Source organism: Actinoplanes campanulatus, assembly GCF_014647795.1.
GTDB lineage: Bacteria > Actinomycetota > Actinomycetes > Mycobacteriales > Micromonosporaceae > Actinoplanes > Actinoplanes campanulatus.
This window is the reverse complement of the sequence record NZ_BMPW01000005.1, coordinates 167162-280705: the sequence shown is the minus strand read 5'-3', so window position 1 is coordinate 280705 and position 113544 is coordinate 167162. Positions and strand designations below refer to the sequence as shown.

Below are 113544 nucleotides of genomic sequence, written 5' to 3'. Positions count from 1 at the left end.
TTCGTGCCGTACCCGGTCGGTCTCGGTCTCCCGGGCTGCTCCGGGCGGGCAGGACCGCCTTCGTGCCGTACTGGTCGGTCTGGGTCTGCCGGCTGCTTCCGGTGGGTGACCCACCGGATAGAGTGCCGCGTGTGCGGGTTGTGGTGACGGGGGCGTCCGGTTTCATCGGCGGGCATCTCGTGTACGCGCTCACCGGGCAGGGCCACGACGTGGTGCCGGTTGACGTGAACGGCCCGGACCGGTGCGATCTCGCCACCGGCGACCTCACCGCGCTGGCCGATGCCGACGTGGTCCTGCACCTGGCGGGCCGGCCCGGCGTGCGGGCGTCGTGGGGTGACGGCGCGGCCGCCACCTGGCGGGACAACGTCACCGCCACCGAACGCCTGCTCGCCGCCTGTGCGGCCACCCGGCCGCGATTCGTGCTGGCGTCGAGTTCGTCGGTGTACGGCAGCGCGGACCGCCCGTGCGCCGAGGACGACCCGATCGACCCGCGTAGCCCGTACGCCGCCTCGAAAGCCGAAGCGGAACGGCTCGCGCAGAAGGCCGCGGCGGACGGCCTGCCGGTCGTCATCCTGCGCTACTTCTCGGTGTACGGGCCCCGCCAGCGCCCGGACATGGCGTTCCACCGGTTCATCGAGGCGGCCCTCGACGGCTCACCCGTCCCGCTGTACGGCGACGGCGCCCAGAGCCGCTCGTTCACCTACGTCGGCGATGTGGTCGACGCGACCGTCCGCGCCACCGGGACGCCGCTGCCGCCGGGGACCGTCCTGAACATCGGCCACCCCACGACGACCAGCCTGCGCGAGGCCCTCGACCGCATCGCCGACCTGATCGGCACCCCGGCGCCGACCGTTCCGAAGGACGTCGCTCCCGGCGACGTGGCCAGAACATGGGCGGGCACAACCCGAGCCGCCGAACTGCTCGGCTGGACCGCGCGGACCGGCCTGGACGAGGGCCTGGCCGCACAGATCGACTGGCATCGGGGGAGACGCCGTGCATAGGGCCGCGTATCTGGCGTTCGACCGGTTCCCGTCGGCCAAGGGCTCGGCCGTGCACATCCGGCACATGGCGGCCGAACTGTTCGACCGGTACGGCGGCGGCCTGCTCTGCGTTCTCGGCGGTGGCGAGCTGCCCGCCTACCAACGTGAAGGCGCCGTGGAGATCGTCCGGTTCACCGACGTGGTGCCGAACCTGCTGGACCGGGCCGGGGCGTTCTCCCGGTGGGCCGCCGACCGGCTCGCCCCGCACCGCGACACCCTGGAGATCTGCCACGTCCGCGACCCGTGGGGCGCGCTGCCCGCCCTGTCCACCGGCGCCCGGCTGGTCTACGAGGCGAACGGCCTGCCGTCCATCGAGCTGCCGTACCACTGGCCGCTGGCCGCACCCAGCACCCTTGCCAAGATCCGTGAGCTGGAGGAGCACTGTCTCCAGGAAGCGGACGCGGTGGTCGTGCCATCGCGGGTGATCTTGAAGGCGGTGGCCGACCGCGGCGCCGAACCGGACCGCGTGCATCTCGTGCCGAACGGCGCCGACCCGGTGCCGGCCGACGTGCCGCGGCCACCCACCGCGCCGGGCCGTTACGTGATCTACGTGGGCGCGCTGCAACCGTGGCAGGGCGTCGACGTGCTGCTGAGGGCCTTCGCCCGCCTCGCCGACCTCACCGATCTGACCCTGGTCGTCTGCTCGTCGGTGTCCCCGGCGCGGGCCCGCCCGCTGCGCCGCCTCGCCGAGCGCCTCGGTGTCCGGATCCGGTGGGAGCATCAGCTTCCGCACGCCGACGTGGCCGCCTGGCTGGCGCACGCCGAACTGTCGGTGGCCCCGCTGACCGCCGGCCCCCGCAACCTCGACCAGGGATGCAGCCCGATCAAGGTGTGGGAGTCGATGGCGGCCGGAACCGCGGTGGTCGCCTCGGATCTGCCAGTGATCCGCGAGGTGCTCGGCGACCACGGCCGCCTCGTGCCACCGGACCGGCCGGCCGAACTGGCCCGCGCCATCCGCGTGCTGCTGGAGTACCCGGACGCCTGCCGGGATCTGGGCGAGCGCGCCCGCCGCCACGTCGAGGACGGGTTCACCTGGAAACACGCCCGCGCCAGGCTGGCCGGTGTGTACGACCGGGTCGAAGCCCACTGATACGGTCCGGGTCATGTTCTGGCGCAAGCAGAAGGCGGCCATCGCGGGATTCCACCCGCTGCACCAGGCGCTCATCCTCGAACGAGGGTTCGCCGCGACCCACCCGGCCGCCGAATGGGCCGCTCTGGCCGCCAGCCTGCACCGGCACACCGGACTGATCCGCCGTTCCAAATGGGCGCTGCCGCCCCGGACGATGGACGTGATCCTGCCACTGCTCACCGAGATCTGCGAGGACCTCGGACCGAAGGGCGTCCTCGCCGTCACAGCCGACCTGCGCGGCATCCACGTCCCCGCCAAGTCACATCCGGCCCGGAGCATCCCGGTGCGGCCGCCGGCCCGCTCGGCCACCGAGACGTGGTCGATCGATCCGTGGCTGCGCCTGCACGCCGGCCTGCGCGACGGCAGCGGCCTGGACGTCCTGATCGTCGACCGGCAGCGCCTGCGCCGCGTCACCAAGCGCGGCAGCAGCGGCAAGACCAAAGTCAAGCGGAAGACGCAGATCACCCAGCTGATCAAGGTCCGCCGCCGGCTCCCGCGCGGCGTGGCCGGGGTCCGCCCGCAGACCGCGCCACCGGCCTGGATCGGCGTTACCCTGCGCGACGGGGAGCGCCGCAGCGTGCTCGCCGCCGCCAAACTGCTGCGGCTGCCGCAGTCCGGCGACGAGCAGCTTGACCGGATCCTGACGGTCGCCACCGAAACCTTCCGCTGGACAAGGTGAACCAGATGACGCCCTGCGCGGTTACGACCGGCTTTTTCACCCTCGGCAAGTGCGGGCAGATGGCGGTCGCCGGCTGTCCCGCCTGCGGCCGGGCCGTCTGCGCCGACCACCTCGCCGACGGCGGGCTGTGCCCGGAGTGCGCGGCCGCCCGCAACCGGTTCGGCCACCCGTCCGCGGCCGCCGCCGCCCGCCGTCGCGTCTACCGGCAGCGGCAGGCCCAGTACTACGGGGACACCGTCTACTACAGCAGCTTCGACGACTACGACCGGGCCGCCTTCGAGCCGGGCGCCGCCGCCGACCAGGACTACCTCGACGACGGCGACGACGCCCTGGTGGACAGCTGAATGCGGCTGCTCTGGATCACCGAGAACTTTCCGCCCAGCCCCGGCGGCATGGCCAACTCCTGCGACCGGATCGTCCGCGGCCTGCGCGGCGCCGGTGTCGACGTCGACGTCGTCCACCTGAGCCGCCGCAGCACCGCCCAGCGGGTCACCGGCGTACGGACCGTGCCGCTCACCGACGACCCGGAACACGCGCTGCGCCTGCTCTGGACCAGCCTCGCCCCGGTGATCGGCGACTACACCCACATCGTGGCGTTCGGCGGCACGTACCCGCTGCTGTCCGCGCCCGTCTACGCGGCCTGGTCCGGGCTGCCGCTGATCACCCTGCTGCGCGGCAACGACTTCGACACCGGCATGTTCTCGCTGCGCCGCCAGCCGGTCGTCCTGGAGGCGCTGCGCTCGTCGGCCCACGTCTGCGTCGTCGCCGCGAACACCGCGCCGCTGGTGTCCGCGCTGGCCCCGCACACCCCGGTCACCTGGGTGGCCAACGGCATCGACACCACCGAGTGGCGGATCCTGCCGTCCGAACGGCGTGACGCACAGGCGTGGCGGGACGCGCACGTGGCGCCGGGAAAACGTACCGTCGGCGTCATCGGCCAGCTGAAGAACAAGAAGGGCGTACGGCTGCTGCTCGACGCCATCGCCGCCGGCCGGCACGATCTGCACGTCATCCTGGCCGGGGAACTCGAACCCGGCATCGGCGAGTTCCTGGCGGACCACCCGGAGATCGCCCACACCGCGCTGCCGTTCCAGGACCGCTACCAGCTGCTGTCCGTCTACGCCGCCTGTGACCTGGTGGCGCTGCCGTCGTTCTACGACGGGCTGCCCAACGTCGCCCTCGAGGCGGCCGCCCTCGGCATCCCGCTGCTCGCCTCCGACGCCGGTGGGCTCGCCGATCTGGTCGACGAGACGATCGGGTTCCCGTTCCCGGCCGGTGACCCGCACGCCTGCCGGGCCGCCGTGCACCGGGCCGCGCACGCCACCGCCGACCAGCTCGCCGCCCTGGGCGCGGCCGCCGAGCGGCGGGTCCACGACCGGTTCGGGGTGGCCGCCGAGACCGAGGGCTACCTGAAGGTCCTGGCCGCCGTGTCGTGATCGTCTGCTACGCGCAGGGTGGCGGGCTCGGCCATCTCACCCGGATCCGCGCCTACCTGCACACCTGCCACGGCGACGAGCCGGCGACGATCCTGAGCACGTCGCCGTTCACCGCCGACCCGCGGGTGCTCGGCCCGCACCGGCTGCTGCCCACGTCGGCGCTGCCCAGGCTGCGCCCGTCGCTGCTGGTGGTGGACGCGTTCCCGGCCGGTATCGACGGCTCGCTGTCGGCCGCGTCGGTTCCGCCGGGGACGGAGACCGTGCACCTGGCGCGGCTGCTGCGCTGGGACGTCTACCGCCCGTTGATGCCCCCGGACCCGATCCGCTACGACCGGATCTGGGCGGTCGAGGACCTCGGCGACTCACCGCTGTCGGTGACCGGCCCGCTGTCCCTGGCCGACCCGCCTGCCTCCGGGGACCCCGATCCGTCCGGCGTCGCGGACGGCGCCTGGCTCATCGTTCACTCCGGGCCTCCGGCCGAGATTCAAGAACTCATCGGGTACGCCCGTGACTGCGCCGACCTCGAAGGCGCCCGCCCCCGGTTCGTGCTGGTGGCGCCGCACCGCCCGGCCGGGTTGCCGTCCGGCGTCGGCCACCTCGACCCGTACCCGGCGTGGCCGCTCTTCGCCCGCGCCGAGCGGGTCGTCACCGCGGCCGGATTCAACGCGGTCCGCCAGATGCGGCCATGGCGCGACCGGCACCTGATGCTGCCGTTCCCGCGCCGCTTCGACGACCAGTTCACCCGGGCCGCCCGCGCCCGGCCGGCCGCCAGGGCGGCATCACCGCGCTTGAGACAGCGCTGAGGGCCGGCCGAGTGGCTTCGGCTGGTGGTGAGGGCTGTTTCCCCGCGCTTGAGACAGTTCTGTCCCTGCTGGTCAATTGGTCCTCTGTCCGCCCCTCCGGCTCGTTGCGCCGGCCAGCGCACACGTAACGGTTTGCGTGGTCGCCCGCCGACGTCATGGCGGCAGGACGGGCACACGAACGGCGCGACGTGAGCGGCCGCCGGGCCGGACAGGGCGGGCGGGGGCGGATGGCCGGGTGGTCAGCGGTTGCCGCCGCGGAAGATCCGCAGGAAGAAGAGGAACACGTTCAGGATGTCCAGGAAGATCGACGCCGCCAGCAGCGGGGCCGAGTCGATGTCCCGCGAGCGCCGCAGCCGCTGGAAGTCGAACATGATGAAACCCGCGAAGATCACCAGGCCGAGGATCGAGTAGATCAGCGCGCCACCCGGGATGTTCACGAAGATCAGCACGATGCCGAAGATCAGCAGGCCGACCAGCGCCCAGAAACACAGCCGGGCCAGCGCCGACAGGTCACGGCGGGTGGCGTACCCGGCGGCTCCGAAACCGGCGACGAACAGCGCCGTCGCCGCGCCCGCCTGCCACAGCGCCTGCGGGTCGGTGTTCGCGTAGTAGACCAGCGTCGGCGCGAGCGCGACCCCCATCAGCAGCCCGAACCCCCCGAGCAGCGCGACCGTCGTCTCCTTCGACTTGCGTACCGTGAACTGCATGGCGATCAGGGCCGCGAACGACGCCAGATAGGCCATGAACGCGGCGAAGCTCGGCAGGTTGCGACCGAGGTAGGCGCCGAGCGCGAACAGCGCGGTGGTGCCGGCCACGTACCCCATGGTCTGCGCGAACAGGGTGTGGGCGCGATCCCGGGTGGCCATCGCGGCCGGACGGTACGGGTAGGCCTCGTCCATCGGAAGTCCTCCGCGGTCGTAGTCGTCTGGCCCCCACTCTGACCCCGCGCGATCATCCTGACTTCCTTCGCCAGGGATGAGATCGGTACCTTGCGTCCGTGACCGGAACCCTGCTGTTCATCGTCGGACCGCCAGCCGTCGGCAAGATGACCGTGGGGGAGCGGATCGCGGCCCGGACCGGATTGCGGCTGTTCCACAACCATCTGGCGATCGAGCCGGTGCTGCGCTTCTTCCCGTTCGGCAGCCCGCCCTTCCACCGGCTGGTGGAGGGCTTCCGTCGGGAGATCGTCGAGGAGGTGGCGGCCAGCGACCTGCCCGGCCTGATCTTCACCTACGTGTGGGCGTTCGACGAGCCGTCCGACGAGCAGGCGATCACCCGGTACGCCGAGCCGTTCCGCAGCCGCGGCGGCCGGGTGCTGCACCTCGAACTGGAGGCCACCCAGCAGGAGCGGCTACGGCGTAACGAGGGCGCGTCCCGGCTGGCCGAGAAGCCGTCCAAACGTGACCGGGAAGCGTCCCGGCGCAATCTTCTCGCCCTGGACGAACGGTACGACCTCAACTCCGGCGGCCGCTTCGACGACCGCCCCGACTACCTGCGCCTGGACAACACCCACCTCGAGCCCGCCGAGGTGGCCGAAACGGCCATCACCCACTTCCGGCTCGCCACGATCTGATCAGGGTGCGGCCGGCAGCCCATTCCGGCAGAGTTCCAGTACGTCGTCGGCGCCACGCAGCGCGGCGACCACGGCGGGTGACGGCGACACATGCACCTCGGGCAGATCCCCCTCACCGGCAGGGAAGGCGAGTCGCTCCTCGCCGAGCCGGAACTGTGCGTCGACGCCGGGCCGGTTGCCGCGCGGATCCTGCCGATGCCAGCGGCCGTCGAGGTGGACGGCGACGAGCCCGTGCAGCACCGGCCCGTTCTCTCCGGCCAGTCGCTGGTAGCAGAGTCCGGTGGGGATGCCGCCCGCCCGGGTGACCGCCGCCAGCAGGTGCGACTTGGCGTAACACAGCCCGACCCGGGCGTCGAGCACCTCACCCGCGGTGAGCGTGACCTGGGGATCCTGCGCGTCGATCGAGTGCTGGACCCGGTCCCGCACCCACTCGAAGGCGGCCCGCGCGAACGCCGCGTCCGAGGGGTGGGCCGCGCGTAGCTCGGCGGCCAATGCGCGTACCCCCGAATGGTCTGTCTCGACGATGTCGTCGGCGCCGAGATATCGCGCGGGGTCGCCAGCTCGAAGATCCATCTCGAGAGTCTTTCAGTGCGGGTAGGTGCGGGGGATCCGGGTCGTCACCTCGTTGCGGAACGTCTCGATCCGGGTGATCACCTGCCGTCTGCCTACGGTGTTCTCCAGGCGGTCCAGATAGAGGCAGCGGGCGGCGAGTCTGTCCAGGTCGACGGTGAAGTAGATGGCCATCAGCGGGTTGACGAACAGGGTGCTGCCGCTGGTGCGCCGGGTGAACTGCACGTCGCCGAACGCCCCGCCGACGGCCGCCGCGATCTGGCCGTTGACGATGCTCGGCCGCTCCGGGGTGGCGGCCTGCGCGTCGGCGACCGCCTCCCGGTAGAGCACCGCCTCCCGGCTCGCGCCCGGAATCGACAGGGCGCCCAGGTAGCCGCCCTCCCGGTCGAGGGCGGCCAGGTTCTCCAGCACCTGCACATGGTTGACGCCGTGGTAGGCGTCGATGCCGAAGCCGAGGCAGGTGACCAGCTTGACCGGCACGTCGATGGCGGTCACCGCGCCGAGGCTGGTGATGTCCTCGACCGGGGTGCCGACGCCGTTCTCGTCGCCACGGCACAGGATGTCGGTGCCGCCGTCGACCAGGACGATGGCGTCGATATCCAGGCGGTCGACGAGAAACCGGTACGCCTCCCGCAGCGTCTGCACCCCGAGCGGCGGGAAGGCGTGAACGGTCGACGGCAGCTCGTTCTTCGCCAGCCAGCGGGCCAGCGTCCCTTCCGGGAAGTACCAGTCCGGGGTGGTCGTCGACGGGGTCACCGCCACCACCTGGTCGGAGATCCAGGCGTCCCGGTCGATCAGCTCCAACTCGGAGAACGACAGGTTCGCCAGGTGCACCTCCGTGCCGTTGTTCCACAGGGCGAGAGCGAGCGGCAGCCCGGCGTAGATGTCGAAGCCACCGCCCGCTCCGGCGATCAGCACACGGCGGGCCGAGGAGAGGGCGGCGAACAGCGGAGGGGTGGCCAGCGATGCGGCGAAGTCCGTCACCCGTCCATGGTCAACGATGGGCCCGCGGTACGACTGCCCGCACGAACAGCAATCTGGCGACCCGTCCTCGTTCGGTCAGTCCAGCGTCGACCGCCATCAGGGACAGCAGCCGCATGGCCGGCCGGTCTCCCCGGCCGCACCAGTCGGGGCCACGCCTGTAGTAGTAGTTCTGTATGCCGCAATCCCGGGGGGTTTGAGCTGAACCTTGGCCACATGCCGCGGCCCACAGGGGCAAGTGTGGAGGGATGATCGGCGGCCATATCGGCCGGATCGGCCTACTCCCTTACGGACCGCCTGATCGTTGTCCCATGGCGTACCGTCGATATCGGTGGCCGGTGTCTTGCGGCCCGGCCGCCACCCCCTGACCGCAAGCAGGGATGTGACGCCGTGACCGAGTTTGCTGGGGAGCTTCGCCGACTCCGCGACCAGCGCGGGCTGTCCTACCGGCAGCTCGCCGCGCTCTCGACCGTGAGTTCCAGCCAGATCAGCGACCTGGAGAAGGGCCAGCGGCGTCCCACTCGGGAGATCGCCGCCGCCCTTGACCGGGCACTCGACGCCCGCGGCCGGCTCGTCGCGAGGCTACGCACTCCGGCGCCCGATGACGTCGAGGGCGAGTTCGAGGCGCTGGAGCTGGCGCAGCGGGCCGCCGCCTCCGACGTCTCCGATACCATCCTGGACCGGCTCGACGGGAGCGCCGACCGGATGGCGATGTCGTACGCCACCACCCCACCCGCCGAGCTGCTCCCGAAGGTGCGCCGCCACCTGCGCTACATCGACCAACTGGTCGCCGGCCGGATGACCCTGCAACAACACCGGCGCCTCCTGGTCGCCGGCGGTTGGCTGTCGCTGCTACGCGCCACACTGCACATCGACCTACAGCAACGGGCCGCGGCCGCCGCGCACCTGAGTACGGCGGCTGCTCTCGCAGCCCAGGCGGAGTATCCCGAGATCGCTGCCTGGTGCCTGGAGACACAGTCCTGGGACCATTTGACCCGCGGCGACTACCGACGTGCGGTGAAGCTGTCCCGGCACGCACAGGCGATCGCCCCGGCCGGCGGGTCGGCAATCGTGCAGGCGACCGCCCAGGAGGGCCGGGCGTGGGCGCGGCTCGGCGACCACGGCGCGATGCGCGACGCGCTGGGCCGGGTCGAGTGGATGGCCGAGCACCGGCCCACGCCGGAGCATCCGGAGCACCACTACCAGTACGACCCGGGAAAGATGCACGCCTACACGGCCACGACCCTCTCGTGGGCTGGCGACCCGGCCGCCGAGCGGGTGGCTCGGGAGGTACTCGCTGAGCTGGAAGCGGAGGGTGCGCGGCCGCGGCGGATCGCGTCGGCCCGACTCGATCTCGGCCTGGCTCTGCTGTCCGGCCCGCAAGGCCGCCCGGACGAGGCTGCCGCGGAGGCGCGGGCGGCGATCGAGTCGGGGCGAATCGTGCCGTCGAACTGGTGGCGTGTCGATGAGTTGGTGGCCGGCGTGGTGGAGTCGGGGGCGCCTGACGGTCGTGAGCTGAGCGAGCGGGCCGAGGCAGCCCGGCCGGGCGCCGTCGACTGACCTGTCCGCAGGGCTGCGGACGTCGCCTCCTGACCTGCTGACACACGAAACCCTCTTACCGGACCAGCATTCCGCCACTCTCGGCACAAGGCCGTGACCTGCCGGTGGGTTGTCCCCTGCGGTGGCGCCACGGTCGGACGGCGGCGAGCGCGCGGGCCCGTTGGATGAACTTTCGCGCACGCCGCCCCCGACACTGCAAGAGGGGATCGACGAGATGGCCGTCAAGATCGTGCGACACCTGCTGTGGAGACGCCGGGTCGCTGCCGCGCACGCGTGGCGGGATGCCGAGCGTGCCGAGTACGAGCGGGCGGTCGGCCGGATCATCGAGCAGCTGCCGACCGGATCCGGCACTTCGGCGACCGCGGTCATGAGGTGGTGGGAGGTGCCCGGCACTGACCAGTCGACTGTTCCAGATGTAACAGTCGAGCCGGAGCGCGAGCCGTCGATCATGCGTGAGCTGCTGACGGGCATGCTGCCGGCCGAAGAGGTTGACCGCCTGGAGATCACACCGGGTCAGTGGTACCTGCCCGGTATTCCTCCGTGAGCCTGCCCTTGCCGGGGGCGGGGAGGGCGGCGCGTCGTGGTGAGCGAGACCCGGGCCACGACCGCCGCCTTCGCCCGAACTACGTGTCAGGGCTGCGCACGTCGATCACGATCTCAGCCTTGCAGCAGCTGCCCGCAACGCTGCACCATGTGACCGTCTCCATGATCATAATTGGTACGCCGTGCGAGCCGCCCGCGACGAAAACCGGATCAGTCGGATCCGCAGATGACGTCGTCGAGAAGGCGCATGGTGCGCCGGTGAACGCCGAGGGCGGCCTCCTCGCCGGCCAGTTGCGAGTTCAGGGCGAGCACCGCGACCCGGTCACCGTCGGCGGTGACGCCGTTGACGGTGCTGACGCCGGGGACATCGCCGCCGTGACCCCAGAACCCGCCGCACCGGTTCGGGATGTACATGATGCCCAGCCCGTACCGTCCTCCGGGAATGAAGTCCTGGTAGGTGGTGGCGAGTACGGTCTCGTGCATCTGGGCCATCTGTCGTGGCTTGAGCAGCCGACCGTCCTGGAGCGCCTGCCAGAATTTCGCCACGTCCGACGGCGTGCTCACGATGGCGCCGGCGGCGCTCGCCGCGCTCGGGTTCCACTGCGTGACCTCGGACAGCGCCCCGCCCGGCTGCCACTGTTGGTAGGCCTTGGCGTGCGGCCTCGGCAGCGTCGACCGGTCGCCCGGCGCCGACGTCTCGGACAGGCCGAGCGGGCGCAGGATCCGCGACCGGACCTCGGACTCCCACGGCCGCCCGGTGACCTTCTCGATCACCATCCCGGCGAGGATGTAGTTGGTGTTGGAGTAGTCCCAGCTCGTGCCCGGCGCGAAACCCGGCTCGTGCTTCATGGCGAGAGCGACCAGATCGGCGTCCTCCCAATGGTCGAACCGGTGCTCCCGGAAGCCCTCCTCGGTGAAGAGGCCCGACATGTCGCGGGTGTAGTTGTAGAGGCCGCTGGTGTGCTGCAACAGCTGCCGGACGGTGATCCGGCGGCCGTCGTTGCCGTTGCCGGCGACCACACCCGGCAGCCACCGGTCGACCGTGTCGTCCAGCGACAGCCGGCCCTCGCCGACCAGCTGCAACACGACCACGGAGACGTACGTCTTGGTGTTGCTGCCGATCCGGAACCAGCCGTCCATCGGCACCGGTGTGCCGCGCTCGAGGTCGCCGAACCCGGCGCGCGCCCGGCTGACCACCCCGTCGACCCGGGTGAATCCCTGCACCCCGGTGATGCCCAGCTCGTGCAGATCGTCGACGGCGGCCGGCAACGGGCCGGGCCGGGTGGCGGCCGAGACCGGTGCCGCGGCGACCCCGACGGCGATCGCGGTCAGAGCGGCGGCCGCGCCGAATCGACGCAGGTGTACGCGCATGTTCAAGCCCTCCATACGGATGCGGGAAATGCTGCCCACCGACCGTATGAAGGTTCATGAATCATTCCCATCCGGCTAGCTCCCGGACAAAGGTGGTGCTGACCCCACCCGGTTACCCTTACCTGGATGAGCAACTGGGCCGATCACGCCATCTGGTGGCACGTCTATCCGCTCGGCTTCACCGGCGGACTGCACCGGGGTCCCGGCCACCGGTTCGGTCACCTCATCGACTGGCTGGACTACGCCGTCGAGATGGGCGTCAACGGTCTGCAACTCGGGCCGGTCTTCGCCTCCGGGACGCACGGCTACGACACCGTCGACCATTTCCGCATCGACCCGCGCCTCGGTGACGACGCCGACTTCGACGAGCTGATCGCCGCCGCCGGGTCGCGCGGTGTGCGGGTGATGCTCGACGGTGTCTTCAACCATGTCGGCCGCGGCTTTTCGGCACCCCGTCACTGGTTCCGGCACACCGGCCCGGGACCGGACGACGTCGAGGTGTTCGAGGGCCACGACGCGCTGGTCGCCCTCGACCACGACGAACCCGAGGTCCTCGACCACGTGGTCCGGGTCATGAACCATTGGCTCGACCGTGGTGTCTCCGGCTGGCGGCTGGACGCCGCCTACGCGGTGCCGCCACGATTCTGGCGGGCCGCCGTCGACCGGGTGCGTTCCCGTCATCCGGAGGCCTGGTTCACCGGCGAGCTGATCCACGGCGACTACCCGGCCTATCTGCGCGAGAGCGGCCTCGACTCGATCACCCAGTACGAGCTGTGGAAGGCGATCTGGAGCAGCCTCAACGACCGCAACCTGTTCGAGCTGGTCTGGGCCCTGGAACGGCACGGCGAGATACTGGAGGCGGGGCTGCCGCTCACGTTCGTCGGCAACCACGACGTCACCCGCATCGCCAGCCGGCTCGACGACGTACGCCATCTCGGTCATGCCCTGGCCGTGCTGTTCACCACGGGCGGCGCGCCGAGCATCTACTACGGCGACGAGCAGGCCTACCGCGGTGTGAAGCAGGATCGTGCCGGTGGCGACGACGACGTCCGCCCACTCTTTCCGGCCAAACCCGAGGACCTTTCGGCGTACGGGTGGCCGACCTACCGTCTGCACCAGCGGCTCATCGGGCTGCGCCGTCGCCATCCGTGGCTCACGCATGCCCGTACCAAGTCCCTGTCTTTGACCAACACGGCCGCCGCCCTGGTCTCCACCGCACCCGGAAACCGCCTGATCACCCTGCTCAACGTGGGTGACACCGAGACGACGTTCGACATCGACGTGGCCGGACTGCGGGTGCTGGAGGGTGACGGCGCCACGCCGGGGACCGTCCCCGCGCACGCCTGGCAGATTCTGGGCTGAGATTTCTCGGGGGAGGACGTCAAGACGACGTTGGCGGCTCCGACTACCGGGCGAAACCGAACCCGAAGAGGAGAACGACGATGCGTTTCCTGATCAGCCTGCACATCAACCCGGCCGTGCTGGACGCCCTGACCGACGAGGAGAAGGCGGCCATCGGCGATGGCCACGGAAAGTTCATCGAGGAGATCAAGGCGTCCGGCGAGCTGATCACCACGCTCGCCCTCGCCGACCCCTCCCGGTCCGCGGTCGTTTCGGTACGGGGTGAGGCGCCCGTCGTCACCGACGGCCCGTACGTGGAGGCGAAGGAGTTCCTCGGCGGCTTCTACCTGGTCGACTGCGAGGACCGGGAGCGCGCCCTCGCCCTGGCCGCGAAGATCCCGGACGCCGCCATCGAGGGCCTCGGTGTCGAGGTGCGCCAGGTGATGTTCGCCGACGGCAACCTCGACGCGTGACCGAACCGGCCATCGAGGACCTGTTGCGCGAGTTCGCGCCACAGGTCCTCGGCGCGCTGGTCCGCCGGCACGGCCGTTTCGAGGACTGCGAGGACGCCGTGCAGGAGGCCGTCCTCGCCGCGACCGTGCAGTGGCCGGCAGAGGGCGTGCCGGCGAGCCCGCGGGCCTGGCTGACCACTGTCGCGTCCCGGCGGCTCGTCGACCAGGTGCGCAGCGAACAGGCCCGCCGTGTCCGGGAGGTGGCCGTCTCCGCCGAGACGCCACCGGAAGTGCCGGACACCGACGACACGCTGTTGCTGCTGTTCCTGTGCTGCCATCCGGCGCTGACCCCGGCGTCGCAGACCGCACTGACTCTGCGGGCGGTGGGTGGCCTGACGACGGCCGAGATCGCCCGCGCGTTCCTGGTGCCGGAGGTGACCATGGCGGCCCGGATCAGCCGGGCCAAGCAGCGGATCCGGCAGGCCGGAAGCTCGTTCCCGCCGCCGGACGGCCCCGATCGCCTCGGGGTCGTCCTGCACGTCCTCTACCTGATCTTCAACGAGGGCTACACGGCGTCGTCCGGTGACCGCCTGCATCGCGCCGACCTGGCCCGGGAGGCGATCCGCCTGACCCGGCTGGTGCACGCCCGGCTGCCCGACGACAGCGAGGTGACCGGCCTGCTGGCGTTGATGCTGCTCACCGACGCGCGCCGGGACACCCGTACCACCTCGTCGGGCGACCTGGTCCCCCTCGACGAACAGGACCGCACCTGCTGGCACCGGCCCCAGATCGGCGAGGGCATGACCCTGGCGAAGGCGTCGCTGGCCGGGCCGGCGCTCGGCCCGTACCAGTTGCAGGCGGCGATCGCGGCCACCCACGCCGACGCGCCCACCGCGGCGGAAACCGACTGGCGCCAGATCCACGCCCTCTACCTGATCCTGGAGCGGATCGCCCCGAACCCGATGGTCACCCTGAATCGCGCCATTGCCCTGGCCGAGATCGACGGCCCCGCCGCCGGCCTGACCCTGCTGGCCACCCTGGACGCCGACGACCGCATGGCCGGCCACCATCGCCTCCTGTCGGTCCGGGCCCACCTGCTGGAACGCTCCGGCGACCGGACCGCCGCCCACGACTGCTATCGCCGGGCCGCGAAGGCCACCGCCAGCCTCGCCGAACAGCGTCACCTGGAGTCCCGGGCCCGCCGCCTCCGTCAGGCGGGGCCGGCGTAGAGGGCCGGGACCCGGTCGTCGATGCCGGTGAAGCGGGTCATGAGGCTCCTCGAAACAGTGGGCAGATTGTTCAGTGATCCGGGCTCCGAACTACGGGGTCTGGGCAGGTTGCCCGTCTTCGGATGGACTTGTTGCGCAGCTCACGGCCCTTGAGCAGGCTGCCTCTCAACAGCAGCCCGCGGAGAAGGGAGCAGGATGTCTGTCAACGACACGCTGACCGATGAGGAGAAGCTCGCCGAGCTGGACCTCGCCACTCTCAAGCAGCTGGTGGGGCTCGTCGAGTACGACTCCGCCGGCGACCCCTTCCCGGTCACCGGGTGGGACGCGATCGTGTGGGCGGTCGGCAACGCCACCCAGACGGCGCACTTCTTCCAGTCCGCGTTCGGCATGGAGCTGATCGCGTACTCGGGGCCGGAGACCGGCAACCGTGACCACATGGCGTACGTGCTCAAGAGCGGCGCCATCAAGTTCGTCATCAAGGGCGGTGTGGACCCGGACAGCGAGGTCATCGCCCACCACGCCCGTCACGGTGACGGCATCGCCGACATCGCGCTGACCGTGCCGGACGTGGACAAGTGCGTCGAGCACGCCCGCGCCCAGGGCGCCACCGTCCTGGAGGAGCCGCACGACGTCTCCGACGAGTTCGGCACCGTGCGGATCGCGGCCATCGCGGCGTACGGCGAGACCCGGCACACCCTGGTGAACCGGACGCACTACACCGGCCCGTACCTCCCGGGTTTCGTGGCCCGGACCTCGGCGCACCGCAAGCGTCCCGGCGCGCCGAAGCGGATTTTCCAGGCGCTGGACCACATCGTCGGTAACGTCGAGCTCGGTGCGATGGACGAGTGGGTGGACTTCTACAACCGGGTCATGGGCTTCACCAACATGGCCGAGTTCATCGGCGACGACATCGCCACCGACTACTCGGCGCTGATGAGCAAGGTGGTGGCGTCCGGCAACCACCGGGTCAAGTTCCCGCTCAACGAGCCGGCGGTCGGCAAGAAGAAGTCGCAGATCGACGAGTACCTGGAGTTCTACCGCGGCCCGGGCGCGCAGCACCTGGCGCTGGCCACCAACGACATCCTCCAGGCGGTCGACGCACTGGTCGAGGAGGGTGTCGAGTTCCTGGCGACGCCGGACTCCTACTACGAGGACCCGGAGCTGCGCGAGCGTATCGGCAATGTCCGGGTCCCGATCGAGGAGCTGCAGAAGCGCGGCATTCTGGTAGACCGGGACGAGGACGGCTATCTGCTGCAGATCTTCACGAAGCCGATCGGCGACCGGCCCACCGTCTTCTTCGAGCTGATCGAACGGCACGGGTCGCTCGGGTTCGGCAAGGGCAACTTCAAGGCGCTGTTCGAGGCGATCGAGCGCGAGCAGGCCAAGCGCGGCAACTTCTGACCTGATCGGGAGGGTCCCATGGCGCACTACCAGAGGGCGGGCGACGTCCCGGCCAAACGGCACACCCAGCACCGCGACGGCGACGGCAGGCTCTACTACGAGGAGCTGATGGGGGAGGAGGGCTTCTCCTCCGACTCGTCGCTGCTGTATCACCGGCACGTTCCGTCGGCGGTGATCGGCGCCCGCCTCTGGCAGTTGCCCGACCAGTCGACCGAGCCGAACCAGCCGCTGCTGCCGCGGCACCTCAAACTGCACGAGCTGTTCGACGGCGAGGAGTGGAAGTCCTGTGACGCGGTCCGGGACCGGCGTCTGGTTCTCGCCAACGCCGACGTCCGGATCGGGTACGTGGTGGCCGGCGCCGCCTCCCCGCTGTACCGCAACGCGACCGGCGACGAGTGCGTCTACGTCGAGGCGGGCGCGGGCGTCGTGGAGACGATCTTCGGGGACCTGACCGTCGGGGCCGGCGACTACGTGATCATCCCGCGGGCGACCACCCACCGGTGGGTGCCGTCCGGCGACGTTCCGCTGCGGCTGTACGCGATCGAGGCGAACAGCCACATCGCGCCGCCGAAGCGCTACCTGTCCCGGTACGGGCAGTTCCTCGAACATTCGCCGTATTGTGAACGCGATCTGCGTACCCCCGACGCTCCTCATGTCGTCGAGGGGGAGAACGTCGAGGTCTACATCAAGCATCGCGGCGACGGGCCGGGTGGGCTGGCCGGAACCGTGCACGTGCTGCCGCACCACCCGTTCGACGTGGTCGGCTGGGACGGCTGCCTTTATCCGTACGCGTTCAACGTCAACGACTTCGAGCCGATCACCGGCCGTGTCCACCAGCCGCCGCCGGTGCATCAGGTCTTCGAGGGCAACAACTTCGTGATCTGCAACTTCGTGCCGCGGAAGGTCGACTACCACCCGCTCGCGGTGCCGGTTCCCTACTACCACTCGAACGTCGACTCGGACGAGGTCATGTTCTACGTGGGCGGCGACTACGAGGCCCGCAAGGGTTCCGGCATCAACATCGGCTCGGTGTCGCTGCACCCGGGCGGCCACTCGCACGGCCCGCAGCCGGCCGCCATCGAGGCCAGCCTCGGCGCCGAGCGGTTCGACGAACTGGCGGTCATGGTCGACACGTTCCGGCCACTGGGCCTGGGCGAGGCGGGGCGTCTCTGCGACGACGGTGTCTACGCCTGGACCTGGGCGAAGAACCGATGAACCCGCTGTTCACCGGCCTGTTCGACGACGCCGCGATCTTCCCGCCGGGCAATCTGCCGATGGCCGACGCCGTTCGGGCCCATCGGGAGCGGGCGGAATCCCGGTGGGCGCCGCTTCTCGGCCCGTTCATCTGCTCGCTGGCCCGCTGGGACGAACTGGTCGCCGCCACGGCCGGCGGGCCGCCCCTGCGGGTGTCGCTCGTCGTCCCCGACATCGCGGCTGACCTGCCCGAACACCCCTCGGTGGAGATCGTCGCGGTGGAGGGCCCGGCCGCGTCCGCGTCCGGCGGCACGCTGACCGCGTACCACGAGATCGGCTGCGACGAGATCACCGCGACGCGCGTCGCGGCCCTGCGTGACGCCGGCCTGCGATTGAAGATCAGGACCGGAGGGGTACGCGCGGACGCGTTCCCCAGCGAGGCACGGTTGGCCGGTGCCCTGTGGGCGGCGGTGCGCGGCGGTCTCGCGTTCAAACTGACCGCCGGCCTGCACGATCCGATCAGGCACCGGGATCCGGCCACCGGGTTCGAGCATCACGGCTACCTCAACGTCATCCTGGCGACCGCCCGTGCCCTGCAGGGTTACGACATCGAGCGGGCGCTGGCCGACCAGGACGGCGAACGGGTCGCGTCCGCCGTCGCCGGGATCGACGAGGTCCTGGTCAAGGCGGTCCGGCACCACTTCGTCAGTTTCGGTACGTGCAGCATCAGCGAGCCGGTCGACGGCCTGCTGCGTTTCGGTCTACTGGAGGCTGTGGTTTGACTCAGAACCATGCGTTGACCTGGCTCGACATTCCGGCCGGCCACTCGTTCGGCGTCGACACCCTGCCGTACGGGGTGTTCCACACCGCGGCCGACCCGCATCCGCGCGTGGGCGTCGCGGTCGGTGACCAGATCATCGACCTGCCGGCGGCCTGCCGCCGTCTCGCCCCGGAACTGGCCGGCGCGGTGGCCGGGCCGTCGCTGGACACACTGCTCGCGGCGGCCCCGCGGGTGTGGGCGACGCTGCGCGGCGCGCTGACCACCTGGCTGTCCGACGAGGTGTACCGGGACCTGCTCGGCGGCCACCTGATTCCGGCCACCGACGCGATCATGCACCTGCCGTTCACCGTCGCCGACTACGTCGACTTCTACGCCTCCGAGCAGCACGCCACCAACCTGGGCAGGATGTTCCGGCCCGGGCAGGACCCGCTCACCCCGAACTGGAAGCACCTGCCGATCGGCTACCACGGCCGGGCCGGGACCGTGGTGCTGTCCGGGACCGAGGTGGTCCGCCCCAGCGGCCAGCGCCGCAGCCCGGACGGCGAGATCACTTTCGGTCCGTCGCAACGGTTGGACATCGAGGCCGAGCTGGGGTACGTGGTCGGCCGCCCCTCCACGCTGGGCCGTCCCGTCGCTCTGGAGGCGTTCGAGGAGCACGTGTTCGGCGTGTGCCTGGTCAACGACTGGTCCGCCCGCGACATCCAGGCCTGGGAGTACGTTCCGCTCGGCCCGTTCCTCGGCAAGTCGTTCGCCACCTCGATCTCGCCGTGGATCGTGCCGCTGGCCGCCCTGGAACACGCCCGGGTCGCGCCGCCGGCCCGGACCGTGCCGCTGCTGCCCTACCTCGACGACGAGAAGACCCCGCAGTGGGGCCTGGACATCCGCCTGGAGGTGCGGCTCAACGGCCACGTCGTGGCCCGGCCGTCGTTCGCGGGCATGTACTGGACCGGCGCGCAGATGCTGGCCCACCTCACCGCCAACGGCGCCTCGCTGCGCACCGGAGACCTGTACGCCTCCGGCACGATCAGCGGCGGCGAGCCCGGCTCCCTGATCGAACTGTCCTGGAACGGTCAGGAGCCGCTCACGCTGCCGGACGGCTCGGTCCGCACGTTCCTGGCGGACGGCGACGAGGTCGAGATCACCGCGACGGCTCCCGGCCCGGCCGGCACTCCGATCGGCCTCGGCGCGGTCCGCGGCCTGATCACGGCGGCCGCCCCGATCTAGCCGGGGCGGCCTGCGGATCGCGGGCGACAAGACGGCGGACGGCCGGATCGTCCTCGCCGGTCGTCGTCTCCTTCCGTCGCGAACTTGTCGGATCACGGCCACTCCGGATTCCTCGATAGGCCGTGCATATTTCTGTATTGAGCTACATGATTGTTAAATAAGCATTCTCCGTGCTGTTTGACATCGCTAAACCTCGATGTCTAGGGTTGCCCTGCGCATGCGCGGCTCACATCACGGGGAGATCGGCAGCGACGCCGGAACCCCTTCCTGTGCCATCGAAACCAGCACAAGGGGGAATCCTTGCAGCGGTTAAGAGGGATCATCGTGGCCGTCCTGCTCGGCTCCGGGGCGGCGCTTGCCGCTCCGACGGGGCCGGCCGCGGCGGCGCCCACATCGGAACCGAAACTCGAACGGCTCAGCGCCAGGGCCGAGCCCGCCCAGGTGGCCACTCGCAGCGCGCGGTGGACCAAGGCACGGATCGACGAGGCGATCGAGACCGCCAAGCCGATCCAGTACTCGCCGGCCCTACCGACGACGCAGAAACGCACCAAGGACTTCACTGCCCCGGCCCGCACGATCGCGCCGCCCGCCGCCGCGCCCCGCTCGGCGACGACGGCCGCCCTGCCGGCCCCGGCCACGCACGGCCGGATGTACGCCATCACCGCGGACGACTCCGTCCTGGGCTGGTGCTCGGCATCGGTCATCAACAGCGGTCAACGCAACCTGATCATGACCGCGGCGCACTGTCTGCACTCCGGCGAGGGCGGCGACTGGGCGTTCGTGGACGCCTTCTTCGTCCCGCAGCTCTACGGCGACTCCCAGCCGTACGGCGTCTTCTGGGCCAGTAGCTGGACCATCTGGTCACCGTGGTCGGACGACTCCGACGACGACTACGACTACGGGTTCGTCAACCTCTACGCCAACGACCGGGGCAACGTGGCCGACGTGGTCGGCGCCAACGGGCTGCGGGTCAACAACGGCTACGACAACACGGTCGTCGTCTGGGGCTACCCGGCCGACGACGGCTACCCGGGTGACGTCCCCTACTACTGCGACAGGGTCACCACCTACGACGGCAGCTGGTGGGACTCGTACGTCTACGTCGGCTGCATTCTGACCGGCGGCGCGAGCGGCGGGCCATGGCTGGAGGATTACAATTACTCCAATTCTTTGGGCTATGTCATCGGTTTGACATCACGCGCCGGTGTTGATTTCGATTACTCGCTGAGCCCCTATTTCGACGACGACGTGGCTGATCTTTACCACGAAGTGGACTGAGGAGCGGAAATGACGGATGACGGCCACCACGGCAGGCACACGCTGCGGGCGGTGGCCGTCATCGCCGTCGTCGCGGTGGTCGTGATCCTTGTCGTCGTGGTCGCCACCTCACGCCGGAGACCGCCGCACCCGCTGCCGTCACCCCGCCCACCGGCGCCCTCCGCGTCACCGATCGTCCGGACCACCACGGACCCGGGCAGCTCCGTCCGCCTGAGCGTGCGGATCGTCGCCGAGCAGGGCTGGATCCGGTTGCACTCCACAGTGATCGCCATCCCACCCGGCCGCGAGTACCGCATCGTCGTCCGGACCACCGGCGGCACCGAGGTGACCGCCGGGGCCTGGATCGGATCGAACACGCACACGCTGGAGGGCGTCACGGTCGACGGCACCGCGGCGGTCCCGGCGGCCGAGGTGGCGTCGGTCGCGGTGACCGACGCCGACGGCCGCCGCTACGCCACGGTCTCCTTCACCTGAGCCTTTCTCAGACCGATTTCTGGTACGCGCGGAACGTGCGCGTCGACAGCAGCAGCATCGCGACCGCCGCCGCCAGCAACCATCCGCCCCGGATCAGCACGGTTCCCCATTCCGGATCGGCGCTCATCGCGGCCCGCGCCGCGTCGAGCGCCCAGTTCACCGGATTGGCCGCCGCCACCGTCCGCATCCACTCCGGCATCAGCGTCTCGGCCATGAACGCCGACGACAGGAAGGTGAGCGGCAACAGCAGCATCGAGTTGATCCCGATGATCGTCTCGCGTTGCCGGGCCAGCATGCCGATCGTGTTGGAAAGCGCGCTGAAAATCGTTCCGAGAAGGATCGCCGCCACGGTCAGAACCGTCAGCCCGGCCGGCCCGCCCGGGTATTCGGCGCCCGCGACCAGCCCGAGCAGAATGATCGCCACCACCTGCACGGTGGTGCTCAGCGCCTGCTCGACGACCGCCGCGTTCATGATCGCGCTGCGCGCCACCGGGGTGGTGAGCAGCCGGTTCATGGTGCCGCGCTCGATCTCCTCGAGCATGCCCATGCCGGCCCACATGTTCGACGACACAGCGGTCATCACGACCACGCCGGGGATCAGGTAATCCAGATAGGAGGCCGCCCCGAAACCGGGCAGCTCGACCACCCGCCGGAACAGATTGCCGAACAGGAACAACCAGATCGCCGGCTGCACCAGCAGAATCAGCACGAATGCCGGCTGCTTCACCAGCACTTTCAGGCGCCGATTGGTCATCCAGAAGGTGTGCGAAACAAAGGTCGTCATGCCGCGAACCGCCTTCCCGCGTGACGCAGATAGACGTCGTCCAGGGAGGGCCGGGCGACGGTGACGGTCGCGACGCCCACTCCGGCGGATTCGAGAGCGGCCAATGCGGCCGGAACGGCAGCCGCGCCGTCATCGGCCCGCGCGCTCAGCAGCCGGCCGTCGAAGGAGACCTCCCGCAAGCGGGTGACGGTCCCGATCGCCTGCCGCGCCTGCGGCTCATCGGCGGCTTTCTCCAATTCCAGGTGTACGGCGTCCCCGCGCAATTCGCCTTTCAGTTCCGTCGGTGTCCCCTCGGCCACGATCCGCCCGCCGTCGACGATGGCGAGCCGGGCGGCCAGCCGGTCGGCCTCGTCGAGATAGTGGGTGGTCAGCAGGATCGCCATCGACTCCTCGGTGGCGAGCCGGCCGATCTCCGCCCACATCGCGCCCCGCACCTCGGGGTCGAGCCCGGTCGTCGGCTCGTCCAGGAACAGCACCTCGGGCCGGTGCACCAGGGCCATCGCGACGTCGAGGCGCCGCTGCATGCCACCCGACCAGCCGCGCACGGCCCGTCCGGCCGCGCCGGTGAGGTCGAAGCGTTCCAGCAGCTCGCCGACGCGCGTGTGGAGCGCGCGTCCCCGTACCCCGAAAAGTCTGCCCTGAAGGGTGAGATTGTCGCGGCCGGAAGCCATCGGGTCGAGGCCGGACCGCTGCGCGACCACGCCGATGGCGCGCCGCACCCGGTCGGGGTGGCGCAGCACGTCGTGGCCGGCGACGGTGGCAGTGCCGGAATCCGGCCGGGCCAGCGTCGTCAAGATCTTGACGGTGGTGGACTTGCCGGCGCCGTTCGGGCCGAGTAGCCCGAAGACCTCGCCGGCGCGGACGGTCAGCGAGAGCCCGTCGAGGGCCCGGACGCCGCCGGGATAGGACTTGCCGAGATCACATGCCGTGACGGCATCTGTCATGGGTGACTCCATGTGCGGACGGCCGCGGTCCCGGTCCCGGCTATCCTCGATGCTGCGACACGCCTCGGATGCGCCGGCCCGTTCCCGCGGATCGGTGTGTGGGGGTGGCGGTTTCCGGACCGGGTGTTCCCGCACCCGGTCCGGAAACCGCCGTTCATCCCGGTTCTCGCCTACGGCGGCTCCGGAAAACCCGGCGCCTACGGCGGCTCCGGGAAACTCGTGAAGTCCGGCGTCTCACCGGTCTCGTGGAAGTGCCGCCACAGGTCGAGGCCGCCGAGCGTGCCGTCGCGCAGCTCCTTGAGGAGCCGCTCGATCCAGGCCGCCTCGGCCTCGCGCATCGCGAGCTGGAACTCGCCCTCGACCAGGAACACGCGGGGCACCTCGTGGGCGGCGCCGCGCAGGTCGGAGCGCTGCGAGTCGTTCGCCACGGTGAGCACGCTCAGCCGCTGCTCCAGCAGCTCGATCACCTCGTCGGGCGGCAGGACGCCGATCACCGACAGTGCCGTCTGGAGGCGGGGGAACTCGCGGGCCGGGTGGCCGACCAGCTCCCGAAGCCAGTCCTTCATCTCCTCGCGGCCGGCGTCGGTGAGCCGGTAGACGGTGCGCTCCGGGCGGCGGCCGGCCCGGACGGTCTCGGCCGCCTCGATGAAGCCGTGTTTCTCCAGGTTCTGCACCACGGTGTAGAGCGAACCCCACTGGATCTTGAGGTCCTGGTCCTTGTTGCGGGCGCGCAGGTGGGCGGCGATCTCGTACGGATGCAGGGGCGTCATCGAGAGCGTGGCCATGATGTGCAGCCCGAGCAGGTTGCCCACCTTCCGCCGCTGCGCCATCCCCGCTCCCTCGCCGTCGTAATACTCGGATACGAGTATTACTCATCCGAGTGCGGATGCAAAACCCGGGAGATCGCTGTGACAGCCGTGTGACCGCCCAGGTCGTAGGCTGGCGGCGAACGGCGGAGGTGGCGTGGTGAGAGTCCTGGTGGTCGAGGATCAGATCCGCCTCGCCGACTCGGTGGCCCGGGTGCTGCGGCGCGAGGGCATGGCCGTCGACGTCGCCTACGACGGGACGGTCGCTCTGAAACACGCCGCCGAGACCGACTACGACGTCGTCGTCCTCGACCGGGACCTGCCCGGCGTGCACGGTGACGAGGTGTGCGGCGAGCTGATGCGCGAACCGCAGCGCACCCGGGTGCTCATGCTGACGGCGGCCGGGACGCTCGCCGACCGGGTGCTCGGCCTCACCATGGGCGCCGACGACTATCTGCCCAAACCTTTCGCGTACGCCGAACTCGTCGCCCGGATCCGCGCCCTGGGCCGCCGCACTCAGCCCGCCGTGCCGCCCACGCTGGCGCACGGTGACCTGACGCTGGATCCGGCGCGGCGGGTCGCGACCCGGGCCGGGCAGCGGCTGCCGCTCAACCCCAAGGAACTGGCCGTCCTGGAATACCTGCTCACCGCGCGGGGCCGGGTGGTGTCCGCCGAGGAGCTGCTGGAACGGGTGTGGGACGAGGCCGCCGACCCGTTCACCACGACGGTCAAGGCCACCATGAACCGGCTGCGCGCCAAACTGGGCGAGCCACCCGTCATCGAGACCGTGCCCCGTGCCGGTTACCGGATCTGAGAAAAGGGGACCCTGGTGGGCTTGACGGTCCGGTTGCGGCTCACCCTGCTGTACGGCCTGCTCTTCCTGTTCTCCGGCGCGCTGCTGCTGACGATCACGTACGTCCTGGTCGCCTACAATCGGGGCGCCTCCTCGCTGTCGGTCGAGAGGTCGGCGGACGGTCGCGAAATCGTCACCGCCGTCGTGCTGGGCGACACCGCGCCGCCGGACTCCGACCTGCCCGCGGACATGCGCCAGGTGGTCGCGGCCGCCCGCGAGCAGGTCAGCATGGAGAAGGCCGAGGTCATGCACACGCTCGTCGTGCAGGGCTGTGTGGCGCTCGGCGTCATGTCGGTCATCTCGATCGGCCTGGGCTGGATGGTTGCCGGCCGGCTGCTGCGCCCGTTGCAGACCATGACCGGCACCATCCAGCGCATCTCGGCGCACAACGTGCATGAGCGCCTGGACGCTCCGGGCCCGCGTGACGAGCTGAAGAACCTCGCCGACACGGTCGACGGCCTGCTCGGGCGGCTGGAGTCGGCCCTCGACTCGCACCGGCGGTTCGTCGCCAACGCGGCACACGAGCTGCGAACCCCGCTGACGCTGGAACACGCCCTGCTGGAGGAGGCCGTCATCGACCCGGACGCGACGGCCGACACGTTCCGGGAGCGGTTCAAGGAGGTGATGGCGGTCAGTGAACAGCGGGCCCGCCTGCTCGAATCGCTGCTGGTGCTGGCGACGAGCGAACGCGGCCTGGACCGCCACGACGGCATCGACCTGTCCGGGCCGGCCGGCGACGTGGCGCGAGCCTTCGCCCGGCGTCACGACCTCACCGTGGCGGCCGACCTGGCACCGGCCCGCCTCACCGGCGATCCGGTGCTGATCGAACGGCTTCTGGCCAATCTGGTCGACAACGCGATCAGCTACAACGTCCCGGACGGGCGGGTCGACGTGACGACCGGCACCGAGGACGGCCGCGGCTTCCTGACGGTGACCAACACCGGGCCGCCGGTCCCGCCGGAGCTGGTGGACCGGCTGCTCACCCCGTTCCAGCGGCTCGACCGGACCGCCGACGACGGCCACCACGGCCTGGGTCTGTCCATCGTGGCGGCCATCGCGGCCGCCCACTCCGCCGACCTTTCGGTGCGTGCCCGGCCCGATGGCGGGCTCGCCGTCACCATTCATTTCCCGCCGGAGGATGTGCCCGTCGTGTGACCGGCCGGTGCGTAGAAATCCCGGCATGACGAACACCAGAAAGGCCTGGACGGTCGCCGCGCTCCTGTGCGGATCACTGCTCTCCGGCTGCGGCGGAGCACTCGGCGGATCGGACGAGGACAAATTCCAGCAGGCGATGGACTACACCGAATGCCTGCGGGAGAACGGCATCCCGAACGCCCCCGACCCGGTGCGGGAGAACAACGGCATCGGCATGGATCTGCCGAAGGTCGACGACGCGGTGCTGAAGAAGGCGCAGGAGGCCTGCCGCGACAAGCAACCGCAGGGCGACGCCGAGGACGGCGACCCGGTCGATCCGGCGAAGGTCACCGCCTGGGCCACCTGCATGCGCGGCAAACTGCCGAAGTTCCCCGACCCCGAGGTCGAGGGCAACACCATCAAAATCATCCTCACCGGTACGGGCATCGAGCCCGACTCCTCGCCGTTCAAGGACGCCAGAGAAGCCTGCGACTCCCAGGACCCGGGCGGCAACACGCATTTCGAGGACCTGGACTGATGGCCCCGAAACGAACCCTGCTCGTGCTGCCGGCCCTGGGCGTCACCGTGATCGCGGTCGCCGCCGGCACCGGGATGCTCGGCGGCGCCGACGACCCGGGCGACGTGGCGCTCGCCGGGCCACCGGCCACCGCCACCGTCGAGAAACGCACCCTGACCCGCACCGAGAAGGTCGGCGGTGACCTCGGTTTCGGCGACACCACCGGCGTGCAGGCGCCCCTGACCGGCGGCGGCATGGTCACCTGGTTGCCCGGCGAGGGCGACGTCCTGAAACGTGGCGACACCGTCTACCGCCTCGACCAGCGGCGGGTCCCGCTGCTCTACGGCACGATCCCGCTCTTCCGCAGGCTTTCCGCCGGCAGCGAGGGCGCCGACGTCCGGCAGCTCGAACTCAACCTCCATGCCCTCGGCTACACCGGATTCACGGTCGACGCCGACTACACCTCGTCGACGGCGGCAGCGGTCCGCGACTGGCAGGAAGACCTGGGCCGCACCGAAACCGGCCGGGTCGAACCGGGCGACGCCGTGGTGTCATCGGGGGCACGTCGCGTCGCCGAGATCACCACGCAGACCGGCGCCGCCGCGTCCGGCGTGCTGCTGCGCTGGACCGGCACCACCCGTGTCGTCACCGTCGACCTCGACACCGACTACGCCGACCTGGTCAAGAACGGCACCACGGCGACCGTCGAACTGCCCGACGGCACCGGCGTCACCGCGCGGGTCACCGACATCGGCACACCCACCTCGCAGGAGAAGGGCGGCGCCACCCTGCCCGTCGAACTCGCCGTACCCGATCAGAAGCGGCTGGGTCGCTACCAGATAGCGACGGTGCAGGTGATTCTCGCCGCCGAGACCCGCAAGGACGTGTTCGCCGTACCGGTCACCGCTCTTGTCGCCCGGTCCGGTGGCGGCTACGCCGTGATGACCGGTGGCGAGTATCTGCCGGTCAAGACCGGGCTGTTCTCCGGCGGCTACGTGGAGATCTCCGGCGACGGCGTCACCGAGGGCCTCTCCGTGGGGGTGCCGGAATGACCACACCGGTAGTCGAGTTGTCCGGGGTCTCAAAACGGTACGGTGACGTGCTCGCCCTCGACGACGCCGACCTGCGCATCGACCGCGGGGAGCTGCTCGCCGTCGTCGGCCCGTCCGGCTCCGGAAAGTCGACCCTGCTGCACATCATGGGCACCCTCGACCGGCCCACCACCGGGACTCTGCACATCGACGGGTACGACGTCGGCGCGCTCAGCGACCGGGAGCTGTCGGTGCTGCGCGCCCGTACCATCGGCTTCGTCTTTCAGCAGTTTCACCTGGCCCGCGGGGTGCCGGCGATCGACATCGTCGCCGACGGGCTGCTCTACAGCGGCCGGCCGCGTGGCTTCCGGCGGCAGGCCGCCGAGCGGGCGCTGCACCGGGTCGGCCTCGGCCACCGGATGAGGCACCTGCCGCATCAACTGTCCGGTGGCGAGCAGCAGCGGGTCGCCATCGCCCGCGCCGTTCTCGGCGGTCCGCCGCTGCTGATGGCCGACGAGCCGACCGGCGCCCTCGACTCACAGTCCGGAGAGACCGTGATGGCGCTGCTGCGCGACCTGAACGACGCCGGCACCACGGTTGTGGTGATCACCCATGACCGCGACATCGCGGCCTCGCTGCCGCGACAGGTCCGGCTCAAAGACGGCAAGATCATTTCAGGGGTACGGGCATGAGCACAGTCATGAATTCCTGGCGGCGCCGACGCACGGCGGAGGTGGCGGCATGAGCGCCCCGCCGTTGGTTCCGGCCAGAATGCCGGTCGCCGACGTGATCCGGGTCGGCGGGCACGGCCTGCGCTCACGTCCACTGCGGGTGTTCCTGTCCGCGCTCGGCATCGCGATCGGCATCGCCGCGATGGTCGGAGTCATGGGCATCTCCGCGTCCTCGACCCACGAACTGGACCGGCGCCTCGACTCGTTCGGCACCAACCTGCTGACCGTCACCGCGGAGGAGGAGTCCCACCTGCCGACCACGGCGGTCAGCATGATCGGCGCGCTGCCCGACGTCGACAGCGTGTCGGCCGTCGGGCGCACCGGCGTACGGGTCTACCGCAACGACCACATCCCCGCGGAGCGCACCGGCGGCATCGTGGTCTACGCGGCCCGGACCGACCTGCCCACGGTGGCCGGTGCCCGTACCGTCGCCGGGTCCTGGCTCACCGAGGCGCACACCGCCTATCCGGCCGTGGTGCTCGGCTGGACCGCCGCGAGATCCCTGGCCGTCTACGAGACCGGCCCGGACCAGCTGGTCTGGCTCGGCGGCCGATGGTTCACCGTGGTCGGCATCCTGGCCCCGAACGACCTGCTCACCGACCTCGACTACGGCGCCTTCGTCGGCTGGCCGGTGGCCGAACGCGAACTCGGCTTCGACGGCTACCCGACCACCGTCTACACCCGTCCACAGCAGAGCGCGGTCACCGCCGTACAGCCGCTGCTCGGCGCCGCCGCCAACCCGGAGAACCCCGGCGAGGCCACCGTCTCCCGCCCGTCCGAGGTGCTGAAAGCCCAGCTGGAGACCCGTCGTACGCTCAACGCCCTGCTGCTCGGCCTGGGCGCCGTGGCCCTGTTGGTCGGCGGTATCGGCGTGGCCAACACGATGGTCATCTCGGTCCTGGAACGGCGCTCCGAGATCGGCCTGCGCCGCTCCCTGGGCGCCACCCGGGGCCAGATTCGCACGCAGTTCCTGGCCGAGGCCCTGCTGCTGTCCCTGCTCGGCGGCGCCGGCGGCGTCGCCCTCGGCATCGGCATCACGGCCGCCTTCGCCGCCACCCAGGGCTGGGCCGCCGTGGTGCCCCCGTGGGCGATGGCCGGCGGCGTCGCCGCGACCCTGCTGATCGGCGGCCTGGCCGGCTTCTACCCGGCCGTGCGCGCCGCCCGCCTCCCACCCACCGAGGCCCTCGCCAACCCCTGAGGGGAACAAGCGTCCCTTCCCGTCCTGGCGGCGTGGTGACCGGCTCGCCGGCCTGCTGCTCGGCCAGATCGACAAGAAGTTCACGTCTGGTCGTCGCCCTCGTCGTGGTGACCTTTCCGGTCAGCCGTTTACCGGGCGACGTGGGCGGGTAGCCGATCTTTTCAGAATCGGGCGAAATCGTAAGGAGGCCACCCGATGCCTATGGCAAGTATCCCATCGAATCCGGACAAATATCCGCCCCTCGATCCGGGCGCGCCGATCCCCGACGACCCGGGCGAACTGTCTCCCGACAGCCCCGACCCGCTGCCCCCGCCGCCGCCCGATCCGGTTCCGGCCATACCGGTGCCCGACCAGCCCGTCCCGGACGAGCCCGAAGCGGTCCCGGAACCCGCCTGACCGCCCCGGCTCAGCGGGCCGCGGCCGACTCGAGGAAGCGGGTCACGGTGTCCGTCCAGGTCTGCCGGGCCTCGGCGGCGGATTCCGGGGAGGGCAGGCCCGTCTCGGTGGCCACCAGCGATGCCGTGCCGTTCGTTTTGGGCTCGCTGGTGACGACGATCGCCGTACCGTGCAGGGTCTTGACCCGCCAGGTGATCCGCCGCTCGGTGCCGCTCACCCGTGGCGGGGCGGCGAGCAGCCCGGCGGTGTGCGGGTCCGCCGCCGCGAACCCGGTCCACGCGTCCATCAGGGCGGCCATGCCGAGACGGGTGGACCGGCTCACGCTCACCTCGAACGTGCCGTCCGAGCGCTGGCCGGGCAGCCGACGGCCGATGTGCTGCTCGTACGCCACCGTCACCGACTGCGCCCACCAGCCGGGCGAGTCGATTCCGGTGGCGTCCAGCTCCTCGTGCACCCTGGCCGCGATGGCCCGGTGATCCAGGTCCGCCGCGCCGATGCCGGCCAGGAACGTCAGCCAGTCGTCCCAGCGGCGGCTCGTGGCGGTTTCGATCGGCTTGATCCGGGCGTTCGTCGCCATCTCGCCATGATGCCAGCCCGGACGGTCACTGGCAGTGGCGCTGCACCGGGGACAGCCACTCGGTCAGGTTCTGGCCCATCGTCTTGTCGACGTCCTCGGGCGTCTTGATGGCCTGGAAGAACTTGGCGTCACCCGACTTGGTGCGCAGCTGCTCGGCGGCCTTCTTCCCGTCGGTACGCAACTCGGCGTCCTCGCTGCCCTTCGTGGCGTCGTCGATCGCGGTGGCGAAGCTGGCCAGGGCCTGCTGGGCCTTGGCCACCGCCTTGGGGTCGGAGACCGATTCGGTGAGCGCCTTGGCGAACGGCGCCATGTTGGCCCCGTATGCTGCGGCGAGCGCCTGACAGCCGGTCGCGATGCCCGGGGCGACGACCGCCGCGCTGCCGGCTGGCGCGGCGGTGTCGGCGGCGGTGCCGCAGGCTGTCGCGGTGAGCAGGATCCCGCCGGCGAGCAGGATGATGGCGTTGCGCATGAAAACCTCCATGGGGATGGGGGAGTGGGAGCGCTCCCATGCCGCGAGCACCATAACGCCTCCATGCGAGGCTGTCGATTCCTTAAGGCGATCTTCAGGCAGGCCGCGGGTCGAGGCGGAGCGCGGCCATCGATCATCCCCGTTCTCGTTCGGTCGGGCGAATGACGAAAGTGTTATGGCGTGATGTCCACTCCCTACCGCTAGCCTGATGCGGTGAGCAGTGACTTCGCGTTCTGGAAGGCCGGTAGCGGCAACCCGGCGGAGATCTACGACGCCCTGGCCGAGGGGGTCGCCGACGCGCTCGAGCCGCATCCCGACGTCGCGGTCTTCCGTGGCGAGCTTCTCGAGCGCTGGCCCGATCTGGCCGACGTGCTCGAGCCGGGCGACGGCCCCGGCGACCGGTACGTCCTGCTGACCCTGCCACTGCGGATGCTCAGCTACCTCGACGGCATCTTCGAACTCGCCGGGAAGTACGAGCTGCACGGCTACAGCGGCGTGGCCGGCGAGCCGTTCTAGAAGAAGCTTCGTGGTCGAGGTCCGCGCTCCACTTCCGCTCCTTTTCTTGTACGCGTGACTTCGTCCCGCCTCATCAGGGCCGTCCCGTCCGGTCGGCGCGATCTCGCTGCCCGCTCCCGCCCGTGCCGCCCCCGCCGGGCGGAGATCGGTGCTCGGGCGGGCCGGGCCGACCGCCACTTCCTCATGTGCCGCCGGTCACGGCCGTTGCCGGCCGACCGCCCAGCCGTCGGTCACGCCGAACCGGTCACGCCGGGCGGGTAGTCACGGTCTCGCCGGCCAGGCACCCGAGTTGCCCGCTCCCGGCCGTAGCGCCGGTCGCCGTGGGCGGACGGTCGCGGTTCCGTACGGGTGGGTGGGTGCACGCGGTGGCGGTGTCGTGGTCGCCTGGCTGGCTGATTGTCGTGGTGGCTGCGCACAGGACGTGTTGCGTGTGCGTCTGCCCCGTGTTCGGCGGGCCGTGGGTGGGTGGGTGCACACGGTGGCGGTGTCGTGGTCGCCTGGCAGGCCGATTGCCGTGGTGACCGCGCTCGCCCCGGTAGGGCGGGACGGTTCTGAGGGGATCGGAACGGCGCAGCGCGTACCGAGAGGAAGCGGTCCGGCGGACTCAATCCGCGGTGTGGCGCAGCAGCAGCCAGGCGTCCGCGGGGAAGAGGCGGCTCGCGATCGCCCACGTGACGCGGCCGTAGTAGGGGCGGGCCTCGGTGGCGTCGATGATCCGGGGATCCGCCATCCGGTGATCGACGCCCTTCCAACGGATCACGCAGCCACCGGCGGCGATCACGTTGCGGACCCAGTTGGTGCGGGCGCCCCACGGCAGGTTGATCACGAAGCCGTCCGGGGTGGTGGTGATGGCGATCGGCACCCGAAGGTCGCGGCCGCTCACCCGGCCCCGGTGGTGGACCACGGCCCAGAGTGGAATGAGACGCCGCCCGGCGAGCACCCGGACGGCCGGAGCGGTGGTACGTGCGAGACGCCAGGACGTCGTGGAGGTCGTCATGCCGCTGATCGTCCGCCGTGGGCGGGTGGGTTCGCGTCCCGGTGACCCGTCAGCCGGGATGGCGGAATTCCGTCATGCGCAGCGCGTAGGCCACCGCGTCGGTGCGGCCGCGTGCGCCGATCTTCCGATACAGGTTGGCCAGATGGCGTTCCACGGTGTGGACCGCGATGCCCAGTTGCCGGGCGATCTCCGTGTTCGAGTCACCCGCCGCGAGCAGCCGCAGCACGTCGGTCTCGCGCGGGGTCAGGGTGGTGGGCGCGGTGGACGGGCGGTTGACCCGGCCGTGTGTCACGAAGTCGGTGACCAGTTTGAGGTCGGCCGCCGGGTTCTCCATGAACAGCGTCGGGGTGGATCCGGGCAGCTCCACCAACCGGGCGTCGGGCAGGGCCGCGGCCATGCGCCGGGCGACCTCGACCGGGATCTGTTCGGCGCTCTGCCGGTGCAGGACCAGGGCGGGCGCACGGACTCGCGCCAGCTCCGCGGTCACGTCGATCTCCCGGGCCGCCTCGAACCAGGCTTTCGCGACGGGCGCGCTGGTGGCCGTACGAAATGCCTCTGCCGTGAAACGGCCGGAAGGCGCGGCATCCCAGCCGAGCCAGGCCGTGGCCGCGGCGTCCGCGAACAGGCCCCAGTCCTGCTCGACCAGCGACAACAGCGCCTGAGTCTGCGCCGGAAGCATCGCCTCCCGCATGCGCGGCGCCCCGCCGAACAGCACCAGCCGCTCGACCCGCTCGGGCTCGCGGGCGGCGAACGCGATCGCGGTCGCCACCGAGTGGTAATAGCCGAGCAGGGTGGCCCGCTGGAGGCCCGCGTGATCGAGAACGGCCCGCAGATCCCGCAGGTGCGCGTCGACGCCGAGGTCATCGAGGTCGACCCGGCGGTCGGAACTGCCGGTGCCGCGGCCGTCGTAGAGGACCACGGTCAGATGCTTGGACAGGCCGAGGTAGGCGGCCCGCACCGCCGGGATGCGCCACTGGGCGAGAATGTTGCTCAGCGACGGCATCCAGACGAGTGCGGGCCCCTGCCCGAAGACCTGGAAACCCAACGTCACACCATCATCGGTACGGGCGAAGCGCAGGTCCTCCACGCGCCCAGTATCACTCGGAGTCCACCCGGGCCTGAATGGACTCGGCGATCCGCTTGATGCGCCGCAGCCTGGCGTCCCACGCCGATCCGACCGCCGCGAGCTGCGTCACCGCCCTGGCGAGTTGGGCGTCGTCCACCCGGTACCGCCGCTCCCGGCCCTCGGCTGTGCCGTGGACCAGCCCGGCCCGGTCGAGGACGGCCAGATGTTTGGCGACCGCCTGGCGGGTGACCGGCATCCGCTGGCTCAGTGTCGTCGCGGTGCCGGCGCCGTCGGCCAGCAGCAGGTCGAGCATCCGGCGGCGGGTGGGGTCGCCGATCGCCGCCCACAGGTCGTCGTCGACGGTCGCCGTGCTCACGGACTGACCCGCAGCGTGTCGGCGTAGGGGGCGATCCGCGACAGGAAGTGGGTCCAGCCGGCGACGTGGTCCTCGTACTCGTGCTTGAGAACTGCCTCCGACCAGCCCATCTCCCGGAAGCCGGTCTCGGTCATCCGCAGCAGGGTGCCGTCGCCGGAGGCGGTCAGGTCGAAGGTGACCAGCAGCGAGTTGCCGACCGTGGCGGTCTCGCCCGCCGGATGGGTCCAGCGGAAGGAGAAGGTTTCCGGCGGCCGCGCGTCGACGACGGTGAACTGGACGGTCGTCCCCCCGGCGTTGCAGTCCCCGAAGACGATGTGCCCGGTGGACCCCGGCGCCGGGTCGTAGTGGGCGTCGTCGGGCCACCACTGCTTGACGTGATCCGGGCTGCTCACCACGTCGAAGACGATCTCGGGCGCGGCCTCGATGAAGATCTCGCGTTCGATGGTTCCGTACTCCATGACATCCTCCTGCAACCTTTGGTTGCGTGTCACGCTACCCCTGGTCACCGAAACCCGCAACCGATGGTTGCGCTTTGCGGACGGTGCGGCGGGCGTCGCGCCAGGCGATCAGCGCCGTACGCCAGCGTGGCGAGACGACCGGCGACCCCCGGCGCCGGGCCCGGAGCTGGGCGATGAGCCAGGGCGGCGCGACGGCCTGCTCGATCGCCGCGCTCTTGGTGAGCAGCTCACCGGTCCGCAGCGCGTGCCGGCCCCGGGCCATCGAGGTGAGACCGAGATCGGCGATGACCGGATCCCGCCAGATCCACGGCCGGCGTGCCGCCCAAGCCCAGTACCCGGTCAGCTCGGCGCGCGCGGCGTCCCGTACCGCGTCGCCGGACATCGGCGGGAACACCTCCCGCGGCGGCCGGCCGGCCACCGCGTACCCGTGCCGGACCAGCTCGGCCCTGCTGATCCCGGACAGGACGCGGCGGACCAGCAGCCCGTGGGTCCAGGTCGGATGCCGTACGTCCACGGCTGCACGCCCTGGTCGACTTCATGCGGGCCCGGGCGGCGGCCGGGAGCGAGGCGTTCGCCGGCCACCTCGCCGACGGCCATCACCTTCTCTACCTGGGTGACGCCGCCTACGTGCGGGAGCGGCGGCCGATCCTCGAAGCCGATCTCTGGTCCTGACCGGTGACGGGAACCGGAGAGGTCTACGGTGACCCGGCCGATGGATGCGGTGCCGGGCCCCGTCAGCTCTCCGCGGGGCGGGTGGGCGGCCAGACCAGGACGTCGTCCGGGATATCGGTGCGGCACAGCGCCCGCTGATCCCGGCCGGGGATGCGCCGGCTCGCGGCGACGACCAGGCGGGCGACCTCGATCGCGCCGTGGGCCTGGAAGTGGGTGTTGTCGACGACCCCGTCCGGGTAGTTGGGTGACTCGCCCGCGTCCAGCCACAGGAAGTGGTCCTTGGTCGCCTCCGGGCCCAGTTCTCCCCACAGGGCGAACGACAGGTCGGTCAGGTCGATCAGCGGGGTACGGGTCGTGGTGGCGAGATCCCGCATGGCCGCCGGGTATTCGCCGTGGGACAGGTACGGCGTCCCCTCCCCGGTGAACCGGCGCCGCTCCACCGGGGTGACCAGGATCGGGGTGGCCCGGGCCGCGCGTGCCCCGTCCAGGTAGAGCCGCAGGTAGTCCTGGAAGGTGGTCCACGGCTCGGTGTACCTGGCCGGATCCGCCGTCTTGGAGTCGTTGTGGCCGAACGAGATGAGCAGGACGTCGCCGGGGCCGATCGCGGCGAGGATCCGGTCGAGCCGTCCCAGGTCGACGAAGCTCTTCGAGCTGGCGCCGGAGAGCGCCTCGTTCACCACCCGGATGTCGTCACGCAGGAACACCGGCAGGGCCTGGCCCCAGCCGGCCCGGGGGTGGTCGGCGACCGCATAGGTGGCGGCCGTCGAGTCGCCGGCCACGAAGACGGTGGGGCGCGGGCGCCCGGCGGCGGCCGGTGCGGCGATTCCGAGGGCGCCGGCGATCGCGCCGCCTGCGGTGGCGCGGAGCAACATTCTGCGATCGATGGTCATGGCGCCACATTCAATCAACCGCAGTCGATTCGGGCAAGCGCTTTCCCGCAGGTCGAAGCTGTGAATGTGGAGGGATCCGAGGGCCGGGGCGGCGGCCGCGCGCCGAATTTGGCATGATCCGCCGGGTGATTCGTGTCTATTCGTTGTTCGCCCTGATAAATCTGATCCTCATCGTCGTCGCGCTGATCGACTGCCTGTCCACCGACGAGGCGCTGATCCGGGCGCTGCCGCGGGTCGTCTGGGTGCTGCTCATCCTGCTGTTCTCGCCGATCGGCGCGATCGTCTGGTTCGTCGCCGGCCGCCCGCCGCGCCCGGTCCGGCTGAGCAACGGGACCACCTGGCGGCCCGGCAGCGGCTTCCCGGAGAGCGAGCGCCCGAGGCGTTCGGGGGCTCCCGACGACGATCCGGAGTTCCTGCGCGATCTCGCCGCCCGGCACGCCAGGGAGAAGGCCGAGGATCAGCGGCTGATGAAGGACTGGGAGGCCGACCTGCGCCGCCGCGAGGAGGAGCTGCGCCGCCGTGAGGGTGGTGAGCAGGCCGGCTGACCCGGCGCGGCCGGCGGGCGGCAGTTCGGGTTCTGCGCGCCCGCCGGTCCGGTCGTGTGACTGTGGTGCGATTCAGGCGCAGACCCAGTCGACGCAGGCGAGCGAGCGCAGCCGGGGGACGCTCGCGATGGCGAGGGCCCGGCTGGCCGTGGGGAGCACGCCCGTGTCGTAGCCGTACTTGACGGGGGCGGGGCCGGACTGCGGGTTGGCGTTCTGCGGGTTGGCGTTCTGCGGGCGGACGTTCTGCGGGCCGGAGGCGGCGCCGCCCTGCCAGTTCGGCGGCGGCGGGGATGCCAGCGCGGGGCTCGCCGCCAGCGCTCCTCCCGCCAGGGCGAGAACGATCAGGCCGCCTCGAACCGTGCCTCGGGTGCTCATCGGGTGCCACCTTTCATAGCCTGTTCGGCTGCCGCGGACGTCGCGGCGCGGTCCATTCTGCGCGTAACCCCCACAAAGTGCAAAACGGACATAAACCAGGCATCTGTACGGCCACAGCTCACGTGCGGCCGAGACGCTCCTGGGCCTCCCGCAGCGACCTCTCGTACGGCACCCAGTCGGCCAGCCGCACCGGGAATCCGTCCCGTTTCAGCCGGGTGACCACCGCCGGATCGTCGTCGACGACCACCGCGATCGTGGCCGCGGCCGCCAGTCGCCGCAGCCGGTCGCTCTTGTAGTCGCGGGCCGGCCGGCGATCCGTCTCCGGGCGCATCAGCAACCGCCCCTCCGGCAGGCCGTGCTCGGCGAACCACCGCTCGGTCACCACCCGCAGATGCTCCGGGCGCCCGGTCAGCCACACGAGATCGTGGTCGTGCGCGTACTCATGAACCAGATCGACACCGGGCGTGAGTGGCCGGTCCCGGGCGGCCGCCGCGAAAAATGCCGCCCAGTTCTTCGGCCGGCGGGCCACGTGGCGCAGCCGGTGCCGCACGTCGGCGACCACCCCGTCCACGTCGAAGACCGCCAGCGGCCTCACCCGCTGCCCAACCATCCGGGCATGCTACGCCGAGCCGAGATCGTCACAGCGAATACTGTGGCCTGTCATCAATCGGCGCCCGTGGAGGCGTTTCCCTGCTGTGACGTTCGAAGAGTTCGTATCCGCCCGCCTCGGCACCCTGGTGCGCTACGCGACCGTGGTCACGTGGGATCCGCACCTGGCCGAGGACATCACCCAGAACGTGCTGGTCCGCGCGCAGGCACGCTGGGCGCGTATCAGCCGCATGGACGCGCCGGAACTCTATGTGAAGCGCATGGTGGTCAACGAGTTCCTGTCCTGGCGACGGCGCCGGGCGGCTCAGTCGATCCCGCTCGCCACCGACACGCTGGCCGGGCACCTGCCCGAGGCGCCCGACCCCAGCGTGCAACGTGACGAGAGGGACGCCATGTTGCGCCTTATCGCCACCCTGCCACCCCGGCAGCGTGCGGTCATCGCGCTGCGCTTCTACGAGGACCTGGCGGTCGACCAGATCGCGGAGGTACTCGGATGCCGAACGGTCACCGTCCGTACCCATCTCATGCGTGCGCTGGCCGCGTTGCAGAACGCCCTGCCCGCGCCGCTCGTGACCACGGGGGAGAAGCCGTGACCAGGGACATCGAGGAACTCATCCGGGCCGCGCAGGAACTGCGCGCCGACCAGGCCCCACCGGCCGAGCGGGTCCGCGCGGCCTTGCCGCGGCGCACGGCCCAGGTCAAGAAGCAGCGACGGTACGGGCTGGGCGGCGCGATCGTGGCCGCGGCCGCCGTCACCGCCGCCATCGCCGTGCCCTCGCTCGCCGTGCGCGACGACACCGGGGTCGCCGCGACCGTGCAGCCGGCCGCCCCGGGCACCGCGCCCGCCACCGCGTCGGCGTCCCCGGCGGCGCCCGCGCAGGAACCCGTGGCCGCCGAGGTGGACCTCGGCTTCAAGCCCACCTGGGTGCCGTCGGGATTCGCCGAGCACATCCGGACGGCCAGCGCCGCCGACCCCGGCAACGGCTTCGGCCCGGTGCTGCGCCGGGTCTGGAAACAGAACGTCGGCATCGGCGACCCGTGGACCGGCGCCGAGTTGTCGCTGTCCGTCTTCTCCGAGATGGCCGGCGCCGACGTCGACCGCAGTGGTCAGCCGATCGACGTCAACGGGGCCCAGGGTTACTACTCGCCCGCACAGAACGACCGCAAGTCCTCGGTGATCTGGCACCCCGCCCAGAACACCGTCCTGTTGCTGAGCGCCAGCAAGCTGGACATCAGCAGGAACGATCTGCTGCGGATGGCCCGCTCGGTGCGGCCGGACACCGGGGTCACCGGCGTCCCGGCCCGCCTGAACTGGCTGCCCGACGGGTGGATCATCACCGGCACGACCGTCAGCGGGCCGTCACCGTCGCAGTGGCGCGCCGAGTTCTCGACGGTCAGGAACCAGCCGGTGACCTACTCGGAGAAGCAGCAGAAGGAGACGAAGAAGGACCGGCTCCAGGCGGCCGGGCAGCTGTCCGTCGTGGTCGGCCTCACCACCGACGCGCCGCCCGGTGGCACCGAGCTGACCGTCGGCGGCCGCCCCGCGCGGATCCCGGTGCGCAGCGACGAGGCCGGTAGGGGCCTGCTCTACCTGGTCGTGGATCTCGGTGGGGGCCGCCTGCTCACCCTCGTCGGCAGCGGCGCCGGGCTCACCGTCGACGACCTTCGGCGGATTGCGGAACAGACCGTGGTCGAGCCGGCCGGCCTCGATTGGCTCGGCAGGTAACACGATCGCACGGCGGCGGGTCTCGCCACGGGGGAGGCCCGCCGCGACGGCATCGACAGGAACCGGTCGGTGTGGCTGGTGAGGCGAACGGGCACGCGGGGGCCAACGGAATCCGTCGTTTCCCAGGTCAGGGCACGTGGGCGGGTCCATCCTCGGAAGGTGAGTCTGTTGGCGGCGGCCCGGCAGACCTCCGTCACCGACCGAGGGATCCGATCATGACCAACACCGAGCAGAGTGCCCCCTCCGACGTCTCGATCATGGTGGACGCGCTGGTCACCGCCGGGCTCAAGGCACTCACCGACTACGAGGGCTTCGACCAGGAGCGGATCGATCACATCGTCAAGAAGGCGTCGGTAGCCGCCCTCAGCAAGCACGGCGCGCTCGCGAGATTCGCCGTCGAGGAGACCGGGCGCGGCGTCTTCGAGGACAAGGCGGTCAAGAACATCTTCGCCTGCGAGCACGTCACCAACAGCATGGCGAAGGTGCGCACGGTGGGCGTGATCAGTGAGGACGACATCACCGGCCTGATCGAGATCGCCGACCCGGTGGGGGTGGTCGCCGGCATCACCCCGGTCACCAACCCGACGTCGACGGCGATCTTCAAGGCGCTGCTGGCGCTCAAGACCCGCAATCCGATCGTGTTCGCGTTCCATCCGGCGGCCCAGCGGTGCAGCGTCGAGGCCGCGCGGATCGTCCGGGACGCGGCGGTGGCCGCGGGCGCGCCGGAGAACTGCATCCAGTGGATCGACCGGCCGTCGGTGGAGGCGACGACCGCGCTCATGCATCACCCGGGGATCGCCACGATCCTGGCGACCGGTGGCAACAACATGGTGCGGGCGGCGTACTCGACCGGCAAACCCGCCCTGGGCGTCGGCGCCGGCAACGTGCCGGCCTGGATCGAGTCGTCGGCGAAGCTCAAGCGGGCGGTCAACGACATCGTGCTGTCGAAGTCGTTCGACAACGGCATGATCTGCGCCTCCGAGCAGGCCGCCATCGTCGACGACGAGATCTACGACGCCGCGCTCGACGAGTTCCGCTCGCTGCACGCCTATCTGGCCTCGCCGGACGAGAAGCGGATGCTGGAGGAGTTCATCTTCGGCGTGACCGCCTACGGGACGGCGTGCAGCGGCGCCCGCCTGAACGCGGACGTGGTGGGGAAGTCGCCGGCGTGGATCGCCGAGAAGGCCGGTTTCAGCGTGCCGCCGAAGACGTCGGTCATTCTCACCGAGGTCGGCGAGGTGGGCGAGAACGAGCCGCTGACCAGGGAGAAGCTGTGCCCGGTACTGGCCCTGATCCGGGTCGGCTCCCGGGAGGAGGGGCTGCGGGCGGCCACCGAGATGGTGGAGTTCCACGGGCTCGGGCACAGCGCCGCCATCCACACCGAGGACCGGGATCTGGTCGTGGAGTTCGGCAAGCGGGTCAAAGCGGTGCGGGTGATCTGGAATTCGCCGTCGTCGCAGGGCGGCATCGGCGACATGTACAACGCGTTCGTGCCGTCGCTGACGCTGGGCTGCGGTAGTTACGGCAGCAACTCGGTGTCGAACAACGTGTCGGCGGTCAACCTGATCAACATCAAGCGGATCGGGCGGCGCAACAACAACATGCAGTGGTTCAAGGTGCCGTCGAAGATCTATTTCGAGCCGTACGCGATCCGCTATCTCGCCGACATGCCGGACGTGAACCGGGTGACCGTGGTGACCGACGCGACGATGACCCGGCTGGGCTTCGTCGACCGGATCAGCCGGGTGCTCCAGCGGCGGCCCAACCAGGCGGTTCTCCAGATCATCGACGACGTGGAGCCGGAGCCCCGGATGACCACGGTCGACCGCGGCGCCGAGTTGATGCGCTCGTTCCGGCCGGACACGATCATCGCGCTCGGCGGCGGCTCGGCCATGGACGCGGCGAAGGTGATGTGGCTGAAGTACGAGCACCCGGAGATCAACTTCTCGGACATGCGGGAGAAGTTCTTCGACATCCGCAAGCGGGCGTTCCGGTTCCCGACGCTGGGCGAGAAGGCCCGCCTGGTGTGCGTGCCGACCACCTCGGGCACCGGCGCGGAGGTCACCCCGTTCGCGGTCATCACCGACCACCGCACCGGCAAGAAGTACCCGCTGGCCGACTACGCGCTCACCCCCACGGTCGCTATCGTGGATCCGGCGCTGACGGCCAGCATGCCGCGGCCGATCGCCGCCGACAGCGGCTTCGACGCGCTCACCCACGCGATCGAGGCGTACGTGTCGGTGTACGCCAACGACTTCACCGACGGTCTCGCCCTGCACGCCATCCGCCTGATCTTCGCCAACATCGAGAAGTCGGTGCTGCACGGCGACCCGGACGCCCGCGAGCGGATGCACAACGCGGGCACGGTCGCCGGCATGGCGTTCGGCAGCGCGTTCCTCGGGATCGTGCACGCCATGTCGCACACGCTGGGCGCCACCTTCCACATCGCGCACGGGCGTACCAATGCGGTGTTGTTGCCGCACGTGATCCGGTACAACGGCAGCGCCCCGTCGAAGCTGTCCGGCTGGCCGAAGTACGAGAACTACCGGGCGCCGCAGCGGCTCGCCGAGATCGCCGCGATGCTCGGGCTGTCGGCCCACGACGGGAATCCGGATGCGGCGGTGGAGGCGCTGGCCTCCGCGGTGGAGCGGCTGCGGACGGCGGTCGGCATCGAGCCGTCGTTCGCCCGGCTCGGCGTCGACGAGCAGGCGTTCCTGGCGTCGCTGCCGCAGCAGGCGCTCAACGCGTACGAGGACCAGTGCGCCCCGGCCAATCCGCGGATGCCGATGCTCGACGACATGCAGGAACTGATGCGGGCCGCCTACTACCAGCAGGGCTGAGGCGCTCAGGGCGGTGCGGTCCCCGCCGAACTTCCTTAATGAGGACCGCACCGAGACGGGAGGACCGAGATGAGCACAACCGTGACCCGCCTTGACGCGTGGCGAGGATTCGTCGGTGACGACTGGCGCACCGGTATCGCCGTGCGTGACTTCATTCAGGCGAACTACGAGCCGTACACCGGTGACTCCTCGTTCCTGGCGGGGCCGACCGACCGTACCCGTGGCGTCTGGCAGCGGCTGACCGACATGTTCCCGGCCGAGCGCGAGCGCGGGATCTACGACGTCGACGCGGTCACCCCGTCGACGATCACCAGCCACAAGCCGGGCTACATCGACGAGGCCAACGAGCTGATCGTCGGGTTGCAGACCGACGCTCCGCTACGCCGCGCGATCATCCCGAACGGCGGCTGGCGGATGGTGGAGGGCGGCCTCAAGGCGTACGGGTACGCGCCCGACCCGCGGGTGGCGGAGATCTTCACCAAGTACCGCAAGACCCACAACGCCGGCGTGTTCGACGCCTACACCCCGGACATCCTGGCGGCCCGCCGCTCGCACATCATCACCGGCCTGCCCGACGCGTACGGCCGTGGCCGGATCATCGGTGACTACCGGCGGGTCGCCCTCTACGGCGTGGACGCGCTGATCGCCGCGAAGAAGGCCGACAAGGACGCGTGCGCCATCGGGGCGATGACCGAGGAGACGATCCGCCGCCGGGAGGAGCTGTCCGAGCAGATCCGCGCCCTCGGCGAGCTGAAGGAGATGGCCGCCGGCTACGGCTACGACATCTCCGCGCCCGCCACCACCGGCCGCGAGGCGATCCAGTGGCTGTACTTCGCCTACCTGGCCGCGGTGAAGGAGCAGAACGGCGCGGCCATGTCGCTCGGCCGGACCGCCACGTTCATCGACATCTACCTGCAGCGCGACATCGCCGATGGCGTGCTCACCGAGGAGCAGGCGCAGGAGCTGGTCGACGACTTCGTCATCAAGCTGCGCATCGTGCGGTTCCTGCGTACCCCCGAGTACGACGAGCTGTTCTCCGGCGACCCCACCTGGGTGACCGAGTCGATCGGCGGGATCGGCTCCGACGGGCGGCCGCTGGTGACCCGGACCAGTTTCCGCTACCTCCAGACGCTCTACAACCTGGGCCCGGCGCCGGAGCCGAACCTGACCGTGTTCTGGTCACCGAAGCTGCCGCAGGGCTTCAAGGACTTCTGCTCGCGGGTCTCCATCGACACCAGTGCCATCCAGTACGAGAACGACGAGCTGATGCGGCCCCAGTTCGGCGACGACACCGCGATCGCCTGCTGCGTGTCGGCGATGGCGGTCGGCAAGCAGATGCAGTTCTTCGGCGCCCGCGTCAATCTGGCCAAGACCCTGCTGTACGCGATCAACGGCGGCCGTGACGAGATCTCCGGCGCCCAGGTCGGCCCGCAGCTGCCGCCGCTGGACGGCGACGTGCTCGACTACGGGCAGGTGACCGAGCGGTTCGACGTGATGATGGAGTGGCTGGCCGCCACCTACGTCAACGCGCTCAACATCATTCACTACATGCACGACCGGTACGCGTACGAGCGCATCGAGATGGCGCTGCACGACACCGACGTCCTGCGCACCCTGGCGTGCGGCATCGCCGGTCTGTCGGTGGCCGCCGACTCGCTGTCGGCGATCAAGCACACGGCGGTCCGGCCGGTCCGCGACGAGCGCGGCCTGATCGTGGACTACACCGTCGACGGCGAGTTCCCGACGTACGGCAACAACGACGACCGGGCCGACCTGATCGCCGCCGGCCTGGTCGAGACGTTCATGGCGAAGATCCGCAAGCACCCGACCTACCGCGGGGCGGTGCACACCCAGTCGGTGCTGACGATCACCTCGAACGTCGTCTACGGCAAGCACACCGGCAACACCCCGGACGGGCGGCGGGCCGGTCAGCCGTTCGCCCCCGGCGCGAACCCGATGAACAGCCGGGACTCGCACGGCATGGTCGCGGCCGCGCTGTCGGTGGCGAAGCTGCCGTACGGGGACGCCCTGGACGGCATCTCGCTGACCACCACGGTCACCCCGAACGGCCTCGGCAACAGCCGCGAGGAACGGGTCCGCAACCTGGTCGGCGTGCTGGACGGCTACTCGACGGTCGACGGCTTCCACATGAACGTCAACGTGCTGAACCGGGACACCCTGGAGGACGCGATGGCCCATCCGGAGAACTACCCGCAGCTGACCATCCGGGTCTCCGGGTACGCGGTCAACTTCGTGCGGCTCACCGAGGAGCAGCAGCGCGACGTCATCTCCCGCACCTTCCACGGCGCGCTGTGACCGGAAAGGTCGTCATCCAGCGTCCCGACCTGGGCATCACCCCGGCCGGGGCGCACCCGGCGCCCGGAGAGCCGGTCGCGTCGGTGCACTCGTGGGACGTCGTCACCGCGGCGGACGGCCCGGGCACCCGGTTCGTCACGTTCTTCGCCGGCTGCCACCTGCGCTGCCTGTACTGCCACAACCCGGACACCTGGGAGGGCCGTAACGGTCAGCAGGTCACACTCAGCGACCTGGTCGCCAAGATGCTGTCGTTCCGGGGGTTCATCCAGGCGGCCGGCGGCGGGGTGACGGTCTCCGGCGGGGAGCCGCTGCTGCAGAACCGTTTCGTCGAGGCGTACCTGCGCCGCTGCAAGGAGGAGGGGATGCACACGGCGCTGGACACCGCCGGGTTCCTCGGCGCCCGCGCCACCGACCAGCTGCTCGACGACACCGACCTGGTGCTGCTGGACGTCAAGTCCAGCGACCCGAACACGTACCGGAAACTCACCGGCGTCGCCCTGCACCCGACCATCGTCTTCGGCGACCGGCTGGCCGCCCGCGGCAACCGCGCCCGGATCCGGTTCGTGCTGGTGCCGGGGCTGACCGACGACCCGGCCAACATCGACGGCGTCGCCGAGTACGCCGCCCGCTGGGGTTCGGTGGACGACGGCGGCATCATCGAGCAGGTCGACATCCTCAGCTACCACCGGCTCGGCGTCGCCAAGTACCGCGAGCTGGGGTTGCGCTACCCACTGCCGGACACCGTCCCGCCGACCGCCGAGCAGCTGGCCGCGGCGGCCGAGCACTTCACCCGCCGCGGCCTGTGGGTGACCACCGCCTGAGCGAACGGTCCCGGCCGGGCGGCAACCCGGCCGGGACGTCGCCGTCTCAGTAGCCGTAGCGGCTCTTCAGGTGCCGCCACCAGTCACGCAGCATCCACGCGTCGAACTCGGTGATCGAGGTGGAGCTGCCGGCGCGCATGATGAAGTTGCTGACGCCGGACGGGGTCCAGTCGTAGAAGTCGTCCAGACCCCACGTATGGCCGATCTCGTGCAGCAGGATGTGCATGTTCGCCGTGTTGATGTTGTTCATGAAGTACTCGCGGCCCATCCGCTGGCCCCAGTCGCCGCCCGCGCCGCCGCCGAAGCCGTCGGTCAGCCACAGCGACTGGTCGTAGTGGCGGGCGTAGCCGCCGGGACAGTTCGGGTACTGGCCGTTCTGGTTGAAGAACCGCCCGCACGGCACCGAGCACTGCGGGGCGTTCTCACGGATGTCGTTGACGTAGATGGCCACGCTCGTGTCGGACCACTGCAACTGCGAGCGGTTGCGCACGGCCCAGCCGACGACGCGGACCGGCACGTCACCGTACGGCCAGGCGTTGTGCCCGACCAGTTCGTCCATCCACTTCTTGTGCTGCCGGGCGAGCGCGGCGTGGATCTGGTCGCGCTGGGCGGCGGTGACGGTCGCCGACGAGTCCCAGCGGACGCAGTAGTTGATGTAGCCACGGTTGGCCATGATCTGGTCCCAGCCGTAGTTGCGGAACCCGTACAGATTGCCGTTGTTGTAGGTCTGCTCCTGGTGCTGCCAGACCTGGGCCAGCGGCGTGACCAGGTTGGCGGGCGGGCTCCAGGTCGGGGGAGCGGCGTTCGCCGACGTGGGTACGAGGATGATCGCCAGCAGTGCGGCGACCAGTGTGACCAGGCGTTTCGTTCGCACGGAACCTCCACGGAATCAGTGCTGCGAGGATGGGTTTCGTCCGGTCGGCTCCGTGCATGGGACATCACCGGACGGACCACACGCATCAGCCCCAATCGATGCGTATCGCCTGCGGCAAGGCTGCCTTACGAAAACGTTTTCGGCAAGATGTGCGCGTGACCGGCGTTACTGAATCCCGGGAGCCGGAAGATCCGAGCGGCGGCGCGACTTGTCGCAGAAGTGCCTGTGACCCCGCCCCGGAGCCGCTTCCGGATCGTTCTCGTGCTCGGCCTCCTCTCCGCGCTCGGGCCGCTGACCATCGACATGTACCTGCCGTCGCTTCCGGCCATCACCGACGACCTGACCACCACGGCCGCCGCCGTGCAGCTCACCCTCACCGGCACCCTGGCCGGCCTGGCGCTCGGCCAGTTGCTGATCGGCCCGCTCTCCGACGCGTTCGGCCGCCGCCGCCCACTTCTCGCCGGCACCGCCGTACACGTGATCTCCTCGGCGCTCTGCGTCGTCGCCCCCGGCGTGGTCTCCCTCGGCATCCTGCGGGTGCTCCAGGGCCTGGGCGCCGCCGCCGCGTCGGTGGTGGCCATGGCGATGGTGCGCGACCTGTTCTCCGACCGCGACGCGGCGCGGATCTTCTCCCGGCTCATGCTCGTCATCGGCGTCGCCCCGGTGCTCGCGCCGACCATCGGCGGCCTGGTCCTGAACTGGACGTCATGGCGCGGCGTGTTCGTGGTGCTGGCCCTCGCCGGGGTCGCGATCATGGCGGTTTCCGCGTGGGTGCTGCCGGAGACGCTGCCGGTCGCCAAGCGCCGCAACGAGGGGCTGCCCGGCACGGCCCGCGACTACGGCCGGCTGCTCACCGACCGGGTGTACGTGGGACTGATCCTGGTGGCCGGGCTCGCGATGGCGGCGCTGTTCGCCTACGTGAGCGGGTCCTCGTACGTCTTCCAGGACGGCTACGACCTCAGCGAGCAGCAGTTCGCGCTGATCTTCGCCGGTGGCGCGATCGGCCTGATCGGGGCGACCCAGTTCAACGTGCGGCTGCTGCTGCACTGGACACCGCAGCAGATCATGAGCGTCGCGCTGCTGGCCGGCGTCGGATCCGGCGCGGTGCTGGTCCTGACCGCGGTCACCGGGTTCGGCGGCCTGGCCGGCATTCTCGTGCCGCTCGGCCTGGTTCTCGCCACGGTCGGCCTGGCCATGCCGAACGCCCCGGCGCTGGCCCTGTCCCGGCACGGCGAGGCGGCCGGCACGGCGGCCGCGCTCCTCGGCGCGGTCCAGTTCGGGGTCGGTGCGCTGGCCGCCCCGCTGGTCGGGCTCCTCGGCGTCGGCGCGGTCGCGATGGCCGTCGTCGTGGCCGGTGGCATGGTGGCCGCCACCGCGGTGTTCTTCCTGGTGGTGCGGCCACACCGGCTCCCGGCCGCCGCCCCGGAGCCGGTGGCGGCCCTGGTGCACTAGAGATCTCCCGTGGTCGAGGTCCGCGTTTCGGTTCCAGCTCCTTTTCTCTTGTACGCGTGTCCTCGTCCCCGCTTGATAGGGCCGTCCCGTCCGGTCGGCGCGATCTCGCTGCCCGCTCCGGCCTTTGCCGCGCCCGCCGGGCGTAGATCGGTGCCCGGGCAGGCCGGTCCAGTCGCCGCCCTCCCGTCTGCCGCCGCTCCCGGCCGTTTCGGTCACGCTGGGCGGGCGGTGGCGGTGTTGCCGGCCAGGCTCCCGGGTTGCCCTCTACCGGAGCGCCGGTCGCCCGGTGCGGGTGGTCGCGCTTGCACCAGGGTGGGTGCACACGGCGGCAGTGTCGTGGTCGCCTACGTCGCTATCGCGGCGATGGTCGCCCACGTGGCGGCTTTCGTGTGCGTTCACCGCCGAAACCCCGGCCGGCCGGAACTCCGCGTGAGCGAGGGACCCGGTTCACCGGCTCTTGTGGAGGATAGGGGTGGCCAGGACAGCACGGGTATACCACGCAACCTCATGCACCCAAGATCACGGTCACGGTGAGTGATTCCCGGCGGGCTCCCCGTGGCGCGACCGCATCAAGCGCCACCACCCGCGTGGCGCGAGCGGCGTGACGGCCGGGAGTGGCGCCCGGTTGCCTGGGAAGCATGACCGCGACCACTCGCCCGGAGGGAGCGGCGTGACGGCCGGGAACACCATCCCGGGTGCCTGGCAAGCGCCACCGCGACCACCCACCCGGCGCGACCGGCGGCACATGCGAAGGTGTCCGACCGATCTACGCCCGGCGCGGGCGGCACAGGCCGCAGTGGGCAGCAAGATCGCGCCGACCGGGCGGGCCCTGATCAGGCGGGGACGAGGACATGCGTACAAGAAGGAAGGAGCTGGAAGTGACACTCGGACCTCGACCGCGAAGGTTCTGTGGCGCCTGTCCCGGAAGGTGAGGGCTGGGCTCCCCGTCCGGGACAGGCGCTGGATCATTCGGCCCGGACGTGGTCGATGTCGACGGTGCCGGGGTTGATGTAGATCCACAGGATGCGGACGTCGGCCAGCGCCGCGCTGTCACACGACATCGCGGACAGCAGGTCGATGGTCGCGGTCGTGGTCGAGTCCTGGTTGACCCAGGTGAAGTTCGACTGGCACCAGGCGAGCCCGGAACCGGTCTGCACCGCGATCGCCGCGTTGGTGCCGGCCGTCGGGCTCGTCCGCAGGTCGTACTTGAGCGCGGTCCGGGTGGACAGGTCGACCGGTTCGGCGAAGGTGACGCCGAACCATCCGCCGTCGGCCGCGTTGACCCGCAGGCCGTGGATGCCGTGCGTGGCGAACGCGGTGGTCTGCTCGACGGTGCCGCCGTTGGCCTGCCACGGTGCGGACGCCCAGCCCTCGGTGCCGGTCTCGAACGAGGCGAGCACCGCCACCGCGGCCGGATCGGGCTTCACGGTCACCGTCACGGTCGCCACGTTCGACGTCCGGCCGGCCTGGTCCTTGACCGTGTAGGAGACGGCCACGCGTCCCACGTACCCGGTGTCGGGGGTGAAGGTGAGGTCGCCGGAGACGGTCGCCGTGAACGTCCCGCCGGTGACCGTCCGGGTCGTCTGGCGCTGCGGCGTGGCCGGATCCAGGTCGATGCTCGCCGGCTGGACCTTGGTGCGGTAGGCGATGTCGTTCGCGGTCGGCCGCAGCGTGACCGGGGTGTCGAACTCGGTCACCGCGGTGTCGTGGTCGGCGACCGGCGGCAGTGACCGCTGTCCTGACGCGATCTCGTGGGAGGCGTTGGTAATGGTCGTGCACACCGGGCTCGGGCAGTAGACGGTGAAGCCGTCGTAGTCCGGGTACAGCGTGCCGTCGTCCTGCGATCCGGACAGGATCCAGTACAGGGAACCACTTCCACCGGTACGGGTGAAGTCGCTCATCCACTGCTGGTAGACCGGGTTGCGGGTGTTCTTGTTCTTCCAGCCGAACTCGCCCAGCATCGAGGCCTTGCCCAGTTCGCGGGCCGCCCGGTTGTGCCGGGTGATGTAGTCCGAGCCCCACTGCGCGGTGCGGTTGCCCCAGCCGTCCGGGTAGAGGTGGTAGGACATCACGTCGATGGCCGGCAGTCTGGTCAGCGCGATGGTGTCGATGCCCTCGCCGCAGTTGTCGATCCAGTCCGGGGCGTCCGGCCCGTCGCAGAAGAAGCCCTCGTCACCCACGCTGGCCAGGTGCTTGGAGTCGATGCTCTTGATGTGCCGGGACATCTCGTCGGCCCATGCGGTGATCGTCTGGGTGGTGCAGCCGGAGCTCTGCGGGTAGACGCCCGAGCCCTTGCAGCGCGGCTCGTTGCCCAGCTCCCACGTCATGATCGTCGGGTCGTCCTTGTACTTGACCCCGGTGATCGTGTTGACGCGGTTCAACACGTGATCGATGTAGTCGCGGTACCAGCCCTTGATGACGGGATCCGTGTAGAAGTCGTCATGATGTTGACCGCCACGCCAGCGTACATATTGATCGATGCCGCCGAAGTCGGACCAGTTGTTGGTGAGCGGCAGCACGAGCTTGATGCCGTTGCGGCGGGCCGCGTCGATGACGTAGTCCAGGCGTTCGAGGCCGTTCGGGCCATCGTTGAAGGCGGGCTTCTCGCCGTCCCAGTACTGGAAGTAGACGCCCTCGGGGGCGGGCGCCACCGAGTTGCTGCCGTCGGCGTTGCCGATCAGACCGAACGCCCAGGTGCGCAGCACGGTGAGGTCGGCGGCCCGGGCGTCGGCGAACACGTCGTCGACCATCGCCCGGCTCTTGTAGAACAGGTAGTAGTTGTTCGTCCCGCCGAACCGGAACGACTTCCCGTTCAGCTCGAGCCGGTGGCCGTCCCGCACCACGAACCCGGCCGATGGCGATTCCGGCGCCGCGGCGGCCGGTGCGGTCGCGGCGAGCGAACCGAGCACGGCCGCCACCACGGCGACGATGCGACTCCTCATGCGCGTTCTCCCGGTGTGCATCGAGTGTGATCGATGTCACCGTATGGCCACGCTCCCAGTCGGTCAACCAGCAAAGTTAGCGAGTTTAAGAAAGTCAGGATAGATGACGATCACATAATTCGGCCAGAATCGGCACCATGAGTGACCATGCCGCGACAGTGCAGGACTACGACCCGTTCACTCCCGAGGCGATGGCGAATCCCACCGGCTTTCTGCGCCGGATCCAGACCGAAAGCCCGCTCGCCTGGCTGCCCCCGCTCGACGCCTACCTGCTGACCCGGTACGCCGACGTCAACGCCGCCCTGCGGGACAAGCGCATGGACAGCGCCAACATGGCCCGCGCTCTCCAGCACGAGGAACTCGGCCCGGTCCGCGGGGCTGTCGAGATGTGGATGGGCCACACCGTTCCCGCCGACCACGTCCGCTTCCAGCAGCTGCTCAAGCGCTACTTCACCCCGGCGATGGTCGACCGGCTCCGGCCCCGGGTGCGCGCGTTCACCCACGAACTGCTCGACGCCGTCGCCGAGAAGGGCCAGATGGACGTGGTCCACGACCTGGCCTACCCGCTGCCCGCCAACGTGATCGCCGAACTGCTCGGCATGCCGGTCAGCGACCGCGAGCAACTCCAGGCCTGGTCCCGCGACATCCTGCCGATCTTCGGCAACGGCGACGTGCAGCAACTGCGCGAGGCCCAGCGCAGCATGCTCGAATTCCACGACTATCTGCGGGTCCTCGCCGCCGACCGGCGCCGTGCGCCCCGCGAGGACGTGCTGAGCATGTTCATGGCCGCCGAGGCCGAGGGCATCGTCACCGAGGACGAGGCGGTCGCCAACTGCGTCCTGCTGCTCTTCGCCGGCCACGAGACCACCGCCAACCTGATCGCCAACGGGCTCGTGCTGCTCTTCGACCACCCTGACCAGTTCGACCGGCTCCGCCGGGATCCGGACCTGATGCCCTCCGCCGTCGAGGAGATGCTGCGCTGCGGCGGCCCGGCCGGCGTCATCGGCCGCATCGCCACCGAACCCGTCGAACTGGCCGGCCACACCGTCCCGGCCGGGCAGCACGTCTACCTCGCGCTGATGGCCGCCAACCGCGACCCGGCCGTCTTCGCGGACCCGGACGTCTTCGACATCACCCGCGAACGCAACCGGCACCTCGCCTTCGGCATGGGCACCTACTACTGCCTGGGTGCCGCGCTCGCCCGGATGGAGACCGACGAGTGCCTGCGGATCCTGCTCGACCGCTGCCCGGACCTGCGCCCCGCCTACGAGACCCCGGACCGGCAACCGACCCCGCCGTTCGGCCACCGGCTCGTCTCCCTGCAGGTCACGTTCTGACCCGATCTATCGCGGGCGTATCGAAAAGCGCATACGGCACCGCAACAGGCGTACGTCTTGAGTGGACACATGGACACTTCGAGACGTGGCATCGACCGGCGGTGCGTGATGACCTGGGCCGGCGTGGCGGCCGGCGCGCCGTTCGTGCGCACCGGATCCGCCCACGCCGGGCCCGCGGGGCGGATCCCGCCGGACACTCGGCCCGGCGGCGCCTACGACCGGTACGTGGCGGGGCTGGCCGCCGAGGGGAGATTCTCCGGCGTGGTGCTGCTGTCGCACCGGGGCCGGACCGTGCTGTCACGCGCCTACGGCTGGGCCGATCAGGAGCGGGGGATCCGTAACCACGAGGGGACCGCGTTCACCCTCAGTTCGGCGGGCAAGCCGTTCCACGCGGTGGCCATCCTGCAACTGGCCCAGCAGGGGCGGCTGCACCTGACGGACCCGGTCGGGAAGCACCTGACCGGGTTCGCCGCGGACGTCGCCGAGAAGGTGTCCGTCCACCACCTGCTGTCCGGCACCTCCGGGCTGGACATGCCGGCCGAGGAGGTGCACCGCGTCTTCGGCAGCCGTGACGAGGTGCGCCGCTACCACGAGCAGCGGGTCCGGCGGGCGAGGCTGGTGGGTGTGCCGGGCGTTCCCAGCACCACCCACGCGGAGGCGGAGACCACCATTCCGGCGCTGATCGTGGAGGCGGTGAGCGGGCGGCCGTACTGGGACTACGTCGAGGAGAACATCTTCCGGCGGTGCGGGATGACCGGGGCGGCGTTCCACACCCGGCCGCGGTGGCTGACCCGGGCCGACGTCGCCCATCCGTACATGCGGGTGGACGGTGGGCGGGTGGTGGACGCGCTGCGTCATCTGGAGCTGGGCAGCCCGTACCCGTATGTGCTCGGAAAGAACCCGGGCCGCGCCTTCGTCGACGCGCCCGGTGACGGTGGCTTCGCCAGCGCGCCGGATCTGGTCCGGTTCGCGCAGGCCCTCGGCGACGGTACGGTGCTCGACCGGCCGTGGGCCGACGTGTTCACCTCGGCGAAGATCCCGCACGGGCCGTCGTCGTTCGGGTCCTACGGGACGGTGATCGACATCGTCGGCGGCCAGCGGTCGTTGCAGCGGGCCGGTGGCAATCCCGGGGTCGGCGCCAACTGGAGCATCTACCCGGACACCGGCTGGGTGGGCGTCATCCTCGTGAACCGTGACGCCGACGGGGTGTCGCTGATGGACCTCATCGCCCAGGAGACGCAGGCGATCACCGGTGTCGCGACCGGCGGCGGTGGTGCGGGTGGCTGACCTCACCGCGGCGTCTCGCCGGGTTCGCCCCGGCGAGACGCCGCGACACTACTTCTTCTTGCTCTTCTTGCCCTTTTTATCTTTCTTGTCCTTCTTCTTGTCCTTCGCCATGATGCCTCCCATCCAGCGCAGGGCTCACGCAAAGTGAGCGGTCCGATACTCGTTCGAACTGGTTGCGAGACTAGGGGAGAAGAGTGAACAGATTGTCCGCCAGTTGGCCGAGGTCGGCGTCATGAGTGGCGCTGACCTGGGCGGACGGATGGCGAAAAGGTTGCTTTGAGATGTACGTCACACCAACGGCAGGTGACCGACAACTCAACCCGAGGGGGCTTGACCCCGGCTTCACATCGGGGCCGCGAGAATCGCGCGGATGGGGAACACGAGGACTTTTCGTGCGATAACCGCGGCCGGCATGGCCGCGCTGCTGGCCGCCTGCTCCACCGGTCCGACCCCGCCGGTCACACCGTCCTCAGCGACCGCCGCCCCCAGCACGTCGCCGGCGAGCCCGGCCGCTCCGACCCTCGAGTCCACCCGGTCGGCCCAGCGCGCACGCTACGGCATCCCCGACTTCGCGCCCGCCCCGGAACCGCAGCCCATCACCCTGCCGGCCGGCGACAGGGTGGAGTATCTGCGGCGGATCCCCACCACGCAGAAGGTCGCGTTCCTGACCATCGACGACGGCTACCTCAAACTGCCCGAGGGCCAGGAGCTGATCGCGGCCGCGGGCGTGCCGGTCACGCTCTTCCTGACGACCGACGCCGTCAAGGACGACCCCGGCTACTTCAAGCCCATGCTCGACGCCGGGGCCACCATCGAGGCCCACACCGTCACCCACCCCAACCTGCGCGGCCGCTCCTACGACTTCCAGCGCCGCGAGATCTGCGGTTCGGCCGACAAGCTGGGCGCCTGGTTCGGGAAACGGCCGACCCTGTTCCGGCCGCCCTTCGGCAACAAGGACGGCACCACGCTGCGGGCGGCCAAGGACTGCGGCATGACGGCCGCGTTCATGTGGACCGAGACCGTGCACAAGGGCAAGGTCCGCTACCAGGAGGGTAAGCGGGTCCAGCCGGGCGACATCATCCTGATGCACTTCCGCGAGGCCTTCCGCGACGACTTCGTCGCCGCCCTCAAGGCCATCCACCGGGCGGGGCTCACCCCGGCGCTGCTCGAGGACTACATGCCGGCGCGGCCCGCACCGTCCGCACAACCCTCGCTCCACGCCGACCGGCTCAACCCGGGAAAACCCCGTCGCGCGTCGGCCGGCGGCTGAGAGCGAGCCCGGCCGGGTGGGCGCCGGACTCGCTCGGTGACCAGGGTCAGGAGGCGGCCAGGACGTCGACGACGAATCGCAGCGTGCCGGCCGGCTGGCCGTTCTCGCCGTAGGCGAGGTCGGCCGGGATGTCGAGCTGCACCCGGCTGCCCACCTTCGCCCCGAGCAGGCCCTGGTCCCAGCCCTTGATGACCTTGCCCGCCCCGACCTGGAAGCTGAACGGCTCGGACCGGCTCCAGGACGAGTCGAACTCCTTGCCGTCGGCGTAGGTCACGCCGACGTAGTTCACGTCGACCGTCTGACCCGACTGGACCGCCGCGCCCGTGCCCTCGACGAGGGTGGCCGACTTGAGTTCGGTGACGGCGCCGGTGCCCTTGGCCACCGACGGCTTCGTGCCCAGCGCGGGGTCTGCGCCCGGGGGCAGCGGCGGGAACGCCGGGGTGGTGGTGTCGGCGGCACTCACGCCGGCGTCGGTGCTCGTGCTCGCGGTGGGGGACGACGACGGCGACGATGTGCTGCCGATCCACACGATCAGCCCGACGATGAGAGCCAGCACGCCCACCGCGGCGCCGGCCACCGACAGGATCTCACGGCGTTTGCGCTTCGCCCGGGCGCGCGCTTTGGCGACCTTGGCCTCGGCCCGCTTCTCGGCCTTGGTCTTCAGCGGCGGTCCGCTCTTGCGGGACGGGCCGGGGGCGGCGGCTTTGACAGCCGCACTACCGCGGCTCGGTAGGGATTCAGGCACCGCCCGACAATACGACAGCTTGCTGTGCGCGGCCGACCGCGCGGCGCCGCTATGCCGAGGCCACGCTGATGACACCGACCTTCTTGCGCTTCTTGGCCTCATACATCGCGAGGTCGGCGCGGGTGAGGATGGCGTCGGTGGTGTCGTGCGGCCGGGCGATGGCGACGCCCACGCTGACGCCGATGCGTACCTGCTCGCCACCGACGGCGAACGACCGGGCGGCCAGCGTCCGGACCCGGTCGACCATCGCGTCGGCAGCTCCGGGGCCACGGCAGACGATCACGAATTCGTCGCCGCCGAATCGGCCGACCAGATCCTCGTTCCGCAGACGGGCTCGTAAGTGTTCGGCCACGCCGATGAGCAGCGCGTCTCCGGCGGCGTGGCCGAGACGGTCGTTCACCGGCTTGAAGCCGTCCAGGTCGCAGAACAGCACGGCCAGATCGTCCGGCCCGGCGGCGAGTTCCCGGGTGATCCGCTCGACGCAGGCGGCGCGGTTGGGCAGTCCGGTCAGCGAGTCGGAGGTGGCCAGCCGGTGCAAGGCGGTCTCGGCCGCTCGACGGGCGCGGGAGAGCCGGGCGATCCGCGCCATGACCAGTGGGATCATGACGGCCGACGAGATCACCAGCAGCACACCGTCGGAGGACAGGCCCAGCAGTTCCCGGGCGCCGCCGATGACAGGGGCGATCGCGAGCATGATGCCGAGGAAGACCAACCGGCCGGTGCTCAGGTCGTCGACAGGGGTCGGACCCGGCGCGGTCATCTGTGCCATCGACGGATGCAGCGCCGCGCCGCCGACCGCGACGAACGCCGCCATGTAGGGGATGTTCTGCCAGTCGGCACCGATCACGGTAGACACGTTCTGGGCCAGCGCGAATGCGCCGGACGCGCAGAGCAACATCACCGGTGCCGACGGTCGATAGGGCGCGAGGGAGACCCGCAGCATCCCGCCCAGCGTGCCGGCCAGGAGGAAGACGTTCAGGAACCGGATGATCTGCTGGCCGGTCGACAGGCCGTCAGCGGTCATCGCCGGCAGCAGAACGATGCTCCAGAGCACGCCGCTGAGCCCGATGGCGGCGATCACCGAATCGATGATCCCGCCGATGTCCGCGCGTCCGCGTCGCAGCACCACGGTCAGCGATGCCGCGAGGGTCAGCCCGCCGCCCATTGTCATGGTGACCCTGACCACGTTGTCGGCGTCGGCGACGGCCCGTCCGGCGTCTGTCAGCCGCCATGCCCAGACGGCGTTGCCGATGCCGTAGACGACGGTCCCGGCCAGCAGCAACCACCAGGCCACCCGCGCCGCCCCCGGCGCGGTGCGGCGCAGGCCCGTCACCAGGGCCGGCAGCGGGCTGAGGCAGACCGCCAGAAGCACCCAGCCACGCTGCTGCGCCGGCCAGGCCGGGTAGGTCACCACCGCGAGGCCGGCCAGCGCGACGTACAGACGTAGCGTCAACACGCCCCGCCTATCGGCCGGGCCGAGCCCGGGTTGAGGAAGCGGATCGTGCGGGTCAGGGGCGCCACCAGTGGTCGAGCGGAGTGACCGGCAGGGCCCGCTTGTGGCGGGTGGCGAGGTAGAGCGATTCGATCCGGCCCGCCGCCTCCGGGGTGACGTCCGCGCCCTCCAGGTAGTCGTCGATCTCGTCGTAGGTGAGCCCGAGCGCCGCCTCGTCGGGCAGCCCGGGCCGGTCGTCCTCGAGGTCGGCGATCGGCACCTTCTGCCACGTGCTCGGCGGCGCGCCCAGTTCACGCAGGAGGGCGCCGCCCTGCCGTTTGGTCAGGCCGGCCAGCGGGGTGACGTCGGCACCGCCGTCGCCGTGCTTGGTGAAGAAGCCGGTCACCGCCTCGGCGGCGTGGTCGGTGCCGACGACGAGCATGTTCAGCTGCCCGGCGATCGCGTACTGGATGATCATGCGCTCGCGGGCCTTGACGTTGCCGCGGACGAAGTCGCGCAACGGCTCGAAGCCGGCGGCCACGGCACCGGACACCGCGTCGGCGCCCGGTTTGACGTTCACCTCGATCAACCGGTCCGGGCCGATGTGGTCGAGCGCGATCCGCGCGTCGTGCTCGTCGGCCTGTACGCCGTACGGCAGCCGCACCGCGACGAACGTGGCGTCGTGGCCTTCCGCGCGCAGCTGCTCGCACGCGAACTGGCACAGCTTCCCGGCCAGCGTGCTGTCCTGCCCGCCGCTGATGCCCAGCACGAAGCCGGTGGAGGGCGTCGACCGGAGGTAGTCCTTGAGGAAGCCCACGCGTTCCCGGATTTCGTCCGCGGGTGTGATCGACGCATTCACGCCGAACTCGGCCACGATCTGTTTGCGCAGGTTCGTCATCTTCCGCACTGTACTGGCGTGGAGTCCGGGCCGCCGCGGACTCCACGCCGGGGTGGATCAGGTGGCCGCCGGGACCGGTTCGCGCAGCCGGTGGATGAGCGCGTCGCCCACCCGGGCGGTCTCCCGCCGGTACGGCGTGTCGGACAGGACGAAGTGGCTGATGCCCAGGTCGGCGTACTTTCGCAGGGCCGCGGCCACGTCGTCGGCGGAACCGACCAGCCAGGTCGTCCCGGCGCCGCCTCCGCCGTACCGGCCGGGCGCCGTGTAGAGGCAGCTGTCCAGCACCTCACCACGGTCGGCCAGGTCGAGCAGCCGCTGCTGGCCGACCGCGGCGCGGCGCAGCAACTCGGTGCTGCCGGAGCGGCCCGCCATCTCGGCGACCTTCTCCTCGGCGTCGTGCCAGGCCTGCTCGGTGGTGTCCCGGACCAGGGTGGTGATCCGCAGCCCGAACTCCAGCGGCGGCAGATCCCGGTCCAGGTCGCCGCTGAGCGTGCGGAGCCGGTCGATGCGCTCGGCGACGCCGTCCAGCGGCTCACCCCAGAAGAGCTGGACGTCGGCCTCGGTCGCGGCGACCTTCTCGGCGGCGGCTGACGCGCCACCGAAATAGAGGCGAGGACCATTCCGGTACGGGCGGGGCACGACAGTGGCATTCGTGACGCTGAAGTGCTCACCCGCGTACGTCACGTTCTCCTCGGTCCAGAGTCGCCGCGCGATGCGCATGAACTCCCGGGTCCGCGCGTACCTCGTGGCCTGATCGACCTCGATGTCGCCGTAGGCGGCGAGGTTGTCCTGCCCGCTCACGATGTTGATCAGCAGGCGGCCGCCGGACAGCCGGTCGAGGGTGGCGGCCGCGCTGGCGAAGTGTGCGGGCCGCCAGTAGCCGGGCCGGATCGCGGCGAGTGGCCGGAACGTGGTGGTCCGGGCGGCGAGCGCGGTGGCGACCGTGAACGTGTCCGGCCGCCCCCAGCCGGTGCCGATCAGCGCGCCGGACCAGCCGTGCCGTTCCGCGGTGACGGCCAGGTCGACGCTGTGGTCGAGGGTGCCGTAGCCGTCGACCGCGTCGTCGCCGCGATGCCCGGGATCGACGGTGTTCGGGATGTACCAGAGAAACGTCGCGCTCATGTCGTCACCTCCGCTTCGCTCCGGCGCCGCCATGAGTTCAAGACTGTGTCTGATGATTCGCTCGCAAGCTCGCTCATGTCGCGCTCCGGCGGCGGCGGGCCGGATCGGTCACCGACGGCGGCTGGTAGCCCTGGTCACGGGCGGACAGCGTGACGCCGGGCGGCACGATCTTGTCGATCTCGTCGAGCACGTCCCGGCTCAACCGCACCTGGGCCGCCCCGAGCTGGTCCTCCAGCTGTTCCAGCGTGCGCGGGCCGATGATCGGCGCGGTGACGGCCGGGTGCTCGAGGACGAAGCCGAGCGCCAGATGGATCAGGGACAGGCCGGACTGTTCGGCCAGCAGTGCGAGGGCCTCGACGGCGGCGAGCTTGCCGGCGTTCTCCGGCGCGCTGATCTCGAACCGGCCGGGCTGGCGGCCGCCGCGGCTGGTGGCGGGTTGCGGGGCGCCCGCCCGGAACCTGCCGGACAGCCAGCCGCCGGCCAGCGGGCTCCACGGGATGACGGCGAGGCCGTATTTCTGGGCGATCGGCAGGACCTCGCGTTCGATGCCGCGGGCCAGGATCGAGTAGGGCGGCTGTTCGGAGACGACACGCTCCCGGCCGCGCTTCTCGGCGATCCACTGGCCCTCGACGATCGCCGACGGCTCGAATGTGGACGTGCCGATGTAGCGGATCTTGCCCTGGTGGACGAGGTCGGACAGGGCGCCCAGGGTCTCGTCGAAGTCGGTGTCCTCCTCCGGGCGGTGCACCTGGTAGAGGTCGATGTGGTCGGTGCGCAGCCGGCGCAGGCTGTGCTCCACCTCGCGGATGATCCACCGGCGGGAGTTGCCGAAGTGGTTCGCGTCGGTGCCGATCCGGCCGTGGAACTTGGTGGCCAGGAAGACGTCGTCGCGCCGGTTCTTCAGCGCCTTGCCGACGATCTCCTCGGATTCGCCCTGGCTGTAGACGTCGGCGGTGTCGACCAGGTTGATGCCGGCGTCCAGGGCCCGGTGAATGATCCGGATGCTGTCGTGGTGGTCGGGGTTGCCGCGTTCGCCGAACATCATGGTGCCCAGCGCCAGCGCGCTGACCTTGACGCCGGTACGCCCGAACGGCCGCAGGGGAATACTCATCCGTTGATCAACTCCAAAGTGTTCGCCGGGCGGGGCAGGCCGTAGTGCTCGCGCAGCGTGCGGCCGGTGTACTCGGTGCGGAACAGGCCGCGCTCCTGGAGGATCGGCACGACCTTGGCGGCGAATGCCTCGATGCCGGACGGCAGGACCGCCGGCATGATGTTGAAGCCGTCGGCGGCGCCGTTCTCGAAGTAGTGCTGGATCGTGTCGGCGACCTGCACCGGCGTACCGGTGAAGGTGCGGTGACCACGTCCGCCGCCGAGCTTGCCGATCAGCTGGCGGACCGTCAGGTTGTCGCGCCGTGCCCACTCCACGATCAGGGTGCGGCGGCTCTTGTGGCCCTCGATCTCGTCCTCGGCCGGCAGGTCGGCGGGCAGCGGCTCGTCCAGGCGCAACCGCCCGACGTCGACGCCGAGGACGGTGGCCAGCGTGCCGACCGCGTACTCGGGGCTGATCAGCCGTTCCAGGTCGGCCTCCAGTTCCAGCGCCTCGGCTGGGCTGTCGCCGATCACCGGAACGATGCCGGGCAGCACGACCACGTGGTCGGGGTCGCGGCCGGCCGCCACGGCACGGCGTTTGATGTCGGCGTAGAACTCCTGGCTCTCGGCGAGGGTCGGGTTGGCCACGAAGATCGCCTCCGCCCACCTGGCGGCGAACTCCCTGCCGTTGTCCGACGAACCGGCCTGCACCAGCAGCGGCCAGCCCTGCGGGGAGCGCGGCACGTTCAGCGCCCCCTGCACCTGGAAGTGGGTGCCGTGGTGGCCGATGTCGCGGACCCGGTCGCGGACGGCGTGGATGCCGGACTCCTTGTCGGCCACGATCGCGTCGTCGGTCCAGCTGTCCCACAGTTTCGTGGAGACCTGGAGGAACTCGTCGGCCCGCTCGTACCGGGTCTTGTGCAGGGGCTGGTCGGTGAGGCCGAAGTTGCGGGCGGCGGCCTCGCCGGCGGTGGTGACGATGTTCCAGCCGGCCCGGCCGCCGGACAGGTGGTCCAGCGAGGCGAACCGGCGGGCCAGGTTGTACGGCTCGTTGTACGAGGTGGACGCCGTCGCGATGAGCCCGATCCGGGTGGTGGTCGCGGCCAGCGCGGCCAGAAGCAGGGTGGGTTCCAGCTTTCCGGCCGGGCGGCGGCCCGGGTCGCTCCACAGCACCGGGCTGTCGGCCAGGAACACCGAGTCGAACTTGGCGTCCTCGGCGACCCGGGTCAGGTGCTGGTGGGCGGCGAGCGACAGGTTCGCGTTCGGGTCCGACTCGGGCAGCCGCCAGGACGCCTCGTGGTGTCCGGTGTCGTGCAGGAACAGGTTGAAGTGCAGTTGCCGGGTCATACGGTGGTCAGCTCCAGGCTGTTGACGGGACGGGGAAGGCCGTAGTGGTCGCGCAGGGTGGTGCCCTCGTAGTCGGTGCGGAACAGCTCCCGGTCCTGGAGGATCGGCACGACCTGGTCGACGAAGGCGGTGAGGCCGGACGGCAGGACCGCGGGCATGATGTTGAAGCCGTCGGCGGCGCCGCTGTGGAACCAGTCCTCGATGGTGTCGGCGACCTGCTCGGGGGTGCCGGCGAAGGTGCGATGGCCGCGGCCGCCGCCGAGCCGGCCGATCAGTTGCCGGACCGTCAGGTTCTCCCGCCGGGCCAGGTCGACGATCAGCGTGAAGCGGCTCTTGGCGCCCTCGATCTCGTCCTCGGTCGGCAGGTTGTCCGGCAGCGGCTCGTCCAGGGGCAGGTCGGCGGGGTCGAGCTGGAAGCGTTCGGCGAGCTGCCGCCGGGCGTACTCGGGGCTGATCAGCCGTTCCAGCTCGGCGTCGAGCTCCTGGGCCTCGGCCTCGGTGGCGGCGATGACCGGCACGATCCCGGGCAGGATCTTGATGTGGTCCGGGTCCCGGCCCAGCGCGGCCGCCCGCTGCTTGAGGTCGGCGTAGAAGGCCTGGGCCTCGGCGAGGGTCTGCTGGGCGGTGAAGACGGCCTCGGCGTAGCGGGCGGCGAACTGCCGGCCGTCCTCCGAGGAGCCGGCCTGCACCAGCAGCGGCCAACCCTGCGGGGAGCGCGGCACGTTCAGCGGCCCGTCCACCCGGAACCAGCGGCCCCGGTGGTTGATCGGCCGGACCTTCGCCGCGTCGGCGTGCACGCCCGCGTCCTTGTCGGCGATCACCGCGTCGTCGGTCCAGCTGTCCCACAGTTTCGTGGTCACCTCGACGAACTCGGCGGCCCGTTCGTACCGGTCGCGGTGCGCCGGGACGTCGTCGAGGCCGAAGTTGCGGGCCGCGTCCGCGCCGGCGGTGGTGACGATGTTCCAGCCGGCCCGGCCGCCGGAGACGTGATCGACCGAGGCGAACCGGCGGGCCAGGTTGTAGGGCTCGTTGTAGGAGGTGGAGGCGGTGGCGATCAGCCCGATGTGCTCGGTGACCGCGGCCAGGGCGGTGAGCAGCACGGTCGGCTCCAGCTTCCCGGCCGGCCGCCGGCCCGGGTCGCCCTGGAGCACCGGGCTGTCGGCGAAGAAGACCGAATCCAGCTTGCCACGCTCGGCGATCCGGGCCAGGTTCTGGAAGTGCTTCACGTCCCAGCTCGCGTACGGGTCCGACTCGGGCAGGCGCCACGACGCCTCGTGGTGGCCGACGCTCATCAGGAACGCGTTGAGGTGCAGTTTCCTAGGCATCGGCGGCCACCCCCAGACGGTCCAGCAGGAGGCTGCGCAACTCGGCGAACCCGGCGTCGGAGCGGGACCGGTTGGTCAGCTCCACCCGGACGTCGGTGTCGACCACCCCGGCGTCCAGCAGGATCACCCGGTCGGCGAGCACGATCGCCTCGTCGACGTCGTGGGTGACCAGCAGCACCGCCGGCCGGTGCGTCTCGCACAGCCGGCGCAGCAGGGCGTGCATCCGGATCCGGGTGAGCGCGTCCAGCGCGCCGAACGGCTCGTCGGCCAGCAGCAGCTGCGGCTCGCGCACCAGCGACCGGGCCAGCGAGGCCCGCTGCTGCTCACCGCCGGAGAGCTGGTACGGCCAGGCCCGCTCCCGGCCGGCGAGACCGACCTCGGCCAGCGCCTTGCGGCCCCGATCGGCCGCGCCGGCGCCACGCAGCCCGAAGACCACGTTGTCCAGGACCCGCTTCCAGGGCAGCAGCCGGGAGTCCTGGAAGACCACCGACACCGACTCCGGGACCTGGATCCGGCCGTGCCCGGCGACGTCGCGGTCCAGGCCGGCCAGCGCCCGCAGCAGGGTGCTCTTGCCGGTGCCGGAGCGGCCGATCAGGGCCACGAACTCGCCGGGGGCGATGTCCAGGTCGAGGCCGTTGAGGACACCCCCGTCGGAGTTGAAGCTGCGGTGCAGGTTGCGGACGCGGACCGCCGGTTCGGTGGTCAGCCCTCGAGCGTCTGTCGCCATGCCAGCACCCTCCTCCCGGTGAAGCGGACGGCGCTGTCGGCGCAGTAGCCGAAGATGCCGTAGATGACCAGGCCGACCACGATGACGTCGGTCTGCCCGTACTGCTCGGCCAGCGTGATCATGTAGCCGATGCCGGCGACCGCGTTGTAGTGCTCGACGACCACGAGGCCGAGCAGTGAGGAGGTGACCGCGAACCGCATGCCGAGCAGGAAGCCGGGCAGGGCGCCGGGCAGCACCACGTGCCGGACGAACTCGCCGTGGTTGATCCCGATGGTCTCGGCCAGTTCGGCGTACTTGCCGTCGATGCCGCGCAGCCCGTTGTGCGTGTGGATGTAGATCGGGACCAGGCTGATCAGCGCGATCGTGATGACCTTCATCTCCTCGCCGATGCCGAACCAGGCGATGAACAGCGGGATGATCGCGAGCGTGGGAACGGACCGCTTGATCTGGATCGGGCCGTCGATCAGCGACTCACCGAACCGGGACAGTCCGGAGATCACCGCCAGGACGGCGCCGGTCACCACCCCGAGGGTCAGGCCGACCAGCGACCGCTGGAGCGAGGCGACGATGTTGCCGAGCAGGTCGTGATTGACCCACTGGTCCTGGAAGGCCACCACCACGTCCCACGGGGCGGACAGGATGGCCGGTTTGATCAGGCCGGTCGCCGAGCCGATCGACCAGATGGCCAGGGCGAGCGTCGGGCCGAACCAGAACGAGAACCGGATGCGGTGGCCGGGGCCGAGACGACGGCGTACGACGCGCTGATCGGTGGTGTCCGGGACGGTGACCGGGGCGGTGTGCAGGGTGGCGGTCATGACGCATCACCCGTGACCACCTTGTCGCCGGCGGCGTCCGCCTGGACCTTCTCGAAACGGCGGTCGACCAGCGTGGTCACGTCGAGCTTGTCGTGTTTCTGCTCGGTGGACAGCAGGTCGGCGGTCTCCTGGAGCCGCTTGATGGCGTTGTCCCAGCTGGCCGGGATGCCCTTGTCGCCGTTGATCTCGACGACCGCCTTGGCGTCCGCCTCGTTGAGCTTCTGCGAGTCCTGGTAGTAGGCCTTCGCGAACTCGTCGGGGTGATCGTTCGCCCAGAGCAGGGCCCTGGTGCGGATGGCCACGTAGGCCTTCAGCGCCGCCGCCTTGTCCGCGTCCTCCACCGCCGTGGTGAGGCAGTACAGGGTGGACGCGTCGTCACGGATGCCGGTGTTGATCGAGGTGGCGCCCGGGTACTTCGCCTCGTACAGCTTGATGTTCTGCGCCCCGATCGGGGCGACGTCGACCGCCTTGGTGCCGAGCGCGGTGACGTACGAGTCGCCGGTGCTGGTCAGCTCGATCAGCTGGACGTCCTTCTGGCTCAGCCCGGCCTTCTGGAGCACCCTCAGCACCAGCGCGCCCTGGGCCTGGCCGGCGCTGTAGGCGATCCTCTTGCCGCGCAGGTCGGCCGGCGAGGCGACGTTCACCCCCGGCGCGACGCCCAGTTTGTAGATCGGGTGGTCGAGCGGGTCCTGGGTGACCGCCTGGAACACGATCTTCGTGGAGGTGCCGGTCCACGCCGCGAACAGCGACGGGATGTCGGCGACCGAGCTGCAGTCCAGCTTGTCGGCGCGGAACGCCTGGATGCTCTGCGGGCCGCCGCTGATGTTGGCCCACTCGGTCGTGACGCCGGCGTCGCTCAGCTCCTTGTCCAGGCCGGACGCGCCGAGGATCGCCTGGATCTGCGGGTCGCCGATGCGCAGCGTGGTGCCGGTGGGGACCTTGTCGGGCAGGGCGGCGGACAGTTCCAGTCTGGTGGCGGCCTCCTCGCTGCCGCAGGCGGCGCCGGTGGCCAGGACCGTCGCGAGGACGGCGAGGAGGGCTTTCCGGGGAATCGTGATCATGGCGTCCTTCTCAGAGGGCGTGGTAGTGGCCGGCGTGGTAGAGCAGGGGAGCGCCTTCCTCGGCGAGTTCGGCCTCCTCGACCCGGCCGATGACCAGGTGGGAGCCGCCGGCCGGGTGGCGGTGCTCGATCGATACCCGGAGCCAGGCGGCGGCGTCCTCCAGCACCGGTTCGCCGGTGGGCAGCCGGCGCCAGCGGGTCGGGGCGCCGAACCGGTCGATGCCGCTGGTGGCGAAGGTCTGTGCCAGCGCGGTGTGCTCGGCGCCGAGCAGGTGGATGACCGCGGTGTCGGCGTCGCGCAGGTGCGGCCAGACGGAGCCGGTGGCGGCGACGCTGAACGACAGCAGCGGTGGTTCGGCGGAGAGCGACGCGAGGGAGGTGACGGTCACGCCGGCCGCACCGCGCCCGGCGTCGGTGGTCACGACGGCGACACCGGCGGCGTGACGGCGGAAGGCCTGGCGGAACAGGGCGGCGTCGACCGGGGTCGGCCGGGAAACGATGACGGTCATGTGCGGGCTCCGTTCGATCGGGCTCGCAATCCATACTAATCCGCTAGGCTTAGGAGGCAATATTGCGCCCCACTGAAGTTAGTAATCCCAGCTAGATCGGGGGGTCCGCGTAGACCTGATCCAGAGCGACCGCCCCGCCGGCGACCGCCAGCACGTTCTCCGGGAAGCTCGACGGGTGCACGGTGGTGGTCATGTCGGCGCCCGCCGACGACCACGCCGCCACCTCCGCGCGCAGTGCCGCGAGACAACCCGGCACCCGGTTCGCGCCGGCCTCCGACACCAGCAGCACGTCCGGGTCGAACAGGTCCAGCAGCAGCGCCGCGGCCCGGCCCACCCGGCGGGCCCGCTCCTCCAGCAGCGCCACCGCCCCCGCGGAGCCGGCCAGCGCGGCGTCCACCACGGCGTGGATGTCCGGGCGTTCGATCAGGCCGGCGGCCAGCGCACGGCGGACCAGTGCCCGCTCGCCGACCGCGGCCTGCAGGCAGCCGATCCGGCCGCAGGAGCACGGTTCGGCGCAGCCCTCGACCGGCAGGTGGGCGACCGCGCCGGCCGCCGAACGGGGGCCCTGATGGATCACGCCGCCGGTCGCGAACGCCACGTCGACGACATTGCCCACGAAGATCTGCACGGCACTGCGGCGGGCGTCGCCGGCGACCCGGCCGAGCAGCTGTTCGGCACGCAGCAGGGCCCGGGAGTTGCTGTCCACCCGGACCGGCAGCCGGGTGGCGGCGGACAGGGTCGCGGCCACCGGCACGTCGCGCCAGCCCAGCACCGGGTGCTCGACGACCGTACCGTTGAGGCCGTCCACCCAGCCGCCGGTGGCCAGACCCAGGCCGAGGATCCGGCGGCGGCGCCCGTAGTCCCGGTGGATCGCCGCCACCCGGTCGGCGACCGCCGCCAGCACACTCTGCGGATCGCGGCGCCCGTGTGGATCCTGATGGCGGACGAGCACCCGGCCACGCAGATTCAGCAACGCCACCGTGGCGCGGGGGACCGCGATGTGCACCCCGATCACGCCGACCGCGGCGGAGTCCACGTCCAGCGGCACGTGCGGACGCCCGATGCCCGGCCGGACCACCGCCTCCGGCACCTCGCGGACCAGGCCGCGCGCCTGCAACGACGCCGCGATGCCGCTGACCGTGGCCGCCGACAGCCGGGTGGCCCGGGCGATCGAACTGCGCGCGATCGGCCCATGATCGAGGACGGCTCGCAGCACCGCCGCCGTGGAGTCCGGCGATCGGCGCGCGGCCGGCAACGGCAGGTCGCTGCGCCGAGTCGTGCGCTGCACGCCGCCGAGATTATCCCGCCGTAGGCCGGATGGCGGCTTTCCGTTACCGGACGTTTCACGGTCGGTAACACTGCCGGGTCAGGTCGCCTCGCGCAGCCAGGTACGGCAGAGCCACCAGGCGTTCGTGGCGCCGAACGTGCCGGCCGGGTCGATGCCGGTCAGCTCGGCGAACCGCCGGACCCGGTTGCGCACCGTGTTCGGGTGCACGAACAACCGCCCACCCGCGACCGTCACGTCCCGGTCGCTCTCCAGCCAGGCCAGAACGGCGTGGGCCACCGGTTCCGCGTTCGGGCCGAGCGCGGCCCATGCCGGGCGGTGCCGGTCGAGCAGCACGGCGGCCAGGTCCGCCCGGTCGGTCAGCGCGGCCTGCCAGGCGACGTCGGCGATATGGGCGACGCCGGTGCGGCCGGTCGACTCGGCGGCGCTCAGCGCGGCCACCGCCAGGCGTTTGACCGGCGCCAGCCGGTCCGGGTCGTCCGGGCCGGCCAGCCCGGCGGTCCCGGCACGGGCGGACGGAGCCCGCGACAGTACCGCCACGAACAGGCCGTCCACCACCGCGCACACCACCGGCGGCTGCTCACGCAGCACGGATTCGTCGAACCCCGGCCGGGCGACCAGAACCCACAGGCCACCGGAGGCCGGCAGACCCGCCTCGGCCACCGCCAGGGCGGCCGCCGAACCACCCTGCAACAGCCGCCGCAGGATCGCCGCGTCCCGGTCGTTGCGCCGCGGATCCGCGTCCGCCCGGGTGACCCGGTGCGCGGTGATCAGACGGCCGCGGACGGCGTCGGCCCAGTCGTCGTACAGCTCCCGGGCATCCAGGAGCCGCTCGGCGCTGACCCCCTCCGACCTGGCCACCTCCCGGGCCCGGGCCCAGATGGCGCGTTCGGCGACGTGGATCGCGCCGAGCACCGCCTCGATCGGCACACCCTGCCGGGCCCGGGTCACCCCCAGCTCGGCCACGAACGACAGCTCGGCCTCGGTCGGCCCGCGCCGGTCGGCCAGCGCCCGGGTCGCCGCGGTGAGCAGGGCCCGGGTGTGCCCGGCGACATCCGACGGAGGCAGCACCGAGACCTCCCGCACGGTGGCGCGAACCCCGGCGGTCACCGACGGCAGCAGATCCTCGTCGCCCATCACACGTTCGATCAGGTCGACCACGGCGGTCCAGCCGTCAGACGGTTGCATGCGGCCATGCTGCCGTGCGTTGTGGTGGCCCACAACCTCGGGCCGTAAACGCGTGCTCCACGCCATGTCCAGCCCGGCTGCCAGCGCCTACGGTTTGGAAAACACCACAATATGACTAGGAGTTCCATGCGTGTCGCCGTGATCGGCGCCGGAGCGGCCGGACTGGCCGGAGTCAAGGCGCTGCTCGATGCCGGATGCGAGGTCGTCGCCTACGAGCGGCGTGACCGGCCCGGCGGCCTGTGGACCGACACCTACGCCTCGCTGCACCTCAACACCAGCAGGGGGCGGACCGAGTTCGCCGACTTCCCGATGCCCGCCGACTGGCCCGACTACCCGTCGGCGCAGCGGGTCGCCGGATATCTGGCCGCCTACGCCGACCGGTTCCGGTTGACCGCCCACATCCGGTACGGCGAAACCGTCACCGCCGTCGAACGCGGCGACCGCTGGACCGTCACCACCGATCCCGGCGGGACTGACGAATTCGACGCCGTCGTGGTCGCCAACGGCCACAACTGGGCACCCCGGCTGCCCGACCCCGGCTATCCGGGCACCTTCGACGGAGTGCAGATGCACGCCCACGACTACCGCGCCGCCGACGTCTTCCAGGGGCGGCGGGTGCTGGTCGTCGGCATGGGCAACTCGGCCATGGACATCGCGGTCGACGCCTCCCACACGGCGAGCGGGCCGGTGCTGCTGTCCGCCCGGCACGGCGTCCACATCGTGCCGAAATACCTGTTCGGGCGGCCGTCCGACGCCACCGGCGGCGCCCTGGCCGTGCTCCCGTGGCGGGTGCGGCAACGGGTCGCCGAGACGATGCTGCGGCTGGCGGTCGGCCCACCACAGCGTTACGGCCTGCCCGCCCCGGCCGGTGGGCTGTTCCAGAACCACCCGACGATCAGCGACACCATCCTGCACCGGCTCACCCACGGCGAGGTGGCCGCGCGCCCGGGCATCGAGCGCCTCGACGGTACGAAGGTGGTCTTCACCGACGGGACCTGCGACGACGTGGACGTGATCGTGTGGGCGACCGGTTACCGCGTACAGATCCCGTTCCTGTCTTCCCGATGGCTCGGAGAGGGACCGGAACGCCTGCCTCTCTACCGCCGGGTCTTCCACCTCGACGATCCGAGCCTCGCGTTCGTCGGGCTGATGCAGTCCACCGGATCGGCGTTCCCCGTCGTGGAGGTGCAGGCCAAGCTCGCCGCCGCCTACCTCTCCGGCTCCTACGCCCTGCCGCCGGCCGCCGACCAGCGGCGCGCCGTCGACCGCGACCTGCGCGCGGCCGTCGCCCGGTGGGGCGAGCACGGCCGGCCACACATGCGCATCGACTTCGACCGGTACGTCACCGCCATGACCCGTGAGATCGCCCGAGGAGCCTCAACATGAGCAGCCGTGACCCCCGCGGAATGCGTGTTCTGGTCACCGGCGCGTCCGGGACGTTCGGCCGGGCGATCTGCGCCCGCCTGGACGCGCTCGGCGCCCGCGTCGTCGGCCTGGACGTCGCGCCACGCGTCAACGATCCGGTCGAGGTCCTGCCGTGCGACCTCACCGACGACGCCGCCGTGGCCGCCGCGGTCGCCGAGGCGATCGAGCTGCTGGGCGGGCTCGACCTGCTCGTCAACAACGCCGGGATCGGCGGTCCCGCCCCGGCCGAACTGCCACCGGGCGCCGAAGTGCGCCGCCAGCTCGACATCAACCTGCTCGGCACGTGGCGGGTGACCTCGGCGTGTGTGGACGCCCTGGTCGCCTCGCGGGGCCGGATCGTGATGCTCAGCTCGCGGATGGCCGTCATGCAACTGCCGCTGGCCGCCGCCTACGGCGCCTCCAAAAGAGCATTGGTCGCGTACGCCGACGCGCTCCGCCTGGAGATCGGCACCCACGTCGGAGTCACCTGCGTGTACCCGTCCGCGGTCCGCAGCCCCATTCACGACTCGACGGCCGCCGCCGGGCTGTCGCTGGAGGGCATGAGCCGCTACGAGCCGCTCGACGGGGTGGTCCGTGCCGTGCTGCGGGCCGCCCTGCGCCGCCGCCCCTACCGGGACCTGCCGACCACCGGCCGCGGGGCGGTCGAGTTCTTCCTGGCCCGCCATTTCCCGGCGCTCACCGACCGGATCGTCGCCCGCACCCTGGCCGGACGGATCCGGTCCGGCGCGTTCGAGGGCGCCGGCCTGGCCGCCGGTGTCGTCGCCCGCCACGGGGGCGCCCGGTGACCACCCAGCAGACCGAGACCCGGACCAGGACCGGGGACCTGATCGCGTACGCCACCGGCTCGATCGGGATGGGCGTGTGGGTGACCGTCCCCGGCCTGCTGCTGCTCTACTTCCTCACCCACACGCTCGGGGTGACGCCGTTCCTGGCCGGCCTGACCCTGCTGCTGCCGAAGATCATCGACGTGGTGGTGCATCCGTATCTGGGCAGCCGCTCGGATGCCGCCGCGCGCCGCAGCGGGCACCGGCTCGGCCTGCTGCGGGTGGGGCTGCTGCTCGCGGTCGCCATGGCCGGCATGTTCACCGTTCCGGCCGGGCTGTCCGGGGCGGGCGCCGCGCTGTGGGTCGGTGGCTGGTTCATCGCCGGGAACCTGCTCTTCGCCTGCTTCCAGGTGCCGTACCTGACCACGCCGTCCGACCTGCGGATCGGCTACCACGATCGCACCCGGGTCTTCATGTTCCGGATGCTGTTCCTGACGCTCGGGCTGCTCGGCGCCGGGGTGGCCGCGCCGGCGCTGGTCGCGGCGGGCGAGCGCGGCGACTACGCCCGGATGGCGGTGCTGCTGTCCGGGATCATGGTGGTGTCCGGGCTGGTCGCGGTGACCGGGGTGCGGCGGCTGACCGCGCACGCCGGGTTCCGGACACCGGCGGCCGATGCCCACTCCACCCTCGGCGACATCGCGGTGGCGTGGCGGGACCGCGACTTCCGGGCGCTGGTGCTGTCCTATCTGTTCACCGGTGCGACCACGCACCTGTTCCTGGCCGCGCTGCCGTTCTACACCGAGCACGTCTTCGGGGACTCCGAGCTGACCGCGGTGTTCATGGGCGCCTTCCTCGGGCCGGCCGTGGTGGCGGGCCCGGTGTGGGCGCGGGTGTCGCGGCGGATCGGCAAGCAGCGCGGCCTGGTGATCTGCCAGGTGGTGTTCGTGGCCGGATCGCTGGCGCCGCTGCTCGGGTACGGGGTGGCGCCGGCCGTCGCGGTGGTCGTCGTGCTGGGCGTCGCCTTCGCCGGGCTGCAACTGTTCGCGTTCTCGATGGTCCCGGACGCGGTGGCGGCCGCCGAGGCCCGTGGCGCGGCCCGGGCGGGCGCCTACACCGGGGTCTGGACCGCCACCGAGGCGACCGGCACCGCCGTCGGGCCCTACGTGTACTCGGCGGCCCTGGCCCTCGGCGGTTTCATCGCGACGACCGAGGGCCGGACGGTGGTGCAGCCGGAGTCGGCGCACACCGCTCTGCTCGTCGGCTTCACCGTGGTCCCGGCCGTGCTGATGGCCGCGGCCTGCTTCTTCCAGCTCCGCTGGACCCTCGACCGCTCCCGCGACCCTTCCACGCCGATCTTGGACGTCTGACCACCGCGTGGGGCGGCATAACGTCCAAGGTTGCCGCCGGGTGGGGCGTGGCGGGCATCGTGGCCGCTCTCGCGGTCCAAACCACTCAGATCTTGGACGTCTGACCACCGTGGGCGGTGGTGGAACGTCCAAGGTTGCTGCTGGGTGGGGTGTGGTGGGCGTTGTGGTCGTTCTTGTGGTCTGGCCCGCTCAGATCTTGGACCTCTGGCCACCGCGGACGGTGGCAAAACGTTCAAGATCGCGCGGGGCGGGGCGCGGGGCGCGGGGTGCTGCCGGGCCACCTCATCGACGACCTGCTCGCGGGGAAGGGCGGGCGCGAGTTCTGGTCCGGCGTCGGCGACCAGTTGACGCTTGCCGACTTCCTCGCCTCCGGCGGCTACGACCGGCATCTGTGCCGCATGCGCCAGGCCTACCGCCGTCGGCGAGATCTGCTGGTCACCGACCTAAGCATGAGCCGAATCCATGGTGGACGTCAGGGCGTCGCGGACGCTATCAGCTCCGGCTCTGCGGAGACCGTTGGCGTTGTGCGTGCCGGGAAGTGTATCGATCATAAACGATGTCTAGCTGGCGGGCTCGGAGGCGAAGAGGGTCAGGCCGAGGCGGCGGGAGAGGAATCGGGCGGCGAGCTGGCCGCGGACGCTGTTGCCGAAGCCGTCCAGGGGTGGGGCGAAGGTGGCCAGGGAGCCCTTGCCGGGGGAGACGACGATGATGCCGCCGCCGATGCCGCTCTTTCCCGGTACGCCGACGTCGTACAGCCAGTCGCCGGACGTCTCGTAGAGGCCCGCCGTGGCCATCACCGCCAGGGTGAAGTGGCAGACCGCGCTGTCCACCACGCGTTCGCGGGTGCGCGGGTTGACGCCGCCGTTGGCCAGGGTGGCGCCCATCAGCGCCAGATCGACGGCGGTGATCCGCAGGCAGCTCTGCCGGGTGTAGAGGTCGACGGCCTCGACCGGATCGCAGCCGAGCAGGCGGTACGTCTCCAGCAGGTCGGCGAGCGCCCGGTTGCGGTGGTTGGTGGCGGACGCGGAGGCGTACACCTCGGGGTCCAACGGAAGCTCGCGGCCCGCGAAGCGGGACAGGCCCGCCTGGAGGAACCCCCATTTGTCGGCGGCGGGAATCAGGCTGGCGGTGGCGATCGCGCCCGGGTTGACCATCGGATTGGTCCGGCCGTCCGGCCCGCGTTCGACCGCGGTGAGTGAGTTGAACGGCAGCCCGGTGGCGTTGACGCCCAGCCGCTGCCGGATCGTCTCCGCACCGAGGGCCTCGCTGACCAGGGCGAACGTGAACGGTTTCGCGACGCTCATGATGGTGAAGCCGTGGTCGGCGTCGCCGACGGTGTGCAGGCCGCCGCGGGTTCCGGCCGCGCAGATCCCGAACAGATCCGGAGGTACGCGCGACAGCGCCGGATAGACGTTGGACGGCGTGCCGGAGGTTACCGTGCGGAGCTGCTCGTACGCCTCGTCCAGTGACCGCCGTACCTGGTCGGGGGAAGGAAGTTCGCCGGTCGAGACGTACTCATCCGATGCCATGTTCGACTCCGTAACGTGACGCCGATGGGCGGATGTCACGCTAACCGCGCCCCGCGTGGCGTCCTTCATCCCGGACGGGTGAGGCGACGGGCACGCGACGGCCGCGACCATGACCGTACGCCGAGGAAAGGATCGACATGGCAACGGTGACGGTGGACCGGGATCGTCTCGTTCGGACGTTCCTCGACCTGGTCGCGATCGACAGCCCGACCGGGCAGGAGCAGCGGATCGGGGAGGAGCTGGAGCGCCGCTTCACGGAGCTGGGCGCCGACGTCCGCCGGGACGGGGCGGGCAACCTGATCGCCACCCTGGCCGGTGGGCCGGGGGAGGGCTTCCTGATCTCCACGCACATGGACACCGTCGGCACCGACGTCGGCATCCGGCCGATCGTCGGCGACGACGGGGTGATCCGGACCGACGGCTCCACGATCCTCGGCGCCGACGACAAGGCCGGCATCGCGTCCTGTCTGGAACTGCTGACGCTGCTGGGTGAGCATCCGGAGCTGCCGCATCCGACGATCGAGTTCGTCGTGTCGGTGGCCGAGGAGGCCGGCCTGGTGGGGTCACGTCAGCTGGACGTGGCGCGATTGCGGTCCACCCACGGGTATGTGTTCGACACCGCCGGCGCGATCGGCTCCATCACCTACTGGGCGCCCACCGCGATGGACGTCGACATCACCGTGCACGGGCGCAAGGCCCACGCCGGTGTGGAGCCGGAGAAGGGCGTCGACGCGCTGCGGGTGGCGGCCGAGGCGATCGCCGCGATGCCGCTGGGCCGCATCGACGAGGAGACGGTCGCCGGCATCGGCATCCTGGCCGGCGGGGAGGCCCGCAACGTGGTTCCGGCCACCGCGGTCCTCACCGGTCAGGCCCGCAGTCACGACCAGGGGAAACTCGACAAGCAGCTGGCCGCCATGCGGGCCGCCGTGGATGCGGCGGCACACCGGCACGGGGCGACCTACGAGTTCGTGGCCGAGGAGATCTACCACACCTACCACATCGACCCGGTCGCGAAGCCGTACCGGGACGCGGCCCGCGCCATCCGGGCGCACGGCCTCGAGGTGATCGACCGCAAGTCCGGCGGCGGCACCGACGGCAACTTCCTCAACGCCCGCGGGATCCCGTGCGTCGGCCTGGCCACCGGCATGGTCGACGAACACGCGACCAGCGAGCACATCGCGATCGACGACATGGTGGCGGCGTGCGCGATCCTGTTGACCATCGCCACCCAGCAACAGTGAGGGAGCCTCTATTGAATACCTTCCGTGGAAAGCCCCGGCCTCTGACGTGGGGAGGAATCGGATTTCCTGCGGGGCAGGTCAGGGATAGCCCATCCGCTGCCAGGGCGGATGGGCGTCTGGTCAGACGTTGCGCTGGTCCTCGATATACCTCTTTACGATTCTCCTGGGTTGTGCCGCCGATGGGTACGGGGCGTTGCCGTCAGATCGAATCTCGCAAGGTTGGCGGGGAGCAAGATGTCGCCTGTATTGTGGCTGGAGTGTTCGAGACGGTGCGTTACACCTATCGCCTGCGGCCCGGCCGTCAGGCGCGGGCCGCACTGCTCGCTGAGTGGGCCCGCTGCCGGTGGCTGTGGAACGAAGCCGTCCATCAGCAGAGGCCCGGTCGTAAGCCGTCGTTCGGCAAGCTGTCGAAGCTGTTGACCGAGGCCCGTGCCCGGCTCGGCTGGCTGCGTGCGGGTTCGCAGAACGCCCAGCAGCAGACCCTGCGCACCTACGGCTCGGCGTTGAACACCTCGTTCGAAGTCAAGGGCCGGGGCCGGCCGAAGGTCAAGCACAAGAAGAACGTGCTGCCGACCCTGGAGTACACCCGCAACGGCTTTGCACTGGTCGACGGCCGGCTGCGGCTTGCCAAGGGTGTGACCATCCCGGTCGTCTGGTCCCGTGAGCTGCCCTCAGATCCCACCTCCGTGCGGGTCTACCAGGACAACCTCGGCCACTGGTATGCGTCTTTCGTCGTCCAGCGCGACCCGGCCGCCGTCGCGGACCCGGACCTGCCCGGCATCGGCGTCGACTGGGGTGTGACCACCACCGCCACCACCACGAACCCGGCCTTCGACCTGCCCCACCTCGGCCACCGCAAACGATGCGCAGCCGAACTGGCCAGAGCGCAGCGCACGATGGCACGCCGCCGCCGACCGAAAGGCCACACCCCGTCGAACGGCTACCAGATGGCGAAGCGGCAGGCCGCCCGGATCGCCAAGAAGGCGGCCCGGCAGAACACCCACGACGCCCGCGTCTGGGCCAAAACCGTCGTCGACCATCACCACCTGATCGCCGTCGAGGACTTCAAACCGAAGTTCCTCGCCCACACGACGATGGCCCGTAAGGCCGCCGACGCCGCGATCGGCGCCTGCAAGACCGAACTGATCGAGCGTGGCAAGCGGGCGGGCCGAAAGTTGGTGCTGGTACCGCCCGCCTACACCACGATGACCTGCTCCGGGTGCGGCGAGAGAACCAATCTCCGCCTCGGACTCGGTGTCCGCATCTTCGAGTGCACGGCCTGCGGCTACACCGCAGACCGCGACCTCAACGCCGCGAGGACGATCCTCGCCACGGCCGAACGCGACCGTGCCAGTGCCGACGACGTAAGACATCAGATCGCCTCCCTCCGAGGCGGTGAATCAGATGCAGTCTGAGCTGGGAAATTCCCCGGATTTCATCCGCGGGGATGTCGTTAAGCCAGGTCACATCGTCCCGATGGGCGCCGGACGTGCGGTGATGGACCGCCGCGACGACCCGCTGCACGACTACGTGCTGGAGCTCACCGGCAAGGACGATCCGGTGGTGCTGTTCCTGCCGACCGCGACCGGGGACGACGCGAGCTACATCGTGTCGTTCTACGAGGCGTTCCACTCCGGCCGGTGCCGGCCGCGGCATCTGCGGTTGTTCCACCGTGACTTCGACGACCTGTCCGACATCGTGCTCGGCGCCGACGTGATCCATGTGGGCGGCGGCAACACCGCCAACATGCTGGACGTGTGGCGGCGGCAGGGCGTGGACGCGCTGCTGCATCGGGCGCTGGCCGGCGGGGCGGTGCTGACCGGTGGCAGCGCCGGCGGGCTGTGCTGGTTCGAGGGCGGGACCACCGACTCGTACGGGCCGACGCTCCAGCTGCTGAACGAGGGCCTCGGCATGATCAAGGGCAGTTACTGCCCGCACTACGACGCCGAGGACCAGCGGCGGCCGATCTTCCACGCGGCCCTGCTGGACGGGACGCTGGAGATGGGCTATGCCTCCGGCAACCGTGTCGCCATCCGGTTCACCGCCGGCGGCGAGCTGGTGGAGGCGGTCACCTCGGAGCCGGGCGCCCAGGCGCTGAAGGTGTACGCCCGCGACGGCAAGATCGTCGAGGAGGAGATCCCGTGCCGCCTGCTCGCCGAGCGGGTGGCCAGCCGTAGCGTTTCGACCTGAGCACGGGAAACGGCCGGCGGCTTGCTGAGCCGCCGGCCGTTTCGCCGTCCTAAACGGCAGGCGCCGCGAACAGGATGATCGACACCCGGGTCGGGGTGACGTCCAGTTCCCGTTGCATGCCGACCCGCTGGATCACCGCATAGCCGGGGGTGCCGGCCGAACCGGTCGGGGTGAGCAGCACCAGCGCCCGTCCCGCCTCGACGAACGCGTCCGAGTCGGGCCGCAGGATGTCCCCGCAGGCGGTGGTCTCGCCGGTCGGGTCGCTGATGGTCAGCGAGAAGTCCTGGCCGGTGTAGGCGGTGGCCAGAGCGAACCCGGGCACCGGCGGACTGCCGACGTAGGCGAGGGTCGCGCTACGCCCCGGACCGGTCTCGGCCCGGTAGGGGGTGACGTCGAAGGTCCCCTCGCCCGGCAGGTTGAGCCGGATCGGACCGCTCGGCGCCTGGCAGGTTCCGCCCTTGATGTGGGCGTTGTAGCCGTTCTCCGGCTGGGCGGGCGGCGTGACGGCGCCGGTCGACACCAGGATGCGGGCCCGGGTCGGGACGATGTCGAGTTCGCGTTGCAGCCGGGTCCGTTCCAGGACGGCGACACCCTGCACGCCTCCGTCACCGACCGGCAGCAGTTGCGCCACGGCCAGCCCGGCCCGCCCGAACCGGTCCTCCTCCGGCTGGAGCAGGTCGCCGCAGGCCACGTCCCGCCCGCCCTCGGTCAGGACCAGCGAGAACCGCTGGCCGGTGTAGATCGCGCCGATCCCGAATCCGGGCACCTGCGGCGCCCCGTAGTAGCCGAGGACGTTGTGCCCGGCCCGGTAGGGCTCGATGTCGTGGCTGCCGCCGCCGGCCAGGTCGACGTGCAGGTCCTGGCCGGGTTCCGCGCAACTGCCGTCCCGGACGTAACCGTCGTAGCCGGCCGCCTCCCGCGCCCGGACCGCGACCGGCGTCAGCACCAGGACGAGCACGCCCGCGGCGGCCAGGACGGACCGCATCCACCGCTTCGTCATCGCAGCCTCCCTAGCTGGTGCCGTAGACGAGCGCCGCCGTCAGCAGCGCCACCACGGTCGAGACGAGCCACATGATGAACATCGGCAACGAGAAGGAGTGCCAGATCGCGAACCGGCTGATCCCGGTGGTGCCGGTCTCGTCGGCGGCGATGCTGGTGACCTGCGAGCCGTTGGCCGGGAAGAAGTAGATGCCGATCGCGGCCACCGAGAACGCCGCCAGGAACTGCGGCGGGATGTCCAGAGCCAGACCGATCGGTACGATCGCGGCGAGCGCCGCCGCCTGGCTCGTGGTCAGTGCCGCCACGATGAAGATGGCGATGGCGATCGTCCACCGGGCCGCCTCCACCAGGCCACCCATGGCGCTCACGATCGCGGTCTCGTTCGCCGCGATCCAGGTGTCCGCCAGCCAGGCGATGCCGAACAGCGCGATCAGGCCGATCAGGCCGGAGGTCATCGTGCTCTGCGTGACCACGTCCTTGATCTTGACCTTGCAGAACAGCACGATCAGCGTGGCGGTCACGCCCATCACGATCTGGATCACGATCGAGGTGCTGATCGGCACCAGGTTGCCCTCGTCGTCCGGGAAGGCCGGGCGCAGCGACTCGACCATGCCGAGCAGCACGATGACGGCGATACCGGCCAGGAAGATGAACGTGCTGCGCTTGGCCTCCTTCGGCAGCTGCCGGGCCTCCAGCACGCTGGTGTCCACCGGCTTGATCTCGCCGGCCGAGACCCGGCGCTGGTACTCCGGATCGTCGGCGAGTTCCTTACCGACCCGCATCTGTACGAAGGACGCGGCGAGCAGGCCCACGACACTGGCCGGCAGCACGACGACCAGGATGTCGCCGATCCCGAAGTCGACCGGATCCAGCAGACCGACCAGGGTGGCCATCGAGGCGCTGACCGGGCTGGCCGTGATGGCGAACTGCGACGCCGTACCCGCGACCGCGAGCGGCCGCTCCGGTCGTACCCCGTTGAAGTAGGCCACCGCGAAGATGACCGGAATCAGCGGGTAGTAGATGAAGCCGGTGCCCGCACCGAGGGTGAAGATGAACGCGACGACCGGCGCGATGAGCGCGATCAGCGCGGGTTTGCGTTTAAGGATCTTCTTGGCGACCTCGACCAGATAGTCGATGCCGCCGACCGCCTGCATCGTCGACGCCGCCGTGATGACGGACAGAATGATGAGCATCGACGAGGTGGGCGGCTCGCCCGGCGCCAGCCCGAAGGCGAAGACCAGCACCGCCAGCCCGACCAGGCCCCACAGGCCCAGGCCGATGCCGCCCATCCGTACGCCGAGCAGGATCGCGCCGATGACGACGACGCCCTGCAGGATTATCAGCCCCGTTTCCACGTGACCTCCCGGCTTTCACCGACGCGCCCGAACGGGCCCTCCGTCCGCAACCGTCGATAAAGGATCGGGTGACCACGCCGAAACCCGGCTCATCCCCGGAGGATGACCCGTTCCGGTCAACTGCTTCCGGCGAGTTCGCGCAGAGCGCCGACGATGGCCTGCTGCAGCTCGGCCGGGGTCAGATCGTCGCGGTCGCCGGGCAGCGCGGCCGCGAGCATCGGGGCCAGCGCGCCCGCCAGCGCGACCTCGTCGACCTGGTCCCGGGTCGCCAGGGTGGTGATCGCGGTGCGGGCGTCGATCAGATGGCGGTACGTCCATTGGGCGTACGAGGCGAGGGACCAGTGCGTGTTGGCGGTGCCGTCCGGGTTCTTGTTGCCGGGCGGCGCCGGGATCAGTCCGTCGGTCTGGAGCATCGCGCCGGCGAGGGCGGCCCGGACGTCCTTGTCCTTGAGCATCGCGAGGAACTCGGCCTTGGTCATGGTGTCCTCCTCGGGGAGCAGCTGGATGTGGCGCAGCCACCGTGTCGCCAGCCGGACCATGCGGTGGCCGTCGGCGTCACGGTGCTCGGACAGGTGGGTGTGGGTGCGGTGGCTGTCGTCTCCGGTGGTGCGCCGGCCCAGCCGGTCCCAACGGCGTACCGTCCGGCCGTCCGGGCTGTAGATGACCTCACGCAGGTCGCGGGTGTCCGGGTCGCCGGCTTTGCAGAGCGGGATCAGCCAGGCGTTGAAGTCGTAGAGGTCGAAGGTGCCGCGTGGTGTCTTGAGGCGGAAGAATCCGATGTCCATGGCGGACGCGTGGTCGTCGAGGCCGGAGCGGTCACGGGGGGACTCGTCGACCGAGTAGCGGTCGCGGCCCCCTCGCGCCCGGATCTGGCTCTTGCCGAGGTGGTAGGAGTCGCCGCCGGCCGCGTGGTCGGTGTCGCCGACGATTCCGGCCTCGAGCGGATCCAGGTCGTCGCCGACGGTTCGGCCGGGATGTATGTCCAGGTGGTCCAGCAGTAGGCGCCGTGCTCGCAGGTGGTTCGGTTTCGCGGCTGTCAATGCGGGTTCCTCCCTGCCGGTGGGTGGACCGTTGTTACACCCGATAACGGAGGAGATACCCGCTGTGGCACGCCACTATTGGCCGACCTCAGATCGAGTGAGGGGGAAGGAGGTCGTGGCCCTCCCACGGGTCGACGGCCTCCGGATAGGCGGGATCCGCCACCCGCGGCGGCTCGATCCTGGTGGGCGCCGGCGGTTCCGGCCGCGCCGGCTGAACCCGGGTGGGTGCTGGTGATCGCGGCTGCGGCGGCTCGATCCTGGTGGGCGCCGGGGGTGCCGGCGGGGGTGGTTCCGTGCTGGTGGGGACTGCCAGCAGTTCCGAGGCGGTGGCGCGCTCCTCGTTGAGGCGGGCGCGCGCGGAATCGAACACCCGCCCGGTCAGCCCGGCCATCGGCTCACCCTGCCACAGGCTGAGGTGACGGCGGATGTCGTCGGTGCCCGTACCGATGTCTCCGGTTCGATGTTCGGCGCGGGCCTGCTCCAGCGCCGCCCGGAAGAGGCCGGTGTCGAGCGTGTTCTCGCCGACCCGCAGCACATATCCCTCGTTCGTGAACGTCAGCAACGACGTACGTGCCGGATCGAGGGCGCGGCGCAGCCCGCCGATGCACCGCTGCACCACGTCGACGCCGTTCTCCGGCGGGTCCCCGTTCCACAGCGCGGCGACGATCTCCTGGACCGGCACCGGCCGGTCGGCGTGCAACAGCAGAACGGCGAGAACCGCCCGCTGAACGAGCGGCCCGAGGTCCACCGGATCGTCGCCGCGGAACGCGCGAACCGGGCCGAGAAGCTCGAACCGCAGTGTGCCGGCGGACGAGCCGTCGATCATGTGCCTTACCCCCAGGTTCCCCGCCGTGGCGTTACGGCAGGTCACGAGCAGCATAACGACGGCCGGCGGCGGCGGGGTTGACCGGGCGGGCGACCATCGAGTCTTGAATGCCGACGAGTTGCGCACCTACGCCCGGACGGTGGTGATCCGGGCGAACGACGGTGTCCGGGCCTGGCGGATGGCGTATCCGTCCGCGCGGTTGACCCGGGCCGGGGACCACGGCTCGCAGATCGCCGTCGACGCCGTGTGGGAGGCCTGGCTCTGCGACGGTAATCCGCGGTGGTGGGCTGCACTGCAACGGTGGCGGCGGCCGGCCGATCCAGGATCCGCGTTGAACACCGGAATCCGCGGCGCGGACCTGGTGCACCGCCTGAGTCTCGCCGCCCTGGACGACCCGGAGATCGGCTGGTCGGCCACCGGGATCGTGCACGCGGCGGAAATGACGGGGCATCCGATCTCCCGCATCGCGCGCGGGCGGATCCTCGAACTCGGCGAGAACCTGTGGATCGACGACGTCTGCCTGGCCGCCGTCGGCCGGGACGACGTCCTCGCCCTCCTGAACGACCACCGTCTGGCGCCCATCGAACCGTCGGTGCACGCCGCCTACCTGCTGCTGACCGGCCGGCAGCAGGACTACTGGGAACTCGACCCGGACCAGCGGCTGCTCGTGCGGGCCTATCGGGAGCGGCCGGATCTGCGGCCGGCGCTGCGGGACGCCATGCCGCGATTCGGCGACGTCAACCCGGTGCGAACGATGGGTGCGGCGCTCACCGGCGTACGCATGGATCGCGACGAAGTCGCCTTTCTCTCCCATCGCCTGGCCGAGGACCGTGACTGGGACGGATTGTGGCGGCTGGCCCGGGATCTGCCGCCGGCCGACGCCGTCATGGCGCTGCGGAGGGCCGATCCGGACTGGCGGCCGCCCGGCAGCGCGGACGCCGAACTCCATGCGCTGCTGCGCACGGTGGATGAGCAGCGGCTGCACGACGGGATCGAGACGCTCGACGGGCCGCGCACGCTGCCCGTCAGCGGGTTGGTGGTGCACGGCGCTTTCAGCACCGATGACCGGATGCTGGCGGTGGTCACCCTCGCGGTCGGTAAACGGCTCTGGGTCTTCGACCTCGAGAGGGGTACGCCGCCCGCCGAGTACCCGCTCGACCTCCACGGTTGGGCGCCGGTCTCCTTCGAGGGTCATCGGCCGATCGTCAGCGAGCGGTGGCCGGACGGCGATCCGGCGCGTTCCACGCTCTGGCGTATCGACGGGGGCCGGCGTACCGGGCGGGCGGTGCCGGGCCAGCCGCATCTGCTGCTGCCCGTCACCGTGGACGGGGCCACGCAGATCACGCTGTCGCAGTTCGGCCCGAATTGGGGGACGAACCGGTTGATGCTGGCGCGTCGCAACGGCCCACCCGTGTTCCGGCCACCGAACATCACCGTGCCACGGGGCGCGCCGGCGTGGGCCGCGGACCGGTCGATCGGCCGGCTTCTGGCCACCGATCCACTGCGGCGGCGGGTGGCGTTCTCCGACGCCCGGATCATGGTGGCCGAACTGGCCCGGGGAAACCGGTTGCGTGGCCTGGCGGTCTCGGAGATCGACACTCACGTCCCACAGGCGCTCTGCCTCGGCGCAGGCGATCAGGTCTTCACCAGCGATGACCGCCGGACCACCCGCTGGCTGATCAACGGTGGGCGTCTGGAACAGGGCGGCAGCACGGATGTCGTCAGCGGCCAGCTCGCCTGGGTGCCGTACCGCGATGCCGTCCTCGTCGACGGCCGCGGCCGCGGCTTCCGTTATCTGGACGCCGATACCTTGCAGCCGCTGAACCGGCCCGGCGGTCTCGACGGCATGCGCGGGGAGTCGCTGCTGTGGGGCGCGGCGAACGGGTCGCACGCGGCCGGGCGCGCCGACCGGGTCGACGTCGTCCTCGCCTCCGCGGTGGCCCTCGCCGACCTGGCCCGCCGGCCGATGTCCGAGGCAACCGCGGCCGACCACAAGACGCTGGCGGCCGCCCGCCGCAGCCCGGTCCTGCGGAAACAGGCCGGAATACTGCTGGACATCCTCGAAGCCAACCATCTGGGTCGCACCGGCAGCCCGTCCCCGGTCCCCGACGACCGGTGACACCGCCGCCGCGCGAAGATCAGGGAATGTTTTCCCGGCGGGATGCCGCCGCCGGGGATCGGATAGCGTTCCGGAGGTGAACCGAGATCTGGACGCGGCCCGGGACCTTGTCGTCGACCTGGCGGTCCGTGCCGGGCGGCTTCAGATGGAGCGGCGCGACACGCTGAAGATGGGTGCGCCCAAGGCGCACGCCAACGATGTCGTCTCGGACGTCGACATCGCCAGCGAGCGCCTCATCGTCGACGCGATCCTCGCGGCCTGGCCGGACGACACGATCCAGGCGGAGGAGGGGCACGGGCGGTCCGGTGGGAGCGGCTGGATGTGGGTCGTCGATCCGCTGGACGGCACGCGGAACTACGTCAGCCGTACCGGGCCGTGGTCGGTCTGTATCGCGCTCTACCAGGGGGAGCAGCCGCGGATGGCGGTGGTGCACGACCCCGCCGGAAACGAGACGTTCAGCGCGGTCGACGGTGGTGGGGCGTTCCTCAACGGGCAGCCGATGTCGGTGTCGAGCGGGCCGCCGCTGGCCGAATCGCTAGTCGGTGTCAGTTTCCAGCCGAACCCGAAGACCAAGGAACGCACCGGCAAGCTGATCCGCGAGCTGCTGCCGGTGGTCGGCGACATCCGCCGGATCCCGGCCGCGCTGAACCTGGTCTACCAGGCCGCCGGGCGGCTGGACGGTGGCGTCGCCCTGGACACGAACCTGTGGGACATCGCCGCCGGCGCCCTGATCGCGCGCGAGGCCGGGGTGACACTCGGCGGGCACGGACCGGACTTCTCCACCGAGCTGACCATCGGCGCCGCCCCGGCCCTGTGGGACGCCCTCGCCGAGCGGGTCCGCGCCGCCGCCTGAGCTACGTGGTGAGGCGGTAGGGCTCGGGGACGGCGGCGGTGCGGCGGAGGTCGTAGCCGGGTTCCAGGGTGTGGAACAGGCGGTCCCAGACGGTGGTGTAGAAGCCCAGGTTCCAGCGCGGCTCGGCGTGATGTCCGACGTGCATGGTGGGGGTGGCGATCCACCGGAAGACCACATTGCCGCGGACCCGCTGGGGCAACGGTTCCACGCCCAGGTGGCCCAGGATGCCGAAGATGAGGTTGAGCGCCGTGTAGGCGGCCAGAGCCGGGATCGAGAACGGGTGGACGGCCAGGACCACCAGCCACATCGCCCCGAAGCCGATCGCCTCGAACGGGTGCAGCGCGAACAGGGTGATCGGGCGGGCGTCGGCAAAGACGTGGTGCAGCCGGTGCACCCACGGGAACAGCGCTCGAAGGTGGACGGTCGCGTGCCCGGCGTACATCAGCACGTCCATCACCATGACCAGGGCGAGCAGCTCGACGAGCGTCCCCAGGCCGAGATCGGTGGCCAGGACGATGACGCCGGCCTTCCACAGCCACCACCCGGCGACGGTGACCGCCGTGTTCAGGACGGTGGTGCTGGCCACCAGCGCGAGCTCCTGTCCGCTCACCGGACCGGGGTCCGGGGTGAGCCGCCGCGCGCCGGGCAGCCGCAGCGCCACGTGCCCGAGCAGCGCGCCCACGCCGACCAGCAGGGCGTTCTCCGCCAGGGCGAGCAGGGTGAACCAGCCCGGGTGCATCGTCTCGAGAAACTCCAGCATGCCGCTCCTCTCGCCGAGGCCCGATAACGCTCCGCGAGCGTACGGGAAGGTCAGGAGTCCGGTTCGAGGAGCGGCCTCATCAGGGCGAGGAGCTGTTCGCGCTGGTCGGGGCGCAGCCGGTCCAGGTCGGGGGCGAGGATGGCGCGGGCCTCGCCGTACAGCCGCTGGGTCAGCTCGTGGCCGGCCGGGGTGAGGAACACGTCGACGACGCGGCCGTCGTTCGGGTTCTTCTCCCGGGCGAGCAGGCCGCGGCGTTCGGCGCGGTCGATCAGGCCGGACATCGTGGACTTGTCGAGGCCCAGGTAGGCGGCGAGCTCGGTGACGCGGGGACGCCGGTCGCGCAGGATGCCGAACACCCGTAGCTGGGTGAGGGACAGGTCGTTCGCGGCGCCGATGCGGGTGAGCACGCCGGTCACCTGGAAGGTGTAGCGGACCAGGGCGTCGAGAAGCGCGTCCACGGAGTCCTCGGAAGTCATGACGCCATCCTAGTTGACATGGTTGGCAATCCCAACCATTCTGGAGGTCGTTGGTAATACAAACCATCTCCGGAGGTTCCCATGCGCGCCGCAGTCCTCTCCTCGTTCGACGCCCCGCCCGCCTACCGCGACCACCCGGATCCGGCCACCACCGGTGACGGAGAGATGGTCGTCGAGGTGCTCGCGGCCGGCCTGCACCACCTGACCCGGTCCAAGGCCACCGGGGCGCACTACAGCAGCAACGGCGTGTTCCCGCTGGTCCCCGGCGTCGACGGGGTCGTCCGGGACCCGGCCGGCCGGTTGCGCTACGCGGTCCTCGACGACACCAGCCTCGGCACCTTCGCCGATCGGACCGTCATCGACGTACGCCGAAGTGTGCTCCTGCCGGAAGGTGCCGACCCGGTCCGGATCGCCGCGGCGATGAACCCGGGAATGTCCTCGTGGGTGACCCTGCGCCGGCGCATCGCGTTCCGGCCGGGCCAGCGGGTCCTGATCATCGGCGCCACCGGCAACGCCGGGCGGATGGCGATCCAGATCGCGAAACTGTTCGGCGCCGGCCACGTGATCGCCGCCGGGCGCGACGCGTCCCGCCTGGCCGCCCTCACCGCGCTCGGCGCCGACGAGACCTGCACGTTCGACGAGATCCACCGCGCGGCGGACGTCGACGTCGTCCTCGACTACGTGTGGGGTGAGCCCGCCGCCGGCGCGATGATCCCGATGCTCACCACGCGCGCCGACCGCACCGTGCCGCTGACCTGGATCCAGATCGGGTCCATGGCCGGCGGGGACGCGCCGATCCCGTCGGCGGTGCTGCGAGCCGCCCGGCTGGAGATCATCGGCAGCGGCATCGGCTCGGTGCCGGCCCGCGACTTCCTCGCCGAGCTGCCGCAACTCGCGGCCGCGATCGCCGGGGACACCATCGAGGTACGGGCGAAGGCCGTGCCGCTCGCCGACATCAGCCGGGCGTGGACCGCCGCCGACACCGGCGACCGCCTCGTGCTGGTGCCCTGACCGGATCTTGACCCCGCCTCGTCAGATGTCGAGAATCAGCGCACGATGGTCGGAGACCTCCGGCTCGGCCAGGACCTCGAACCGCTTGACCGCGGTCACGTCGGAGATCAGCAGGTAGCTCGCGTGGCGGACCGGCTTGGGGTAGCGCGACGTGCGGGTGTCGGCGTCGCGAACCAGGTCGGTCAGCCCGGTTTCCGCCAGCACGGCGAAGGTCTCACTGCCGGGCAGCAGGTTCAGGTCACCGCAGACCACTACAAGATCCTCAGGACCACGAAGCCGGCGTACGAGGGCCGCGAGCCGATCGGCCTGCCGCCGGCGGGCCGGGGTGTCGCCCTTGCCGTCGGGGTCGCGCAGCCCGTGCACCTGCACCACCCAGACGGACCGGCCGCTGTCGTGGGCCACGGTCCGCACGGCCAGCGCGATGCGGGGCCGGTCCCCGGACGGCCACTCGTCGTGGTCGGTGAACCGTCCATGCACGAAGGTGGCGTCGAGGCCGCACACGGTCAGGTCCTCGGCGACCAGGGTGGCCAGACCGAAGTCCTGCCGGTGGCGGGCGCCCGTGCCGTCGTGCACCGGCCCGGAGTCGCTGGCCGCGAAACAGCCCTGATGGCGGGGCAGCATCCGGCGTACGTCCTCGAAGAGATCGGCACGCTGGGGCAGGGAGCGTTCCGCGTCGGCGAAGCGGGTCCAGCCGCTCAGCCCCGGGGTCCGTGTCACCTCCTGGAGGCAGACGACGTCCGCTCCGCTGCCGGGCAGCCACGTGAGCAGCTCATCGGCCATCGCCCCACCCCAGGCGTTCACACTCGCGATCCGCACTGTGACCTTCCCGTCGAATCACCGGTACCGGAATCGCTGCACATGATTCCGAATCGCGCGGTCCGAGGCGACTGAAATAGCGCCCGGGCGGCCGTATTCTCAAGTTCGCTCCGGTGCCGACGGAAAATGGGGGAGACCATGCGGATCACCGTGCTGGGCGCGGGTTCTTGGGGCACCACGGTCGCGTCCGTTCTCACCCGCCGGGATCACGAGTCGCTGATCTGGGCCCGCAACCCGGCCACCGCGGAAGAGATCGACGTCAAGCACTGCAACGATCGCTATCTGGCCGGTTTCCCGCTGCCGAAGCGGCTTCGCGCCACCGCCGACCTCGCCGAGGCGGCCGCCCACGCGGAACTGCTGGTCGTCGGGGTGCCCACCGGCGCGTTCCGGGAGACCCTGGAGCAGGTCAAGCCGGACCTGCACCCGTGGATCCCGGTGGTGAGCCTCAGCAAGGGGCTGGAGCGCGACTCGCTGCTGCGGATGACCGAGGTGATCAAGGAGGTGCTGCCGGGACATCCGGCGGCCGCACTCACCGGCCCCAACCTCGCCAAGGAGATCATGGCCGGAATGGCGGCGGCCACCGTGATCGCGACCGAGGACCTGACCGTCGCCACCGAGATCCAGCGGGTGTTCCGGCGCGGCCTGCTGCGGGTCTACACCAACCACGACGTGATCGGCTGCGAGGTCGGCGGCGCGCTGAAGAACGTCGTCGCGATCGCCACCGGCATCGCCCAGGGGCTGGGCGTCGGCGACAACACCCGGGCCGGGGTGATCTCCCGCGGGCTCGCCGAGCTGACCACCCTGGCCGTCGCGATGGGCGGCGAACCCAGCACGCTGGCCGGCCTCGCCGGGATGGGCGACCTGGTCGCGACGTGCATCAGCCCGCACAGCCGCAACCGGCACGTCGGCGAGCAACTCGGCCGCGGCCGCAGCCTCGACGACATCCTGGCCGAGATGGGGCAGGTCGCCGAAGGGGTCAAGACCGTGCACGCCGCTGTCCAGCTGGCCGACCAGCACGGGCTGCCCATGCCCATCACCCGGACGATCCATCGGGTCGTCACCGGCGAGATCACCGCCGAACGCGCCTACGCGGGCCTGTTGCGCACCCATCCGGCCGGCCACGAGTCCGACCCCGGCTGACGCCCGGCGATGGTCCACGTAGTCTTCGGCCGGTGCGGGAGATCGTGACGTATGTCGAGATGACCGGTTCTGACCAGCTCGCCCGGGCCGAGCCGGCGCCCGGGCTGGCGCTGGAGACCCTGGACCGCGACTCACCCTTGGTGGTCGATCTGCAGGTCAAGATCGGTTCCCCGTACGGGTGGAAGTGCGCCGACCGCACCGATCAGCAATGGGCCGCCTGGTATGCCGAGCACCCGGATCGGCTGTTCCGGCTGTTGACCTTCCACGGCGAGCCGGCCGGTCTGGTCGCCTACGATCTCCACCCCGGTGACGGGGTGGAGATCGAGACCTTCGGCCTGGTGCCGGACTTCGTCGGGAGGGGACTCGGTGGATACGCGCTGACCCTCGCGCTGGAGCAGGCCTGGAAGCTGGCGCCCACGGTCACCAGGGTCTGGCTGCACACGTCGTCGCTGGACCACCCCCACGCCCTGCGCAACTACCACCGCCGCGGCTTGCGCACCTTCAAGACCGAAGCCGGCGACCGAACGTGATCAGGGCGTCCAGATCCAGGCGTCATCGACGACGGTCGGGGTGGCGTCCCAGCTCGCGCCGCCGAACACCAGCATGCGGACGCCCGCCGCGACGACCGTGCGATGGGTGACGTCACCGCCGGGGATGGTGGGAATCCGCTGCCACGTGCCGGTCGTGGTGTCGAGCACGACACCCTCGGAGCCGAAGTAGACCGCCGTGTCGTCGGTGCGGGCGCCCGCGGAGCCGGTGTCGCCGACCGGCGGTTTCGGCAGGTCCGACCAGGAGCCGGTGGCCGGGGTGACACTGCCACCGTACGGGTAGCTGCGGCCCCAGCCGTTGACCTCCCCGCCGTCGGCGCTGTCGAGTATCGGGCTGACCAGTTCGCCGCCCGCCGCCAGCCACGGCCCGGTGCCGAGGATCTCCGAGTCGGGCAGTCGTCGCCACGAGCCGGCCGCGAGATCCAGCGTCGCCGCCCGGGTGAGCGTCGGCTTCTCGGAGCCCGGGTTCGGGACCGCCTCGTGGTCGAACAGGACCAGTTCGCTGCCGCTCCAGGCCATCGCCCGGTCGAACGCGGGATTCAGCGGATCCGCCGGCAGCGCGGACCACGTCGCCGTCCGGGGGTCGAAGATGTAGTCCTTCCCGCCGCCGTTCTCCTCGCTGCCCAGGTAGGCCACGAGCCGGTCGCCCGCGGCGAGCAGGTAGTAGCCGCCACCGAACGGCACCGGCAGCCGGGCCCAGACGTCGCCGTCGATCCGGTAGGCGAGCAGTCCGCCGCCGTCGGGCGGTAGGACATACGCTGTCCCGTCGATGACGGCGCCCTCGCCTCCGGTCAGCGGCACGGGTGAATCGGCGATCTTCCGCCAGCGGGTCGTGGCCGGGTCGTAGGCGGCTCCGTCGGTGAGCGGCGTGGGATCGCCGACGCAGGAGGCGCTGGGCGGGCAGGGCGCCGCGTCGCTGCCGCCGATGAGCAGCACCTCGCGGCCGGTCCACAGCCCGAGCACCGCCTCACGGGGGCTCAGCGGCGACTTCGGGAGGGCCGTCCACCCGGTCCTGCCTTCCGCCGCCATCGGTGGGACGGCTTCCGCCACCACCGGCCCGGCGTTCTCGGCACAGCCCGCGAGCAGGCCACACAGGCCGACGATCACCACTGCCATCCCCGTACGTCTCATCGCGGTTGGACTCCCGACCTGCCGTCACGGTTCCCGCGCGCAGGCGTACGTGGTTTGCGATCATCGCGGGATGGAGTTCCTGCTCGATCCGCCGTACGGGGCCGGACCGACCCTCGGCCGGGTCAACGCGATCGAGGTGTGGCGGCCGCACGAGCGGGACGTGGTGCGGTTCCGTGACGTCGACGTGTTCGGGCTGCCCGCGCTGGAGGTCGTGGCGGGGATCCGGCGGAACGTGGAAGTCGTCGCGAACGAGGACGACGACGGGTTCACCGCACGGGAGCTGTATCTCGCGCTGTGGCGGCCCTTCGCGGAGGACGACGATCCGGCGGAGACCGAGGGCTACTTCTTCCAGTCGGTGCTCGTCGCCAGGCCGGGTTACGACGACACGCCGGCCGAGGCGGCGGCACGGCTGGCGGCAGGACAGGAGCCCGGGTACTGATTGTGGGCATCTCCTATGGTCGGTCCAGCCGTAGACGCCAGGAGCGGGGGGTGCCGTGGTTTCGCCGGAGGAACAGTCGGCTCTGCCGCGGTTCGTGATCCTGATCTATGAGCGTGAGGTTCCGGAGAGTGTGCGGGCGGCCTCGCCCACCATCATCGAGGCGCACATGCACCTGCCCCGGCAGGTCGCCGAGACGGGTGGCCGGATCCTCACCGGCAACGCGATGCTGCCGGCGTCGACCGCGGTTTCGGTCCGGGACAACACCGTGGTCGAGGGGTCTCTCATCGACGGCCCCCAGACCCTCGCCGCCTACTTCATCGTGGAGGCGTCGGATCTCGACCACGCCGTCTGGATCGGCCGGATGATTCCGGTCGCCGACGGCTGGGTCGAGGTCCGCCCGATTCTGACCGCTTGAAACAGGCCGCGGTCACGGGCGGTCGTACAGCGTCCAGTGGTCCAGCTGGGTGAGGGCGCGCGCGGAGGCGCGGACCGAGGTGCCGGCCGTCAGCCCGGCGACGCCCACGTGTTCGGCGGCGAGCCGTTCGGCGTCGGCCGGGTCGGTGGGTGGGCGGGAGACCTCGAATCCGGTGGCTCGCAAGATCTGTCGCACGCAGTGGATGCTAGAGAACTGCCGCACACGTAAGACATCGCGTGCGCGGCCACCACGGCTGTCTGCCACGCTAGCGACCACGATGTGGCCACCGTGTGCGCCCGCCCTCGTGGAAGCGCCGCCGCCCGCTCAGGGTGACCGGCGGCACGTGAGGATGTGGCGGTGGGCCCGGCCTGCCCGGGCACCGATCTAAGCCCGGCGGGGGCGGCACAGGCTGGAGCGGGCAGCGAGCGTGCCGACCGGACGGAACGGCCCTGATCGGACGGGACGAAGTCACGCGTACAAATAAGAAGGAGCTGGAAGCGAGAGGCGGACCTGGACCACGAGAGATCTTCCGACGGGGTCGATGGGTTCGGTGGTTTGCGGCATGATCCGAGCGTGGAATCAATGACCGGGGTGGTGCTGCGGCCGATCGAGGATGCCGATCTGGACGGGCTGTTCGCGATGATGCGGGATCCGGTGGCGGTGCGGATGGCCGCGTTCACGGCCGCGGACCCCGACGACCGGGCCGCGTTCGACGCCCACATGGCGAAGGTGCTGGCCGCGCCCGGGGTCACCAACCGGGCGATCATCGTGGACGGCCGACTCGCCGGGAGTGTCGCGGCCTTCGTCATGGACGGGGACACCGAGGTCACGTACTGGATCGATCGGGCCCTGTGGGGCCGGGGCATCGCCGGGCGGGCGCTCGCCCTGCTGCTCGCGGAGGTCACCGTCCGGCCGGTGTTCGCGCGGGCCGCGAGCGACAACGCGGGCTCACTCACCGTGCTGCGGCGGGCGGGCTTTCAGATCATCGGTACGGACGTCGGGTACGCGAACGGGCGCAAAGGGGATGTCGAGGAGACGATCCTGCGCCTGGATCACGCCACCGGCGCGTAGACCCGCCGGAGGATGGCGGTGACGGCGTCGGCCGGCATCGGCCGGGCCAGGTGGAAGCCCTGGGCGAAGTCGCAGCCGATCTCGCCGAGCGCGGCGAGCGTGGGCGCGTCCTCGATGCCCTCGGCGACGACGGTGAGGCCGAGGTTGTGGCCGAGTTCGACGGTGGAGGCCACCAGTGCCCGGTTGCCGCGGTCGGTGCTCATGTCCTGCACGAACGACCGGTCGATCTTGAGTTCGTCGAGCGGCAGAAGGCGCAGGTAGGTCATCGACGAGTAACCGGTGCCGTAGTCGTCCACGGAGATCTTCACGCCGAGGCGGCGGATGCGGTGCAGCGCCTCGATGGCGGTGTTCGGGTCGCTCATGATGCTGTACTCGGTGACCTCGATGCACAGCTGCTCGCCGGGCACGTCGATCTCGCGCAGCAGGGTGGCGACCTGGTCGGGGAAGTCGGCGTCCAGCAGCGACCGGGTGGAGATGTTGACGGCGACCGGGACGCGGTAGCCGGCATCGAGCCAGGTCCGGGCCTGGGTCAGCGCCTCGGTGAGCACCTGGTGGGTGAACTTGTGGATCAGGGTGGTGGCTTCCAGGACCGGGATGAACGCGCCGGGGGAGATGGGCCCCTTGGTGGGGTGCTGCCAGCGGGCCAGCGCCTCGACGCCGACGAGCACGCCGCTCCCGATGTCGACCTTCGGCTGGTAGTGCAGGCTGATCTCGCCGCCGTGGTCGAGGGCGCGGCGCAGGTCGCCGAGCAGGGTGAGCCGGGCGTTGCTGTCCTCGGTGGTGCTGGTGGTGAACCGGCGGAACCCGAGCCGCTGCTGCTTGGCGATGCTCATCGCGGTGTCGGCGTGCCGCAGCAGGGTGGGCACGTCGTCGCCGGGGCGGGCGGTGGCGGCGCCGACGCTGACCTCCAGGTCGACGGTGAGGTCGTCGATGACGAACGGCTCGTCGAAGGCGTCGGTGAGGCGGGCGGCGATGGCCTCGCCGATCGCCGGGTCGGCGTCGCGCAGCAGGACGGCGAACTCGTCGCCGCCGAGCCGGGCGACGAAGTCGTGTTCGCGTACGGAGACCTGCAGCCGCCGGCTGACGTGGTTGAGCAGCAGGTCGCCGACACGGTGGCCGAGCTGCTCGTTGACGTCGCGGAAGCCGTCGAGATTGATCACCAGCACGGTGGCCCGGCCCGGGCGGGGTTCGCTCGCGCGCCGCCGGTGGCTGGTGTCCTCGGCCAGTGCCCGCCGGGTGCGGTCGGTGAAGGCGGCGCGGTTGGGCAGGCCGGTCAGCGGGTCCGTGGTGGCCATCGCCTCGACCTGAAGCCGGTGGGCGCGCGCCGACCAGGCGAACAGGGCGAGTACGAGCAGGGTGACCACGAAGGCCAGGCCGTTGCCCCACATCAGCTGCCGGGACTCGCGCTGCCCGTCCGCCTGCCGGTCGGCGTGTTCGTCCAGGTGGTTCTGCTGTTCGGCCAGCACCACGTCCATGATCCTGGTGGTGGCGGGTTCGATCACCTTTTCCAGGTGGTCCTCGGCCGTTTGCCGGTCGCCCTGGTCGATGAGGGTCAGGTAGGTGGCGATCTCGCCGTTCAAGCCGCGGTGCGCCTGCACGATCTCGGCGGTGAGCTGCTGGTCCTGAACGTCGAGGGCGGCGATGTGCTCCATGGCGTCCTGCGTCTGCCGGTACACGTCGAGCAATTGCCGGTGTCCGTCGCCGCCGGGTTTGCGCAGCGCCTGCTGCATCATCGCCGACTCCCACCTGGCCAGGTAGGAGGTCTGCTGGTAGGCGTCGGTGCTGGCGCCGTCGGTGGCGATCTGCGAGACGATGTCCGCCTGCTGCCGGCTGCCGAACACCGCGGAGCCGGACAGGCCCGCCAGCGCGACGGCCACCAGCCCGACCAGCCACCGTGAAGCACTACCACGCGCCGACCTCATCATCACCTCCTCGCAGTCTCAGCTTCCCTTCCCTTCGGCACCGGCCGGGTGGACGTGACAACCCGCCAGGTTGCACGGAGGTAGCAGATGTCGCGTCGGGCAGGCTCTCGCCGGGTTCACCGCCGACGCGTTCTGTCGACGCCTGGCCGACCGGCCCGTGGCTGAGGACCTTGGACCCTCGCAGCGGGGTGCGGCGGCGGGCAACACTCGACCCAGGCAAGAACGAGAGCGACACGGACGGAGAGGGCGACACTGAGACGGAGAGAGCGACAGGAGAGGAGGTGGCCGATTCGGATCACCCTTTCGCACAGCGGTGCCACGACAGCCGCCGATCCCAGTACGGTCCCGGCCTCGGCAAGGTCCCAGCCGGCCGGCGGACCGCGGCGGCTTCCCGAGAACGGCCGGGCACGAAATGTGCCCGGCCGTTTCGCCGTGACATTTTGCACTCACCGTGCACTTGTCCCGTCCGGTCAGGACATTTAGCGTCAGCGCATGCCTGCATCATGGACGTTTGCCGTCGCCCGTGACGACCTCGGCCGGACGACGATCGCCGAGACGACCACGCCGCCGCTCGCCGACGGCGAGGCGCTGCTGCGGGTCGACCGCGTCGGGCTGACCGCCAACAACGTGACCTACGCGGTACTCGGCGAGTCGATGCGGTACTGGCAGTTCTTCCCCGGCGAACCGGCCGGGCTGGACTCGCGGTGGGGCCTGCCGCCGGTGTGGGGATTCGCCGAGGTGGCCGCCTCGACGACGCCGGGCGTCGAGGTCGGGCAGCGGGTGTACGGCTATCTGCCGCCCGCCGGGCACCTCGTGGTGCGGCCCGGCCGGGTCGACGCCACCGGGTTCCGCGACACCGCCCCGCACCGGGCCGACCTGCCGTCGCCGTACAACGTCTACCGGGCCACCACCGGCGACGACGCCTACCGCGCCGACCAGGAGGATCTGCTGATCCTGTTCCGGCCCCTGTTCTTCACGTCGTTCATGCTCGCCGACCAGATCGTCGACCACGACTGCTATCGGGCCGAAGCGCTGGTGCTGTCGTCGGCGTCGAGCAAGACGGCGTACGCGGCCGCGTTCCAGCTGCGCGGCCACGGTCCCCGGCTGATCGGGCTCACCTCACCCGGCAACGTCGCCTTCACCGAGTCGCTCGGCTGCTACGACCGGGTGCTCACCTACGATCAGGCCACCGACCTCGACCGGGTGCCGACCGCCTACCTCGACCTGTCCGGCGCGCCCGCCACCCGGGCCGCGCTGCGCGAGCACCTCGGCGACCGGCTCGTCCGCGACATCGCGGTCGGCCTCACCAACCAGATCCCGAACGCGGCCGCCGCCGGTGAGGTGTTCTTCGCCCCGGTGCAGATGCGCAAACGCCGCCAGGACTGGGGCCGCGACGGCCTCGACCAGCGCTTCGCCGCCGCGTGGGAGCGGTTCGCCGTCGAGGTCGGCGCCTGGCTCGACGTCCGCGACGGCACCGGCCCCGATGGTCTGCGCCAGGCCTGGCTGGAGGTGCTCGAAGGCCGCACCTCGCCCCGAGTCGGCCACATCGTCACGTTCTAGACCTTGGCGACCTTGATCTCGCCGTGGCGGTGCTGGCGGATTCCGGTGGCGACCCCGGCGATCAGCACCGCCGCGCACAGGCCGACCAGCACCCGCGGGGCCAGATCCAGCACCATGATCAGCGCGACGGCCGGAATGCCGAGGCCCGGCCAGATCAGCGCCGCCCGGTAGCGGCGCGACAGCACGCCCTGGATGACGGCGGCGCTGAGCAGATAGCCGGTCAGCCCCAGCCCGAGGACGCCGCGCGTACCGGCGCTGAGATGCTCCTCCGAACCGTGCTCGATCGCGGCCTCCAGGCCGACGGCCACCGCCGCGAGGCTGACCGCCACCGGCAGATGGGCGTACACGTAGAGGTCGTGCACCCCCTGGTGGGTCCGCTTGCCGCCCTCCTGCACCAGCCGCCGTTTCGCCGCACCACCGGACAGGTCGAAATACGACCACCACAGCGCGGCGGCCACCAGGAAGGCGGCGCCGGCCGTGGTCGTCGCGCCGGCCGTCCACTTCCCGTCGTGCAGGCCGTGCACGGTCGCGGCCACCGACTCACCGAGCAGCAGGATGACGAACAGCCCGAACCGCTCCGGCAGGTGCTCCATGTGCAGTGGCGGGGCGTCCGGCTTGCGGGCGCTCAGGGTCGGGCCGAGCAGATCGACCAGGACGCCGGCCGCCCACAGCACGTACCGGCCGGGCGCCGGCACCGCCAGCGACACCAGCCAGAACGCGCCGCCGACGGCATGACCGATCAGGTACGGCCGGATTCCCGCCCTGGTGTCCGGAAGTGTGCGCCACACCCGCAGGTAGCCGACGGTCAGCACGATCCGCAAAACCACGTAGCCGAGCGCGAACCACGTCCCGGCCGGGCCGGTGACCTCGCCGGCCGTCGACGCCATCACGATCACCCCGGCCATGCCGGTCAGGGTGAGCAGGCGGAAGATCGCATCGTCGGTGTCGAACCGGTTGGCGTACAGGGTGGTGCTGGCCCACGCCCACCAGCCGACCGCGACGACCGCCGCGAACCGCAACCCGCCGCTGACCGTCTCGTGTTTCGCCAGCATGTCCGCGCAGCCGGCCACGAACAGCACGAACGCCAGGTCGAAGAAGAGCTCCAGCCGGGTCGCCGAACGGTTCGACTCCTGGTTGACGTCGTCGGGCGGGCGGACGAGCTCGCGTTCCTCCCGGTCCTCCCGCTCCAGGCGGGCGCGGTCCTCGGTGTTCTGCTCTGCTGACACGGCTACGCCCTACCCGAACCGGTCCGCACCCAATCGGCGTGATTCTGCCTGTCGTTCTGCCTGGGCGGAAACGGACATCGCTGCTTGCATGAAGGGATCAGCGGTGGTGACCGTGTGGCGGGGGAGCCGAACATGTACGCACAGCGATCACTGGTGGGCCGGGCGCCGGAGCAGGCGACCATCGGCGGCCTGCTCGATCACGCGCCCGACGGCGGCGCCGCACTGGTCATCCGCGGCGCGCCCGGGGTGGGCAAGTCGGCGCTGCTGGAGTGGGCCGCCACCACCGCCGGGGAGAAGTTCCGGCTGCTGCACGCGGCCGGGTCGGTCACCGAGTTCGGTCTGCCCTACGCCGCGCTGCACCAGGTGATGCGGCCGGTCCTCGGGCACCGCAACCGGCTCGCCCCGAAGTACCGGCTCGCCCTCGACGTCGCGTTCGGCCGGACCTCCGGCGCGCCGCCGGAGGAGTCCACGGTCGCGATGGCCGCACTGGACCTGCTCGCCGAGGCGGCCGCCGACCGGCCGATCCTGCTGCTGGCCGACGACGCCCAGTGGATGGACGTCGCCAGCCAGCAGACGCTGGCGTTCCTCGCCCGGCGGGTCACCGCGGACCGGATCGTGCTGCTGGCCACCCACCGCGACGCCGAGCCCGGCCCGCTGCTGGACGCCGCCGTTCCGGCCGTGGACATCGCGCCGCTCGACGCCGGTTCCGCGGCCGAACTGCTCGACGGCGCGGCCGGCGCCCTCGACCCGGGTGTCCGGGCACTGGTGCTCGACGCGGCCCGCGGCAACCCGCTCGCCCTGCTGGAGCTGCCGCGCGCGGCCGGCCGGTACGCGGGCGCCAACGCCGGGCGGATCGCGCTGACCGCCCGCCTGGAGAACTCGTTCCTGGCCCGTACCGGTGAACTGGACGCCTCGACCACGACGGTGCTGGAGGTGGCCGCGCTCAGCGACGCCGACGACGTGGCCGAGATCGTCGCGGCCGCCGCGATTCTCGCCCCGGACGCCCCGCCCTCCCTCGACCCGGCCGTGTCCGCCGGGTTGATCGTGGTGGACGGCGCGTCGGTCCGGTTCCGGCATCCGCTGATCCGGTCGGCGGTCCTGCAACGCCTCGGACCGGACCGGCGGCGCGCCTGCCACGCCGCCCTCGCGCGGGCGCTGTCCGGCCGGCCGGAACGGTCGGTGTGGCACCGGGCCGGGGCGGCGCTGCGGCCCGACGCCGCGCTGGCCGCCGAACTCGAACAGCACGCCGACCAGGCGATCCGGCGCGGGGCGCAGGCGTTCGCGGTAGGGGCACTGGAACGCGCCGCCCAGCTGTCCGCCGCACGTGGCGACCGCCAGGCACGCACTTACCGGGCGGCCGCACTCGCCTACACGGCCGGGCAGCCGGAGAACGGGGAACGGCTGCGCCGGCACCACCGCGACCTGATCGACGCCGGGCACGACGAACTCCGGCACGAGTGGCTCAACGAACTGGCCGACAGCGACCACGGCGGTGAGCAGCGCATCCACATGCTGCTCGGCCACGCCGAACGGGCCACCGCGATCGGCGACCACACCCTGGCCACCGACTTCCTGCGGGCGGCGGCGCTGCGCTGCTGGAACCTCTCACCCGGGCGGCCGGTCGGGAAACAGGTGATCGCGGTGGCGGGGCGGCTGGGGGTCACCGACATCGCGACACGGGCGCAGCTGCTGGCGTACGGGTCGCCGTTCGACAGCGACGGCACCGTCCGCGCACTGATCGCCCAGGTGCCGCCGGCCGGCCGGGACGCGGCCACCACCTACCGGCTCGCCCACGCGGCCGCCTGCGCCGGAGCCTCCGACGTCTCCGAAGGGCTGCTCACCGAGGCCGCCGACCGGATCCGGTCCGAGGGACACCTGCACACCCTCGGCCGGACCCTCTCGCTGCTGGCCTGGTCGGCCCTGCGGCGCGGGTCCTGGTCGCACGCGGTCGCCGCCGCCGAGGAGAGCACCCGGCTGTGCGCCGAGACCCGCCAGCCGTTCTGGGAGGCGGCGTCGCTGGTCGCCCACGCCATGGTCGCCGCGTTCCGCGGTGACTTCACCGACGCCGAGAACCTGGTGGTGGCCGCCGAGCGGCTCAACCCCCGCCGGTTCGCCACCACCGACGCGGTCGCCATGCTCGCGCGGGCGGCCATCGCCTCCGGACAGGGCCGGTACGACCAGGCGTTCACCTGCCTCGCCCAGCTGCACGACCCGGCCGGCAGCGCCTACCACCCGGCGCACGCCCTGTGGTCGCTGGCCGGCCTGGCCGAGGCCGCCGTCGCCTGCGGCCGGGAGGACGCCGCCCGCACGCTCATCGCCCGGCTGCCCGCCGAGGTCCGCGCCACCACCTCACCCACCGGGCGGATGAACCTCGCATTCGCCGAGGCGGTCCTCACCGACTCGTTCAGCACGGCCATGGCGGCCGACATGACGATGTGGCCGTACGAGCGCTACCGCCTGTACTTCGCCTACGGCATGTCGCTGCGCCGCGGCCGGCGGGTCCGCGAGTCCCGCGACCACCTGCGTACCGCCCGGGATGGATTCGACCGTCTCGGCGCCCACCCGCTCGCCGACCGCGCCCGCACCGAACTGCGGGCGGCGGGGGAACGCAGCGACTCACCCGTCACCGACGTGTGGGACTCGCTGTCGCCACAGGAGATCCAGATCGCGTCCATGGTGGCCCGGGGCATGACCAACCGGGACATCGCCAAGAGCCTGTTCATCTCCCACCGCACCGTCGGCAGCCACCTGTACCGGATGTTCCCGAAACTCGGCATCACCACCCGCGGCGAGCTCCAGCGGATGGCCGCCGAACACGAACGGTGAACGCAGTCATCTGACTCACGCGCGGGTTCCCGCGACCGCCATAGGTTCCAGTCAGGACATGCGAGAGAGGACGCCACCATGCCCTTCGTCACCACGGCCGACGGCACTGACATCTTCTACAAGGACTGGGGCAGCGGCCGCCCGGTCGTGCTCGCCCACGGCTGGCCACTCAACTCCGACAGCTGGGAGGCCCAGCAACTGTTCCTCGCCGACAACGGCTACCGGGCGATCGCCCACGACCGGCGCGGCCACGGAAAGTCGACGCAGTCGTGGAACGGCAACGAGATGGACACGTACGCCGACGACCTCGCCGCGCTGCTCGACCACCTCGACCTGCACGACGTGACGCTGGTCGGCTTCTCCACCGGCGGCGGCGAGATCACCCGCTACATCGGCCGGCACGGCACCGCCCGGGTCGCGCAGGCCGTCCTCGTGTCCGCCGTGCCGCCGCTGATGCTGCTGCGCGACGACAACCCCGGCGGTGTCCCGATCGAGGTGTTCGACGGCATCCGCGCCGGCTCGGCCGCCGACCGGTCCCAGCTGTACAAGGACCTCGCCGACGGGCCGTTCTTCGGCAACAACCGGCCCGGCGTGGAGATCTCGCAGGGCATCCGGGACGCGTTCTGGCTCCAGTCGATGGCGGCCGGGCACCGCAACGCCTACGAGTCGATCGCCGCGTTCTCGGCCACCGACTTCCGCGACGACCTGGCCAAATTCGACATCCCGACGCTGGTCGTCCACGGCGACGACGACCAGGTGGTGCCGTTCGAGGTCGGCGGCAAGGCGTCGGCCGCCCTGGTCAAGGGCGCCGAGCTGATCGTCTACCCGGGCGCGCCGCACGGCATCACCGACACCCACAAGCAGCGGCTCGGCGACGACCTGCTGGCCTTCCTCAACACCTACGGAGCCTGATCATGACGTCCACGCCTGACACGATCGTGCTGGTGCACGGCTTCTGGGTCACCCCGCGCAGCTGGGAACACTGGATCACCCACTTCGAGAACAAGGGCTTCCGGGTCCTGGCGCCCGGCTACCCCGGCTTCGAGGTCGAGGTCGAGGAGCTGAACGCCAACCCGGACATCATCACCGCGGTCACCGTGCCCGGCATCATCGACAAGATCGAGACCCAGATCAAGGAACTGTCGAAGCCGCCGATCATCATCGGTCACTCCGCCGGTGGCGCGTTCACCCAGATCCTGCTCGACCACGGGTACGGGGCGGCCGGCGTCGCCCTGAACTCGGCGCCCACCGAGGGCGTCAAGGTGGTGCCGCTCTCGCAGGTGAAATCGACGTTCCCGGTGCTGAGATCGCCGGCCAACCGGCACAAGGCCGTCGGGCTGTCGCTGGACGAGTGGAAATACGCCTTCACCAACACGTTCACCGACGAGGAATCGAAAGCCCTCTACGAGCGCTACCACATCCCCGCCAACGGCGGCATCCTGTGGGGCAGTGTCCTGGCCAATTTCCAACCCGGCCACCAGGACACCTGGGTCGATTACCACAACGACGACCGCGCGCCGCTGCTCTTCGTCTCCGGCAGCGAGGACCACATCATGCCGCCGTCGATCCAGCGGTCCAACGCCAAGCACTACAAATCAAAGGCCACCACCGAACACATCGAGTACGAGGGGTACGCCCACCTGCTTCCGGCCCAGAAGGGCTGGGAGCAGATCGCCGACACCGTCCTCGAGTGGGCCCTACGTCACGCCCGCTGACCGCTGGACAAGCCGGGTACGGGCTGTCCGTGCCCGGCCCCACCGGATCCCGCAACAGCGGTCTAATCGCCTGTGGAACGAGTGTCGGAATCGGCGGTGCGAAGCATCTCACTGATTTCTTCCGCGATGGAGATCAACCCGACCTTCTGCGCTGCCGAATGGCTTTTTGCCAAAACGTTCCGTGCGGTGTCGAGATCTCCGAAGGTAATCAATAGTTGCCCCAAAGTGCCGCCGACGATGGCGATTCCGTCAGGTCGCTGCAGTTGGTCGAGGATCTGGAATGCTTCGACCAGGTTGGGTAGCGCGGAGTCAAATTGTCCGAGTTGCAACTGGATTCTTGCGATTCCCCAAATGCTGCTCGCGATGGCATCCGGGTCGTTCATCCTCTTAAAGGCTGGCAACGAATTTTCCTGACGGATGCGCAGGGCTTCGTCGTAGTCTCCGCGCTGGTACCGGATGTCGGCGATGTTGCCCCAGGTCAGCGCGGTTGAGCGAGCGTCGCCGAGTCGTTCATATGCTGGTAGCTCGACCTCACAGCGGATGCGCAATTCCTCGTCGTAGTCTCCGCGCTGGTGCAGGATGTCGGCGATGCTGCCCCAGGTGATCGCGGTGGAGCGAGGGTCTCCCAGACGCTCGAAGGCTGGCAGTGCCCTTTCCCGGTGGATGCGGAGTGCTTCGTCGTACTCGCCGCGCACTTGGAGGATCTCGGCGACTTTAACCCAGGTGATCGCGGCTGAGCGGGCGTCGCCGAGTCGTTCATATGCTGGTAGTTCGACTTCGCGGCGGATGCGGAGCTCTTCGTCGTGGTCGCCGTATTGGTGCAGGATGTCGGCGATGCTGCCCCAGGTGATCGCGGCGGAGCGAGGATCTCCAAGACGCTCGAAGGCTGGCAACGTCTTTTCCCGGTAGATGCGGAGTGCCTCGTCGTGGTCGCCGTGTTGGCGCAGGATGCGGGCGAGGTTTCCCCAGGCGATGGCGGTTGAACGGGTGTCGCCGAGCCGTTCGTAAGCTGGTAGTTCGACTTCGCGGCGGATGCGCAGTTCTTCGTCGTACTCGCCGCGTTGGTGCAGGATGTCAGCGATGTTGCCCCAGGCGACGGCGGTGGAGCGAATGTCGCCGAGCCGCTCGTATGCCGGTAGTTGTCGTTCGCGGCGGATGCGGAGTGCTTCGTCGTACTCGCCGCGTTGGTGCAGGATGTCGGCGACGTTGCCCCAGGTGATGGCGATGGAGCGGGTGTCGCCGAGTCGTTCGTAGACCGGTAGTTGTCGTTCGCGGCGGATGCGGAGTGCTTCGTCGTACTCGCCGCGTTGGTGCAGGATGTCGGCGACGTTGCCCCAGGTGATGGCGATGGAGCGGGTGTCGCCGAGTCGTTCGTAGACCGGTAGTTCGACTTCGCGGCGGATGCGGAGTGCTTCGTCGTACTCGTTGTGCCGGTGCAGGATGTCGGCGATGCTGCCCCAGGTGAGGGCGGTGGAGCGAATGTCGCCGATGCGCTCGAAAGCCGGTAGTTGTCGTTCGCGGCGGATGCGGAGTGCTTCGTCGTACTCGCCGCGCTGGTACAGGATGTCGGCGATGCTGCCCCAGGCGAGGGCGATGGAGCGGGTGTCGCCGAGTCGTTCGTAGACCGGTAGTTCGACTTCGCGGCGGATGCGGAGTGCTTCGTCGTAGCTGCCACGCTGGTACAGGATTTGGGCGAGGCTTCCCCAAGTGGCTGCAGCTTCATGGTCTGATCCGGCAGCGGTGAAGATGTCGCGGGCCTGGTACAACAATTGTTCGGCACGCTCCGGATCACCTCGGGTGAACAGGAGGCGTGCGTGTTCGCCGATGACTCGAGCTTGTTCAAGCGGGTCGGTCGCCGCGGCGCTGTCAGTGGCCTGCTTCATTGCCCGGTCGTACAGCCTCGCCGCGGTATCACCCTCGCCGGTGGTCTGTGCTGCCTCAGCGGTCCGGCGTAGTAATAGAAGTGGCACGGGCGTCACGTGTCGGTCGAGGATGGCAATGGACTGTTGCCCGAGCATCAACGCCTGCTCCGCGGGGCCCGCCAGCAAGCGGTGCACTGCTCCCGCGGCGCACGATTCGATCGCCAACGGATCGTCAGCCAGCACCGCCAGCCGGGTCAACTGCAGGTCTAGATCCGGGTCCCAGATGTGTCGTGTCCCCGAGTCGCTCCACGCGGCCTGCAGGGGCTGCACCACCGCGCCTGCCAGCTCGGACTGTTCGCTGTCGGTCAGGGGCGTGAGCCGTCCGGCCGCCAATGGGCTGACCGCTGTTGCGGTGTCGCCTGGATCGCGGATATCGGGGAAGGCGTCGGCCAATCCCAATCCGCACAACCGCTGCACTGATCCGTGGGTGCGGGCCTCCAACAGGGTGGTGACGGCCGTGGGCATCGGCAGTTCGAACAGCGTCAGTGCACGTAGCAACGCGATATGGGTCGGCCCGGCCTGCTCGATCAGTGCGTCCAGGGCCAAGTCCTCCACGAATGGGCGAACGTCCGCATCAGCCGGCAGATCACCGCGGTCCAGGTACGACTCCATTTCGGCCACCGCCTGTTCAGCGCGGGCCGCGTCCACCTGTGGGCTGTAGACCAGCCGCAACGCGACCAGGTCCTGCAGGCCGGGGTTACCTCGGCTGACCGCTATCGCTCGCGCCGCCAGGCCGGCCCGAGACTCCCGCAGTGCCTCCGCCGGCACCGCCCTCTGCCGGACCGCCAGCTTCTGCTGTGCCACCGGCGAGAGCGGTGCCAACTGCACCGGATCCAGCTGATCTTCCAGCCCATCCAGAGCGAATATGAACCTGCTCGTCACCACGAGTCGGCTGTCACCCCGGTCGGGATCGAACGCCCGCAGCGCCGCTGCCAAGGCCGGCGCATACCTGCTGACGACGCGATGTAGGGCGTCCGGCTGTGGTTCGAGGATCTGCTCCAGATCGTCGATGATCAGCAGCAGTGGCCGCTGCCCGTTGTCGTCAACCTGTGCGCATGGGCCGGACAGCAGATCCACCAGGACCCACCGTAGTGCCTCCGGCTGGTCGCGGACCTCCGCCCGCCGTGCCTCGATCAATGACCGCGCCGCTGGGTTGTCCTCCACCGCGGCCGCGATCGCGTCCAGCATTCCCATCGCCGTGTAGTCGCCGTAAACCACGGCCACTGCGCGGTCCGTGAAACGGTCTGTCAGTCGCGCTGCGAGGCTCGATTTGCCTAGGTGGCCCTGCCCGTGCAGCAACACCCCGGAGTGCTCGTTGCCGCGAAGAGCCCGCAGGGACTGCCGCATCTCGCGGCGGCGGCCGACGAACATCTGGGCTGTCGCCACCGGCACATGCCGTCGCTTGAGGTCGAGGAAGGTCTTTCGGCCGTGCTGTGCCGACAGCCTCGGCCGCTTACGTGTCCCGGCGACCACCGGGCCACCGCCGGTCGGGCCCAGCCAGATTCGGGCCAGATGCCAGTCTGCTCGTAGACGTGGCTGCTTGCAGGCCAGCAGTTCCCGGCGAGCATCGCCGACCGCTGCCGCCAGATTCTGTCGCCTCCCCAACTGCTGGTAGAGGTGTTGCGCGAACAGGGTCGCCGCGCCGTCGGTGACCGACCCGTCCCAGCCGACCACGGCCGGCACCCCGGCGGTCACTAGGCCGGTGGACAGGGAATGCGCCACCGGCACCAGCAGTGCCGGGCTCGTCTCCGAGACGGTCGTGTCCGTGGAGCGGTGATCCGGGCCGGGTGGCAGATACCCGTCCGCATCGGCCGCCGTCGCGGTCAGGCACGCCGAGACGAACATCAACCGGGGCATCACCGGCAGCCGACGGACCAGGTCTGCTGCCGTGACCGGCTGGCCATCGCCGATCTCGTCCTCCATCATCAGTACCGGCACGCCGGGCCGATCCGGTGAGATGCGCCAGTTGTTGACCCCGTGACAGGACAGATGCAGCACCGGCAGACCACCGAGGTCGGCCCACCGCTGCCCCAACTGGTCCGGGTCACCGGTGTCCTCCACCACCAGGTCCACCCGGGTGTCGCCGACCGCGGTCAGGATCGCCGACTCCTCGGCCTCGAAGTCCAGTTCGTGCTGGCCACGGGGTGCCGAGGCCATGAACATCAGCCCGAGCCGGAAGCCGTCGAGTGCCGGAGCGGCGTCCGGTGGCCCCAGCCGGCGCACCACCTCGAACCGCCGCAACTCATCGGCGGCCAGGAAGCCGTGCTGATCGGCGAGCACCTCCCACGGTGCCCGCAACACGGCCCACTCCGCCGCGGACGGTGACGCCGACGCCCGCACCTCGAAGACGAGCGGTGTCCTGAACTGAACCTCATCGCCGCCGATCCACGCGAACAGCTTCCGGCCCAGCGCGACGAAGACCGCGTCATCAGCGTCCGAATGGACCGCGTCCACATACTCGGCGGCCACACCCTGCAGCAGCTCGATGTCGGCAGGCTCCAGGGGGCGACGCGCGTCCACCGGTTTCCCGGCGACCAGCACCTCGAACCCGGCAGCATCCAGAACCAGTCCGGTCATCACCCGCGCCGACCTCCCTCACCCGCCTCACCTGATATCTGGCGGACAGGGGGTGGCCGATCTTGTCCGGCTGGTCGTGGGGGTTGTCTCGAAGCGTGCGAGACAGCGCTCAGAGCCAGCCGGAAGTTCTCGGCCGGCTCTGGGGGCTGTTTCAACGGCACTGAGACGTCGCTGACGGCCGGCCGGAGGTGCACCCGGGGACGACGTCACGCACCGCAAGGGCTGGACGGCTGCCTGGGCCGGCTGGGTGCGGCCCAGGCAGTCGGTCAGCCGACCGGCTGGTCGGTGTAGCCCTGGCTGATCTCGACGATGACGCCGTCGGGGTCCTTCACCCAGACGGTGCGCCAGCCGGGGATGAACTCGTCGAAGGCCAGCGGCCCGAGCGACACGTCCAGGTCGCCGGGGACCTGGGCGAGGAAGTCGTCGAGGTCCTCGACCTGGAAGGCGAGGTGCCGCACCATGCCGGGATGCTGCGGCCCGTCGGCGCCGAAGCTCTCCGGTGACTCGCGGGCCGCGTCGAACAGTTCCAGATGGACGTCGCCCTGCCGCAGGAACACGATGTCGGTGCCGCCGGCGGTGACCACCCGGGACCGTTCGAACCCGAACATGTCGTGGTAGAACCGTTCGGTCGTCTCCTGGTCGCGGCAGTTGAGGCCGACGTGTGCCCAGCGCACCATCACTGCCCGCTCATGACCGGCTTGAACGGGACGGTGTCGTGGCAGTTGCACATGTAGGTGATCTGCCCGTCGGCGACCTCGAAGTAGTTGCACACGTCGGCCTCGACGGTGGCACCGTGCCGGGTGCGGCCGGAGATGTGTGAGACGACCGCGGCCTGGCTGTCCGACACGACCATGTGCCGGGGACGGTTGGCGAAGCTCGCGTACGTCTCGGGAAAGCCCTTCATCATCTCCCGCAGCGTCTCCCGGCCCTCCACGTGACCGGCGAGCTGCTCGTCCATGCGGGTGTCGGGGGAGAACAGGTCGCACCAGTCGTCCCACTGTCCCGCGTTGGCCAGTTCGTAGTAGCGATCGATGACCTGTCTGGTGTTCATCGTGGTCTCCTGACGGTTCTACTCAGGCATGAGTACGCCGACCTGCCGCATCAGCCCGGTCGTGTCGGCCTGGACCCAGCGTTCGACGATCTTGTGGTTCTCGAGGCGGTAGACCTCGATGCTGGTCCAGCTGACCGGCAGGCCGGTGGGATGGATGCCGAAGATCGGGGCGACGTGCCGCCCGGTGAAGGTGATCTGCATGACCACCCGGCCGCCGTCGGCGGCGTAGAGGGCGTCCAGGCCGGCCCGGAAGTCGAGGGCCTCCTGTGCGACGGCGAGGAGCCCCTTGAGCGCCTGGAGGCTGTCGACGTTCCAGGCCGGGTTGTGGTCGACGAAGTTCGGGGCGAACAGTTCGTCCATGTCGTCGTAGCGGCGGGCGTTGACGGCGTCGGTGACCCGCCGGACGAGGGCGACGTTCTCCTGGTCGACGGTGGTGAGGGCGGTGCTCATAGCGAGGTCAGCTCGTCGACGCGGTACTCGGCGATGGCGAGCCCCATCTCGGTGTCGGTGCGGCGCAGCACCCAGCGCTGGCGGGCCCGCATGGCGAGCCGGGATCCGTCGGAGGTCTGGGTGGCCCGCCACACCACGACCACGTCGACGTTGATGTCGTCGCCGGCCATGCTGGGGGTGACCTCCTCGACGACGTGCGTCTCGTCGGTGTAGGCGCGGCAGACCGTCGCGTACCAGTCGCGGAAGTCGTCGATGGAACGCAGCGTCCGTTCCGGGAACACCATCTCCAGGCCGTCGGTGGCGAGGCAGTCGACCACCTGACCGGCCGGGGCGTGCTGATCGAGGTACTTGAACCAGAGCGCGGCGAAGGCGGACACGGAGTCGGCCATTGTTTCGGACTTGGTCGTCACGGTGTGTCTCCAGGATCGTCGAGGACGGCCTCCACGAGGTACGGGCCGTCGTGGTCGAGCATCGTGCGCAGGATGGTGGGCAGGTCGGCGGCGTGCCGGGCCCGGGCGGCCGGCACACCCATGCCGGCCGCGAGGTTCACGTAGTCGACGCGCGGCTCCCGTACGTCGAAGAACGGCGGGAACGCGGCGCCGGGATCGTCGTCGTGGTCCTGGCGGTACTGTTCGAGGTTGTCCTTGAGCAGCTGGTAGCCGCCGTTGTGGCAGACCACGAACTTGGCGCCGATCCGGTGGTGGGCGGCGGTCCACAGTGCCTGGCAGGTGTACATGCCGCCGCCGTCGCCGGTGAAGCCGACGACCGTACGCTCCGGGTGTGCGATCTTGGCGCCGATGGCGCCGGGGATTCCGACGCCGAGTGTTCCGCCGGGTGTCTGGAAGAAGTGTCCCGGCCGGGTGGGTGGCAGCCATCGGGTGAGGGCCGGTGAATTGGTCAGCGCCTCGTCGAAGACGATCGCGTCGTCCGGGAGCAGGGCGGCCAGGGCGGCGACGACGGCGGTCATCCGCAGCGGCGCGGAGTCGGCGTTGCGGCCGGCGCCGAGGTCGTCGGCCAGTGCCCGGTCGAGTTCCGCGGTGCGCTGCACGGTGCGCCGGTGGACCCGTTCGGCGGCGGCGTGGCGTTGCGGGTCGGTCATCGCCTCCTCGAGGGCGCCGGTCAGGGCGTGCAGGGTGAGCCGCGGGTCGCCGAGCATGCCGGTGGTCACCGGATGGTTCTTGGCGATGGCGTACGGGTCGAGGTCGACGTGCACGACGGTGGCGCCGGGCCGGAACGGGTTCTCCAGGTCGGGGAACACGTCCGGGAACACGTAGGTGCCGCAGATCAGCACCGCGTCGGCCTGCGCGACGAGGGAGGCGCTGCTGTCGCCGAACATGTGCCCGGTCAGGCCGCCCCACAGTGGATGGGTCCACGGCATGAGCAGCTCGGAGGCCATCGCCCCGTGCACCACGGCGCCCCAGATCTCGGCGAACCGGGTGAGTTCGGCGACCGCTCCGGAGGCGGCGATGCCGTCGCCCGCGATGATCACCGGGTTGTGCGCGCCGGCCAGGAGGCGGGCGGCCGCCTGGATCGCGCCGGGTTCCGGGACGACCCGGGTGTCCGGCACGGTGGTCGGCACCACGGGTTCGCCGGAGATCTGGTCGAGCACGTCCTGCGGCAGGGCCAGGAAGACCGGTCCGCGCGGCGGGGTGGCGGCGACCTTGAGGCAGCGCCGGACCAGCCGCAGCAGACTGTCCGGATGGGTGACCCGGGTGGCGTACTTGGTGACCGGTTTGGCGATGTCGACGAGGTTCACCGACATGTGTGCCTCGAGCGCGTCGTAGGCGACCCCCGCCTCGCCGGCCATCACGAGCATCGGTGTCTGCCGGTGCAGCGCGTGGTAGAGGCTGCCGACCGCGTTGCCGAGCCCGACGCCGCTGTGCAGCAGCACGACGCCGGGCCGGCCGGTGGCTTGCGCGTAGCCGTCGGCGGTGCACACCACGGCGGCCTCCTGGAGGCCGAGCACGTAGTCGATGTCGGGGAAGCGGGCGATCTCGTCGAGCAGCCCCTCCTCGCTGGAGCCGGGGTTGCCGAACAGGAATCGCACGCCGTCGGCGCGCAGCTGTTCGAGCAGGCGGCGGTGGCCGGTGGCCAGCAGTTCCGGAGCGTCGGTCCGGTCGGTGGTCGCGGTCATGACACACCCACCGGCACGGCGGACCTCGTCAAGACCTCCGAGATCACGGTACGGGCGAACTGTCCCGCCTGCGCCCCCGTCCGGCCGGTGACCAGATCGTCGTCGACCACCACGTCCTGGTCGACGTAGCGTGCGCCCATGTTGAGGGCGTCGCCGTACAGGTTGGGGTGGCAGGTGAGGCGGCGGCCGCGGACCAGTTCGGGGGTGCGTGACAGCAGCCACAGGCCGTGGCAGATGATCCCCTTCACGATGCGGGGTTCGGCGAAGGCACGGCGTACGAAATCGGTGGCCGGTGGCATTTTCGCCAGGTCCTCGCTGTACCGCAGCCGGTCGCTGACCATGGCGGACGGCACGATGATCGCCGAGTAGGACCGCAGCGTGTCGTCGTCCATGTTCTCGAAGGACTCGGCGCAGACGAACGGCGCCTTGTACTCGTGGCCGGTGAAGGTGATCGACTCCTGGCCCCAGAGGCGGGTGAGGAAGTGCAGTTCGGCGCCCTCCTCCGGGAACCGGTAGGAGTAGTACCAGATCTCGTGCTCGTAGAAGTCGCTCTCGACCAGGACCGCGATCCGGTGCCCGGCCAGTGCCCCGGTCACCAGCCGTACCGCCGTAGTCCCTGGCCGAGGACGTCGACCAGCGCCCGTCCACAGCCGACCGACGACTCGGTGGAGCGGGCCGTGATGAACGGGTGGTCGACGATGACCGACTCGGCGTGGCCGACGTTGCCGATGAACTCGCCGTCGGGGCCGACCGCGTCGCGCAGGATGAACTCCAGTGGGTAGAACGGTGGGCCGAAGTTGACGTACCCGTCGCCGAAGCCGCGGTTGGAGCCGTCGACGGCGTGCGGGCCCTCGAAGCCGGTGCCGTCGTGGTAGTCGTAGTCGATCGGATGGCCGGTGACCCGTTTGCCGCGGATGATGCTGAGTTTGCGCAGCGGGTCGCGGGCGAAGGCGAGGGCGGCGACGCCGTAGCAGACCGCCGCGACGGGCTGGTCGAGGCGGACGAAGCCGAGGATCAGCTCGTGCAGGCGCTGGTTGTTGGCCAGGTCGATCATGGCGCCGCTGCCGCCGACGATGACGAGCGCGTCGTACGCGGGCAGGTCGTGGGTGACGACGCGTTCGATGGTGCGGTAGTACTCCTCGCTGTCGCGCAGGTAGGTCGGTGAGCTGGGGTAGGGCCGTTCCGGCAGCCATCCGGCCAGGTCGTGCGGTTTGTCGAGCCGGTCGCCGGCGTCGAGTTCCCGGGTCTTGCGGGCCATCTCGGCGCTGGTCACCGATTTGCCCTGCGGCGGGTCGACGAAGCCGGGGCTCATGCTGACCGCCAGCGGGGTGGGCCGGGCGCCGGTGGGGGTGACGAACTCGACCTCGTACCCGGCCTGGTCGCAGGCTTCGAGTGGGCCGATCAGCTCCTCGCCCCAGTAGCCCCACTCGGAGACGACGAACAGTACCTTTCTCATCGGGGGCCTCCCGTGGTCGCGAGTTCCTGGATCAGTTCGCTGTCGCGGAGTTGCTCGGCGACCTGGCCGGTGGCGTTGACGACGGCGAGCGTGTAGTCGGCGTGCTGGCGGGTGAGGGCGAGGTCGCGGACCGCCGCGCTGTCGAGGTGCATCAGGTCGGCGGCGTCGAGGGTGATCGCGGTGCAGCCGATCCGGCGGGCCTCGTCGAGGCGGGCGTGCAGGGCCGGCATGGTGTTCAGGCTCAGGGTGCCGGCCAGGGAGATGTCGGCCCGGCCGCCGTCGCTGCCGGTGAGGTCGGCGCTGAACGCCAGCCCGGCGGGGCTCATCCGTACCCGTACCGTCTGGGGTTGGTCGGCGTGCGGGAGGGTGACGGTGAGCGCGTCCGGGTCGAAGTCGTGGTGTTCGTGGCCGTTGATCCAGACCTGCATGATCTGCGCGCGCCCGGGTGGCAGCAGGTCGGGCGCCACCCGGAGGGTGGCGCCGAACGCGCCGGGCTGGGGATGGAACCACAGGTTGAGTGGTTCTTCGCGGCGCAGCAGGTTGCCGTAGACGGCGGCGAGGTAGCCGAGTTCGGCGCTGTGGTACATGGCCATCGAGTGCGAGCCCTTGCTGCGTTCGCCACCCATCTCGAACGGGGTGCCGTTGGCGAGGACGTTGAAGTAGATGCCGCCGGCGCCGGTGTCGAGCATCCACCCGTTGTAGAAGGCGGCGCCCTCGCGGGCCTGTTTGGCGTATTCGGGGCGGTGCAGCACCCCGTCCAGGATCAGGTAGGCGAGGATGCCCTGCTCCTGCTGCCACCAGGCTTTGCGGTCGTGCCACACCAGACGGTGGAAGTGTTCGCCGGGGCCGGTGACCCGTTCCACCATGTCGTACCAGCCGCCGCGTTGCGGGTCGGCGCCGACGGACGGCATCAGGTCGGCGATGCGGGTGGCGAGGGCGACGTATTCGTCCTTGGGGCGCAGGCTGTTCATGCGCATCAGGTTCCAGGCGATCTTCAGGTTGTGGCCGACGATGGCCCGGTTCCGCTGCTGGCCGTACTCCTGGTCCTTGTTCCAGTCGCCGAAGAACTTCTCCTGTACGAACGGGCTGGCGTCGTAGTCGGGGAAGTGGCCGACGATCGTGTCGCAGCAGTCCTCGAGCATGTCGGCGTACCGCTGCTCGCCGGTGGCCAGATAGAGGTTGATGAGGTAGGCGGGGATGTGGTCGCCGACGGAGTTCCAGTTCTTGCGGTCGGCGTTGGTGTGCCCGTCGGCCTCCAGGGCGGGGCTGCGCGGGTCGAAGGTGACCGGGTCGATGTGCGAGTAGTAGCCGCCCCGGTCCGGGTCGTGGAAGTACTTCTGGAACAGGTTGATGGTCAGGTCGATGATCTCGCGCAGTCTCGGTTCGCCGGTTATCCGGTAGACCTGGGTGAGCCCGGCGACCGCGTAGATCTGCTCGTAGCAGGGGATGGCGTTGTAGTCGTCGCCGAACTCGGAGGCCAGGATCTTGCGCTCGCCGCCGTCGGGCAGCACGTCGACGGCGTGGTACCAGTAGGCGATGTGCTGGCTGCGGTCCACGGCGCAGAAGTGCTCGATGAGGTAGTTGGCGCCGGCGACGGCCGCGTCCAGATAGGCCTGGCCGCCGCTGAGCAGGTAGGCGGTGGACAACCCGTAGATGAGCCGGGAGATGGTGTCGGTCTCCTGCCGGATCGACTGGGTCTTGGTGCCGAGCATCGACAGGTCGGTGCGGTAGCCGCGGTAGTCGTAGCCGTTGCCGGCACCGCCGAACTCGGCCTGCAGGTAGAAGTCGGCGATGGCGCGGACCTGCCGCTGCCACCAGTCCAGTGCCTCGAACCGGTACTCGTCGGCCTCCTTGCCGAACAGGAGTACGTGCTTGGCCTCGAAGCCGGTGCCGTTGTCCTCGTTCGGGTAGAAGACGCCGTAGACGTGGATGAACCGGCCGGGTTGCAGCAGGCCGCGCATCTGGGCGCTGGCGTCGACGTACGCCTCGCCGAGGTTGCGCAGCATCTCCCCGACGGTGGTCGAGGTGAGCCGGGCGGCGAACGGCCGCCCGTCGGAGGTGCGCAGGCCGACCGTGTCGGTGTCCGGGTCGTAGCCGGTGACGTACCCGGCGACCAGGTCGGAAAAGGTGAAGGTGATCTGGTTGACCTGTTCGTCCAGGCCGATGGCAGGGTTCACGGTGTCTCTCCAGACAATGCCCGCAGCAGCACGATGCTGTGTGCGGTGACCAGATAGCCGGCGGTGGTGACGGGCTGCTCGGCGCCGATGTCGGCGATGTCGGCCGGTGCGGCGAGCGCGGTGTCGACGACCCGCGCCCAGCGGCGTCCCGGGTCGAGGTCGAAGTGCAGCGCCTCGGTGTGCATGTTCATCATCAGGTGCAGGTCGGGCTCGCCACCGAGGCCGGCGATGGTGCAGGCGAAGGCGCGGCCCTGCGGGTCCTGCCAGTCGGGCCGGTCGAGCCGGGTGCCGTGCCAGCGGATGTCGGGTACGCCGCGTTCATCGGGCAGTCCGGTGTAGAACCCGTCGTGCCGCAACGTCGCGTGGCGGCGGCGCAGCGCGATCAGCTGGGTCCAGAACCGCAGCAGGCCGTGGTTCTGCTCGGCCGCGGTCCAGTCGAACCAGCTGATCGGGTTGTCCTGGCAGTAGGCGTTGTTGTTCCCCTGCTGGGTGCGGGCCACCTCGTCCCCGGCGGTGATCATCGGGACGCCGCGGGAGAGCAGCAGCAGGACGGCGAAGTTCTTGATCTGCCGGGTCCGCAGCGCCAGCACCCCGGGGTCGTCGGTGGGCCCTTCCGCGCCGCAGTTCCAGCTCATGTTGTCGTCGTTGCCGTCCCGGTTGTCCTCGCCGTTGGCCTCGTTGTGCTTGCGGTCGTAGGCGACCAGGTCGGCCAGGGTGAACCCGTCGTGGCAGGTGATGAAGTTGACGCTGTTGACCGGCCGGTGCCCGCGTGCCTGGTAGAGGTCGGCGCTGCCGCCGAAGCGGTCGGCCATCTCACCGATCAGGCCGGGCTCGCCGCGTACGAACCGGCGTACGGTGTCGCGAAACCGGCCGTTCCATTCGGCCCACCGGTATCCGGGGTAGCTGCCGACCTCGTAGGCGCCGGCCGCGTCCCACGCCTCAGCGATGATCTTCGTGGTGGCGAGGGTGTCGGACAGTTCGATCTGCCACACCACCGGCGGTTCGTCGAGGACCGCGCCGCCGGGCCCGCGGGTCAGCACCGCGGCCTCGTCGAAGCGGAAGCCGTCGACGTGCATCTCCCGTACCCAGTACTCCAGGCATTCCACGATCATCTTGGTGACGATCGGATGGTTGGCCATGAGCGTGTTGCCGCAACCGGAGTAGTCGTCGTAGTAGCGGCGGTCGGCCTGGTGCAGGTAGTAGTAGTTGGCGTTGTCCAGGCCCGCCCAGCAGAACAGCGGCCCCAGGTGGTTGCCCTCGTCGGTGTGGTTGAAGACGACGTCGAGGATGACCTCGATCCCGGCGGAGTGCAGGGCCTTGACCATGTCCCGGAACTCGGCGACGTGCCTGCCGGCCTGCGGCTCCACGCAGTAGTCGGCGTGCGGGGCGAAGAACGCGGCGGTGCTGTAGCCCCAGTAGTTGTTCACGGTCGCGTCGAAGTCGCACACCGGCAGCAGCTCCACGGCCGTGACACCGAGCGCCGTGAGGTAGGGGATCTTGTCGATGATCGCGGCGAACGTGCCGGGCCGTGCCACCCCGGAACCGGGCGATCGGGTGAAGCCGCCGACGTGTATCTCGTAGATCACCATTTCGGACATCGGGC

General features: G+C 70.6%; 108 protein-coding genes and 1 pseudogene (1 of these 109 running past the window's edge). 55 read left to right on the top strand and 54 right to left on the bottom strand.

The annotated features are described in order from the left end of the window. Positions 1–131: 131 nt before the first annotated feature. From IEZ13_RS12115 to IEZ13_RS12090, 6 genes are read left to right on the top strand one after another with little or no spacing between them, the layout of a single operon-like run. On the top strand, positions 132–1001 hold the full coding sequence (locus IEZ13_RS12115) for an NAD-dependent epimerase/dehydratase family protein (protein WP_183221295.1): 870 nt from the start codon (positions 132–134) through the stop codon (positions 999–1001). Next, positions 994–2130 carry a glycosyltransferase family 4 protein gene (locus IEZ13_RS12110; RefSeq protein WP_229794637.1) on the top strand — a complete coding sequence of 379 codons (1137 nt, stop codon included), beginning with the start codon at positions 994–996 and terminating at the stop codon, positions 2128–2130. Before IEZ13_RS12115 ends, IEZ13_RS12110 begins: the two co-directional genes overlap by 8 nt. A 13-nt stretch (positions 2131–2143) precedes the next feature. Beyond that, on the top strand, positions 2144–2848 hold the full coding sequence (locus tag IEZ13_RS12105) for a hypothetical protein (protein WP_183221294.1): 705 nt from the start codon (positions 2144–2146) through the stop codon (positions 2846–2848). Positions 2849–2853: 5 nt separating this feature from the next. Beyond that, the gene (locus IEZ13_RS12100; RefSeq protein WP_183221292.1) at positions 2854–3192 is read left to right on the top strand and encodes a hypothetical protein; all 339 of its coding nucleotides are present in this window, start codon (positions 2854–2856) and stop codon (positions 3190–3192) included. Beyond that, positions 3193–4284: a glycosyltransferase family 4 protein gene (locus tag IEZ13_RS12095; protein WP_183221290.1), complete on the top strand. Its 1092-nt coding sequence runs from the start codon at positions 3193–3195 to the stop codon at positions 4282–4284. It begins immediately after the preceding gene. Beyond that, positions 4281–5087, top strand: a complete 807-nt coding sequence (locus IEZ13_RS12090; RefSeq protein WP_183221288.1) for a hypothetical protein — start codon at positions 4281–4283, stop codon at positions 5085–5087. The genes IEZ13_RS12095 and IEZ13_RS12090 overlap by 4 nt, the downstream gene beginning before the upstream one ends. Before the next feature lie 239 nt (positions 5088–5326). On the opposite strand, the gene IEZ13_RS12085 is transcribed toward IEZ13_RS12090, so the two are convergent. Then, on the bottom strand, positions 5327–5986 hold the full coding sequence (locus IEZ13_RS12085; protein WP_183221286.1) for a Bax inhibitor-1/YccA family protein: 660 nt from the start codon (positions 5984–5986) through the stop codon (positions 5327–5329). A gap of 98 nt (positions 5987–6084) precedes the next feature. Between IEZ13_RS12085 and IEZ13_RS12080 the strand changes: the two genes are divergently transcribed. After that, on the top strand, positions 6085–6660 hold the full coding sequence (locus IEZ13_RS12080) for an AAA family ATPase (protein ID WP_203833780.1): 576 nt from the start codon (positions 6085–6087) through the stop codon (positions 6658–6660). Here IEZ13_RS12080 and IEZ13_RS12075 read toward each other — a convergent pair whose 3' ends face one another. Both IEZ13_RS12075 and IEZ13_RS12070 read right to left on the bottom strand, forming a co-directional pair. Continuing rightward, a complete protein-coding gene (locus IEZ13_RS12075; RefSeq protein ID WP_183221284.1) occupies positions 6661–7233 on the bottom strand; it encodes a transglutaminase-like domain-containing protein in 573 nt (190 codons plus the stop codon). A 12-nt stretch (positions 7234–7245) separates the two neighbouring features. Further along, on the bottom strand, positions 7246–8214 hold the full coding sequence (locus IEZ13_RS12070) for a DUF1152 domain-containing protein (RefSeq protein WP_183221283.1): 969 nt from the start codon (positions 8212–8214) through the stop codon (positions 7246–7248). Positions 8215–8601: 387 nt separating this feature from the next. On the opposite strand from IEZ13_RS12070, the gene IEZ13_RS12065 reads away from it, so the two are divergent. Both IEZ13_RS12065 and IEZ13_RS12060 read left to right on the top strand, forming a co-directional pair. After that, complete coding sequence (locus IEZ13_RS12065) at positions 8602–9771, top strand: helix-turn-helix domain-containing protein (RefSeq protein ID WP_183221282.1); 1170 nt, start codon at positions 8602–8604, stop codon at positions 9769–9771. Positions 9772–9892: 121 nt separating this feature from the next. Further along, positions 9893–10315: a hypothetical protein gene (locus IEZ13_RS12060; RefSeq protein WP_183221280.1), complete on the top strand. Its 423-nt coding sequence runs from the start codon at positions 9893–9895 to the stop codon at positions 10313–10315. A gap of 209 nt (positions 10316–10524) precedes the next feature. Here the strand turns inward: IEZ13_RS12060 and IEZ13_RS12055 are convergent, their stop codons facing one another. After that, entirely contained in the window at positions 10525–11685 is a 1161-nt protein-coding gene (locus tag IEZ13_RS12055; protein ID WP_183221278.1) for a serine hydrolase domain-containing protein, read from the bottom strand. A gap of 126 nt (positions 11686–11811) precedes the next feature. Here IEZ13_RS12055 and IEZ13_RS12050 point away from each other — a divergent pair, with 126 nt between their 5' ends. The 9 genes from IEZ13_RS12050 (at position 11812) to IEZ13_RS12010 (ending at position 21059) form a co-directional block, all read left to right on the top strand. After that, the gene (locus tag IEZ13_RS12050) at positions 11812–13047 is read left to right on the top strand and encodes an alpha-amylase family glycosyl hydrolase (protein ID WP_183221275.1); all 1236 of its coding nucleotides are present in this window, start codon (positions 11812–11814) and stop codon (positions 13045–13047) included. Between the two features lie 80 nt (positions 13048–13127). Next, positions 13128–13499: a YciI family protein gene (locus tag IEZ13_RS12045; protein WP_183221273.1), complete on the top strand. Its 372-nt coding sequence runs from the start codon at positions 13128–13130 to the stop codon at positions 13497–13499. Next, the gene (locus tag IEZ13_RS12040; protein ID WP_183221271.1) at positions 13496–14707 is read left to right on the top strand and encodes an RNA polymerase sigma factor; all 1212 of its coding nucleotides are present in this window, start codon (positions 13496–13498) and stop codon (positions 14705–14707) included. The genes IEZ13_RS12045 and IEZ13_RS12040 overlap by 4 nt, the downstream gene beginning before the upstream one ends. Before the next feature lie 195 nt (positions 14708–14902). After that, positions 14903–16108: a 4-hydroxyphenylpyruvate dioxygenase gene (gene hppD / locus IEZ13_RS12035; protein ID WP_183221269.1), complete on the top strand. Its 1206-nt coding sequence runs from the start codon at positions 14903–14905 to the stop codon at positions 16106–16108. An 18-nt stretch (positions 16109–16126) separates the two neighbouring features. Beyond that, positions 16127–17323, top strand: coding sequence for a homogentisate 1,2-dioxygenase (locus tag IEZ13_RS12030; protein ID WP_183221267.1), 1197 nt, complete (start codon positions 16127–16129; stop codon positions 17321–17323). Beyond that, entirely contained in the window at positions 17320–18084 is a 765-nt protein-coding gene (locus tag IEZ13_RS12025; protein WP_183221265.1) for a hypothetical protein, read from the top strand. Before IEZ13_RS12030 ends, IEZ13_RS12025 begins: the two co-directional genes overlap by 4 nt. A 14-nt stretch (positions 18085–18098) precedes the next feature. After that, positions 18099–19307, top strand: coding sequence for a fumarylacetoacetase (fahA, locus tag IEZ13_RS12020; protein WP_183221587.1), 1209 nt, complete (start codon positions 18099–18101; stop codon positions 19305–19307). A gap of 300 nt (positions 19308–19607) precedes the next feature. Further along, positions 19608–20585, top strand: coding sequence for a trypsin-like serine peptidase (locus IEZ13_RS12015; protein ID WP_183221263.1), 978 nt, complete (start codon positions 19608–19610; stop codon positions 20583–20585). A gap of 9 nt (positions 20586–20594) precedes the next feature. Continuing rightward, positions 20595–21059 carry a hypothetical protein gene (locus IEZ13_RS12010; protein ID WP_183221261.1) on the top strand — a complete coding sequence of 155 codons (465 nt, stop codon included), beginning with the start codon at positions 20595–20597 and terminating at the stop codon, positions 21057–21059. A gap of 7 nt (positions 21060–21066) precedes the next feature. Here IEZ13_RS12010 and IEZ13_RS12005 read toward each other — a convergent pair whose 3' ends face one another. From IEZ13_RS12005 to IEZ13_RS11995, 3 genes are all read right to left on the bottom strand, one after another. Then, positions 21067–21843, bottom strand: a complete 777-nt coding sequence (locus IEZ13_RS12005) for an ABC transporter permease (protein ID WP_183221259.1) — start codon at positions 21841–21843, stop codon at positions 21067–21069. Continuing rightward, the gene (locus IEZ13_RS12000; protein ID WP_183221257.1) at positions 21840–22787 is read right to left on the bottom strand and encodes an ABC transporter ATP-binding protein; all 948 of its coding nucleotides are present in this window, start codon (positions 22785–22787) and stop codon (positions 21840–21842) included. Before IEZ13_RS12000 ends, IEZ13_RS12005 begins: the two co-directional genes overlap by 4 nt. 197 nt (positions 22788–22984) lie before the next feature. After that, positions 22985–23617, bottom strand: a complete 633-nt coding sequence (locus tag IEZ13_RS11995; protein WP_183221256.1) for a PadR family transcriptional regulator — start codon at positions 23615–23617, stop codon at positions 22985–22987. A gap of 136 nt (positions 23618–23753) precedes the next feature. Between IEZ13_RS11995 and IEZ13_RS11990 the strand changes: the two genes are divergently transcribed. The 7 genes from IEZ13_RS11990 to IEZ13_RS11960 all read left to right on the top strand — a co-directional run bounded on the left by IEZ13_RS11990 (position 23754) and on the right by IEZ13_RS11960 (position 29453). Then, the gene (locus IEZ13_RS11990; RefSeq protein WP_183221254.1) at positions 23754–24407 is read left to right on the top strand and encodes a response regulator transcription factor; all 654 of its coding nucleotides are present in this window, start codon (positions 23754–23756) and stop codon (positions 24405–24407) included. A 15-nt stretch (positions 24408–24422) separates the two neighbouring features. Then, entirely contained in the window at positions 24423–25601 is a 1179-nt protein-coding gene (locus IEZ13_RS11985) for a sensor histidine kinase (protein ID WP_229794636.1), read from the top strand. A gap of 25 nt (positions 25602–25626) precedes the next feature. Further along, positions 25627–26118 (top strand): hypothetical protein, encoded by a 492-nt coding sequence (locus IEZ13_RS11980; protein ID WP_183221251.1) that lies wholly within the window; start codon positions 25627–25629, stop codon positions 26116–26118. Beyond that, positions 26118–27149 carry a peptidoglycan-binding protein gene (locus tag IEZ13_RS11975; RefSeq protein WP_183221249.1) on the top strand — a complete coding sequence of 344 codons (1032 nt, stop codon included), beginning with the start codon at positions 26118–26120 and terminating at the stop codon, positions 27147–27149. Before IEZ13_RS11980 ends, IEZ13_RS11975 begins: the two co-directional genes overlap by 1 nt. Then, positions 27146–27820 carry an ABC transporter ATP-binding protein gene (locus IEZ13_RS11970; RefSeq protein ID WP_183221247.1) on the top strand — a complete coding sequence of 225 codons (675 nt, stop codon included), beginning with the start codon at positions 27146–27148 and terminating at the stop codon, positions 27818–27820. Before IEZ13_RS11975 ends, IEZ13_RS11970 begins: the two co-directional genes overlap by 4 nt. Before the next feature lie 49 nt (positions 27821–27869). After that, positions 27870–29057, top strand: coding sequence for an ABC transporter permease (locus IEZ13_RS11965; RefSeq protein ID WP_203833781.1), 1188 nt, complete (start codon positions 27870–27872; stop codon positions 29055–29057). Between the two features lie 195 nt (positions 29058–29252). After that, positions 29253–29453 (top strand): hypothetical protein, encoded by a 201-nt coding sequence (locus IEZ13_RS11960; RefSeq protein WP_183221245.1) that lies wholly within the window; start codon positions 29253–29255, stop codon positions 29451–29453. A gap of 10 nt (positions 29454–29463) precedes the next feature. Here IEZ13_RS11960 and IEZ13_RS11955 read toward each other — a convergent pair whose 3' ends face one another. After that, positions 29464–30030 carry a hypothetical protein gene (locus tag IEZ13_RS11955; RefSeq protein ID WP_183221243.1) on the bottom strand — a complete coding sequence of 189 codons (567 nt, stop codon included), beginning with the start codon at positions 30028–30030 and terminating at the stop codon, positions 29464–29466. Positions 30031–30055: 25 nt separating this feature from the next. Beyond that, positions 30056–30499: a hypothetical protein gene (locus tag IEZ13_RS11950; protein ID WP_183221241.1), complete on the bottom strand. Its 444-nt coding sequence runs from the start codon at positions 30497–30499 to the stop codon at positions 30056–30058. A gap of 213 nt (positions 30500–30712) precedes the next feature. Here IEZ13_RS11950 and IEZ13_RS11945 point away from each other — a divergent pair, with 213 nt between their 5' ends. Then, the gene (locus IEZ13_RS11945; RefSeq protein WP_183221240.1) at positions 30713–31015 is read left to right on the top strand and encodes a hypothetical protein; all 303 of its coding nucleotides are present in this window, start codon (positions 30713–30715) and stop codon (positions 31013–31015) included. A gap of 604 nt (positions 31016–31619) precedes the next feature. Here IEZ13_RS11945 and IEZ13_RS11940 read toward each other — a convergent pair. From IEZ13_RS11940 to IEZ13_RS11920, 5 genes and pseudogenes are all read right to left on the bottom strand, one after another. Further along, positions 31620–32012, bottom strand: coding sequence for a PNPOx family protein (locus IEZ13_RS11940; RefSeq protein WP_183221238.1), 393 nt, complete (start codon positions 32010–32012; stop codon positions 31620–31622). A gap of 49 nt (positions 32013–32061) precedes the next feature. Then, the gene (locus IEZ13_RS11935) at positions 32062–33099 is read right to left on the bottom strand and encodes an alpha/beta fold hydrolase (RefSeq protein WP_229794635.1); all 1038 of its coding nucleotides are present in this window, start codon (positions 33097–33099) and stop codon (positions 32062–32064) included. Between the two features lie 10 nt (positions 33100–33109). Continuing rightward, entirely contained in the window at positions 33110–33454 is a 345-nt protein-coding gene (locus IEZ13_RS11930) for an ArsR/SmtB family transcription factor (RefSeq protein WP_183221236.1), read from the bottom strand. Then, entirely contained in the window at positions 33451–33912 is a 462-nt protein-coding gene (locus IEZ13_RS11925; RefSeq protein ID WP_183221234.1) for an SRPBCC family protein, read from the bottom strand. The genes IEZ13_RS11930 and IEZ13_RS11925 overlap by 4 nt, the downstream gene beginning before the upstream one ends. A 34-nt stretch (positions 33913–33946) precedes the next feature. Next, positions 33947–34417 (bottom strand): annotated as a pseudogene (locus IEZ13_RS11920) (hypothetical protein); the annotation flags it as partial. 32 nt (positions 34418–34449) lie between these two features. Between IEZ13_RS11920 and IEZ13_RS47460 the strand changes: the two are divergent. Next, complete coding sequence (locus IEZ13_RS47460) at positions 34450–34584, top strand: hypothetical protein (protein ID WP_260179160.1); 135 nt, start codon at positions 34450–34452, stop codon at positions 34582–34584. 62 nt (positions 34585–34646) lie between these two features. Here the strand turns inward: IEZ13_RS47460 and IEZ13_RS11915 are convergent, their stop codons facing one another. Continuing rightward, positions 34647–35474 carry a rhamnogalacturonan acetylesterase gene (locus IEZ13_RS11915; protein ID WP_229794634.1) on the bottom strand — a complete coding sequence of 276 codons (828 nt, stop codon included), beginning with the start codon at positions 35472–35474 and terminating at the stop codon, positions 34647–34649. A 125-nt stretch (positions 35475–35599) separates the two neighbouring features. Here IEZ13_RS11915 and IEZ13_RS11910 point away from each other — a divergent pair, with 125 nt between their 5' ends. After that, complete coding sequence (locus IEZ13_RS11910) at positions 35600–36019, top strand: PLD nuclease N-terminal domain-containing protein (RefSeq protein ID WP_183221231.1); 420 nt, start codon at positions 35600–35602, stop codon at positions 36017–36019. 72 nt (positions 36020–36091) lie between these two features. Here IEZ13_RS11910 and IEZ13_RS11905 read toward each other — a convergent pair whose 3' ends face one another. Then, a complete protein-coding gene (locus tag IEZ13_RS11905) occupies positions 36092–36394 on the bottom strand; it encodes a hypothetical protein (RefSeq protein ID WP_183221230.1) in 303 nt (100 codons plus the stop codon). A 118-nt stretch (positions 36395–36512) separates the two neighbouring features. After that, the gene (locus IEZ13_RS11900) at positions 36513–37004 is read right to left on the bottom strand and encodes a phosphatase domain-containing protein (RefSeq protein ID WP_183221228.1); all 492 of its coding nucleotides are present in this window, start codon (positions 37002–37004) and stop codon (positions 36513–36515) included. Between the two features lie 85 nt (positions 37005–37089). On the opposite strand from IEZ13_RS11900, the gene IEZ13_RS11895 reads away from it, so the two are divergent. From IEZ13_RS11895 to pflA, 5 genes are all read left to right on the top strand, one after another. After that, a complete protein-coding gene (locus IEZ13_RS11895; protein WP_183221226.1) occupies positions 37090–37596 on the top strand; it encodes a SigE family RNA polymerase sigma factor in 507 nt (168 codons plus the stop codon). Continuing rightward, positions 37593–38729 carry a hypothetical protein gene (locus IEZ13_RS11890; protein ID WP_183221224.1) on the top strand — a complete coding sequence of 379 codons (1137 nt, stop codon included), beginning with the start codon at positions 37593–37595 and terminating at the stop codon, positions 38727–38729. The genes IEZ13_RS11895 and IEZ13_RS11890 overlap by 4 nt, the downstream gene beginning before the upstream one ends. Positions 38730–38944: 215 nt before the next feature. Further along, a complete protein-coding gene (gene adhE, locus IEZ13_RS11885) occupies positions 38945–41569 on the top strand; it encodes a bifunctional acetaldehyde-CoA/alcohol dehydrogenase (protein WP_183221222.1) in 2625 nt (874 codons plus the stop codon). Between the two features lie 69 nt (positions 41570–41638). Beyond that, positions 41639–43885: a formate C-acetyltransferase gene (gene pflB, locus IEZ13_RS11880; RefSeq protein ID WP_183221220.1), complete on the top strand. Its 2247-nt coding sequence runs from the start codon at positions 41639–41641 to the stop codon at positions 43883–43885. Further along, entirely contained in the window at positions 43882–44706 is an 825-nt protein-coding gene (gene pflA / locus IEZ13_RS11875; RefSeq protein ID WP_183221218.1) for a pyruvate formate-lyase-activating protein, read from the top strand. Before pflB ends, pflA begins: the two co-directional genes overlap by 4 nt. A gap of 46 nt (positions 44707–44752) precedes the next feature. Here pflA and IEZ13_RS11870 read toward each other — a convergent pair whose 3' ends face one another. Further along, entirely contained in the window at positions 44753–45580 is an 828-nt protein-coding gene (locus IEZ13_RS11870) for a hypothetical protein (RefSeq protein WP_183221216.1), read from the bottom strand. Positions 45581–45805: 225 nt separating this feature from the next. Between IEZ13_RS11870 and IEZ13_RS11865 the strand changes: the two genes are divergently transcribed. Continuing rightward, complete coding sequence (locus IEZ13_RS11865; RefSeq protein ID WP_229794633.1) at positions 45806–47032, top strand: multidrug effflux MFS transporter; 1227 nt, start codon at positions 45806–45808, stop codon at positions 47030–47032. Between the two features lie 965 nt (positions 47033–47997). Here IEZ13_RS11865 and IEZ13_RS11860 read toward each other — a convergent pair. Continuing rightward, entirely contained in the window at positions 47998–49974 is a 1977-nt protein-coding gene (locus tag IEZ13_RS11860; RefSeq protein ID WP_183221214.1) for a cellulase family glycosylhydrolase, read from the bottom strand. 137 nt (positions 49975–50111) lie between these two features. Here IEZ13_RS11860 and IEZ13_RS11855 point away from each other — a divergent pair, with 137 nt between their 5' ends. From IEZ13_RS11855 to IEZ13_RS11845, 3 genes are all read left to right on the top strand, one after another. Continuing rightward, positions 50112–51311, top strand: a complete 1200-nt coding sequence (locus IEZ13_RS11855) for a cytochrome P450 (protein WP_183221212.1) — start codon at positions 50112–50114, stop codon at positions 51309–51311. Between the two features lie 69 nt (positions 51312–51380). Next, complete coding sequence (locus IEZ13_RS11850; protein ID WP_183221210.1) at positions 51381–52598, top strand: serine hydrolase domain-containing protein; 1218 nt, start codon at positions 51381–51383, stop codon at positions 52596–52598. A gap of 370 nt (positions 52599–52968) precedes the next feature. Next, positions 52969–53868, top strand: coding sequence for a polysaccharide deacetylase family protein (locus tag IEZ13_RS11845; protein ID WP_183221208.1), 900 nt, complete (start codon positions 52969–52971; stop codon positions 53866–53868). A gap of 46 nt (positions 53869–53914) precedes the next feature. Here the strand turns inward: IEZ13_RS11845 and IEZ13_RS11840 are convergent, their stop codons facing one another. The 13 genes from IEZ13_RS11840 to IEZ13_RS11780 all read right to left on the bottom strand — a co-directional run bounded on the left by IEZ13_RS11840 (position 53915) and on the right by IEZ13_RS11780 (position 67410). Next, a complete protein-coding gene (locus tag IEZ13_RS11840) occupies positions 53915–54613 on the bottom strand; it encodes an FKBP-type peptidyl-prolyl cis-trans isomerase (RefSeq protein ID WP_229794632.1) in 699 nt (232 codons plus the stop codon). A gap of 49 nt (positions 54614–54662) precedes the next feature. Next, the gene (locus IEZ13_RS11835; protein ID WP_189285740.1) at positions 54663–56066 is read right to left on the bottom strand and encodes a GGDEF domain-containing protein; all 1404 of its coding nucleotides are present in this window, start codon (positions 56064–56066) and stop codon (positions 54663–54665) included. A 55-nt stretch (positions 56067–56121) separates the two neighbouring features. Continuing rightward, positions 56122–56943 carry an ammonia-dependent NAD(+) synthetase gene (nadE, locus tag IEZ13_RS11830; RefSeq protein WP_183221201.1) on the bottom strand — a complete coding sequence of 274 codons (822 nt, stop codon included), beginning with the start codon at positions 56941–56943 and terminating at the stop codon, positions 56122–56124. 57 nt (positions 56944–57000) lie between these two features. Then, entirely contained in the window at positions 57001–58065 is a 1065-nt protein-coding gene (locus tag IEZ13_RS11825; protein ID WP_183221199.1) for an LLM class flavin-dependent oxidoreductase, read from the bottom strand. A gap of 73 nt (positions 58066–58138) precedes the next feature. Then, positions 58139–59170, bottom strand: a complete 1032-nt coding sequence (locus tag IEZ13_RS11820; RefSeq protein ID WP_372441864.1) for an aldo/keto reductase — start codon at positions 59168–59170, stop codon at positions 58139–58141. Between the two features lie 2 nt (positions 59171–59172). After that, a complete protein-coding gene (locus IEZ13_RS11815) occupies positions 59173–60501 on the bottom strand; it encodes an LLM class flavin-dependent oxidoreductase (protein ID WP_183221195.1) in 1329 nt (442 codons plus the stop codon). Continuing rightward, the gene (locus tag IEZ13_RS11810) at positions 60498–61826 is read right to left on the bottom strand and encodes an LLM class flavin-dependent oxidoreductase (RefSeq protein ID WP_183221193.1); all 1329 of its coding nucleotides are present in this window, start codon (positions 61824–61826) and stop codon (positions 60498–60500) included. The genes IEZ13_RS11815 and IEZ13_RS11810 overlap by 4 nt, the downstream gene beginning before the upstream one ends. Then, positions 61819–62553 (bottom strand): ABC transporter ATP-binding protein, encoded by a 735-nt coding sequence (locus IEZ13_RS11805; RefSeq protein ID WP_183221191.1) that lies wholly within the window; start codon positions 62551–62553, stop codon positions 61819–61821. The genes IEZ13_RS11810 and IEZ13_RS11805 overlap by 8 nt, the downstream gene beginning before the upstream one ends. Then, on the bottom strand, positions 62529–63368 hold the full coding sequence (locus IEZ13_RS11800; protein ID WP_183221189.1) for an ABC transporter permease: 840 nt from the start codon (positions 63366–63368) through the stop codon (positions 62529–62531). Before IEZ13_RS11800 ends, IEZ13_RS11805 begins: the two co-directional genes overlap by 25 nt. Then, entirely contained in the window at positions 63365–64429 is a 1065-nt protein-coding gene (locus tag IEZ13_RS11795; RefSeq protein WP_183221187.1) for an ABC transporter substrate-binding protein, read from the bottom strand. The genes IEZ13_RS11800 and IEZ13_RS11795 overlap by 4 nt, the downstream gene beginning before the upstream one ends. A gap of 10 nt (positions 64430–64439) precedes the next feature. Further along, the gene (locus IEZ13_RS11790; protein ID WP_183221185.1) at positions 64440–64937 is read right to left on the bottom strand and encodes a flavin reductase family protein; all 498 of its coding nucleotides are present in this window, start codon (positions 64935–64937) and stop codon (positions 64440–64442) included. Positions 64938–65028: 91 nt separating this feature from the next. Next, on the bottom strand, positions 65029–66225 hold the full coding sequence (locus tag IEZ13_RS11785; protein ID WP_183221183.1) for an ROK family transcriptional regulator: 1197 nt from the start codon (positions 66223–66225) through the stop codon (positions 65029–65031). 78 nt (positions 66226–66303) lie between these two features. Further along, positions 66304–67410, bottom strand: coding sequence for a helix-turn-helix domain-containing protein (locus IEZ13_RS11780; RefSeq protein WP_183221181.1), 1107 nt, complete (start codon positions 67408–67410; stop codon positions 66304–66306). 126 nt (positions 67411–67536) lie between these two features. On the opposite strand from IEZ13_RS11780, the gene IEZ13_RS11775 reads away from it, so the two are divergent. The 3 genes from IEZ13_RS11775 to IEZ13_RS11765 are packed head-to-tail and all read left to right on the top strand — an operon-like array spanning position 67537 to position 70966. Continuing rightward, positions 67537–68796 (top strand): flavin-containing monooxygenase, encoded by a 1260-nt coding sequence (locus IEZ13_RS11775; protein WP_229794631.1) that lies wholly within the window; start codon positions 67537–67539, stop codon positions 68794–68796. Then, positions 68793–69620, top strand: a complete 828-nt coding sequence (locus tag IEZ13_RS11770) for an SDR family NAD(P)-dependent oxidoreductase (protein WP_229794630.1) — start codon at positions 68793–68795, stop codon at positions 69618–69620. Before IEZ13_RS11775 ends, IEZ13_RS11770 begins: the two co-directional genes overlap by 4 nt. Continuing rightward, entirely contained in the window at positions 69617–70966 is a 1350-nt protein-coding gene (locus tag IEZ13_RS11765) for an MFS transporter (RefSeq protein ID WP_183221179.1), read from the top strand. Before IEZ13_RS11770 ends, IEZ13_RS11765 begins: the two co-directional genes overlap by 4 nt. A gap of 560 nt (positions 70967–71526) precedes the next feature. Here IEZ13_RS11765 and glsA read toward each other — a convergent pair. Beyond that, positions 71527–72495, bottom strand: coding sequence for a glutaminase A (gene glsA, locus IEZ13_RS11760; RefSeq protein WP_183221178.1), 969 nt, complete (start codon positions 72493–72495; stop codon positions 71527–71529). Between the two features lie 137 nt (positions 72496–72632). On the opposite strand from glsA, the gene IEZ13_RS11755 reads away from it, so the two are divergent. The 3 genes from IEZ13_RS11755 (at position 72633) to IEZ13_RS11745 (ending at position 75926) form a co-directional block, all read left to right on the top strand. Beyond that, complete coding sequence (locus IEZ13_RS11755) at positions 72633–73736, top strand: M20/M25/M40 family metallo-hydrolase (RefSeq protein WP_183221177.1); 1104 nt, start codon at positions 72633–72635, stop codon at positions 73734–73736. 257 nt (positions 73737–73993) lie between these two features. After that, entirely contained in the window at positions 73994–75151 is a 1158-nt protein-coding gene (locus IEZ13_RS11750; RefSeq protein WP_203833782.1) for an RNA-guided endonuclease InsQ/TnpB family protein, read from the top strand. 61 nt (positions 75152–75212) lie between these two features. Further along, on the top strand, positions 75213–75926 hold the full coding sequence (locus tag IEZ13_RS11745; protein WP_203833783.1) for a Type 1 glutamine amidotransferase-like domain-containing protein: 714 nt from the start codon (positions 75213–75215) through the stop codon (positions 75924–75926). Positions 75927–75975: 49 nt separating this feature from the next. Here IEZ13_RS11745 and IEZ13_RS11740 read toward each other — a convergent pair whose 3' ends face one another. The 4 genes from IEZ13_RS11740 to IEZ13_RS11725 all read right to left on the bottom strand — a co-directional run bounded on the left by IEZ13_RS11740 (position 75976) and on the right by IEZ13_RS11725 (position 80146). Further along, positions 75976–76926: a hypothetical protein gene (locus tag IEZ13_RS11740; protein ID WP_183221172.1), complete on the bottom strand. Its 951-nt coding sequence runs from the start codon at positions 76924–76926 to the stop codon at positions 75976–75978. Positions 76927–76936: 10 nt separating this feature from the next. Then, the gene (locus IEZ13_RS11735; RefSeq protein ID WP_183221170.1) at positions 76937–78280 is read right to left on the bottom strand and encodes an anaerobic C4-dicarboxylate transporter; all 1344 of its coding nucleotides are present in this window, start codon (positions 78278–78280) and stop codon (positions 76937–76939) included. Positions 78281–78396: 116 nt separating this feature from the next. After that, complete coding sequence (locus tag IEZ13_RS11730) at positions 78397–79320, bottom strand: hypothetical protein (protein WP_183221168.1); 924 nt, start codon at positions 79318–79320, stop codon at positions 78397–78399. A gap of 88 nt (positions 79321–79408) precedes the next feature. Beyond that, complete coding sequence (locus IEZ13_RS11725; RefSeq protein WP_183221166.1) at positions 79409–80146, bottom strand: AfsR/SARP family transcriptional regulator; 738 nt, start codon at positions 80144–80146, stop codon at positions 79409–79411. Positions 80147–80249: 103 nt separating this feature from the next. Here IEZ13_RS11725 and IEZ13_RS11720 point away from each other — a divergent pair, with 103 nt between their 5' ends. Further along, positions 80250–82265, top strand: a complete 2016-nt coding sequence (locus IEZ13_RS11720; RefSeq protein WP_183221164.1) for a hypothetical protein — start codon at positions 80250–80252, stop codon at positions 82263–82265. Between the two features lie 76 nt (positions 82266–82341). Further along, entirely contained in the window at positions 82342–83118 is a 777-nt protein-coding gene (locus tag IEZ13_RS11715; RefSeq protein ID WP_183221162.1) for an inositol monophosphatase family protein, read from the top strand. A 1-nt stretch (position 83119) separates the two neighbouring features. On the opposite strand, the gene IEZ13_RS11710 is transcribed toward IEZ13_RS11715, so the two are convergent. Both IEZ13_RS11710 and IEZ13_RS11705 read right to left on the bottom strand, forming a co-directional pair. Next, positions 83120–83878, bottom strand: a complete 759-nt coding sequence (locus IEZ13_RS11710; protein ID WP_183221160.1) for a sterol desaturase family protein — start codon at positions 83876–83878, stop codon at positions 83120–83122. A gap of 50 nt (positions 83879–83928) precedes the next feature. Beyond that, a complete protein-coding gene (locus IEZ13_RS11705; protein ID WP_183221158.1) occupies positions 83929–84354 on the bottom strand; it encodes a MarR family winged helix-turn-helix transcriptional regulator in 426 nt (141 codons plus the stop codon). 81 nt (positions 84355–84435) lie between these two features. Here IEZ13_RS11705 and IEZ13_RS11700 point away from each other — a divergent pair, with 81 nt between their 5' ends. Further along, positions 84436–85365, top strand: coding sequence for a quinone oxidoreductase family protein (locus IEZ13_RS11700; RefSeq protein ID WP_183221156.1), 930 nt, complete (start codon positions 84436–84438; stop codon positions 85363–85365). Between the two features lie 21 nt (positions 85366–85386). Here IEZ13_RS11700 and IEZ13_RS11695 read toward each other — a convergent pair whose 3' ends face one another. Next, on the bottom strand, positions 85387–86181 hold the full coding sequence (locus tag IEZ13_RS11695; protein ID WP_183221154.1) for an endonuclease/exonuclease/phosphatase family protein: 795 nt from the start codon (positions 86179–86181) through the stop codon (positions 85387–85389). Positions 86182–86319: 138 nt separating this feature from the next. Here IEZ13_RS11695 and IEZ13_RS11690 point away from each other — a divergent pair, with 138 nt between their 5' ends. After that, on the top strand, positions 86320–87321 hold the full coding sequence (locus IEZ13_RS11690) for an NAD(P)H-dependent glycerol-3-phosphate dehydrogenase (protein ID WP_183221152.1): 1002 nt from the start codon (positions 86320–86322) through the stop codon (positions 87319–87321). 32 nt (positions 87322–87353) lie between these two features. Further along, the gene (locus tag IEZ13_RS11685; protein WP_183221150.1) at positions 87354–87851 is read left to right on the top strand and encodes a GNAT family N-acetyltransferase; all 498 of its coding nucleotides are present in this window, start codon (positions 87354–87356) and stop codon (positions 87849–87851) included. On the opposite strand, the gene IEZ13_RS11680 is transcribed toward IEZ13_RS11685, so the two are convergent. Next, positions 87852–88985: a hypothetical protein gene (locus IEZ13_RS11680; protein WP_229794629.1), complete on the bottom strand. Its 1134-nt coding sequence runs from the start codon at positions 88983–88985 to the stop codon at positions 87852–87854. A gap of 85 nt (positions 88986–89070) precedes the next feature. Here IEZ13_RS11680 and IEZ13_RS11675 point away from each other — a divergent pair, with 85 nt between their 5' ends. Next, positions 89071–89439 carry a hypothetical protein gene (locus tag IEZ13_RS11675; protein WP_183221146.1) on the top strand — a complete coding sequence of 123 codons (369 nt, stop codon included), beginning with the start codon at positions 89071–89073 and terminating at the stop codon, positions 89437–89439. 55 nt (positions 89440–89494) lie between these two features. Further along, positions 89495–89854 (top strand): YciI family protein, encoded by a 360-nt coding sequence (locus IEZ13_RS11670; RefSeq protein WP_183221144.1) that lies wholly within the window; start codon positions 89495–89497, stop codon positions 89852–89854. Positions 89855–89866: 12 nt separating this feature from the next. Here IEZ13_RS11670 and IEZ13_RS11665 read toward each other — a convergent pair whose 3' ends face one another. Beyond that, entirely contained in the window at positions 89867–90049 is a 183-nt protein-coding gene (locus IEZ13_RS11665) for a hypothetical protein (RefSeq protein ID WP_183221142.1), read from the bottom strand. A 387-nt stretch (positions 90050–90436) separates the two neighbouring features. Here IEZ13_RS11665 and IEZ13_RS11660 point away from each other — a divergent pair, with 387 nt between their 5' ends. Continuing rightward, on the top strand, positions 90437–90925 hold the full coding sequence (locus IEZ13_RS11660; protein ID WP_183221573.1) for a GNAT family N-acetyltransferase: 489 nt from the start codon (positions 90437–90439) through the stop codon (positions 90923–90925). Here IEZ13_RS11660 and IEZ13_RS11655 read toward each other — a convergent pair. After that, complete coding sequence (locus IEZ13_RS11655) at positions 90907–92847, bottom strand: putative bifunctional diguanylate cyclase/phosphodiesterase (RefSeq protein WP_183221140.1); 1941 nt, start codon at positions 92845–92847, stop codon at positions 90907–90909. The genes IEZ13_RS11660 and IEZ13_RS11655 overlap by 19 nt on opposite strands. Positions 92848–93339: 492 nt before the next feature. Between IEZ13_RS11655 and IEZ13_RS11650 the strand changes: the two genes are divergently transcribed. After that, entirely contained in the window at positions 93340–94407 is a 1068-nt protein-coding gene (locus IEZ13_RS11650) for a DUF2855 family protein (RefSeq protein ID WP_183221138.1), read from the top strand. Here IEZ13_RS11650 and IEZ13_RS11645 read toward each other — a convergent pair. Then, on the bottom strand, positions 94404–95633 hold the full coding sequence (locus IEZ13_RS11645) for a low temperature requirement protein A (RefSeq protein ID WP_183221136.1): 1230 nt from the start codon (positions 95631–95633) through the stop codon (positions 94404–94406). The genes IEZ13_RS11650 and IEZ13_RS11645 overlap by 4 nt on opposite strands. 132 nt (positions 95634–95765) lie before the next feature. Between IEZ13_RS11645 and IEZ13_RS11640 the strand changes: the two genes are divergently transcribed. The 3 genes from IEZ13_RS11640 to IEZ13_RS11630 all read left to right on the top strand — a co-directional run bounded on the left by IEZ13_RS11640 (position 95766) and on the right by IEZ13_RS11630 (position 100174). Beyond that, positions 95766–98459 carry a helix-turn-helix transcriptional regulator gene (locus IEZ13_RS11640; RefSeq protein WP_183221134.1) on the top strand — a complete coding sequence of 898 codons (2694 nt, stop codon included), beginning with the start codon at positions 95766–95768 and terminating at the stop codon, positions 98457–98459. A gap of 78 nt (positions 98460–98537) precedes the next feature. Next, positions 98538–99371, top strand: coding sequence for an alpha/beta fold hydrolase (locus IEZ13_RS11635; protein ID WP_183221132.1), 834 nt, complete (start codon positions 98538–98540; stop codon positions 99369–99371). Positions 99372–99373: 2 nt separating this feature from the next. Beyond that, on the top strand, positions 99374–100174 hold the full coding sequence (locus IEZ13_RS11630) for an alpha/beta hydrolase (protein WP_183221130.1): 801 nt from the start codon (positions 99374–99376) through the stop codon (positions 100172–100174). A 62-nt stretch (positions 100175–100236) separates the two neighbouring features. Here the strand turns inward: IEZ13_RS11630 and IEZ13_RS11625 are convergent, their stop codons facing one another. The 10 genes from IEZ13_RS11625 to glgX form a co-directional block, all read right to left on the bottom strand. Next, complete coding sequence (locus IEZ13_RS11625; RefSeq protein WP_229794648.1) at positions 100237–104673, bottom strand: tetratricopeptide repeat protein; 4437 nt, start codon at positions 104671–104673, stop codon at positions 100237–100239. A gap of 266 nt (positions 104674–104939) precedes the next feature. Continuing rightward, the gene (locus IEZ13_RS11620) at positions 104940–105350 is read right to left on the bottom strand and encodes a VOC family protein (protein ID WP_183221126.1); all 411 of its coding nucleotides are present in this window, start codon (positions 105348–105350) and stop codon (positions 104940–104942) included. Further along, a complete protein-coding gene (locus IEZ13_RS11615; protein WP_183221124.1) occupies positions 105350–105724 on the bottom strand; it encodes a nuclear transport factor 2 family protein in 375 nt (124 codons plus the stop codon). Before IEZ13_RS11615 ends, IEZ13_RS11620 begins: the two co-directional genes overlap by 1 nt. An 18-nt stretch (positions 105725–105742) precedes the next feature. After that, positions 105743–106174: an ester cyclase gene (locus IEZ13_RS11610; protein ID WP_183221122.1), complete on the bottom strand. Its 432-nt coding sequence runs from the start codon at positions 106172–106174 to the stop codon at positions 105743–105745. Continuing rightward, positions 106171–106584, bottom strand: a complete 414-nt coding sequence (locus IEZ13_RS11605; protein ID WP_183221120.1) for a hypothetical protein — start codon at positions 106582–106584, stop codon at positions 106171–106173. Before IEZ13_RS11605 ends, IEZ13_RS11610 begins: the two co-directional genes overlap by 4 nt. Next, positions 106581–108308, bottom strand: a complete 1728-nt coding sequence (locus IEZ13_RS11600; RefSeq protein ID WP_183221118.1) for a thiamine pyrophosphate-binding protein — start codon at positions 108306–108308, stop codon at positions 106581–106583. Before IEZ13_RS11600 ends, IEZ13_RS11605 begins: the two co-directional genes overlap by 4 nt. After that, positions 108305–108904, bottom strand: coding sequence for a DJ-1/PfpI family protein (locus IEZ13_RS11595; protein ID WP_183221116.1), 600 nt, complete (start codon positions 108902–108904; stop codon positions 108305–108307). The genes IEZ13_RS11600 and IEZ13_RS11595 overlap by 4 nt, the downstream gene beginning before the upstream one ends. Continuing rightward, positions 108901–109764, bottom strand: a complete 864-nt coding sequence (locus tag IEZ13_RS11590) for a type 1 glutamine amidotransferase domain-containing protein (protein WP_183221114.1) — start codon at positions 109762–109764, stop codon at positions 108901–108903. The genes IEZ13_RS11595 and IEZ13_RS11590 overlap by 4 nt, the downstream gene beginning before the upstream one ends. Next, a complete protein-coding gene (locus IEZ13_RS11585; RefSeq protein ID WP_203833790.1) occupies positions 109761–111941 on the bottom strand; it encodes an AGE family epimerase/isomerase in 2181 nt (726 codons plus the stop codon). The genes IEZ13_RS11590 and IEZ13_RS11585 overlap by 4 nt, the downstream gene beginning before the upstream one ends. Then, a protein-coding gene (glgX, locus tag IEZ13_RS11580; RefSeq protein WP_183221112.1) for a glycogen debranching protein GlgX crosses the window boundary here: on the bottom strand, positions 111938–113544 show its 3' portion. 493 nt of this gene lie beyond the right edge of the window; only the last 1607 of its 2100 coding nucleotides appear in the window; the start codon falls outside the window, past its right edge — the gene reads right to left on this strand; its stop codon occupies positions 111938–111940. The genes IEZ13_RS11585 and glgX overlap by 4 nt, the downstream gene beginning before the upstream one ends.

Bases quoted from the DNA above. Each gene is read 5' to 3' on its own strand.
- IEZ13_RS12105 (WP_183221294.1), top strand. From the start codon at position 2,144: ATGTTCTGGCGCAAGCAGAAGGCGGCCATCGCGGGATTCCACCCGCTG.
- IEZ13_RS12100 (WP_183221292.1), top strand. From the start codon at position 2,854: ATGACGCCCTGCGCGGTTACGACCGGCTTTTTCACCCTCGGCAAGTGC.
- IEZ13_RS12095 (WP_183221290.1), top strand. From the start codon at position 3,193: ATGCGGCTGCTCTGGATCACCGAGAACTTTCCGCCCAGCCCCGGCGGC.
- IEZ13_RS12085 (WP_183221286.1), bottom strand. From the start codon at position 5,986: ATGGACGAGGCCTACCCGTACCGTCCGGCCGCGATGGCCACCCGGGAT.
- IEZ13_RS12075 (WP_183221284.1), bottom strand. From the start codon at position 7,233: ATGGATCTTCGAGCTGGCGACCCCGCGCGATATCTCGGCGCCGACGAC.
- IEZ13_RS12055 (WP_183221278.1), bottom strand. From the start codon at position 11,685: ATGCGCGTACACCTGCGTCGATTCGGCGCGGCCGCCGCTCTGACCGCG.
- IEZ13_RS12050 (WP_183221275.1), top strand. From the start codon at position 11,812: ATGAGCAACTGGGCCGATCACGCCATCTGGTGGCACGTCTATCCGCTC.
- IEZ13_RS12045 (WP_183221273.1), top strand. From the start codon at position 13,128: ATGCGTTTCCTGATCAGCCTGCACATCAACCCGGCCGTGCTGGACGCC.
- hppD (WP_183221269.1), top strand. From the start codon at position 14,903: ATGTCTGTCAACGACACGCTGACCGATGAGGAGAAGCTCGCCGAGCTG.
- IEZ13_RS12030 (WP_183221267.1), top strand. From the start codon at position 16,127: ATGGCGCACTACCAGAGGGCGGGCGACGTCCCGGCCAAACGGCACACC.
- IEZ13_RS12025 (WP_183221265.1), top strand. From the start codon at position 17,320: ATGAACCCGCTGTTCACCGGCCTGTTCGACGACGCCGCGATCTTCCCG.
- IEZ13_RS12010 (WP_183221261.1), top strand. From the start codon at position 20,595: ATGACGGATGACGGCCACCACGGCAGGCACACGCTGCGGGCGGTGGCC.
- IEZ13_RS12005 (WP_183221259.1), bottom strand. From the start codon at position 21,843: ATGACGACCTTTGTTTCGCACACCTTCTGGATGACCAATCGGCGCCTG.
- IEZ13_RS12000 (WP_183221257.1), bottom strand. From the start codon at position 22,787: ATGACAGATGCCGTCACGGCATGTGATCTCGGCAAGTCCTATCCCGGC.
- IEZ13_RS11995 (WP_183221256.1), bottom strand. From the start codon at position 23,617: ATGGCGCAGCGGCGGAAGGTGGGCAACCTGCTCGGGCTGCACATCATG.
- IEZ13_RS11980 (WP_183221251.1), top strand. From the start codon at position 25,627: ATGACGAACACCAGAAAGGCCTGGACGGTCGCCGCGCTCCTGTGCGGA.
- IEZ13_RS11975 (WP_183221249.1), top strand. From the start codon at position 26,118: ATGGCCCCGAAACGAACCCTGCTCGTGCTGCCGGCCCTGGGCGTCACC.
- IEZ13_RS11970 (WP_183221247.1), top strand. From the start codon at position 27,146: ATGACCACACCGGTAGTCGAGTTGTCCGGGGTCTCAAAACGGTACGGT.
- IEZ13_RS11965 (WP_203833781.1), top strand. From the start codon at position 27,870: ATGAGCGCCCCGCCGTTGGTTCCGGCCAGAATGCCGGTCGCCGACGTG.
- IEZ13_RS11960 (WP_183221245.1), top strand. From the start codon at position 29,253: ATGCCTATGGCAAGTATCCCATCGAATCCGGACAAATATCCGCCCCTC.
- IEZ13_RS11955 (WP_183221243.1), bottom strand. From the start codon at position 30,030: ATGGCGACGAACGCCCGGATCAAGCCGATCGAAACCGCCACGAGCCGC.
- IEZ13_RS11950 (WP_183221241.1), bottom strand. From the start codon at position 30,499: ATGCGCAACGCCATCATCCTGCTCGCCGGCGGGATCCTGCTCACCGCG.
- IEZ13_RS11940 (WP_183221238.1), bottom strand. From the start codon at position 32,012: ATGACGACCTCCACGACGTCCTGGCGTCTCGCACGTACCACCGCTCCG.
- IEZ13_RS11925 (WP_183221234.1), bottom strand. From the start codon at position 33,912: ATGGAGTACGGAACCATCGAACGCGAGATCTTCATCGAGGCCGCGCCC.
- IEZ13_RS47460 (WP_260179160.1), top strand. From the start codon at position 34,450: ATGCGGGCCCGGGCGGCGGCCGGGAGCGAGGCGTTCGCCGGCCACCTC.
- IEZ13_RS11915 (WP_229794634.1), bottom strand. From the start codon at position 35,474: ATGACCATCGATCGCAGAATGTTGCTCCGCGCCACCGCAGGCGGCGCG.
- IEZ13_RS11905 (WP_183221230.1), bottom strand. From the start codon at position 36,394: ATGAGCACCCGAGGCACGGTTCGAGGCGGCCTGATCGTTCTCGCCCTG.
- IEZ13_RS11900 (WP_183221228.1), bottom strand. From the start codon at position 37,004: ATGGTTGGGCAGCGGGTGAGGCCGCTGGCGGTCTTCGACGTGGACGGG.
- adhE (WP_183221222.1), top strand. From the start codon at position 38,945: ATGACCAACACCGAGCAGAGTGCCCCCTCCGACGTCTCGATCATGGTG.
- pflB (WP_183221220.1), top strand. From the start codon at position 41,639: ATGAGCACAACCGTGACCCGCCTTGACGCGTGGCGAGGATTCGTCGGT.
- IEZ13_RS11860 (WP_183221214.1), bottom strand. From the start codon at position 49,974: ATGAGGAGTCGCATCGTCGCCGTGGTGGCGGCCGTGCTCGGTTCGCTC.
- IEZ13_RS11855 (WP_183221212.1), top strand. From the start codon at position 50,112: ATGAGTGACCATGCCGCGACAGTGCAGGACTACGACCCGTTCACTCCC.
- IEZ13_RS11850 (WP_183221210.1), top strand. From the start codon at position 51,381: ATGGACACTTCGAGACGTGGCATCGACCGGCGGTGCGTGATGACCTGG.
- IEZ13_RS11845 (WP_183221208.1), top strand. From the start codon at position 52,969: ATGGGGAACACGAGGACTTTTCGTGCGATAACCGCGGCCGGCATGGCC.
- nadE (WP_183221201.1), bottom strand. From the start codon at position 56,943: ATGACGAACCTGCGCAAACAGATCGTGGCCGAGTTCGGCGTGAATGCG.
- IEZ13_RS11825 (WP_183221199.1), bottom strand. From the start codon at position 58,065: ATGAGCGCGACGTTTCTCTGGTACATCCCGAACACCGTCGATCCCGGG.
- IEZ13_RS11815 (WP_183221195.1), bottom strand. From the start codon at position 60,501: ATGACCCGGCAACTGCACTTCAACCTGTTCCTGCACGACACCGGACAC.
- IEZ13_RS11810 (WP_183221193.1), bottom strand. From the start codon at position 61,826: ATGCCTAGGAAACTGCACCTCAACGCGTTCCTGATGAGCGTCGGCCAC.
- IEZ13_RS11805 (WP_183221191.1), bottom strand. From the start codon at position 62,553: ATGGCGACAGACGCTCGAGGGCTGACCACCGAACCGGCGGTCCGCGTC.
- IEZ13_RS11800 (WP_183221189.1), bottom strand. From the start codon at position 63,368: ATGACCGCCACCCTGCACACCGCCCCGGTCACCGTCCCGGACACCACC.
- IEZ13_RS11795 (WP_183221187.1), bottom strand. From the start codon at position 64,429: ATGATCACGATTCCCCGGAAAGCCCTCCTCGCCGTCCTCGCGACGGTC.
- IEZ13_RS11790 (WP_183221185.1), bottom strand. From the start codon at position 64,937: ATGACCGTCATCGTTTCCCGGCCGACCCCGGTCGACGCCGCCCTGTTC.
- IEZ13_RS11780 (WP_183221181.1), bottom strand. From the start codon at position 67,410: ATGCAACCGTCTGACGGCTGGACCGCCGTGGTCGACCTGATCGAACGT.
- IEZ13_RS11775 (WP_229794631.1), top strand. From the start codon at position 67,537: ATGCGTGTCGCCGTGATCGGCGCCGGAGCGGCCGGACTGGCCGGAGTC.
- IEZ13_RS11770 (WP_229794630.1), top strand. From the start codon at position 68,793: ATGAGCAGCCGTGACCCCCGCGGAATGCGTGTTCTGGTCACCGGCGCG.
- glsA (WP_183221178.1), bottom strand. From the start codon at position 72,495: ATGGCATCGGATGAGTACGTCTCGACCGGCGAACTTCCTTCCCCCGAC.
- IEZ13_RS11755 (WP_183221177.1), top strand. From the start codon at position 72,633: ATGGCAACGGTGACGGTGGACCGGGATCGTCTCGTTCGGACGTTCCTC.
- IEZ13_RS11745 (WP_203833783.1), top strand. From the start codon at position 75,213: ATGGGCGCCGGACGTGCGGTGATGGACCGCCGCGACGACCCGCTGCAC.
- IEZ13_RS11740 (WP_183221172.1), bottom strand. From the start codon at position 76,926: ATGACGAAGCGGTGGATGCGGTCCGTCCTGGCCGCCGCGGGCGTGCTC.
- IEZ13_RS11725 (WP_183221166.1), bottom strand. From the start codon at position 80,146: ATGATCGACGGCTCGTCCGCCGGCACACTGCGGTTCGAGCTTCTCGGC.
- IEZ13_RS11710 (WP_183221160.1), bottom strand. From the start codon at position 83,878: ATGCTGGAGTTTCTCGAGACGATGCACCCGGGCTGGTTCACCCTGCTC.
- IEZ13_RS11705 (WP_183221158.1), bottom strand. From the start codon at position 84,354: ATGACTTCCGAGGACTCCGTGGACGCGCTTCTCGACGCCCTGGTCCGC.
- IEZ13_RS11700 (WP_183221156.1), top strand. From the start codon at position 84,436: ATGCGCGCCGCAGTCCTCTCCTCGTTCGACGCCCCGCCCGCCTACCGC.
- IEZ13_RS11690 (WP_183221152.1), top strand. From the start codon at position 86,320: ATGCGGATCACCGTGCTGGGCGCGGGTTCTTGGGGCACCACGGTCGCG.
- IEZ13_RS11680 (WP_229794629.1), bottom strand. From the start codon at position 88,985: ATGGCAGTGGTGATCGTCGGCCTGTGTGGCCTGCTCGCGGGCTGTGCC.
- IEZ13_RS11675 (WP_183221146.1), top strand. From the start codon at position 89,071: ATGGAGTTCCTGCTCGATCCGCCGTACGGGGCCGGACCGACCCTCGGC.
- IEZ13_RS11660 (WP_183221573.1), top strand. From the start codon at position 90,437: ATGACCGGGGTGGTGCTGCGGCCGATCGAGGATGCCGATCTGGACGGG.
- IEZ13_RS11655 (WP_183221140.1), bottom strand. From the start codon at position 92,847: ATGAGGTCGGCGCGTGGTAGTGCTTCACGGTGGCTGGTCGGGCTGGTG.
- IEZ13_RS11650 (WP_183221138.1), top strand. From the start codon at position 93,340: ATGCCTGCATCATGGACGTTTGCCGTCGCCCGTGACGACCTCGGCCGG.
- IEZ13_RS11640 (WP_183221134.1), top strand. From the start codon at position 95,766: ATGTACGCACAGCGATCACTGGTGGGCCGGGCGCCGGAGCAGGCGACC.
- IEZ13_RS11635 (WP_183221132.1), top strand. From the start codon at position 98,538: ATGCCCTTCGTCACCACGGCCGACGGCACTGACATCTTCTACAAGGAC.
- IEZ13_RS11630 (WP_183221130.1), top strand. From the start codon at position 99,374: ATGACGTCCACGCCTGACACGATCGTGCTGGTGCACGGCTTCTGGGTC.
- IEZ13_RS11625 (WP_229794648.1), bottom strand. From the start codon at position 104,673: ATGACCGGACTGGTTCTGGATGCTGCCGGGTTCGAGGTGCTGGTCGCC.
- IEZ13_RS11620 (WP_183221126.1), bottom strand. From the start codon at position 105,350: ATGGTGCGCTGGGCACACGTCGGCCTCAACTGCCGCGACCAGGAGACG.
- IEZ13_RS11615 (WP_183221124.1), bottom strand. From the start codon at position 105,724: ATGAACACCAGACAGGTCATCGATCGCTACTACGAACTGGCCAACGCG.
- IEZ13_RS11610 (WP_183221122.1), bottom strand. From the start codon at position 106,174: ATGAGCACCGCCCTCACCACCGTCGACCAGGAGAACGTCGCCCTCGTC.
- IEZ13_RS11600 (WP_183221118.1), bottom strand. From the start codon at position 108,308: ATGACCGCGACCACCGACCGGACCGACGCTCCGGAACTGCTGGCCACC.
- IEZ13_RS11590 (WP_183221114.1), bottom strand. From the start codon at position 109,764: ATGAGAAAGGTACTGTTCGTCGTCTCCGAGTGGGGCTACTGGGGCGAG.